Annotated in this window: 108 protein-coding genes and 2 tRNA genes (2 of these 110 only partly in view); 55 read left to right on the top strand and 55 right to left on the bottom strand. The window is 64.1% G+C overall.

Going from position 1 to position 111,408, the window contains the following annotated elements; genetic code table 11:
• Positions 1–552: the 3' portion of an MFS transporter gene (locus tag AC1RRT_RS19605; RefSeq protein ID WP_493015621.1), read on the top strand. 654 nt of this gene lie to the left of the window's left edge; the window shows 552 of its 1,206 coding nt (coding positions 655–1,206); the start codon falls outside the window, past its left edge; it ends in the stop codon at positions 550–552.
• On the opposite strand, the gene AC1RRT_RS19600 is transcribed toward AC1RRT_RS19605, so the two are convergent.
• Genes AC1RRT_RS19600 through AC1RRT_RS19590 form a run of 3 tightly spaced genes read right to left on the bottom strand, consistent with a single transcriptional unit; the run spans position 553 to position 3,195 of the window.
• Positions 553–1,878, bottom strand: a complete 1,326-nt coding sequence (locus AC1RRT_RS19600; RefSeq protein ID WP_493015619.1) for an O-acetylhomoserine aminocarboxypropyltransferase — start codon at positions 1,876–1,878, stop codon at positions 553–555.
• Positions 1,879–1,882: 4 nt separating this feature from the next.
• Positions 1,883–2,386 carry a CoA-binding protein gene (locus tag AC1RRT_RS19595; protein WP_493015617.1) on the bottom strand — a complete coding sequence of 168 codons (504 nt, stop codon included), beginning with the start codon at positions 2,384–2,386 and terminating at the stop codon, positions 1,883–1,885.
• Between the two features lie 2 nt (positions 2,387–2,388).
• Positions 2,389–3,195: an enoyl-CoA hydratase gene (locus AC1RRT_RS19590; RefSeq protein ID WP_493015615.1), complete on the bottom strand. Its 807-nt coding sequence runs from the start codon at positions 3,193–3,195 to the stop codon at positions 2,389–2,391.
• A 258-nt stretch (positions 3,196–3,453) separates the two neighbouring features.
• On the opposite strand from AC1RRT_RS19590, the gene galU reads away from it, so the two are divergent.
• Positions 3,454–4,329: a UTP--glucose-1-phosphate uridylyltransferase GalU gene (gene galU, locus AC1RRT_RS19585; protein WP_493015613.1), complete on the top strand. Its 876-nt coding sequence runs from the start codon at positions 3,454–3,456 to the stop codon at positions 4,327–4,329.
• Positions 4,330–4,374: 45 nt separating this feature from the next.
• A complete protein-coding gene (locus tag AC1RRT_RS19580) occupies positions 4,375–5,691 on the top strand; it encodes a UDP-glucose dehydrogenase family protein (RefSeq protein WP_493015611.1) in 1,317 nt (438 codons plus the stop codon).
• 7 nt (positions 5,692–5,698) lie between these two features.
• Here AC1RRT_RS19580 and AC1RRT_RS19575 read toward each other — a convergent pair whose 3' ends face one another.
• The 3 genes from AC1RRT_RS19575 to AC1RRT_RS19565 form a co-directional block, all read right to left on the bottom strand.
• Positions 5,699–6,946, bottom strand: coding sequence for an MFS transporter (locus AC1RRT_RS19575; RefSeq protein ID WP_493015609.1), 1,248 nt, complete (start codon positions 6,944–6,946; stop codon positions 5,699–5,701).
• 204 nt (positions 6,947–7,150) lie between these two features.
• The gene (locus AC1RRT_RS19570; RefSeq protein ID WP_493015607.1) at positions 7,151–8,191 is read right to left on the bottom strand and encodes an adenylate/guanylate cyclase domain-containing protein; all 1,041 of its coding nucleotides are present in this window, start codon (positions 8,189–8,191) and stop codon (positions 7,151–7,153) included.
• Between the two features lie 154 nt (positions 8,192–8,345).
• Positions 8,346–9,575, bottom strand: a complete 1,230-nt coding sequence (locus tag AC1RRT_RS19565; RefSeq protein ID WP_493015605.1) for a D-alanyl-D-alanine carboxypeptidase — start codon at positions 9,573–9,575, stop codon at positions 8,346–8,348.
• 181 nt (positions 9,576–9,756) lie between these two features.
• Here AC1RRT_RS19565 and AC1RRT_RS19560 point away from each other — a divergent pair, with 181 nt between their 5' ends.
• From AC1RRT_RS19560 to AC1RRT_RS19530, 7 genes are all read left to right on the top strand, one after another.
• The gene (locus tag AC1RRT_RS19560) at positions 9,757–10,488 is read left to right on the top strand and encodes a hypothetical protein (RefSeq protein WP_493015603.1); all 732 of its coding nucleotides are present in this window, start codon (positions 9,757–9,759) and stop codon (positions 10,486–10,488) included.
• Positions 10,489–10,671: 183 nt separating this feature from the next.
• A complete protein-coding gene (locus AC1RRT_RS19555; RefSeq protein WP_493015601.1) occupies positions 10,672–11,136 on the top strand; it encodes a phasin family protein in 465 nt (154 codons plus the stop codon).
• 181 nt (positions 11,137–11,317) lie between these two features.
• A complete protein-coding gene (gene clpS / locus AC1RRT_RS19550; RefSeq protein ID WP_493015599.1) occupies positions 11,318–11,647 on the top strand; it encodes an ATP-dependent Clp protease adapter ClpS in 330 nt (109 codons plus the stop codon).
• Between the two features lie 16 nt (positions 11,648–11,663).
• Positions 11,664–14,042 carry an ATP-dependent Clp protease ATP-binding subunit ClpA gene (gene clpA / locus AC1RRT_RS19545; RefSeq protein ID WP_493015597.1) on the top strand — a complete coding sequence of 793 codons (2,379 nt, stop codon included), beginning with the start codon at positions 11,664–11,666 and terminating at the stop codon, positions 14,040–14,042.
• Positions 14,043–14,197: 155 nt separating this feature from the next.
• A complete protein-coding gene (locus tag AC1RRT_RS19540; protein WP_493015595.1) occupies positions 14,198–15,796 on the top strand; it encodes an ABC transporter substrate-binding protein in 1,599 nt (532 codons plus the stop codon).
• Between the two features lie 57 nt (positions 15,797–15,853).
• Positions 15,854–16,846: an ABC transporter permease gene (locus tag AC1RRT_RS19535; RefSeq protein WP_493015593.1), complete on the top strand. Its 993-nt coding sequence runs from the start codon at positions 15,854–15,856 to the stop codon at positions 16,844–16,846.
• A complete protein-coding gene (locus AC1RRT_RS19530) occupies positions 16,843–17,763 on the top strand; it encodes an ABC transporter permease (protein WP_493015591.1) in 921 nt (306 codons plus the stop codon). The genes AC1RRT_RS19535 and AC1RRT_RS19530 overlap by 4 nt, the downstream gene beginning before the upstream one ends.
• Positions 17,764–17,791: 28 nt before the next feature.
• Here AC1RRT_RS19530 and AC1RRT_RS19525 read toward each other — a convergent pair whose 3' ends face one another.
• The 7 genes from AC1RRT_RS19525 to AC1RRT_RS19495 all read right to left on the bottom strand — a co-directional run bounded on the left by AC1RRT_RS19525 (position 17,792) and on the right by AC1RRT_RS19495 (position 22,660).
• Positions 17,792–18,463, bottom strand: a complete 672-nt coding sequence (locus tag AC1RRT_RS19525; protein WP_493015589.1) for a tetratricopeptide repeat protein — start codon at positions 18,461–18,463, stop codon at positions 17,792–17,794.
• An 8-nt stretch (positions 18,464–18,471) separates the two neighbouring features.
• Positions 18,472–18,900, bottom strand: a complete 429-nt coding sequence (locus AC1RRT_RS19520; protein ID WP_493015587.1) for an HIT family protein — start codon at positions 18,898–18,900, stop codon at positions 18,472–18,474.
• A 49-nt stretch (positions 18,901–18,949) separates the two neighbouring features.
• On the bottom strand, positions 18,950–20,143 hold the full coding sequence (locus AC1RRT_RS19515; protein ID WP_493015585.1) for a GNAT family N-acetyltransferase: 1,194 nt from the start codon (positions 20,141–20,143) through the stop codon (positions 18,950–18,952).
• A 10-nt stretch (positions 20,144–20,153) separates the two neighbouring features.
• Positions 20,154–20,912 (bottom strand): glycerophosphodiester phosphodiesterase family protein, encoded by a 759-nt coding sequence (locus AC1RRT_RS19510; RefSeq protein ID WP_493015583.1) that lies wholly within the window; start codon positions 20,910–20,912, stop codon positions 20,154–20,156.
• Positions 20,913–20,922: 10 nt separating this feature from the next.
• Positions 20,923–21,390, bottom strand: coding sequence for a RidA family protein (locus AC1RRT_RS19505; protein ID WP_493015581.1), 468 nt, complete (start codon positions 21,388–21,390; stop codon positions 20,923–20,925).
• 4 nt (positions 21,391–21,394) lie between these two features.
• Complete coding sequence (locus AC1RRT_RS19500) at positions 21,395–21,856, bottom strand: RidA family protein (protein WP_493015579.1); 462 nt, start codon at positions 21,854–21,856, stop codon at positions 21,395–21,397.
• A 105-nt stretch (positions 21,857–21,961) separates the two neighbouring features.
• Positions 21,962–22,660, bottom strand: coding sequence for a GGDEF domain-containing protein (locus AC1RRT_RS19495; protein ID WP_493015577.1), 699 nt, complete (start codon positions 22,658–22,660; stop codon positions 21,962–21,964).
• Between the two features lie 337 nt (positions 22,661–22,997).
• On the opposite strand from AC1RRT_RS19495, the gene AC1RRT_RS19490 reads away from it, so the two are divergent.
• The gene (locus tag AC1RRT_RS19490; protein ID WP_493015677.1) at positions 22,998–23,831 is read left to right on the top strand and encodes an EipB family protein; all 834 of its coding nucleotides are present in this window, start codon (positions 22,998–23,000) and stop codon (positions 23,829–23,831) included.
• Here AC1RRT_RS19490 and AC1RRT_RS19485 read toward each other — a convergent pair.
• Both AC1RRT_RS19485 and AC1RRT_RS19480 read right to left on the bottom strand, forming a co-directional pair.
• On the bottom strand, positions 23,828–24,742 hold the full coding sequence (locus tag AC1RRT_RS19485; RefSeq protein WP_493015575.1) for an ROK family protein: 915 nt from the start codon (positions 24,740–24,742) through the stop codon (positions 23,828–23,830). The genes AC1RRT_RS19490 and AC1RRT_RS19485 overlap by 4 nt on opposite strands.
• Positions 24,742–25,443, bottom strand: coding sequence for an HAD family hydrolase (locus AC1RRT_RS19480; protein WP_493015573.1), 702 nt, complete (start codon positions 25,441–25,443; stop codon positions 24,742–24,744). Before AC1RRT_RS19480 ends, AC1RRT_RS19485 begins: the two co-directional genes overlap by 1 nt.
• Before the next feature lie 103 nt (positions 25,444–25,546).
• Between AC1RRT_RS19480 and AC1RRT_RS19475 the strand changes: the two genes are divergently transcribed.
• Both AC1RRT_RS19475 and AC1RRT_RS19470 read left to right on the top strand, forming a co-directional pair.
• A complete protein-coding gene (locus AC1RRT_RS19475; protein WP_492973235.1) occupies positions 25,547–25,921 on the top strand; it encodes a response regulator in 375 nt (124 codons plus the stop codon).
• Positions 25,922–25,942: 21 nt separating this feature from the next.
• A complete protein-coding gene (locus AC1RRT_RS19470) occupies positions 25,943–27,307 on the top strand; it encodes a PleD family two-component system response regulator (RefSeq protein ID WP_493015572.1) in 1,365 nt (454 codons plus the stop codon).
• A gap of 91 nt (positions 27,308–27,398) precedes the next feature.
• Here AC1RRT_RS19470 and rpmG read toward each other — a convergent pair whose 3' ends face one another.
• The 9 genes from rpmG to AC1RRT_RS19425 form a co-directional block, all read right to left on the bottom strand.
• Positions 27,399–27,566, bottom strand: a complete 168-nt coding sequence (gene rpmG, locus AC1RRT_RS19465) for a 50S ribosomal protein L33 (RefSeq protein WP_297684618.1) — start codon at positions 27,564–27,566, stop codon at positions 27,399–27,401.
• 74 nt (positions 27,567–27,640) lie between these two features.
• Positions 27,641–28,234: an NUDIX hydrolase gene (locus tag AC1RRT_RS19460; RefSeq protein ID WP_493015570.1), complete on the bottom strand. Its 594-nt coding sequence runs from the start codon at positions 28,232–28,234 to the stop codon at positions 27,641–27,643.
• A complete protein-coding gene (locus AC1RRT_RS19455; protein WP_493015568.1) occupies positions 28,231–28,944 on the bottom strand; it encodes an NUDIX hydrolase in 714 nt (237 codons plus the stop codon). The genes AC1RRT_RS19460 and AC1RRT_RS19455 overlap by 4 nt, the downstream gene beginning before the upstream one ends.
• 15 nt (positions 28,945–28,959) lie before the next feature.
• On the bottom strand, positions 28,960–29,352 hold the full coding sequence (locus tag AC1RRT_RS19450; RefSeq protein ID WP_493015566.1) for a DUF983 domain-containing protein: 393 nt from the start codon (positions 29,350–29,352) through the stop codon (positions 28,960–28,962).
• A complete protein-coding gene (locus AC1RRT_RS19445) occupies positions 29,352–30,335 on the bottom strand; it encodes a magnesium transporter CorA family protein (protein WP_493015564.1) in 984 nt (327 codons plus the stop codon). The genes AC1RRT_RS19450 and AC1RRT_RS19445 overlap by 1 nt, the downstream gene beginning before the upstream one ends.
• Before the next feature lie 160 nt (positions 30,336–30,495).
• Complete coding sequence (locus tag AC1RRT_RS19440) at positions 30,496–31,473, bottom strand: glycerophosphodiester phosphodiesterase (protein WP_493015562.1); 978 nt, start codon at positions 31,471–31,473, stop codon at positions 30,496–30,498.
• Positions 31,470–33,743, bottom strand: coding sequence for a ribonuclease R (gene rnr, locus AC1RRT_RS19435; protein ID WP_493015560.1), 2,274 nt, complete (start codon positions 33,741–33,743; stop codon positions 31,470–31,472). The genes AC1RRT_RS19440 and rnr overlap by 4 nt, the downstream gene beginning before the upstream one ends.
• A gap of 5 nt (positions 33,744–33,748) precedes the next feature.
• Positions 33,749–36,508, bottom strand: coding sequence for a type I DNA topoisomerase (gene topA, locus AC1RRT_RS19430; protein ID WP_493015558.1), 2,760 nt, complete (start codon positions 36,506–36,508; stop codon positions 33,749–33,751).
• A 142-nt stretch (positions 36,509–36,650) separates the two neighbouring features.
• Entirely contained in the window at positions 36,651–37,154 is a 504-nt protein-coding gene (locus tag AC1RRT_RS19425) for a PAS domain-containing protein (protein ID WP_493015556.1), read from the bottom strand.
• Between the two features lie 397 nt (positions 37,155–37,551).
• On the opposite strand from AC1RRT_RS19425, the gene wecB reads away from it, so the two are divergent.
• From wecB to AC1RRT_RS19405, 4 genes are all read left to right on the top strand, one after another.
• A complete protein-coding gene (gene wecB, locus AC1RRT_RS19420) occupies positions 37,552–38,712 on the top strand; it encodes a non-hydrolyzing UDP-N-acetylglucosamine 2-epimerase (RefSeq protein WP_493015554.1) in 1,161 nt (386 codons plus the stop codon).
• A gap of 3 nt (positions 38,713–38,715) precedes the next feature.
• Complete coding sequence (locus AC1RRT_RS19415; protein WP_493015552.1) at positions 38,716–40,134, top strand: glycosyltransferase family 2 protein; 1,419 nt, start codon at positions 38,716–38,718, stop codon at positions 40,132–40,134.
• On the top strand, positions 40,109–41,386 hold the full coding sequence (locus AC1RRT_RS19410) for a tetratricopeptide repeat protein (RefSeq protein ID WP_493015550.1): 1,278 nt from the start codon (positions 40,109–40,111) through the stop codon (positions 41,384–41,386). Before AC1RRT_RS19415 ends, AC1RRT_RS19410 begins: the two co-directional genes overlap by 26 nt.
• 138 nt (positions 41,387–41,524) lie before the next feature.
• Positions 41,525–41,806, top strand: a complete 282-nt coding sequence (locus tag AC1RRT_RS19405) for a hypothetical protein (RefSeq protein ID WP_493015549.1) — start codon at positions 41,525–41,527, stop codon at positions 41,804–41,806.
• 14 nt (positions 41,807–41,820) lie between these two features.
• Here AC1RRT_RS19405 and AC1RRT_RS19400 read toward each other — a convergent pair whose 3' ends face one another.
• Entirely contained in the window at positions 41,821–42,462 is a 642-nt protein-coding gene (locus AC1RRT_RS19400) for a muconolactone Delta-isomerase family protein (RefSeq protein ID WP_493015547.1), read from the bottom strand.
• A gap of 10 nt (positions 42,463–42,472) precedes the next feature.
• Positions 42,473–44,338: a PHA/PHB synthase family protein gene (locus AC1RRT_RS19395; protein WP_493015545.1), complete on the bottom strand. Its 1,866-nt coding sequence runs from the start codon at positions 44,336–44,338 to the stop codon at positions 42,473–42,475.
• 166 nt (positions 44,339–44,504) lie between these two features.
• Here AC1RRT_RS19395 and AC1RRT_RS19390 point away from each other — a divergent pair, with 166 nt between their 5' ends.
• From AC1RRT_RS19390 to recJ, 5 genes are all read left to right on the top strand, one after another.
• The gene (locus AC1RRT_RS19390; RefSeq protein WP_493015543.1) at positions 44,505–45,506 is read left to right on the top strand and encodes an OmpA family protein; all 1,002 of its coding nucleotides are present in this window, start codon (positions 44,505–44,507) and stop codon (positions 45,504–45,506) included.
• A 112-nt stretch (positions 45,507–45,618) separates the two neighbouring features.
• Positions 45,619–46,833: an LL-diaminopimelate aminotransferase gene (locus AC1RRT_RS19385; RefSeq protein ID WP_493015542.1), complete on the top strand. Its 1,215-nt coding sequence runs from the start codon at positions 45,619–45,621 to the stop codon at positions 46,831–46,833.
• Positions 46,826–48,145 carry a homoserine dehydrogenase gene (locus AC1RRT_RS19380; protein WP_493015540.1) on the top strand — a complete coding sequence of 440 codons (1,320 nt, stop codon included), beginning with the start codon at positions 46,826–46,828 and terminating at the stop codon, positions 48,143–48,145. The genes AC1RRT_RS19385 and AC1RRT_RS19380 overlap by 8 nt, the downstream gene beginning before the upstream one ends.
• Positions 48,146–48,161: 16 nt before the next feature.
• A complete protein-coding gene (glpX, locus tag AC1RRT_RS19375; RefSeq protein ID WP_493015538.1) occupies positions 48,162–49,193 on the top strand; it encodes a class II fructose-bisphosphatase in 1,032 nt (343 codons plus the stop codon).
• 2 nt (positions 49,194–49,195) lie between these two features.
• Positions 49,196–50,989 (top strand): single-stranded-DNA-specific exonuclease RecJ, encoded by a 1,794-nt coding sequence (gene recJ, locus AC1RRT_RS19370; RefSeq protein WP_493015536.1) that lies wholly within the window; start codon positions 49,196–49,198, stop codon positions 50,987–50,989.
• Here recJ and AC1RRT_RS19365 read toward each other — a convergent pair.
• The 10 genes from AC1RRT_RS19365 to AC1RRT_RS19320 form a co-directional block, all read right to left on the bottom strand.
• Positions 50,986–51,897 (bottom strand): DMT family transporter, encoded by a 912-nt coding sequence (locus AC1RRT_RS19365; RefSeq protein ID WP_493015534.1) that lies wholly within the window; start codon positions 51,895–51,897, stop codon positions 50,986–50,988. The two genes, recJ and AC1RRT_RS19365, sit on opposite strands and share 4 nt — an antisense overlap.
• A gap of 8 nt (positions 51,898–51,905) precedes the next feature.
• On the bottom strand, positions 51,906–52,412 hold the full coding sequence (locus AC1RRT_RS19360) for a cupin domain-containing protein (RefSeq protein ID WP_493015532.1): 507 nt from the start codon (positions 52,410–52,412) through the stop codon (positions 51,906–51,908).
• 64 nt (positions 52,413–52,476) lie between these two features.
• Positions 52,477–53,370 carry an ABC transporter permease gene (locus tag AC1RRT_RS19355; RefSeq protein WP_493015530.1) on the bottom strand — a complete coding sequence of 298 codons (894 nt, stop codon included), beginning with the start codon at positions 53,368–53,370 and terminating at the stop codon, positions 52,477–52,479.
• Complete coding sequence (locus tag AC1RRT_RS19350) at positions 53,367–54,308, bottom strand: ABC transporter permease (protein WP_493015529.1); 942 nt, start codon at positions 54,306–54,308, stop codon at positions 53,367–53,369. The genes AC1RRT_RS19355 and AC1RRT_RS19350 overlap by 4 nt, the downstream gene beginning before the upstream one ends.
• A gap of 60 nt (positions 54,309–54,368) precedes the next feature.
• Positions 54,369–55,880, bottom strand: a complete 1,512-nt coding sequence (locus tag AC1RRT_RS19345; RefSeq protein WP_493015528.1) for an ABC transporter substrate-binding protein — start codon at positions 55,878–55,880, stop codon at positions 54,369–54,371.
• Positions 55,881–55,899: 19 nt separating this feature from the next.
• A complete protein-coding gene (locus AC1RRT_RS19340; RefSeq protein WP_493015526.1) occupies positions 55,900–56,973 on the bottom strand; it encodes an ABC transporter ATP-binding protein in 1,074 nt (357 codons plus the stop codon).
• Entirely contained in the window at positions 56,970–57,938 is a 969-nt protein-coding gene (locus AC1RRT_RS19335) for an ABC transporter ATP-binding protein (protein WP_493015524.1), read from the bottom strand. The genes AC1RRT_RS19340 and AC1RRT_RS19335 overlap by 4 nt, the downstream gene beginning before the upstream one ends.
• The gene (locus AC1RRT_RS19330) at positions 57,938–58,651 is read right to left on the bottom strand and encodes a DUF1028 domain-containing protein (protein ID WP_493015523.1); all 714 of its coding nucleotides are present in this window, start codon (positions 58,649–58,651) and stop codon (positions 57,938–57,940) included. Before AC1RRT_RS19330 ends, AC1RRT_RS19335 begins: the two co-directional genes overlap by 1 nt.
• Positions 58,652–58,655: 4 nt before the next feature.
• The gene (locus tag AC1RRT_RS19325) at positions 58,656–60,479 is read right to left on the bottom strand and encodes a gamma-glutamyltransferase family protein (protein WP_493015522.1); all 1,824 of its coding nucleotides are present in this window, start codon (positions 60,477–60,479) and stop codon (positions 58,656–58,658) included.
• Positions 60,476–61,315, bottom strand: a complete 840-nt coding sequence (locus AC1RRT_RS19320; protein ID WP_493015675.1) for a FadR/GntR family transcriptional regulator — start codon at positions 61,313–61,315, stop codon at positions 60,476–60,478. Before AC1RRT_RS19320 ends, AC1RRT_RS19325 begins: the two co-directional genes overlap by 4 nt.
• A 340-nt stretch (positions 61,316–61,655) precedes the next feature.
• Here AC1RRT_RS19320 and AC1RRT_RS19315 point away from each other — a divergent pair.
• Positions 61,656–61,731: transfer RNA gene (locus tag AC1RRT_RS19315), tRNA-Glu, on the top strand.
• A gap of 71 nt (positions 61,732–61,802) precedes the next feature.
• Here the strand turns inward: AC1RRT_RS19315 and AC1RRT_RS19310 are convergent.
• The gene (locus tag AC1RRT_RS19310) at positions 61,803–62,153 is read right to left on the bottom strand and encodes a hypothetical protein (RefSeq protein WP_493015521.1); all 351 of its coding nucleotides are present in this window, start codon (positions 62,151–62,153) and stop codon (positions 61,803–61,805) included.
• 236 nt (positions 62,154–62,389) lie between these two features.
• Here AC1RRT_RS19310 and AC1RRT_RS19305 point away from each other — a divergent pair, with 236 nt between their 5' ends.
• The 4 genes from AC1RRT_RS19305 (at position 62,390) to AC1RRT_RS19290 (ending at position 65,578) form a co-directional block, all read left to right on the top strand.
• Positions 62,390–62,695, top strand: coding sequence for a helix-turn-helix domain-containing protein (locus AC1RRT_RS19305; protein ID WP_493015520.1), 306 nt, complete (start codon positions 62,390–62,392; stop codon positions 62,693–62,695).
• A 95-nt stretch (positions 62,696–62,790) separates the two neighbouring features.
• On the top strand, positions 62,791–63,177 hold the full coding sequence (locus tag AC1RRT_RS19300) for an OsmC family protein (protein WP_493015519.1): 387 nt from the start codon (positions 62,791–62,793) through the stop codon (positions 63,175–63,177).
• A gap of 4 nt (positions 63,178–63,181) precedes the next feature.
• The gene (locus AC1RRT_RS19295; RefSeq protein ID WP_493015517.1) at positions 63,182–64,444 is read left to right on the top strand and encodes a bifunctional alpha/beta hydrolase/OsmC family protein; all 1,263 of its coding nucleotides are present in this window, start codon (positions 63,182–63,184) and stop codon (positions 64,442–64,444) included.
• 135 nt (positions 64,445–64,579) lie between these two features.
• Complete coding sequence (locus AC1RRT_RS19290; protein ID WP_493015516.1) at positions 64,580–65,578, top strand: transcriptional regulator GcvA; 999 nt, start codon at positions 64,580–64,582, stop codon at positions 65,576–65,578.
• 15 nt (positions 65,579–65,593) lie between these two features.
• Here the strand turns inward: AC1RRT_RS19290 and AC1RRT_RS19285 are convergent, their stop codons facing one another.
• A complete protein-coding gene (locus AC1RRT_RS19285) occupies positions 65,594–66,457 on the bottom strand; it encodes a TauD/TfdA dioxygenase family protein (protein ID WP_493015515.1) in 864 nt (287 codons plus the stop codon).
• 189 nt (positions 66,458–66,646) lie between these two features.
• On the opposite strand from AC1RRT_RS19285, the gene AC1RRT_RS19280 reads away from it, so the two are divergent.
• The 5 genes from AC1RRT_RS19280 to AC1RRT_RS19260 are packed head-to-tail and all read left to right on the top strand — an operon-like array spanning position 66,647 to position 71,295.
• Complete coding sequence (locus tag AC1RRT_RS19280; protein WP_493015513.1) at positions 66,647–67,654, top strand: ABC transporter substrate-binding protein; 1,008 nt, start codon at positions 66,647–66,649, stop codon at positions 67,652–67,654.
• A gap of 4 nt (positions 67,655–67,658) precedes the next feature.
• On the top strand, positions 67,659–68,483 hold the full coding sequence (locus AC1RRT_RS19275) for an ABC transporter ATP-binding protein (protein WP_493015512.1): 825 nt from the start codon (positions 67,659–67,661) through the stop codon (positions 68,481–68,483).
• The gene (locus AC1RRT_RS19270) at positions 68,476–69,354 is read left to right on the top strand and encodes an ABC transporter permease (protein ID WP_493015511.1); all 879 of its coding nucleotides are present in this window, start codon (positions 68,476–68,478) and stop codon (positions 69,352–69,354) included. The genes AC1RRT_RS19275 and AC1RRT_RS19270 overlap by 8 nt, the downstream gene beginning before the upstream one ends.
• An 18-nt stretch (positions 69,355–69,372) precedes the next feature.
• On the top strand, positions 69,373–70,251 hold the full coding sequence (locus AC1RRT_RS19265; protein WP_493015510.1) for a TauD/TfdA dioxygenase family protein: 879 nt from the start codon (positions 69,373–69,375) through the stop codon (positions 70,249–70,251).
• A 33-nt stretch (positions 70,252–70,284) separates the two neighbouring features.
• On the top strand, positions 70,285–71,295 hold the full coding sequence (locus AC1RRT_RS19260) for a sulfate ABC transporter substrate-binding protein (RefSeq protein WP_493015509.1): 1,011 nt from the start codon (positions 70,285–70,287) through the stop codon (positions 71,293–71,295).
• A 127-nt stretch (positions 71,296–71,422) separates the two neighbouring features.
• Here the strand turns inward: AC1RRT_RS19260 and AC1RRT_RS19255 are convergent, their stop codons facing one another.
• Positions 71,423–72,424 (bottom strand): ABC transporter substrate-binding protein, encoded by a 1,002-nt coding sequence (locus tag AC1RRT_RS19255; protein ID WP_493015508.1) that lies wholly within the window; start codon positions 72,422–72,424, stop codon positions 71,423–71,425.
• Between the two features lie 92 nt (positions 72,425–72,516).
• On the opposite strand from AC1RRT_RS19255, the gene AC1RRT_RS19250 reads away from it, so the two are divergent.
• Positions 72,517–73,887, top strand: a complete 1,371-nt coding sequence (locus AC1RRT_RS19250) for an FAD/NAD(P)-binding protein (RefSeq protein WP_493015507.1) — start codon at positions 72,517–72,519, stop codon at positions 73,885–73,887.
• A gap of 6 nt (positions 73,888–73,893) precedes the next feature.
• Here the strand turns inward: AC1RRT_RS19250 and AC1RRT_RS19245 are convergent, their stop codons facing one another.
• Entirely contained in the window at positions 73,894–74,232 is a 339-nt protein-coding gene (locus AC1RRT_RS19245; RefSeq protein WP_493015506.1) for a hypothetical protein, read from the bottom strand.
• A gap of 302 nt (positions 74,233–74,534) precedes the next feature.
• On the opposite strand from AC1RRT_RS19245, the gene arfB reads away from it, so the two are divergent.
• The 4 genes from arfB (at position 74,535) to AC1RRT_RS19225 (ending at position 79,002) form a co-directional block, all read left to right on the top strand.
• Positions 74,535–74,954, top strand: coding sequence for an alternative ribosome rescue aminoacyl-tRNA hydrolase ArfB (gene arfB / locus AC1RRT_RS19240; RefSeq protein ID WP_493015505.1), 420 nt, complete (start codon positions 74,535–74,537; stop codon positions 74,952–74,954).
• A gap of 98 nt (positions 74,955–75,052) precedes the next feature.
• Entirely contained in the window at positions 75,053–76,126 is a 1,074-nt protein-coding gene (locus AC1RRT_RS19235) for a lipid A deacylase LpxR family protein (protein WP_493015504.1), read from the top strand.
• Between the two features lie 132 nt (positions 76,127–76,258).
• The gene (locus AC1RRT_RS19230) at positions 76,259–78,367 is read left to right on the top strand and encodes a protein-disulfide reductase DsbD family protein (RefSeq protein ID WP_493015503.1); all 2,109 of its coding nucleotides are present in this window, start codon (positions 76,259–76,261) and stop codon (positions 78,365–78,367) included.
• A complete protein-coding gene (locus AC1RRT_RS19225) occupies positions 78,364–79,002 on the top strand; it encodes a redoxin domain-containing protein (protein ID WP_493015502.1) in 639 nt (212 codons plus the stop codon). The genes AC1RRT_RS19230 and AC1RRT_RS19225 overlap by 4 nt, the downstream gene beginning before the upstream one ends.
• Before the next feature lie 62 nt (positions 79,003–79,064).
• Here AC1RRT_RS19225 and AC1RRT_RS19220 read toward each other — a convergent pair whose 3' ends face one another.
• Entirely contained in the window at positions 79,065–80,570 is a 1,506-nt protein-coding gene (locus tag AC1RRT_RS19220) for an indolepyruvate oxidoreductase subunit beta family protein (protein WP_493015501.1), read from the bottom strand.
• 2 nt (positions 80,571–80,572) lie between these two features.
• Positions 80,573–82,732 carry a thiamine pyrophosphate-dependent enzyme gene (locus AC1RRT_RS19215; protein ID WP_493015500.1) on the bottom strand — a complete coding sequence of 720 codons (2,160 nt, stop codon included), beginning with the start codon at positions 82,730–82,732 and terminating at the stop codon, positions 80,573–80,575.
• A 172-nt stretch (positions 82,733–82,904) separates the two neighbouring features.
• Between AC1RRT_RS19215 and AC1RRT_RS19210 the strand changes: the two genes are divergently transcribed.
• The 6 genes from AC1RRT_RS19210 to AC1RRT_RS19185 all read left to right on the top strand — a co-directional run bounded on the left by AC1RRT_RS19210 (position 82,905) and on the right by AC1RRT_RS19185 (position 88,678).
• Positions 82,905–83,948: a TRAP transporter substrate-binding protein gene (locus AC1RRT_RS19210; RefSeq protein ID WP_493015499.1), complete on the top strand. Its 1,044-nt coding sequence runs from the start codon at positions 82,905–82,907 to the stop codon at positions 83,946–83,948.
• A gap of 78 nt (positions 83,949–84,026) precedes the next feature.
• Positions 84,027–84,503, top strand: a complete 477-nt coding sequence (locus AC1RRT_RS19205; protein ID WP_493015498.1) for a TRAP transporter small permease — start codon at positions 84,027–84,029, stop codon at positions 84,501–84,503.
• A 2-nt stretch (positions 84,504–84,505) separates the two neighbouring features.
• A complete protein-coding gene (locus tag AC1RRT_RS19200) occupies positions 84,506–85,807 on the top strand; it encodes a TRAP transporter large permease (protein WP_493015497.1) in 1,302 nt (433 codons plus the stop codon).
• Positions 85,807–86,346 carry a MarR family winged helix-turn-helix transcriptional regulator gene (locus tag AC1RRT_RS19195; protein WP_493015496.1) on the top strand — a complete coding sequence of 180 codons (540 nt, stop codon included), beginning with the start codon at positions 85,807–85,809 and terminating at the stop codon, positions 86,344–86,346. Before AC1RRT_RS19200 ends, AC1RRT_RS19195 begins: the two co-directional genes overlap by 1 nt.
• Positions 86,347–86,648: 302 nt before the next feature.
• A complete protein-coding gene (locus tag AC1RRT_RS19190) occupies positions 86,649–87,092 on the top strand; it encodes a response regulator (protein WP_493015495.1) in 444 nt (147 codons plus the stop codon).
• Positions 87,093–87,100: 8 nt separating this feature from the next.
• Entirely contained in the window at positions 87,101–88,678 is a 1,578-nt protein-coding gene (locus AC1RRT_RS19185; protein ID WP_493015494.1) for a response regulator, read from the top strand.
• 15 nt (positions 88,679–88,693) lie between these two features.
• Here AC1RRT_RS19185 and purU read toward each other — a convergent pair whose 3' ends face one another.
• Complete coding sequence (purU, locus tag AC1RRT_RS19180; protein ID WP_493015493.1) at positions 88,694–89,560, bottom strand: formyltetrahydrofolate deformylase; 867 nt, start codon at positions 89,558–89,560, stop codon at positions 88,694–88,696.
• A gap of 233 nt (positions 89,561–89,793) precedes the next feature.
• Here purU and AC1RRT_RS19175 point away from each other — a divergent pair, with 233 nt between their 5' ends.
• Positions 89,794–90,534, top strand: a complete 741-nt coding sequence (locus AC1RRT_RS19175) for a hypothetical protein (RefSeq protein WP_493015492.1) — start codon at positions 89,794–89,796, stop codon at positions 90,532–90,534.
• A 9-nt stretch (positions 90,535–90,543) separates the two neighbouring features.
• Here the strand turns inward: AC1RRT_RS19175 and AC1RRT_RS19170 are convergent, their stop codons facing one another.
• The 9 genes from AC1RRT_RS19170 to AC1RRT_RS19130 all read right to left on the bottom strand — a co-directional run bounded on the left by AC1RRT_RS19170 (position 90,544) and on the right by AC1RRT_RS19130 (position 98,104).
• Positions 90,544–90,999 (bottom strand): hypothetical protein, encoded by a 456-nt coding sequence (locus tag AC1RRT_RS19170; protein WP_493015490.1) that lies wholly within the window; start codon positions 90,997–90,999, stop codon positions 90,544–90,546.
• Between the two features lie 55 nt (positions 91,000–91,054).
• Entirely contained in the window at positions 91,055–92,302 is a 1,248-nt protein-coding gene (locus AC1RRT_RS19165; protein ID WP_493015489.1) for an EAL domain-containing protein, read from the bottom strand.
• Between the two features lie 183 nt (positions 92,303–92,485).
• On the bottom strand, positions 92,486–94,126 hold the full coding sequence (locus AC1RRT_RS19160; protein WP_493015488.1) for an NTP transferase domain-containing protein: 1,641 nt from the start codon (positions 94,124–94,126) through the stop codon (positions 92,486–92,488).
• Between the two features lies 1 nt (position 94,127).
• Positions 94,128–94,850: an XdhC family protein gene (locus tag AC1RRT_RS19155; protein WP_493015487.1), complete on the bottom strand. Its 723-nt coding sequence runs from the start codon at positions 94,848–94,850 to the stop codon at positions 94,128–94,130.
• Positions 94,847–95,191 carry an XdhC family protein gene (locus tag AC1RRT_RS19150; RefSeq protein WP_493015486.1) on the bottom strand — a complete coding sequence of 115 codons (345 nt, stop codon included), beginning with the start codon at positions 95,189–95,191 and terminating at the stop codon, positions 94,847–94,849. The genes AC1RRT_RS19155 and AC1RRT_RS19150 overlap by 4 nt, the downstream gene beginning before the upstream one ends.
• The gene (locus AC1RRT_RS19145) at positions 95,188–96,429 is read right to left on the bottom strand and encodes a vWA domain-containing protein (protein WP_493015485.1); all 1,242 of its coding nucleotides are present in this window, start codon (positions 96,427–96,429) and stop codon (positions 95,188–95,190) included. Before AC1RRT_RS19145 ends, AC1RRT_RS19150 begins: the two co-directional genes overlap by 4 nt.
• 17 nt (positions 96,430–96,446) lie before the next feature.
• Positions 96,447–97,376 carry an AAA family ATPase gene (locus AC1RRT_RS19140; RefSeq protein WP_493015484.1) on the bottom strand — a complete coding sequence of 310 codons (930 nt, stop codon included), beginning with the start codon at positions 97,374–97,376 and terminating at the stop codon, positions 96,447–96,449.
• 151 nt (positions 97,377–97,527) lie between these two features.
• Positions 97,528–97,905: a hypothetical protein gene (locus AC1RRT_RS19135; RefSeq protein ID WP_493015483.1), complete on the bottom strand. Its 378-nt coding sequence runs from the start codon at positions 97,903–97,905 to the stop codon at positions 97,528–97,530.
• 125 nt (positions 97,906–98,030) lie between these two features.
• A tRNA-Cys gene (locus AC1RRT_RS19130) sits at positions 98,031–98,104 on the bottom strand.
• A gap of 230 nt (positions 98,105–98,334) precedes the next feature.
• Between AC1RRT_RS19130 and AC1RRT_RS19125 the strand changes: the two genes are divergently transcribed.
• The 6 genes from AC1RRT_RS19125 (at position 98,335) to AC1RRT_RS19100 (ending at position 104,894) form a co-directional block, all read left to right on the top strand.
• Entirely contained in the window at positions 98,335–99,003 is a 669-nt protein-coding gene (locus AC1RRT_RS19125) for a protein-L-isoaspartate O-methyltransferase family protein (protein ID WP_493015482.1), read from the top strand.
• Positions 99,003–99,332: a rhodanese-like domain-containing protein gene (locus tag AC1RRT_RS19120; protein ID WP_493015481.1), complete on the top strand. Its 330-nt coding sequence runs from the start codon at positions 99,003–99,005 to the stop codon at positions 99,330–99,332. Before AC1RRT_RS19125 ends, AC1RRT_RS19120 begins: the two co-directional genes overlap by 1 nt.
• A 100-nt stretch (positions 99,333–99,432) precedes the next feature.
• A complete protein-coding gene (locus AC1RRT_RS19115) occupies positions 99,433–100,812 on the top strand; it encodes a TolC family outer membrane protein (protein WP_493015480.1) in 1,380 nt (459 codons plus the stop codon).
• Between the two features lie 259 nt (positions 100,813–101,071).
• On the top strand, positions 101,072–101,698 hold the full coding sequence (locus AC1RRT_RS19110; protein WP_493015479.1) for a DUF2497 domain-containing protein: 627 nt from the start codon (positions 101,072–101,074) through the stop codon (positions 101,696–101,698).
• 119 nt (positions 101,699–101,817) lie between these two features.
• Positions 101,818–104,472 (top strand): valine--tRNA ligase, encoded by a 2,655-nt coding sequence (locus AC1RRT_RS19105; protein WP_493015478.1) that lies wholly within the window; start codon positions 101,818–101,820, stop codon positions 104,470–104,472.
• Between the two features lie 2 nt (positions 104,473–104,474).
• Positions 104,475–104,894 carry a cytidine deaminase gene (locus AC1RRT_RS19100; protein WP_493015477.1) on the top strand — a complete coding sequence of 140 codons (420 nt, stop codon included), beginning with the start codon at positions 104,475–104,477 and terminating at the stop codon, positions 104,892–104,894.
• An 11-nt stretch (positions 104,895–104,905) separates the two neighbouring features.
• Here the strand turns inward: AC1RRT_RS19100 and AC1RRT_RS19095 are convergent, their stop codons facing one another.
• Positions 104,906–106,324 (bottom strand): dipeptidase, encoded by a 1,419-nt coding sequence (locus tag AC1RRT_RS19095; RefSeq protein ID WP_493015476.1) that lies wholly within the window; start codon positions 106,322–106,324, stop codon positions 104,906–104,908.
• A gap of 123 nt (positions 106,325–106,447) precedes the next feature.
• Here AC1RRT_RS19095 and AC1RRT_RS19090 point away from each other — a divergent pair, with 123 nt between their 5' ends.
• Both AC1RRT_RS19090 and AC1RRT_RS19085 read left to right on the top strand, forming a co-directional pair.
• Entirely contained in the window at positions 106,448–106,837 is a 390-nt protein-coding gene (locus AC1RRT_RS19090) for a nuclear transport factor 2 family protein (RefSeq protein WP_493015475.1), read from the top strand.
• Positions 106,837–106,962: a hypothetical protein gene (locus AC1RRT_RS19085; protein WP_493015474.1), complete on the top strand. Its 126-nt coding sequence runs from the start codon at positions 106,837–106,839 to the stop codon at positions 106,960–106,962. The genes AC1RRT_RS19090 and AC1RRT_RS19085 overlap by 1 nt, the downstream gene beginning before the upstream one ends.
• 3 nt (positions 106,963–106,965) lie before the next feature.
• On the opposite strand, the gene AC1RRT_RS19080 is transcribed toward AC1RRT_RS19085, so the two are convergent.
• A complete protein-coding gene (locus AC1RRT_RS19080) occupies positions 106,966–108,213 on the bottom strand; it encodes an MFS transporter (RefSeq protein WP_493015473.1) in 1,248 nt (415 codons plus the stop codon).
• A 202-nt stretch (positions 108,214–108,415) separates the two neighbouring features.
• A complete protein-coding gene (locus tag AC1RRT_RS19075; RefSeq protein ID WP_493015472.1) occupies positions 108,416–109,417 on the bottom strand; it encodes an ABC transporter substrate-binding protein in 1,002 nt (333 codons plus the stop codon).
• A 130-nt stretch (positions 109,418–109,547) separates the two neighbouring features.
• On the opposite strand from AC1RRT_RS19075, the gene AC1RRT_RS19070 reads away from it, so the two are divergent.
• The 3 genes from AC1RRT_RS19070 to AC1RRT_RS19060 all read left to right on the top strand — a co-directional run.
• Positions 109,548–110,216 (top strand): TetR/AcrR family transcriptional regulator, encoded by a 669-nt coding sequence (locus AC1RRT_RS19070; RefSeq protein ID WP_493015471.1) that lies wholly within the window; start codon positions 109,548–109,550, stop codon positions 110,214–110,216.
• Between the two features lie 81 nt (positions 110,217–110,297).
• Positions 110,298–111,095: an ABC transporter permease gene (locus tag AC1RRT_RS19065; protein ID WP_493015470.1), complete on the top strand. Its 798-nt coding sequence runs from the start codon at positions 110,298–110,300 to the stop codon at positions 111,093–111,095.
• Positions 111,092–111,408 carry the 5' portion of an NAD-dependent epimerase/dehydratase family protein gene (locus AC1RRT_RS19060; protein WP_493015469.1) on the top strand. It continues 745 nt past the right edge of the window, so only the first 317 of its 1,062 coding nucleotides appear in the window; its start codon is at positions 111,092–111,094; its stop codon lies off the right edge, out of view. The genes AC1RRT_RS19065 and AC1RRT_RS19060 overlap by 4 nt, the downstream gene beginning before the upstream one ends.

Below are 111,408 nucleotides of genomic sequence, written 5' to 3'. Positions count from 1 at the left end.
GGCCTGATCTTCCAGGCGACCGCCTTTGCGCTGCCCAAGGTGTTCGATACGCGGCTTGCCGGCGTGTTCAACGACAGCATGCTGGGCATCGGCGGCATGGTGACCATCGTCTACACCGTTTCGGCGCTGTCGCAGATCATCGGCGGCGAACTGGCCGACCGCTATGCGCTGCGCAGCGTCTATGCCGCCGTGCAGTGGCTGCAGATTCCGGTGATCGTGACCGCCATGCTGCTGATCCATCCGGCCTTGGTGCCGGTGGCGGCGCTGATGGTCAGCCTCAATGTGGCGGGGCAGGCGGCCGAGAATTCCCTGCTGGCCAAATACACCCCGCCGCAATGGCGCGGGCGGGCGTTTGGCGCGAAGTTCGTGCTGACGCTCGGCGTCTCGTCGCTGGGTGTGGCCGTGATCCCGGTGATCTACCGCGTCACCGGCACGCTGGATGGCCTGTTCATCCTGCTGGCGGCGGCGGCGGCCGGCGCGGGCATCTTCGCGCTGCTGCTGCCGCGCGATCGCGCGGAAGTTTCAGAGCCAGTGGCGCAGCCGGCCGAGTGATCAGGCTGCATTGAGGGCCTTGTCCAGGTCCTTGATCAGATCAGCCACGTCCTCGATGCCAATCGACAGGCGGATGACGTTATCGCCGGCACCGGCGGCGGCGCGCTGTTCGGGCGTCAGCTGGCGATGCGTCGTGGAGGCCGGGTGGATCACCAGGCTGCGCGTGTCGCCGACATTGGCCAGATGCGAGAAGATCTCCACGGTGTCGACAAACGTCATGCCGGCGTCATAGCCGCCCTTCAGGCCGAAGGTGAAGACCGAGCCCGCGCCCTTTGGCATATAGCGCTGTGCCAACTGATAATACTTGTCGCCCCTCAGGCCGGCATAGGATACCCAGTCGACCTTCGGATGCTTGGACAGGAACTCGGCGACGGCCTGCGCATTGTCGCAATGTTTGCGCATGCGCAGGGACAGCGTCTCCATGCCGGTCAGGATCATGAAGGCGTTGAAGGGCGAGATCGCCGGGCCGAGATCGCGGAGCGAGATCACGCGGCAGGCGACGGCAAAGGCCATGTCGCCGAAGGTCTCCCAGAAGGTGAGGCCGTGATAGGCGGGTGAAGGCTGCGACAGATGTGGGAACTTGTCGTTCTGGCCCCAGTCGAACTTGCCGGAGTCCACAATGACGCCGCCCATGGAGTTGCCATGGCCGCCGAGGAACTTGGTGGCCGAGTGCAGCACGATATCGGCGCCATGTTCGATCGGGCGGCACAGATAGGGCGAGGCCATGGTGTTGTCGATGATCAGCGGAATGCCATGGCGATGCGCGATGTCGGCCAGCGCCGCGATATCGACGATCACACCGCCCGGATTGGACAGGCTTTCGGCATAGAGCGCCTTGGTCTTCGGGGTGATGGCTTTCTCGAAACCGGCAAGGTCATCGGGATCGACAAAGGTGGTGTGCCAGTCGAAGCGCTTGAAGCTGACGCCGAGCTGGGTGATCGAGCCGCCATAGAGCTTGCTGGACGACACGATATGGTCGCCCGGGTTCATCAACATGTGGAAGGCGACGGCCTGGCTGGCATGGCCGCTGGCCACCGCCGTGGCGGCGCGGCCGTTCTCCAAGGCCGCGACCTTCTGCTCCAGCACCGCTGTCGTCGGATTGGTCAGGCGGGTGTAGATGTTGCCAAAGCTCTGCAGGTTGAACAGCGAGGCGGCCTGGTCGGCATCCTCGAACACGAAAGCCGTGGTCTGGTAGATCGGTGTCGAGCGCGCACCGGTGGTGGGATCGGGCGCGGTGCCGGCATGCACCTGCAGGGTGTCGAAACCGTAAGGCGAGGTATTCTCCGCCGCGCGGTTGGCCGCAGCGGCCTTGGTCTTATCGATCATGACTTCAGATCCTGCGATTGCGCTTGGAATTGATGACGCGGGTGTTCACACCCATCCAGCCGATTTCCTGGCTGAGGCGCCCGTATTCGATCTTCGGGCAGCGGTTCATCACGACTTGCAAGCCTGCGGCTTCCGCTGTCTTCGCCGCATCGTCGTTGCGCACACCGAGCTGCATCCACAGCACCTTCGCGCCGATCTTGATCGCCTCTGCGGCAATCGGCGGAATGGCTTCAGAATTGCGGAAGCAGTCGACCATGTCGACCTTCACCGGGATTTCGGCCAGAGAGGCATAGGCCTTCTCGCCCAGGATATCCTTGCCGGCTTCCTTCGGGTTGACCGGAATGACCCGGTAGCCCTTCTGCTGCAGGTATTTCATCGCAAAGAAGGAAGGGCGGTTCCAGTTTGCGCTGGCGCCCACCATGGCGATGACGTTCACCTTGCGCAGGATACTGCGGATATAGGCATCGTCGTAATTGTCGTGATCGATCTTGTCCAACGTGGCACTCATGGTCAGCGACCTTCCCAGGTCGGGTCGCGTTTTTCGATAAAAGCATCGATGCCTTCCTCGGCATCGCGCGCCAGCATGTTCATGGTCATCACCTGGCTGGCATAGTCGTAGGCCTGAGCCAAGGTCATCTCGCGCTGCCGATAGAAGGCTTCCTTGCCGATCTTCACCGTCAGCGGTGATTTCGCGGCGATCTGCCGGGCCAGCGCCAGCGCCGCCTGGGCCAGTTCGGCATCGGGCGCCACGCGATTGATCAGGCCGATCTCGGCGGCGCGCGCCGCGGGGAGCAGGTCGCCGGTGAGCAGCATTTCCATCGCATGCTTGGGCGCGACATTGCGCGACAGCGCCACCATCGGCGTCGAGCAGAACAGCCCGATATTGACACCCGGGGTGGAGAAGCGCGCGCTTTCGGCCGCCACGGCCAGGTCGCAGCTCGCCACCAGCTGGCAACCGGCGGCCGAGGCCACGCCATGCACCTGGGCGATCACTGGCTGGGGCAGGGCGACGACCGATTGCATCAGCATCGAGCACTGGCGGAACAGCGCCTCGTAATTCTTGCGGCCGGGATTGGCGCGCACCTCTTTCAGATCATGGCCGGCGCAGAAGCCCGGGCCATTGGCGGCGATGATCACGGCTTTGACACTGCCGTCCTGCCGGATTGCGTCCAGCTCGGCCTGCAGCGCGTTCATCATCCCGGTCGACAGGCTGTTATAGGCCTGCGGACGATTGAGGGTGAGCCGGACGATCCCGGCTTCCGGCTGGTCGCGCAGGACAGGGGTAGTGGGTGGACTCAGATCGGGCGCGGCGGACACGGCTTTCTCCGGACGGGTGATGGCGCCATGATAGGGGGGTGGGCGTGCCGGGGGAAGCTGCCGGACCACCCCGGAAAGCCTTCCGGACAGCACTCCGCTCGGGCCGTATTTTTGCCCCATTACGGGGCCATGAAAGCGGAACCCGGCCCCCCGTGGCCCCGTTGCGCCATACCGCCGGCCGGCGTAAAACCGCGCAAAGGCCAAGGCCCGAATCGCAAGGTTCGGCTGACGGCCTAACAACAAGAAAGTCCTGCATCCATGATCCGTCCGATCCGCAAAGCCGTGTTTCCCGTGGGTGGCCTCGGCACCCGTTTCCTGCCCGCCACCAAGGCGATGCCGAAGGAAATGCTGCCGGTCGTCGACAAGCCGCTGATCCAGTATGCGGTCGAGGAAGCCCGCGCCGCCGGCATCGAGGAGTTCATCTTCGTCACCGGTCGCGGCAAGCAGGCCATCGAGGATCACTTCGACCGCTCCTACGAGCTGGAAGACGTGCTGAAGGATCGCAGCAAGACTGAATTGCTGGATGCCATCAACAGCTGGATGCCGAAAGCCGGCGCCGTGTCCTATACCCGTCAGATGGAACCGCTGGGCCTGGGTCATGCCGTGCGCTGCGCCAAATCGCTGGTCGGCGACGAGCCCTTTGCCGTGCTGCTGGCCGACGATTTGATCCTGTCGAAGGACGGCTGCCTGGCGGAGATGGTCGCGGCCTATAACAAGGTCGGCGGCAACCTGATCGCCGCCATGGATGTGCCGCATGAGCACACCAAGCGCTACGGCATCATCAAGCCGGGCAAGGATGCCGACAAGCTGGTGGAGGTGACGGGCCTGGTGGAAAAGCCGAACCCCGATGCCGCGCCCAGCAAGACCGCCGTCATTGGCCGCTATATCGTCCAGCCGCAGGTCTTCGACCATCTCGATAAGGTGCAGCGCGGCGCTGGCGGCGAAATCCAGCTGACCGACGCGCTGGCCCGCATGATCGGCGAGGTACCGTTCCACGGCCTGCGCTTCAGCGGCACGCGCTATGATTGCGGCGACAAGATCGGTTTCCTGCACGCCAACATCGCTTTCGCGCTGGATCGCCCTGACATGCGCAAGGATGTCACGGAAATCCTGCAGGGTTACAAGACGCTTTAATCGACGGCATCACGACCATTAAGGCTAGTACCGGGGGAACAGACAATGCGTGTAGCGATGATCGGCACCGGCTATGTCGGCCTGGTGTCCGGGACCTGTTTCTCCGAATTCGGCCATACCGTCACATGCGTCGATAAGAATCCCGACCGCATTGAAAGCCTGAAGCGCGGCCAGATCCCGATCTTCGAACCGGGACTGGAAGACCTGGTGGCCCGCAACGTCAAGGCCGGCCGCCTGTCCTTCACGCAGGATGCCGAGACGGCGGTGGCCAATGCCGATGCGGTGTTCATCGCGGTCGGCACGCCCTCGCGTCGCGGCGACGGCGAGGCGGACCTGTCGTATGTCTACGCCGCGGCCAAGGAAATCGCCGGCTCGCTGAAGGACTACACGCTGGTGGTCACCAAATCCACCGTACCCGTCGGCACTGGCCGCGAGGTCGAGCGCATCATCCGCGAGACCGCGCCCAAGGCCGATTTCGAGATGGCTTCCAATCCGGAATTCCTGCGCGAAGGCGCGGCCATTGAAGACTTCATGCGGCCCGACCGCGTGGTCTGCGGCGCCGAGAGCGAGCGGGCGCGCGAATTGCTGCGCAACCTCTACCGGCCGCTGTATCTGAACGAGACGCCGATCCTGTTCACGGCGCTGGAAACCGCTGAACTGATCAAATATGCCGCCAATGCCTTCCTGGCGACCAAGATCACCTTCATCAACGAGATCGCCGATCTGTGCGAGAAGGTGAATGTGAATGTCCAGGACGTGGCGCGCGGTATCGGCCTGGACGGCCGTATCGGCGGCAAGTTCCTGCATGCCGGCCCGGGCTATGGCGGCTCCTGCTTCCCCAAGGATACCCAGGCACTGGTCGCCATCGGCAAGAAGAATGCCGCGCCGATGCGCATCGTCGAGACGGTGATCGACATCAACGACCGCCGCAAGCGCAACATGGCCGACAAGGTGATCGCGGCCTGCGGCGGCTCGGTCAAGGGCAAGACCGTCGGCGTGCTCGGCCTGACCTTCAAGCCCGAAACCGACGACATGCGCGACAGCCCCAGCCTGGAGATCGTGCCGGCGCTGCAGGCGGCTGGCGCCGTCATCCGTGCCTATGATCCCGAAGGCATGCCGGAAGCGAAGAAGCTGCTCAAGGACATGGTCTGGTGTGAGGATGCCTATGGCGTCGCCAGTGGTGCCGACGTGCTGGTGCTGGTCACCGAATGGAACCAGTTCCGCGCCCTCGACTTGCCGCGCCTGAAGGGCCTGCTCAAGCAGCCGCTGATCGTCGACCTGCGCAATGTGTACAAGCCGGCCGAGATGAAGCAGGCCGGCTATACCTATTATTCGGTCGGCCGTCCGCCGGTTAAGCCATAGGCGATGGTTAAGCCGGAGGGGCTTTCCTCTTTTCCGTCAGCAGATACCAGCCGAGCGTCAGCACCAGCAGCGTCAGCGCCAGGCCGAAGGTCCACTGATAGGCTTCGACCGGATAGCTGCCGCCGGCGCCACGCGGCCACTGGCCGATCAGCCAGCCCATGCCGGCCTGCGCGAAGAAGGCAAAGCCGAAGACCACACCGTTCAGCAGCGTGTTGACGCGGCCGGCCTGTTCCAGGCTGAACTGGCCGCTCAGGATCGGATAGGCCAGCACGGTGGTATTGCTGAGCAGGCCGAAGGCAATCCACAGCAGCGGATTGGTCGGCGTCCAGCCGGCGGTCAACACCGCCAGCACCAGCGCATAGAGTACGACGCCCCAGACCATGGTGCGGCTCAAGGGGAAGCCGCGCTGCTGCAGCCGGTCGGCGGCGATGCCGGTGAGGGTGAAGCCGGCAGTGAGTGCTGCCGCTACGATGAACAGCACCTGCGCCGTGGCGGCGCGGTCGAGCCCGCCGACATCGCGCAGATAAGGTCCGGCCCACAGGCCCTGGATCGACAGGCCGCTGCCCATGCCCATCATCGACACCGGCGCGATGCGCCAGAAGCGGCGATCGGTAAGGAAGCGACCGCATTCGCGCAACTGCGTGCCCAGGCTGCTGGTCGCCACTGGCATGGCGCGCTCGCGCTCGGGCACCACGAAGAAGATCGCGGCCGAAGCGCCGACCGTCAGCACGGCCAGGCCCCAGAACAGCGCGGTCCAGTGGAAATGCTCCAGCGCCAGTTCGACGGGCAGGGTGGCGGCCAGCGCGCCAAGGCCGCCGGCCGTCATGAACACGCCGTTGGCCAGCGCCCAGCGTTCCTTGGGCAGCCACAGCGCGATCGCTTTCATGGCCGACATCAGCCCCCCGGCGACGCCCAGGCCGACCAGCGCGCGGCCGATGACAAGATGACTCAGTCCGCTGCCCACGGCGAAGACGACGGCGCCGAGTGCGGCCGAGAGCAGGAATGCGGCCTGCACCCGGCGCGGGCCGAAGCGGTCGAGCAGGATGCCGAGCGGCAGCTGCACCAGCGCGAAGGTGACGAAGTAGGCGGCGGTCAGGGTGCCGAGATCGCCGGCACCGATACCGAGGTCGCGCTGCAGGTTCGGCGCGATCACGGCGTTCACGCTGCGGAACAGGTAAGACATGAAATAGCCGCAGGCGAACGGCAGCAGGACACGGAAGGCCACGAAGGCCATGCTGAACTGGGACGTCGACATCACACGCGATCCTCTTGGGTTATGCCATCCAGCCGGTCCGGGCAACCGGACAGGGGGAAGCAACCAAGGGGCGGGATGCCATGCCATCCGACGGAGCGGGACGGCAAATCAGGGCTTCGGGCGGTGGCAATATTAAAGGCAACTGACGCATTTGTCAGCGCAAACACGACGGGCATCTCCTCGAACTCTTTTTTTGTTGATGACTCAGGTCACGCTGTACAGGGCGACAGGAGCAGATTTTCCCGGCAGGGGGAAGGTGCCAAGGCTCTGCGACGTCATGTCCTTGGGCAGGGATGTCGCCGCCAGAGCTTCGGCCGAGGCGATGATCCCGCCAGATAAGGTCTTTGCGACCACCTCGATCTTAGCGGTGGTGTTGACGGTATCGCCCAAAAGTACGATCTCGCGCTTGACCTCGCCCATTTCGCCAGCGATGACCGGGCCGGCATGCAGCACCGCGCGGAAGTCGGGCGCGACACCGAACTCGCTGCGATAGCGATCGGCCAGCAGCGCGAATCTCTGGTGGGCCTCGCGGGCCGCGGCATAGGCGCCGGCCGGGTTCTTGCCGTTCTCCAGCGACCAGGTGACGATCATCTCGTCGCCCACATATTTGTGCACGATGCCGCCCCAGGCGAGCACGGCCTCGGTCAGGTCGACGAAAAAGCGATTCAGCAAGCCGTGGAACGCCATGTCACCGATCTTTTCGGCGATGGCGGTGGAACCGCGCATGTCGAAGAAGACCAGCAGCCGGCGCTCCTGGCGTGGACGGTGGTAGCGGCCGCGTAGCATGGCGCCCAGCACGCCCGGGCCAAGCAGCATGGACATTTCCATGATGAAGTTGATTAGCAGGGCGAAGCCGACCGAGAAGACGAAGGTGACGGCGGTGATGCGGTTGAGGCCGAAGCCCGGATCGCCGGGCGAGCCGAGCAGGGTGCTGCCCAGCCAGTCGCCGCCAAGGATGGCGGCGGTGTAGACGACCTCCTTGATCGCCAGCAACTGCCAGAACGGACGGCGCCGCAGCCCATATGCGCCTTCCACCATGTAAAGCTCGAAGAAGGCGATCACGCCGCTGACCAGCATGCCGGTGAAGGCGCCGCGCAGGCTGCCATGCAGGAAGGTATGGAGGCCCAGCGTCTCGTCCATGATGACGGCGACGGCGGTGCCATAGGCCGTGCCGAGCGCAATGCCGAGCAGCATGAACATGAGCAGAAGATTCAGACGGCGGCGGCGGGTGTGGGTCAGGTCCATGGAAGCCTTGGCGCTAGGGGCTACCGATCATAGGAAGCCCGGGCCGGGGTGGAAAGGCGAGCCGGCTGCCGTGCTGTGTCGCCGGGCACAAAAATGAAAAGGGCCGCGGCAATCTGCATCGCCGCGGCCCGGGTAACTCGAGATGAGGGAAGGCTCAGGCGTCGGGCGATACGACCGAGCAGGTCATCTTCTCGCGCTTGAGCTGCTCGCAGGCCTGGCGGGCATCCGCCTGGGTCAGGCCGGTGAGGCGGGCGCGGTACAGCGTGATCTTGTTGCCGGCATCGACGGCGTCGACCAGCGGTTCGGCGGCCGGCAGCTTGCCACGTGCCTTGGCGACCAGCTTCTCGGCGGCGGCGGCCTGGCGGAAGGCGCCGAGCTGCACGGCCCATTCGCCGTTGGCCTTGGCGGGCGAGGCGGCGGCAACAGCTTTCTTGCCCTTCTTGGCCTTGGCCGGCGCGGGCGCAGGCGCGGTGGCGGCCTCGGCGCTGGAGATCAGGCCGAAATGGCGATCGGGCTTGCTGCTGTCGGCCATGACCGGCGCGTTGGTGTCGCCGTTCTCGATCTTGTCGAAGGCCGCATCCAGCAGCTTGATCATCTGGTTGTCGCGGGCGACCACGCTGGAACCGCCGAACACCACGCCGATGACGCGGCGGCCGTCGCGCTTGGCCGAGGCAACCAGGTTGAAGCCCGAGGCGCGGATGAAGCCGGTCTTGATGCCGTCGACGCCTTCATAGCGCTTCAGCAGATGGTTGTGATTGTTGAAGACCTTGTCATTCCACTCGAATTCCGGGGTCTGGAAATAGGCGTAGTAGCTGCGATGGTTCTTCAGCAGCGCCAGCGCCAGCACCGACATGTCGCGAGCGGTGGTCTTCTGGGCCGGGTTGGGCAGGCCCGAGGCATTCTTGAAGGTGGTGCTGGTCATGCCGAGCGCGCGGGCACGGCGGGTCATCATGTCGGCAAAGACGGCTTCGTTGCCGCCGGCGATGGCTTCGCCGAGCGCGACAGTGGCATCATTTGCTGACTTGGTGACGGCAGCCAGGATGGCATCCTTCACGGTCAGGGTCATGCCTGGCGACAGGCCGATGGCAGAAGGGGCCTGGGTGGCGGCATGGGGAGAAACCGGGATACGCTGGTCCAGACGGAGGCGGCCGTCTTTCAAGGCATCGAAGGCCATGTACAGCGTCATCATCTTGGTCAGCGAGGCCGGGTAGCGCAGGGTGTCGGCTTCATGGGCGTGCAGCACCCGGCCGGTATCGGCATCCAGCACGATGGCGGAGTAGCCGGCCGCCTGCGCAGGGGCGGCGAATATGGCGGTAAACAGGATGAAACACATTGTTACAAGGACGGGCAGATTCCACCCCTTGGCCACGCTGTTCGCCTTCATTATGCCTTCCTCGATTGCCCTAATACTCGGACGGCGACCGGGATCCCCCCTAGCCGCGAATCGGATGCAGGATATTTAACCATGGCACCCTTTGTCCAGAATATTGTTCAGTAACGACTTGAATCTACTTGGATTCAAGGCGACTAACGTCCCGCAGAAAACTGCAGAGAACAGGAACTCTATGTCGACGACGTTTAAGAAAGTGTTGGCCCTGGCGGCCATTCTGATCACTCCGATCGTGGGCTGCGCCTCCCAGGGGCCGACCGACAATCCGTTCCAGCGCCGCTTCTCCTGGGACCGTTATGTCGGTGGCGATGACATCTTCCGCGCCTGCGCGCCGGGCGAGCCCGACCGCATTCGGCTGGTCTACAATGCCCGCCAGGACTACCAGCAGAAGACCTACGACTTCTCGAGCCAGCCGGATGGCGGTGCCATGCTGGAGGCCCGGGTGGTCGGTCGTGGCAACCTGAACGATCCTAAGACCCCGATCTCGATCACCGACCCCATGGGCCCTTGGCGCGGCCCACAGGCGCTGTATCGCCTGACGCCGGCCGAGATGACCAAGGTGAAGGCAGCGATGACCGCGGCCGGCTTCGAGGCGCCGGCACCCGATGGCCTGTTCCTGCGCGGCGACAGCTTCTACTGGGCCGCCAGCGCCTGCCGGGATGGCAAGTTCCACTTCCATGCCTGGGGGTACCCGTCGCCGGAATTCGACCGTATGGCCGTGCCGATGATCGAGGCGCTCGCCCCTTACGATAAGACCGGGGTGGAGGCGACCAAGCCCTACGAGATCCCGCTGCCGCCCTACAGCCTGCTGGTCAACAACGAGCCTCGCTACCATGGCGGGACGGCGCCGCATCAATATCAGGTGGGCAAGAATGGCCTGCGATATAGTCAGGGTACGTTGTTCTAAGGGGTTTATCGGTTTTCAGCCGATTCTGGTGCGGCGCACAAGATTTTTGTGCACCGCACCATTTTTTCATTGACCACACGCCTAGGGGTGCCTAAATTAGGGGCGTTGCGATGCAGCATTTCTGCCGTCCCCGCTCAGGCGGGTCTGGCCCCGTTACAAACCCGGACAGCAAGGACGAACCCCATGACCGCCAAGACCACCAAGAAGATCGAGACCGAAGCCCTCAACGGCACCTCGTATGACTCCGTGATTGTCGCCTCCAAGGAGCAGATCGAGAAGGCCATCAAGGCCAGCACCGAGGCTCTGGAAAACGCCATGGCCGCTGGCAAGGATCAGGTCGATGCCTTCGTGACCGCCGGCAATGTCGCGGCGAAGGGCTTTGAGACCATCAACGCCGAAGTCATCGCCTACAGCAAGAGCCAGTTCGAAGACCAGGTTTCTGCCGCCAAGGCCATGATGGGCGCCAAGACCCTGCAGGAATTCATCGAGCTGCAGAACGATTACGCCAAGAGCGCCTTCGAGGCCTACACCGCTTACAGCACCAAGCTGAGCGAAGTGGCCACCAAGGTTGCGCAGGACGCCTTCGCGCCGATCAATGCGCAGGTTCAGGCCACTGTCGAGAAGATGGTGAAGCCGATCGCTGCTTGATCGGGCGGGGGACCTGGGACGGCTTGACCGCCGTCACATTTCCTCCCCAGAGTTAGCGTGCAATACCGGGCCCGGCTGGAAAGCCGGGCCTTTTTTTGTCCCAAGGGTGCTGGTATTTTTAACCTGTGAGGCCATATCATCCTCCGTGCACCCCTTTTGGTGCCACAGTCTGGATTGAGGCATGAGCGAACGGGACGGACGAGACGGGCGTGGACGCACCGACGTGGGTGTGGTCACCAAGACCCGCCCGAAAACGCAGAAGCCGCCCATGTATAAAGTGCTGCTGCTGAACGACGATTACACTCCGATGGAGTTCGTCGTTCATGTTCTGGAGCGCTTTTTCAACAAGGCGCGCGAAGATGCGACGCAAATCATGCTGCATGTCCACCAGAAGGGCGTCGGCATCTGCGGCGTCTTTACCTATGAAGTGGCTGAGACCAAAGTAACCCAGGTGATCGATTTCGCGCGCCAGCACCAGCACCCGCTGCAGTGCACGATGGAACGCGACTGAGGAAGGCGGAAGGCGCATGGCATCTTTCTCCCGTACACTCGAGCAAACCTTGCATCGCGCGCTCTCGCTCGCCGGTGCCAAGAAGCATGAATTCGCCACGCTGGAGCACCTGCTGTTCGCCCTGACCGAAGACCAGGATGCGATCGCGGTTCTGCGCGCCTGCAATGTCGATGTGGAAAAGTTGCGGCAGCGCATCGGCAGCTTCATCGACGAGGACCTGCGCGGCCTGGTGGTGACATCGGTGCAGGATGCCAAGCCGACGCTCAGCTTCCAGCGCGCCGTGCAGCGCGCGCTGTTCCATGTCCAGTCGTCGGGCCGCGAGGAAGTGACCGGCGCGAATGTGCTGGTGGCGATCTTCTCCGAACGTGAAAGCCATGCCGTGCATTTCCTGCAGGAGCAGGACATGACCCGCCTGGATGCCGTCAGCTACATCAGCCATGGCGTCGCCAAGTCGCCAGGCCGCAGTGGCGAGCGCCGCCCGGTGCGCGGTGCTGACAGTGATATTGAGCAGCGCGCTGAACGCGCCGACCGCAGCGAACGCGAGCGGGGCGGCAGCGACCGCAATGCCGCCAACAAGGACAAGGAGGCGCTGAGCGCCTACTGCGTCAATCTCAACGAGAAGGCAAAGGCCGGCAAGATCGACGCCCTGATCGGCCGTGAGGCCGAACTCGAGCGCACGATCCAGATCCTGTGCCGCCGCACCAAGAACAACCCGCTCTATGTCGGCGATCCCGGCGTGGGCAAGACCGCCATTGCCGAAGGCCTGGCGCGCCGCATCGTGCGCGCCGAGGTCCCCGACATCCTGAAGGATGCGGTGATCTATGCGCTCGACATGGGCAGCCTGCTGGCCGGCACGCGCTATCGCGGCGACTTCGAGGAACGCCTGAAGCAGGTGATGCAGGAGCTGGAGAGCCAGCCCGGCTCGATCCTGTTCATCGACGAAATCCATACAGTGATCGGCGCCGGCGCCACCTCGGGCGGCGCCATGGATGCCTCCAACCTGCTGAAGCCGGCTCTGGCCTCGGGCGCGCTGCGCTGCATCGGCTCGACGACCTATAAAGAGTTCAGGTCCTATATCGAGAAGGACCGCGCGCTGCTGCGCCGCTTCCAGAAGATCGATGTCAACGAGCCGACGCCGGCCGATGCCGTGAAGATCCTGAAGGGCATCAAAGGCTATTACGAGCAGCATCACGGCGTGCGCTATACCGAGGATGCCATCAAGGCGGCGGTCGAGCTGTCGTCGAAATACATCAACGATCGCAAGCTGCCCGACAAGGCGATCGACGTGATCGACGAAGTGGGCGCGGCCGAGCTGATGAAGCCGGAAAGCAAGCGCCGCAAGACCATCGGCGTGAAGGAGATCGAGGCCATCGTAGCCAAGATCGCCCGCATTCCCCCCAAGTCAGTGTCGCGCGAAGACAAGGAAAGCCTGCGCAACCTGGATGCCGAGCTGAAGCGCGTCGTCTATGGCCAGGACAACGCCATCGATGCGCTGTCCAGCGCCATCAAGCTGGCCCGGGCCGGCCTGCGCGAACCGGAGAAGCCGATCGGCAACTACCTGTTCTCGGGTCCGACCGGTGTCGGCAAGACCGAAGTCGCGCGCCAGCTCGCCACCATCATGGGTGTCGAGCTGATCCGCTTCGACATGTCGGAATACATGGAACGCCACAGTGTCAGCCGCCTGATCGGCGCGCCGCCGGGGTATGTTGGCTTCGACCAGGGCGGGCTGTTGACCGATGCGGTCGACCAGCATCCGCATTGCGTGCTGCTGCTCGACGAGATCGAGAAGGCGCATGGCGACCTGTTCAATATCCTGCTGCAGGTGATGGACCACGGCAAGCTGACCGATAACAACGGCAAGCATGTCGATTTCCGCAATGTCGTGCTGATCATGACCACCAATGCCGGCGCGTCGGAAATGTCGAAGAATGCCATCGGGTTCGGTCGCGACATGAAGGAAGGCGAGGATGAAGAGGCGATCAAGCGCCTGTTCACGCCGGAGTTCCGCAACCGTCTGGATGCCGTGATTCCGTTCGCGCCGCTGTCGACCGAGGTGATCAACCGCGTAGTCGACAAGTTTGTCGCCCAGCTGGAAGGCCAGCTCGCCGACCGTAACGTCACCGTCGCCCTGACCGACGAAGCCCGTGCCTGGCTGGCCGAGCGCGGCTACGACAAGCTCTACGGCGCGCGGCCGCTCAGCCGCGTGATCCAGGAGCACATCAAGAAGCCGCTGGCCGACGAACTGCTGTTCGGGCAGCTGGCCAAGGGCGGCCATGTGCTGGTCAAGGTCGTGGACGACAAGCTCGCCTTTGAATTCACCGCCGAGAAAGCTGGCGGGAAGGGCGGGGCGACCGACGGGACGTCTGACGGCAAGGTGCCTGAATACGCGCATTAAGCGTCCGGAGGACAGTTTCCTCCCGAGTCCGTAGACATAAATTCTCCGTAAAATTACAGTGGTGCCATGCGGCGCCGGCCGGGTCTTCCGGTCGGCGCCACAAGGCCGCATGACTGACGTGCGGTGGACCATAAAAGACAAAAACAGGAGGCTTTATGGCCAAGATTCACATGAAGGCTGCGCTGCTTGCCGGCGCTCTTACCCTGGCGCTGCCGCTGCTGGCCGCGCCGGCTTTCGCGCAGGGCAAAGTCCTGCGCTGGGCCAGCCAGGGTGACTATCTCACCATGGATCCGCACAGCCAGAACGAGGGCCTGACCCGTACCGGCAGCTTCCAGAGCTACGAAGGCCTGGTCGGCTACAGCGCCGACCTGAAATTCGTGCCCGCGCTCGCCACCTCGTGGAAGGCGGTCAACGACACCACCTGGGAATTCAAGCTGCGCCAGGGCGTGAAATTCCATGACGGCGCCGACTTCACCGCCGATGACGTGGTGTTCTCGATCAAGCGCGCCCAGCATCCGAGCTCGGACTTCAAGACCTATATCGCCAGCGTCAAGGACGTGAAGAAGGTCGATGCGCATACCGTGCATGTCGAGACCAATGGCGCCAACCCCATCCTGCCGAACCAGATCGCCAACATCTTCATCCTGTCGAAGGCCTGGGCGGAGAAGAACAACGCGGTCAATCCGCAGAACTACAAGGACAAGGAAGAGACTTTCGCCGTCCGCAATTCCAACGGCACCGGTCCTTTTATGCTGAAGCTGCGCGAGCAGGATGTGCGCACGGTCATGGTGCGCAATCCGACCTGGTGGGGCCTGAAGGACAATCCGCATAACATCGACGAGATCGTCTACACGCCGGTCACCACGCCAGCGACCCGCGTCGCGGCACTGGTCTCCGGCCAGCTCGATTTCGTGCTTGATGTGCCGGTGCAGGACGTGGAGCGCGTCAAGCGCTCGCCGGGCCTGCAGGTGAAGAAGACCAATGAGATCCGCTCGATCTTCCTGGGCTTCGATGTCGGCAGCCCGGAACTGAAGTATTCGGATGTGAAGGGCAAGAACCCCTTCGCCGACAAGCGCGTGCGTCAGGCCTTCTATCATGCCATCGACATGCAGGCGATCGCCCAGAAGGTGATGCGCGGCGATGCGGTGGTGGCCGGCATGATCACCTCGCCGGGTGTGCATGGCTATGACAAGGCGCTCGACAAGCGGCTGCCCTATGACGTCAACAAGGCCAAGGCACTGCTGAAGGATGCCGGCTATCCGAATGGCTTCGGCATCAAGCTCGACTGCTCGAATGACCGCTATGTGAATGATGAAGGCGTCTGCCAGGCCGTTGTCGGCATGCTGGCGCAGGCCGGCATCAAGGTCGATCTGGCGGCGCAGACCAAGACGCTGTACTTCCCCAAGCTGCAGAAGAAGGATACCAGCTTCTTCCTGCTCGGCTGGGGCGTGCCGACCTTCGACAGCCACTATGTCTTCTCGTACCTGGTGCAGACGCCGGACGGCAAGAACGGCAGCTGGAACTTCACCAACTACACGAACCCCAAGCTGGACGGTATGTTCAACGCCATGCTGAGCGAACTGGACATGGCCAAGCGCGACAAGATGATCGCCGAGGCCTGGCAGACGATCAACGATGAGGTGATCTACCTGCCGCTGCATCACCAGGTGCTGAACTGGGCGATGAGCGACAAGCTGGACATGCCGATCATTGCGGACAACGTGCCGCGCTTCCACTTCGCCAAGATGAAGTAACGGTTCTGCCGTGCCCGGCCTCTGGCCGGGCACGGCGCCTTTTATGCGTTAGGCCCCATGCTCGGTTATATTGTAGGACGACTGGCGCAGGCGCTGGCGGTGATGCTCGCCGTCGCCCTGGTCGCCTTTATGCTGTTCAATTATGTCGGCGATCCCATCAACAACATGGTGGGGCAGGACGCGACGACGACCGACCGTGCCGAGCTGCGTGAGCAACTCGGTCTCAATGATCCCGCCGTGGTGCAGTTCGGCCGCTTTCTGGGCAATGCCGTGCAGGGCAATTTCGGCCTGTCCTACCGCTTGAAGCGTCCGGTCTCAGCACTGATCCGCGAACGCCTGCCGGCGACGCTGGAACTGGTTTTCCTCTCGGCGCTGGTGGCGGTGGCGATCGGCCTGCCGCTCGGCGTCTATACGGCGCTGCGCCGTGATGGCTGGCTCAGCCGTGTCGTGCTGACCACCAGCCTGGTCGGCGTGTCGCTGCCCACCTTCGTGATTGGCATCGGGCTGATCTACCTGCTGTCGGTGCAGTTCGATCTGTTGCCCAGTTTCGGGCGCGGGGAGGTGGTCTCGCTCGGCTGGTGGAGCACCGGCTTCCTCACCAAGTCGGGCTGGGCCGCCATCGTCATGCCTGCCGTCACGCTGAGCCTGTACCAGCTTACGCTGGTGCTGCGGCTGGTGCGGACGGAAATGCTGGAAGTGTTGCGCACCGAATACATCAAATTCGCCCGTGCCAGGGGGCTGAGCAACCGCATCGTGCATTTCCATCATGCCCTGAAGAACACCATGATGCCGGTCGTCACCATCGTCGGTTTGCAAATCGGCGGTCTGATTGCATTCTCGATCGTCACCGAGACGGTGTTCCAGTGGCCCGGCATGGGGCTGCTGTTCATCCAGGCGGTTGGTTTTGCCGATGTGCCGGTGATGGCCGCCTATCTGGTGCTGGTGGGCGCCATGTTCGTGGTGCTGAACCTGATGGTCGACCTGGCCTATTTCGTGATCGATCCGCGCCTGCGCATGGACCGCTCCAAGGCGGCGGGGCGTGCGACATGAGCACGGTAACGATGCTCCGGCGCTGGTACGACAGTGATCTGGCCTACAGCTTCCGCCGGTCACCCGCGGTGGTGGTCGCCGCGGTGGTTGCGCTGGTGATCATCCTGGCCGCCGTCTTCGCGCCGCTGGTCGCGCCGTTCAATCCCTTTGATCCGGGTGCGCTGAAGCTGATGGACGCCTTCACCGCGCCAGCCTGGACGGAGGAAGGCAAGGCGCTCTACCTGCTGGGCACCGATGACCAGGGCCGTGACCTGCTGTCCACGATCCTCTATGGCAGCCGCATTTCGCTGCTGGTCGGATTTTCCGCCATTACCTTCGCGGCCGTGTTCGGCACGCTGATCGGTGTGCTCTGCGGCTACCGCGGCGGCTGGCTCGACATGGCGGTCATGCGCCTGGCCGATGTGCAACTGACCATCCCGAGCATCCTGATCGCGCTCACCATCGATGGCGTGACGCGCACGGCGCTGCCGCGCGAGCTGCATAACGAGATTGCGATCTTCGTGCTGATCTTCGCCATCGGCATCGCCGACTGGCCGCAATTCGCCCGCGTCGCGCGCTCGGCCGCTATGGTCGAGCGTCACAAGGATTATGTCTCGGCCGCCCGCGTTATCGGCCAGCCGTCCTGGGTTATCGTGTTCCGGCATGTGCTGCCCAACACGCTCGGCCCGGTGCTGGTGCTGGCGACCGTGGGCCTGGCGCTGGCGGTGCTGTCGGAAGCGACGCTGAGTTTCCTCGGCGTCGGCGTGCCGCCGACCCAGCCGTCACTGGGCACGCTAATCCGCGTAGGCCAGAGCTTCCTGTTCAGCGGCGAATGGTGGATCACCTTCTTCCCGGCGCTGACGCTGGTGCTGCTGGTGCTGGCGGTCAACGTGCTGGGCGACTGGCTGCGGGATGCCCTGAACCCGAAGCTGCAGTGAGAGACGGGTAGGAGAGCGGGCAGGGGCGCTAGTTCACCTTGCGCGCCTTGTCCTTCCAGTATTTCTGCTTGGCCGGATCGGGCGGGATGCCGGGCCGGCCTTCGGCATAGAGGCGCGCCAGATCGTACATGGCGCCGGCATGGCCGCTGCTGGCCGCACGCTCCATCCAGCGCAGCTCTTCCTTCGGATTGACGTCGCCTTCCTCGCTGTTGCCGTAATGCAGCGCCAGCGCATAGGCCTCGGCCGTATCGCCCAGCTCGGCGGCATGGCGGCTGGCGCGCAGGGTTTTGGGCATATCCTTCATCGAGCGGTAGCAGTCGGCCAGCAGCGCCCACAGCCGGACATCCTTCGGCGTGTCGAGCACCGCCAGCTCCAGCTCCGCCGCTGCCTGCGGATATTCGTTCACCAGTGCGGCATAGCCGGCGAAGCGGTAGCGATAGCCGGCATCGCCCTTGGAGACGCGGATGGCCTGGCGGAAGGACTGCAGGCCCTCCGGATAGAAGCCGCTGGCGAAATAGGCCTGCCCCAGCAGGGAATGCAGTTCGGCATCCTGCGGCCGGGCGGCGACGGCGCGCTCGCAGGCCGCGGTCTGGCCGCGCTCTCCCTCTCGATGGCATAGGGTGACATCGTCCTGCGCCGCCACTGGCCCGGCCCAGAGGGCCATGCAAAGCAGGAGGGAAAGGCGGTGGGGAGCGGTCATGGCCGGCGTCAGAGCCGGGCCTTGATATCGGCGGCCAGTTTCGCAATCGCCTCGTGATCGCCGGGCGACAGGCTCCAGTTCAGTTTCGCGTTATCGCCGAGTCGGCGCGGCAGCACATGAACGTGATAATGCTGCACCGACTGGGCTGCGCCCTGGCCATTGGCCTGCACGATGTTGAACCCGTCATTGGGTACGGCATCCACCACGGCGGCGGCAATCCTCTTCGCGGTGCGGGCTACGGCGGCGATACTCTCGTCGTCGGCGTCCAGCAAGGTGGAGTGGTGTGCCTTGCTCAGCACCAGGGCATGGCCGTGATTGAAGGGGTTGATGTCCATGATGGCGAAGCTGCGGTCATCTTCATAGAGCTTGAAGCTCGGCGCTTCGCCCTGCACGATCTTGCAGAAGATGCAGTTCTTGTCCTGCGGCAACCCGGCCATGCTTCCCTCCCGCTTTTTTCCGCATGTTAGCGCGGCCTTTGAGGGGATGCTATTCGCTTTCCTCGATAGGTTGCACTTGACGAAATGGTGAATGCTCGTCCAGTGCGGCGATCATGTCGCCCATATGGGCGCGTTCCTGTTTCAGGTAGCGGCCCACGGCATCGTGAAAACCGGGATCTGCCATCTTGTGGATAGAATAGATCGGCACCGGCAGATATCCGCGCGCCAGCTTATGCTCGCCCTGTGCGCCGGCTTCCACGCGGGCGAGACCGTGGCGGATCGCATAGTCGATGGCCTGGTAATAGCAGCATTCGAAATGCAGGCCGGGGTGGTATTCGATGCAGCCCCAGTTGCGGCCATAGAGCGTGTCGCCACCCAGCATGTTCCAGGCGCCCGCGATCCAGCGGTCTTCGCGCCTTGCCATCACCAGTACGATGCGATCCGACATGGTCGCCTGCAGGCGATGGAAAAAGTCGCGGTTGAGATACGGCCGGCCCCATTTGCGGCTGCCGGTATCCATGTAGAACTCGAAGAAAGCATCCCAGTGCGCGTCGGTCAGGGCCTCACCCTGGAAGATCTCGATCTCAATGCCGGGCGCTACCGCTTCGCGACGTTCCTTGCGGATCGCCTTGCGTTTGCGCGAGGCGAGCTGCTCCAGGAAGGCGTCGAAATCGCGGTAGCTGTCATTCTGCCAGTGAAACTGCTCGCCGATGCGCAGCAGGATGTCGTCGTTATCGGCAAGCTGGTCGCTTTCGGCCTTGGTCAGGAAATTGACATGCAGGGAGGACAAGCGATAGCGCCGCATCACTTCCTCGGCGCCCTGCAGCAGCACATCGGCGATGCTGGCGAAATCCTGGTCCGGCGCCACCAGGAAGCGCGGGCCTGTAACAGGCGAGAAGGGCACGGCGGAGAGCAGCTTGGGGTAATACTGTCCGCCGGCGCGGCTATAGGCCTCGGCCCAGTTGTGATCGAAGATGTATTCGCCCTGGCTGTGGCCCTTGATGTAAAGCGGCAGGCAGCCGATCACCCGGCCATCGCTCTCGGCCACCAGATGCGTGGGCTGCCAGCCGGTGCGCGGCGTGACACAGCCTGACTGCTCCAGGGCATCGAGGAAGGCATGGGCGATGAAGGGATTGTCAGGTCCGGCGCAGGCGTCCCAGTCGGCAGCCGGAATGTCGGCGATCCGTGCCAGTGCGCGGATGCTGATTCCAGTTTCGGTTCCGCCTGGGCTGCGAGGTGTCATACCAGAAAGATCATGCTTGGGTCGACAGGTCCTCGAAGATCACGTTGTCGGCATGGGCCGCGGCGCGCGCGCGCTCGGCCGTGGTGCGGACGGTCCAGCTCAGGAGAGGCAGGCCGCGCCGCCGGGCTGCTGCCGTGATCTCGGATGGCAGGTCGCGGACATCGTAAGCCAGGAAGTCAGGATTGCCGTAGCCGGTCATCAGGGCGCGCTTCAGTTGCATCCGGGTAAACCAGTTAAGGCCCTTGGTCATATTGGCAAGGTCCGTCGAGATCTGGCCGCGCACGATCTGCGGCGCGTTCTTCTGGAACCACTTCACGGTGCGCGGATTGAAGGACTGCACCACGAAGGGGCCGGGATAATGCTGCAGCATGCGGGCGACGCTGGTTTCCAGTGGGCCGACCGGCTCGCCCTTGTCTTTCTTGATCTCAACCACCAGCGGCACGGCGCCCTGCACCTGGTCCAGCAGGTCGCGGAAGCTGGGCACGGTTTCCTCGGTGCCGAGCAGCTTGAGCCGCTTCAGATCGGCCAGCGCCATCTGGCAGACGATGCCGTCTTGGCCGCACAGGCGCTTCAGGTCGGCGTCGTGAAACACCACCACTTGCCGATCGCCGGTGATGCGCACGTCGGTCTCGATGGCAAAGCCGGCATCGATGGCTTTCTGGAAGGCAAGACGCGAATTCTCCGGCACACCCAAGGCGATGTCATGCAGGCCGCGATGCGCTACCGGCGTCTTGGTCAGCCATTTGGGAAGATCATCGGGACGGGTCATGGCGGCAGTCTCAACGTAGGAGGAAAACGGCATCGGCCTCGAAGGCGATGTCCATCGGCAGGGACGGCGCCGCCGTAGTGGTGCGCGCCGGGCGGTTCTCGACGCCGAACAGATCGGTCAACATGTCGGTCGCGCCATTGGCAACCTTCTGCGCGTCGATGAAATCCGGCGTCGTGTTCACCAGGCAGAGCAGCTTCACGCAGCGGTCGATGCGGTCGAGATCACCATCGCAGGCAACGGCCATATGCGCCAGCAGGTTCAGCGCGGTCAGGCCGGCGGCGGCATAGCCATCTTCAAAGCTCAGGTCGCGCCCGACCTTGCCGCGATAGCGGATCTCCGATCCCCAGGTGGGGCCGACACCGGCCACATGCACCAGCTTGCCTACGGCGACGAAGCCGACATAGGTCGCAACCGGCTGCGGGGCCGGCGGAAGCGTCAGCCCTTTCGCCTGGAGAACCTCGGCGACCGGAGCGCGCATCGGGTCAGGCGATTTCGAAGATGGCGTCCACTTCGACGGCCACGCCGCGCGGCAGCGACACCGCGCCGACGGCGAAGCGCGCATGCTTGCCGGCATCGCCGAAGACCTCGACCATCAGGTCGGAGGCGCCGTTCACCACCGTCGGGTGGTCGATGAAGTCCGGTGTGCAGTTGACGAAGCCGCCGACTTTCACGCAGCGCACAATGCGATCCAGGCTGCCGCCCAGTGCATTGCGGGCCTGCGAAATGATGTTGAGGCCGCAAAGACGCGCTGCCTGCTTGCCGGTCTCGATGTCGACGCCGGCGCCGAGCTTACCCAGATAGCGGACTTCGCCGTTGAAGATGGTGATCTGGCCGGCGACGAACAGCAGGTTGCCGGCGATCACGGTCGGCACATAGTTGGCGGCGGGGGTGGCCGGGGCGGGCAATTCAAGCTTGAGGGCGGCGATGCGGGCGTCGTGGCTCATGGCGAATCCTGGGGGTTGAACGGCACGGAAAACCTGTGCCGGTTCTAGCCCGGATGACGCGCGACTGGCAACGCGCCGGCCTGTCGGTAGGCCCCAAGGTCAGGATTATTGCTGCTGGCGGGCCTGTTTGCGGCTGTACATTGCCCGGTCGCAATCCCGCAGCAGGTCTTCCAGCCGGGTGGCGCCGTCATAAGGCGCGAGGCCGTAGCTGATGCCGGTGGGGATCAGGCTGTCGCCATGGCGCAGCGGCTGGCGCTCGATCCGGGTCACCAATTCGCCGAGACGGGTCTCGGCCTGGGCCGGGCAGGCGCCGGGCATCGCCAGCACGAATTCGTCGCCATGCAGGCGGGCGAGGCAGTCGGTGGCGCGGGCGATCGGAGCCAAGCGCTGGGCCACATGGCGCAGCACCGCGTCGCCGGCAGGGTGGCCGTGGCGATCGTTGATCGCCTTGAAGCGGTCAAGGTCGAAGAAGGCCAGCGTGCCGCCACGGGCTTCGCGCTTGGCGCGGGCAAGTTCAGCCTGCATGAAGCTTTCAAAAGCGCGCCGGTTGGGCAGGCCGGTGAGTTCGTCGGTGGTGGAGAGTGCCTGCAGTTCGGTAATGCGGCGCGCCTGATCGACCAGCATCTGCTCGCTTTCGGCGGCCGCGGTGAGAATCTGCTCGACCAGATCATGCTTGCGCGGATCGGGGTCGCGGCGCAGCGCCAGGCGCAGGCGCAGAACCAGACTGGCGAAACCCGGTGCGGAGCCACTCTCCGCAGGCGGGGCGGCCAGATTGAAAACAGAGCTGTCGTTTGCAGGGTTCATGACACATATCCACTCTTGCTCCCTAGACGTAGCAAGCGGTGTGCCAAGCATAAAATACTGGAAAACTGCCATTTATTTTGTCGGACTCAGGCAGATTTTGCCGGTTGGAGCGAGGCCAGCAAGGCCAAAGCATGGCACCGCGCCGTGCCCTGCGGTCGGAAAGCCGTGCATGGTGTCCGGCCGTGATCAATCGGGGCGCGTTACGGGCTGCGCAACGTCGGCCACAGACGGGGCGCGGCGTTTGTGTGCGGAGCGACATGTTTCTTTCCAATTCGCCTAAGGCTATTCTCGGCCAGTGTTTTTTGGATTTACCCCCAGCCGGGATTCGGTCGTGTCGATGCGCCGCGCGTTGTTTTCGCTGTTTTTGCTGCTTGGCCTGACCGGCCTGCCGGCTGATCCCGCTCCGGCGGTCGACAACAGCGCCGAGCTTCAGGTCATTGCCAAGGGGCTGGCCAGCCACCGGGCGCTCTATACCCTCTCGGTTGCCCGTCTCGACCCTCGCAATTACCGCAACGGCGTGGCCGGCGGCCTGAGCATGGAATTCGTTCATGCCTGCGACGGCTTTGTGCTGAACCAGCGCTTTGTGATCGAGACCAGCACCGAAGACGGCGCTGTGCTGACCAATATGACGCTGAACTCCTGGGAGGCGCTGGATGGCCAGCGTTTCCGCTTCAAGATGAAGGACGAGGTCAACGGCGACCTCGAGCAGGAGCTGAACGGCGAAGCGAAACTGAATGGCCGCAGCGGCGGCGAGGTGCGTTTCACGCTGCCTGAGGACACCGATCTGTCGCTGCCGGCAGGCACGCTTTTCCCGACCGATCATACGGTGCGGCTGCTGGGTCTGGCGCGCAGTGGCGGCAATTGGCTGCAGGCTTCGGTTTATGACGGTTCGTCGGCGGATGCCTATAGCGAAGTGGGCGGCTTCATCGGCGGGGAGATGGCGGTGGAACTCGGTGAAAAGACGGTGCTGGCGCCGCTGAAAGGCCAGCGCTCCTGGCGCATCCGTCTGGCGTATTTCGCCTCCGACAAGCAGTCCGATACGCCGGAATACGAGATCGCCTATCGCCTGTACGAGAATGGCGTGGCCGATGACATCGTTTTCGATTATGGCGACTGGGCGATCCGCGCCACGTTGAAACTGCTGGAAATGAAGCCGCGCGACGCCTGCTAAAGGCTGCTGCCGGCTGGCCAGAGCCAAGCCGCGCCGCGCACGCCCGAACTGTCGCCGTGCTTGTTCTTCACCAGCGGCGTCGTCACCACATCCGAGAAGACGAAGGCGCCCCACAGGCGCGGCACGTTGCGATACAGCCGGTCGAGATTCGACAGGCCGCCGCCCAGCACCACCACATCGGGGTCCAGCACGTTGAGAATGGTGGCCAGTCCGCGCGCCAGCCGGTTTTCGTATCGCTGCAGTGCAGCTTCGGCCTGCGCGTCGCCGGCCTCGGCGGCAGCAAGGATTTCACCGCCCTTGAGCATGCGGCCCGTGGCGGTGACGAAATCCAGTTCCAGCCCGGTACCTGACAGCCAGGTCTCCTGACAGCCGCGCTTGCCGCAATAGCATTGCGGGCCGGGCAGTTCATCGGGTTGCGGCCAGGGCAGGGGATTGTGGCCCCATTCGCCGGCAATCGCATTGGGTCCGCTGACGACGCGGCCATCCACCACGATGCCGGACCCGCAACCGGTGCCGAGAATCGCGCCGAACACCACGCCATGATTCGCCGCCGCGCCGTCGCTGGCTTCGGACAGCGCAAAGCAGTTGGCATCGTTGGCGAGCCGCACCGGCCGGCCAGTGGCTGCGGCCAGATCCTGGTCCAGTGGATGACCGATCAGCCAGACCGAGTTGGCATTCTTGATCAGGCCGGTGGCGGGCGAGATGGTGCCGGGAATGCCGACGCCAATCGGCCCCTGCGCGCCGGCCTCGGATTCGACAGCGATGCTAAGATCGCGCAGCGCCTGCACTGTGGCGTTGTAATCGCCGCGTGGCGCCGGCACGCGACGGCGCGCGCGGATGGCCCCGTCATCGTCCAGCGCGATGGCTTCGATCTTGGTGCCGCCGAGGTCGATTCCGATCCGCATGACCATCACGTTTCCGTCAGCAGCGCGGTCACATGGGCCTGCATCAGCGCCCAGCTTTCGATGCGATGATGGCAGTCCGGCGCCGGTCCCAGCAGGGCGGCCAGTCGCGGATCGGCGATGTAATGCAGCCGGTGCACGGCCGGCGCCATCTGGGCGACCGAGCTGTGGTTGTGCGGGATGTCGTCGATGAACACGGCCGTGGCCGCAGTCTGCCGCAGCATGGCGACAACCGCCGGCCCCTTGGGGCCACTGTTGGCGATCAGCGGGAAGGGCATGCCATGCCGGGCCAGCGCCCGGCTGCGCGCGGCACGCGCCGCCATCGGCACATTGCTCAGGATGACGATCTGGGCGGCTTTGGACAGCTCGGCCAGGGCGTCGGCCGCGCCTTCCACCGGGTCCATCAACTCGGTGGCTTCGGCGAAGAAGCGCTGCAGCAGGGGATGCAGGACCTCGGCATCCACCGGACTGTCATCCTCGCGGCGGCGAATATTGCCGTGCAGGGCGTAGGAGGCCCAGTCGAAATAAAGCTCGCGGCCGGCTAGGAAGGTCTCCAGCCCGCGCATGAAGTAGAACAGCACCTCGTCGGCATCGACGATCAGCAGCGGTTTCCCGGCCTGCAGGGGCAGGACGGCCAGTTGTTCGGCAACTGGGGCGGGAAGCTCAGGCAAAGGTGCGGATTTCAGGCTCATCTGGCGGCTTAATGTCATCGTAAACGGCTTGGCCCGGGCGGATCAGAATGCTACAAAATACTGGATACACAGGAAAATCGCGTCGGGCGTAGGCGCAGACACTATCCGGGGACGGGGGCTGATGAGCAAGACCGTATTGATCGTCGAGGACAACGAACTCAACATGAAGTTGTTCCACGACCTGCTGGATGCCCATGGCTACCAGACCCTGCAGACCAAGGACGGCATGGAAGCGCTGGCCATGGTCCGCAAGCACCGTCCCGACCTGATCCTGATGGACATCCAGCTGCCGGAAGTCTCCGGTCTGGAAGTCATCAAATGGATCAAGGAAGACGACAACCTGCGCACCATCCCGGTGGTGGCCGTCACTGCCTTCGCCATGAAGGGCGATGAGGAGAAGATGCGCGAAGGCGGGTGCGATGCCTATATCGCCAAGCCGATCTCGGTGGGTAAGTTCATCGAGACGGTGAAGCAGTTTCTCGAGCCCAAAGCCTGATCCACAGCAGACAGTAGACCGATGACCGCGCGCATTCTGGTCGTCGACGACATCCGCACCAACATCAAGGTGCTGGAAGCGAAGCTGACCAGCGAATATTACGAGGTGATCACCGCCGCCAGTGGCCCGGAGGCGCTGGAGGCGGCTGTCGTTCAGAAGCCAGACCTGATCCTGCTGGATGTGATGATGCCCGGCATGGACGGCTTCGAGGTCTGCCGCCGCCTGAAGGCCGATCCCGAGACGGCGCATGTGCCGGTGATCATGGTGACTGCGCTGGGCGATCCCGAGGATCGCGTGCAGGGCCTGAGCGCCGGTGCCGACGACTTCCTGACCAAGCCGGTCGACGACATCGCCATGTTTGCGCGCGTGCGCTCGCTGCTGCGCGTCAAGCTGATGCTCGACGAACTGCGCATGCGCGAACGCACCTCGGCCTCGCTGGGCGTGATCTCGCCGCCGGTGCCCAGTCTGGATGAGGACTACGCGTCGGCGCGTATTCTGCTGGTAGAAGACAATCCACGCGACCAGGTGCGCCTGCAGCGCATGATCGAGGGCCAGTTCCAGATCGAAATCCTGGCCGATGGCATGGAGGCGCTGCATCGCGCGCGCCAGACCGAATACGACTCCATCGTGATCAGCCTGGGCCTGCAGAACCCTGATGGCCTGCGGCTCTGCTCGCAGTTCCGCACCACCGAAGAAACCCGTAATGTGCCGATCCTGCTGCTGGTAGGGCCAGACGACCAGAAGCAGCTGGTGAAGGGGCTGGAGATCGGTGTCACCGACTATGTCGTGCGCCCGATCGATCGCAACGAATTCATCGCCCGTCTGCGCGCCCAGGTGCGCCGCAAGCGCTATCAGGATCGCCTGCGCCTGCATTACCAGCAGAGCATGGAGATGGCGGTCACCGATCCGCTGACCGGCCTGTACAATCGCCGCTACATGGCCTCGCATCTGTCGACGCTGCTGAGCCAGAGTGCCAGCCAGCATGGCACGGCGGTGGCCATCCTCGACCTCGATCACTTCAAGTCAATCAACGACACCCACGGCCATCCGGTGGGCGACGAGGTGCTGCGTGAGCTGGGCAACCGCATCGTACGCAACATCCGCGGCATCGACATGGCTTGCCGCTATGGCGGCGAGGAATTCGTCGTGCTGATGCCCGACACAGACCTCGAATCCTCTGAGGTGGTGGCCAACCGCCTGCTGCAGGCCATCGGCACCAAGCCGATCGTCACGCGTGGTGCCGGTGAACTGACGGTGACCTGCTCGATCGGCTGCACCTCGTCGAATGACGCCGACACGGCGGACACGCTGCTCAAGCGGGCGGACGAGGCGCTGTACGAGGCCAAGCATGGCGGCCGCAACCGGATCGTTTATCGCCAGGCTTGAGACCAGATATTCAGGCAAATAAAAAAGCCCCGCTCGATTGGCGGGGCTTTTTGCATTTCAGGCCGGCGCGAGGCGCGCCTGGCGGGAAACCTTACTTGATCTTGGTTTCCTTGAATTCGACGTGCTTGCGCGCCACCGGGTCGTACTTCTTGAACGACAGCTTTTCGGTCTTGGTGCGCGGGTTCTTCTTGGTCACGTAGAAGAAGCCGGTGTCGGCGGTGCTCAGGAGCTTGATCTTGAGGGTAGTCGGCTTGGCCATGACTCGTGTTCCAAAAAAGCGTGCGGCTGGGATTGGCGGCGCAGCATAGGGATTCGCACCCCGATGTCAACCGCTTAAGGATTATCCCAGCGGATCATGGGTTTACCCTGGCGATAGCGCCAGAAGGCGGTGCGTTTGGGCTGCAGGTCAGGGTCCAGCCCGGCGACCAGACCCAGGACGAACTCGGTGATGTCGGCCAGTGGCAGCCTGAGCGCCTCCTGGACCGGCCGGAAGGCCAGGTCGAGCAGCTCACCCGAGCCGGCCAGGGTGACCGGCAGATCGGCGGCGTCCTGCAGGAAGAAACGGGCATGGAAGCGGATCGGGCTTTCGGACGGCGTGATGGCCCGGCAGAGGTAGCGCAGGCCCGACAGGTCTGGCCGCAGCCGGCCATGCTCCAGCCGGCCGAGCAGGATGCCGGTCTCCTCCCAAGTCTCGCGCACGGCGGCCACGGCCAACGCCTCATCGATCCGGTTATGGCGTATAGTCAGTGGCTTGATCGGGCTTTCTGATCTATCGGATAAATCGAGCCGGCCGCCCGGAAAGGCGTAGACATCAGGCAGGAAGCGGTGTTTTCCAGCGCGCCGGCCCATCAGCACTTCAGGCCCGACAGGGCTGCGGCGGACCAGCACCAGGCTGGCGGCATCCCGGGGTATGACCGGCCGGGTCATACCAGGTCCTGCTGCCTCTGGCCCCGGCGCATGTAATGGAAGGGCACCGGCCGCGCCGGATCCGTGGCGGCGGCCGGACTGAGCCAGGCCGCCAGCTCGGCCAGCACGAACTGGGTGATGCCGGGCAGCAGCAGGTCGCCGGTATCGGCCGGGGCGATCCAGGTCAGCTTGTCGAGCTCGGGCGAGGGGCGCAGTGCGCCCTCGGCGGCTTCGGCCGGAGCGGCAAAGAAGCGGGCGTCGAAGCGGCGCGGCCGGCCGGGCGGGGTGATGGCGCGACAGATATAAAGGAGCATCGAGGGGTCGGGCGCCAAGCCGCCGGCGCAGAACTCGGCCCAGCTCGGCGGCAGGTCTTTCTGCGCCCCGGCCCGGCCGGCGATGCGCAGCCCGGATTCCTCGAAGGTTTCGCGGATGGCGGCGAGCGCCAGCGCCAGCGCCAGCGCCTTGCGCGGGCCGGTGCCCTTGGCGCGGCCGAGCCGCGCCGCGCTCACCGCGTTGAGCGGCGCGGCAGCGCGAATGCGGTAGTCGGCGAGGTCGAGGCGGCCACCAGGAAAGACATAGCGGTTCGGCATGAAAGCGCTGGCACCATGGCGCTCGCCCATCAGCACCTCGAGACGGTCACCCTTGCGGCGATACAGCACCAGCGTGGCCGCGTCGCGGATCGCCTGCAGGCGAGATTGGCTGGACTGGGGCTTCGAGTCGGCGTTTCCCATCGGGACAGTATAGCTTCAGTGCGGCTCGCTGCCGAAGCCATGCATGCGCTTGGCCCATTGCAAACCAATCAGCGCGCCCTTGATCTGTGGCAACAGCCACAGGCTGAGCAGCAGGGTCAGCGGCAGCCACAGCGCCATATGCACCCATTCCTCCGGCTGGACCTTCTGTTCCAGCAGCAGCATCAGCGGCACGATGATATGGGCGACGATCAGGATGGTGAAATAGGGCGGCGCGTCATCGGCGCGATGGCCGGCAAGTTCCAGGCCGCAGGACGGACAGGTGTCGTTGACCTTGAGATAGCGGCCATACATCCGCCCTGTGCCGCATTGCGGGCAGCGCTTGCGCCAGCCGCGCCACATAGCCTGTCCGGTCGGCCGCTCGATCAGGTCGTCGAGCGACAACGGCATCACATCCAGCCTTTGCGCTTGAACCACCAGTAGGGCAGCACGGCGGAGGCAACCATCATCAGGATGGCGAGCGGATAACCGACCTGCCAGCTCAGTTCAGGCATATGTTCGAAGTTCATGCCGTAAATGCTGGCGATCAGGGTCGGCGGCAGGAACACGGTGGCAGCCACCGAGAAGATCTTGATGATCTTGGTCTGCTGGATGTTGATCAGGCCCAGTGTCGCATCGAGCAGGAAATTGCCCTTGTGCGCCAGGAAGGCCGCCTGTTCGTTCAGCGACTGCACGTCGCGCGCCAGTGTCTTCAGCCAGGTGCGGCTTTCCTTGGTGCCGCGCTGCTCGGCCATGGTCAGCGTCAGGAAGGCGATCAGGCGTGTCAGCGACAGCAGGCTATCGCGGATGCGCGAATTCAGATCCTCGACATGGCCGAGTTTGCGCACGGCTTCTTCCAAATCCACTTCATCGGCGGACTCGTGTTGTGGAACTCCGTAGCCGAAGATGTTGCGCGAGACACCGTCCAGGTCCTTGCCGGCGATCTCGAGCACGTCGGCAGCGCGATCGATAATGGAATCGAGAATGCCGCACAGAACTGCATCGGGCGAGGCGAGCAGAGTCTGCTGGCGCTGGGCGCGGGCGACGAACTGGCGGAAGGCGAGCGGATCGGCATAGCGCAGCGTCACAGTGGCGCGTGGCGTGCGCATGAAGGTGACGGCCGTAGTCTGCGGCTCCGGCGTCTCGGCCTGATACAGCACGTTGGCAGTCATGAAGCTTGAATCGCCCTCGCGATAGAGGCGACTGGAGATCTCGATCTCCTGCATCTCTTCGCGCGTCGGCATTTCGATACCGAGCAGGCGTTCCACGGCCTTCTCCTCGACCTGGCTGGGCTCAAGCAGGTCGATCCACACGACGCCTTCGGGAAGCGTCGAGTCAGGGGAAAGCTCAATCCGTTGCAATTGGCCGCTAAGCGGCAGGTAGGCAGTGATCATGCTGGCCGTCCCTGGTGTTCCGGCGCTGCCCCGGCGGTGCAGCGCGGCGCCCTTGTAGCCCTGTAAGCCGGGCCTGGGAAGCCCTGAAAACACGCCTGCGGCAAATTTGCCGCCACGGCAACCTAGGGCCGAGATACGGCAGTTTTATGGCGTGACAGGGTTATGGAGAAACAGGGCTCGGAATCGGCAGGGGCAGGCCGCGGGCCTGCATGACGCTGCGCAGGCGGTCGGGATAGTCCGAGATCAGGCCGTCCACCTTCATGGCGATCAACTGCTCCATGACGGTTGGATCGTTCACCGTCCAGGGGATCACCTGCAGCCCCAGCGTCTGCGCCTCGGCCACCAGCTCCGGCGTCACATTGCGCCAGAAGGGCGACCAGATCTGTCCACCCGCCGCTTTGACGAGCGCGGGCGTCGAGGCATGGTCATCGGCGTCCAGGCCGCCGAGCCAGGGGCTGGCGCCGGGTTGTCCGCGCTGCACATTGTCCGAGTTGCCGCCTTCGATGGTGAGGTAGGCGCGCGGGATATTCGGCGCGAGACGCCCGGCCACCTTCAATGTGCGCCAGTCGAAGGACTGGATCGAGGCGCGCCCGGCCAGGCCGGCGCTCTGAATGGCGAGCACCAGCGCGGTGGCGAACCGCTCGGGCGGCGCGCTCTCCTCGGGCTTGCCGGGATGAATCTTGGTCTCGATGTTGAAGCGCACGGCTGTGTTGCCGCTTTTGGCGACCAGCGCGAAGACATCGCCCAGCAGCGGCATGCGGGTGCCATCGACCGGCTTCTGCTCGGGATAGGTCTGGCCATAGCGGCTGCTCGGGTCAAGGCGGCCGACATCGTAGCGCTGCAGCTCGGCCAGCGGCGTCTGCCAGATGACCGGGCCGGGTGTGGCGATCCACTTGCCGTCCAGGCGCGCCAGATGCGGCAGCAGCACCGGGTCATGGCCGACCACAAGGTGGCCGTCCTGAGTCAGGTTGACGTCGAATTCCAGCGTGCTGACGCCGAGCGACAGCGCCGTGGCGAAAGCCGGCAAGGTGTTCTCGGGCGCCAGGCCGCGTGCGCCGCGATGGCCCTGCAGATCGAAGGCGAAAGCGGGGACTGTGACCAGCACCGCAGCGATGGCAAGAGCAAGAGAGCACTTCATCGGTTCTTCTTGCTCCTGTGCTTGGCCCAGCTCGGGCGGTTGGTGGGTTTCTTGACCACTGGCTTGGCATTGCCGCCGCTATGCTGGCGACGCGGGCGAGCACCGCCGCTGCCGACAATCTCGAAGCGCAGGCCACCGGTCACCGGCGTGGCCTCGGCCAGCAGCACGGTGGCGGCATCACCGAGCCGGAAGCGCTTGCGGGTGCGCTTGCCCACCAGGGCGCGATGCGCCTCGTCATGCTCGTAGAAATCGTCACCCAGGGTGGAGATCGGCACGAAGCCGTCGGCGCCGGTATCGTCCAGTTCGATGAACAGGCCAAAGCGGGTGACGCCGGTGATGCGGCCCTCGAATTCGGCGCCGACATGGTCGGCCATGAAGGCAGCCACGAAGCGGTTCAGCGCATCGCGCTCGGCCTGCATCGAACGACGCTCGGTCAGTGAGATATGCTCGGCGATGCCCTCGAAATTCGCATCGTCCTCGGGCGGCAGGCCGTCGTCACCCAGGCCGAGCCCGCGGATCAGCGCGCGATGCACCAGCACGTCGGCATAGCGGCGGATGGGCGAGGTGAAATGCGCGTATTTGTTCAGGTTGAGGCCGAAATGGCCGCGGTTCTCGGGGGAGTAGGTCGCCTGCATCTGGCTGCGCAGCACCACTTCATTGATCAGGCGCTCGTGCTCGGTGCCTTTCGCGGCATCGAGGATGGCATTGAAATGCATCGGCCGCAGGCCCTGGCCCTTGGCCAGCCGGTAGTCCAGCGTGGCAAGGAACTTGCGAAGACTGTCGATCTTTTCATCGGACGGCTGCTCGTGCACGCGATACATGCAGGGCTGCTTACGTTTTTCAAGCTCCTCGGCCGCCGCCACATTGGCCGAGATCATGAAATCCTCGATCACCTGGTGGCTCAGCATATGCTCGCGCGGCTTGATCGCGGCGATATGGCCGTTCTTGCCCATGACGACGCGGCGCTCGGGCGCGTTGATCGCCAGCGGCTGGCGGGCGGCCCGCGCCTTGTTCACGGCGGCATGGCAGGCATAGAGCGGCTTCAGCACGGTTTCCAGGAAGGGAGCCGCAGCGTCATCCGGTTCTCCGTCAATCGCCAACTGCACCTGACGATAGTTCAACCCGGCGGCGCAGCGCATCAGGCCGCGCACGAACTTGTGGCGCAGCTTGTTGCCGTTGGCGTCGAACCACAGATGCACCGCCATGCAGGCGCGGTCCTTGCCCTCGACCAACGAGCAGAGATCGGCCGACAGCGCCTCGGGCAGCATCGGTACGACACGGTCGGGGAAGTAGGTGGAATTGCCGCGCTGGCGGGCGTCATGGTCCAGCGCCGCGCCCGGCCGCACGTAATGGGCGACATCGGCGATGGCGACGATGGCATGCCAGCCGCCGGAATTCTTCGGATCGTCGTCGGGTTCGGCAAACACGGCATCGTCATGGTCGCGCGCGTCTTCCGGGTCGATGGTGATCAGCGGGATGTCGCGCAGATCGTCGCGCTTGCCCAGGGTAACCGGCTTGGCCTTCTGCGCATCATGCAGGGCGGCATCGCTGAACTTGGTCGGGATACCCAGCGTATGGATGGCGATCAGACTCAGCGCCTTGGGATCGGTGCTGCTGCCGATCACCTCGATGACCTTGGCTGTCTTCAGGCCGAAGCGGCGGCCTGACATCGGCTGCGCCACCACGATCTCGCCAGCCTTGGCATGGCCGCGATGCTCGGGCGCGATGATGTATTCGTGCCGCACCTTCTTGTCGGTCGGCTGCAGGCGGCCTTCGCCGGTCTCGGTGAGGGTGAAGACGCCCAGGACCGGCTGCTCTTCCTTTTCCAGCCGCTTGATGACGCGGCCGGCATAACGGTTGCGGCCGGCGCGCTGCAGGCGGGCCAGCACGCGATCGCCGACGCCGACATCGGCCAGTTCACGGCGGCGCTGCTTGCCGCTGACTTCAAAGATGATGCGTGGCGCTTCGCCTTCGCCAGCCCATTCCACTGGCCGGCCCATCAGATCGCCATCGCGATCCAGTCGCACAATGTCGACCAGCGTCACCTCGGGCAGCTCGCCCTTCGGCGTCATGCGCTTGCCGTGGCTGGTGCTGACGTCGCCCTCGGCCTTCAACTCGCGCAGCAGGCCTTTGAGCTGGACGCGCAGTTCCGGCCCGACGCCGAAGGCCTTCGCGATCTCGCGCTTGCCCACCTTGCCGGGGTTGTCGGCAATGAACTTCAGGATGTCCTGTTTGGACGGAAGGCCGGGATGGTCTTTCTTCTTGGCCACGCCGCTTACGCTGCTGCGGCTTTCTTGGCCGCGGCTTTCTTCTTCGGCGCGGCCTTCTTCGCCCTGGTCGCTTTCTTGGCGGCTTTCGGCTTGGCCTCGGGCTTGTCAGCTTTTGCGGCCTTGGCTGCCTTCGGAGCGGCAGCCTTCTTAGCCTTCGGTGCAGCCTTCTTCTTGCCCTTGCCGCCCTTCTTGGCGCGGCTGGCAATCGCCTCGATCGCCATGTCGAGTGAAACAGCATCCACTTCGGTGCCGCGCGGAATCGGGGCGTTGGTGGCGCCGTGCTTCAGATAGGGGCCGTAACGGCCGTCGATCACCTGGATCGGCGCGTCGTCATCGGGATGCTTGCCGACTTCGCGCAGCACCTTCAGCTCGGCGCGCTGGCGCGGGCCTTTGCGGCGCGCATCAGCCTCGGCGATCTTCTCGACGGCATGATTGATGCCGATCTCGAGCGCCTCCATGGCGTCCTTCAACTTGGTATAGGCGCCGTCATGTAGCAGGTAGGGGCCAAAGCGGCCCAGACCGGCAAGGATTTCCTTGGCGGTGACGGGATGCATGCCGACGATGCGCGGCAGCGCCAGCAGCTTCAGTGCCATTTCCAGCGTGACGTCTTCGATGGTGACGCCCTTGGGCAGCGAGGCGCGCTTGGGCTTGGTCTTGGCCTTGCCTTCGCCTTCCGCTTCACCGAGCTGCACATACGGGCCAAACGGGCCCTGGCGCAGCGTGATCATCAGGCCGGTGGCCGGATCGGCGCCGATTTCCTGCGGGCCGGAGATGGCGATGTCGCCATGGCCGTTGCCGCCGGCGCTCAGCGGCCGGGTGTAGCTGCATTCGGGGTAGTCCGAGCAGCCGATGAAGGCGCCGGTGCGGCCGGCCTTGATGGCGAGCTGGCCTTTGTTGCAGGCGGGGCAGAGGCGGGCGCTCTTACCGTCTGCGCGTGCGGGGAAGAAATGGTGTTCCAGCAGCGCGTTGATGGCATCCAGCACTTCGCCGCGACGGCCCATCTTCTCGTCGATGCGGGTGACCGCATCTTTCACCGAGAAGGGAATGGGGTTTTCCTTGGCGTCATGCAGGCTGAAGTCCTGCCAGAAATCCTCCAGCACTTTCTTCCACTCGAGCTTGTGCTCGGCGATCTCGTCCAGCTTCTCCTCGAGGCCGGCAGTGAAGCTGTAGGCGAAATACTGCTCGAAGAAACAGACCAGGAAGGCGTAAGCCAGCCAGCCGGCGTCTTCGGGTGTGAAGCGCTTGTTCTCCAGCTTGACGTAGGAGCGGGCCTTCAGCACTTCCAGGATGGCGGCATAGGTCGAGGGACGGCCGATGCCAAGCTCTTCGAGCTTGCGCACCAGGCTGGCTTCCGAATAGCGCGGCGGCGGTTCGGTGAAGTGCTGTTCCGGCATGATGCCGTCTTCCTTCAGCGCTTCGCCGACCGACATCTTCGGCAACCGTGCGCCTTCCTCTTCATCGCCGGTCTTGTCGTCGACGCCTTCTTCGTAAAGCTTGAGGAAGCCGGGCGACAGCACGACAGTGCCGGTGACACGGAACACGCCGGTTTTCTTCGCATCGGTGATATCCACCGTGGTGCGTTCCAGCTCGGCGGATTCCATCTGGCTGGCGAGCGCGCGCACCCAGATGAGTTCGTACAGCTTGAGCTGCACTTCATCGAGATAACGGGCAACCGCCTTCGGGCGGCGGCGGAAATCGGTGGGGCGGATCGCCTCGTGGGCTTCCTGCGCGTTCTTCTGCTTGGTCTTGTAGACGCGCCAACTTTCTGGCACGGCCTCGCGGCCGAAATCCTCGGCGATCACGTCGCGGGCGGCGCGGATGGCTTCATCGGCCATGCTGACGCCATCGGTACGCATATAAGAGATGAGACCGGTGGTCTCTCCGCCGATGGTGACGCCTTCATACAGGCGCTGGGCGATCTGCATAGTCATCTGCGCCGAGAAGCCGAGCTTGCGGGCGGCTTCCTGCTGCAGGGTCGAGGTGGTGAAGGGCGGTGCCGGATTGCGCTTGGCTGGCTTGATCGAGACGTCGGCGACCGAATAACTCAGGCCACTCAGCTTGGCGACCGCGGCCTTGGCATCGGCCTCGTTATTGATGTCGAACTTGTCGAGCTTCTTGCCGCCTAGCTCGATCAGGCGCGCATTGACCTTCTGGCTCGACTTGGTGCCGAAATCGGCGCCGATGGTCCAGTATTCGCGGGCGCGGAAGGCCTCGATCTCGGTCTCGCGCTCACAGATCAGGCGCAGGGCGACCGACTGCACGCGGCCGGCCGACTTGGCCGACGGCAGCTTGCGCCACAGCACGGGCGAGAGGGTGAAGCCGACCAGGTAATCCAGCGCACGGCGCGCCTGCTGGGCATTCACCAGATCCATGTCGATGTCGCGCGGATTGGCCATCGCCTCCAGCACGGCCGACTTGGTGATCTCGTTGAAGACCACGCGCCGGACGGTCTTACTCTTCACGACCTTGCGGTTGTTCAGGGCTTCCAGCACATGCCAGGAAATCGCCTCGCCTTCGCGATCCGGGTCAGTCGCCAGGATCAGGGTGTCGGCATCCTTCAGGGCGCCGGCAATGGCGCGGATCGATTCCGACCCGCGGCCTGACATCTCGTAGTGCATGGCGAAGTCTTTGTCGGGCTCGACCGAACCGTCCTTGGCCGGCAAATCGCGGACATGGCCAAAGGAGGCCAGGACCGTATGGCCGGGACCGAGGTATTTCTCGATGGTCTTGGCCTTCGCCGGGCTTTCGACGACTACGACTTTCATAAGGCGCGGTTTTCCAACAAAAAATCAAAGAACTGGGGGCGGGTGAAGACCCGTCGCGGCCCGGGGAACATGGGCGATGGAATCCCCCTTGTCAAATCCAGGGGGGTAACGGGCCTCATAAAATGGCCGTTTTCCGTAGATTTTATTGAGTGTAGCGGTCTTCCGCCGAGGGCTCGATCGGGAAGGCAGCGACCAGCAGCATCCGGACCTCGTCGGTGCCGGCGGTCAGCGGCAGGGCCAGGCGCTCCCAGCTCCGCTCCACCTGCCACTGCGAGCGCTTGTCGCGGGAGGTGTAGTCGAAGGTGGCGGTATAGCGCCGCGACATCGGCATCCGGCTGTGCACCACCGCATCATATTCGGTGCGCAGCAGCTCGGCCTGCTGGGCGGGCAGTTCGTTGACCCGCTTGCCGGTCATGTCGACCTTGAACTGGTTCACGAAGGTGGAGCCATAGAGACGATATAAGTAGTCACCGTCGTCCTTGCGCTCAACCAGCATCAGGTTGCCCAGCCAGGGCTTCATCTCGATGGGGTCGATATCGGCGCGATCAGGCATGGGGCGGCCGTCGCGCTTGCCGGCCCAATAGGCATACAGCGCCTGGAGCGTTTCCAGCGTCAATTGCGGTGCGCCTTCCAGCATCCGTCCCATAAACTGTTTGCTACCCCCGGTCGTGCCGAACCGGATGCCAACCCAACATCCGGTATGTTTCGACGCAGCATACCGCAAATGGCAGGGAATGTCAGCCGATCCAGCCGGCATACACGCAGATCCGGATCTCTTGTCGACCGATTCCGGCAGGTCGGGCGGCTTTCTCGGGCTCCGGTGAATCCCGGTCCGGCTGCCGAGGTCTATGAAAGGGTGTTCCCAGGGGGCGAAGGGGGTCTCAAAAATAGCAAAAACGGGAAGCTGAGGGGCACGCCGCGTCATTAGATGGTGACGTTGCAGAATATCGATTTGCGGGGGTTTCGCGATCGACCGAGAAGGGGGCGTCGTCAATACCACGGTGCCCTATGCTTTTCAGAATTCCCGTCCGAGGCGCTCGTCCATGAGCGCGACAGTGATGGTCGTAGCCGGAACCCGGCCGGAGGTGATCAAGCTGGCGCCGGTCCTCGTTGCGTTGCGGGACCACCACCCCGCGATCAAGTGCCATTTCGTGTTGACCGGCCAGCACGAAGATCTGGCTGACGACATGGCGCGGGTATTCAAGCTGGAGGTCGACACGCATCTTCATGAGTTGCGCGCCGACGATGATCTGCCGCATCTGGTGGCCCGTGTGCTGGCTGACATGAGTGCGGTTATCACTCGGGTGCGGCCTGACCTTGTTCTGGTGCATGGTGACACGGCAACAACGGTCGGCACTGCACTGGCCGCCTTTTACGAACGCGTTCCCATCGGGCATGTGGAAGCCGGCCTGCGTACCAACGATCTGGGGCATCCATTTCCCGAAGAGGGGAATCGCAGCCTGGTGGCCCGCATCGCCAATCTGAATTTTGCACCCACCGAGCAGGCCCGGGATGCCCTGATGGCTGAAGGCATTCCGCCACACACAATTGCGGTGACCGGCAATACCGTTGTCGATGCCGTCGCCATGGCGCAGCAGCACATCATGGGCGGCGCATCATTGACGCTGCCGCTGCTGACCCAGCCGCACACTATGCTGGTGACGGTGCATCGCCGCGAGAACTGGGGCGATACGCTGGAGCAGATCTGTTCCGCGCTGCGGCGTCTGGCAAAAAACCGGCATGATCTTGATATTGTGCTGCCGATTCATCCTGGGCCGGCAGTCCACGATCGTATTGTCAGCGAATTATCCGATTTGCCGCGTTTGCATCTGGTGCCGCCACTGGACTATCTGTCGATGATTGCTCTTGTGCAGCGCGCCCGCGTGGTCCTGACCGATTCCGGCGGATTGCAGGAAGAATGTCTGACCCTGCACAAGCCGGTACTGGTGATGCGCAAGGAGACCGAGCGGCGTGAGGGCGTGGATGCCGGAGGCGCCGCATTGATAGGAACGACCCCGGACAGGATTCTTGCCGCGGTCAACGCCCTGCTCGACAACGATGGCGTACATCTGAGGATGAGCGACACGCGGAACCCCTTTGGTGATGGCCGCGCAGGTCGTCGCATTGCCACCGTGATCGATATGTTCGTCACGCGGATTATGGCCGCGAGTGAACAAACCGGATCTCTCGCGCGGGCGTCTTGAATCGTGACCGATATTTACCCGCAGGTATTCTTCTGGTCGCTCGCCATTCTTGCCCTGATCTACTTCATCAGCGGTGTCGACGAGATTCTTGTCGACATGGTTTTCGTGATCTGGCGCGTGTTTCGCCGCTTCGTTTTCATGCGTCGACACAGGCAGCTCCTGGAAGGCGATCTGATGATCGAGGCGGAGCAGCCGGCCGCCATTCTGGTGCCTGCCTGGCAGGAGGCGCGTGTGATCGGGCAGATGCTGCGACGGAACGTGCAAAATCTGCGCTACAAAAATTATCATATTTTCGTTGGGCTGTATCCGAATGACCCGGAGACATTACGGGCTGTCCAGGATGTGCAGGCGCGTCATTCGAACATCCATGCCGTTCTGGTCGATCACGATGGACCGACCAACAAGGCGGATTGCCTGAATGCGGTTATCGATGCTGTCGAATCTTTCGAGCGCAAACATGGCGTGCGATTTGAAATATTTGTTGTGAACGATGCTGAGGATGTGGCGCCGGCACTGGAGTTGAAGATTTTCAACCATCTCATTCCGCGTAAGGATATCGTCCAGCTTCCCGTGTTTCCCATACCGGTGCGATGGTGGCAGTTTACCGGCGGGCACTATATGGACGAATTCGCGCATCAGCATCTGCGCGATCTCCGGGTGCGCGAGTGGCTGACCGGCTCCATTCCCACGGCCGGCGTGGGATGCGGATTCAGTCGGCGCTGCATCGATGTTGCTAGAGCCAGCGGAAACGGCCAGGCCTTCAGCACGGATTCGGTGACCGAGGATTATGAATTCTCGCTGAAACTATCGGCGGCCGGCCTGGATGAAGTGTTCTTCGACGGCATTGTCCGTGCCGATCAAGAATATGCATCCGGCCTGCGCTGGGCTGACCAGGTTCCGGCTGTCACCGAGGCTTTCCCTAAAACATTCTGGACGTCTGTCCGTCAGAAGACCCGTTGGATTCTGGGAATTGCCTTGCAAGGCTGGAGTCATCTCGGTTGGCGTGGCGGCTTGCTCGGTTGCTACATGCTGTTTCGTGACCGCAAGGTCCTGGCGACCAGTCTCGCAGTCATCTTCGGCTATGTGCTGGTGCTTGCGATGCTGGTGTATTGGGGCATGCAGGCGCTGCTGTACGGGAATCCGGAGTTCCCCGATCTGGTTCCAGCCGGGAGCTGGGTTTGGGGCCTGTTATTCGCCAACTTCGCTTTTATGCTCGTGCAACTGAGCACCAGAGCCATCGCTGTCTTCATCATCTATGGACCGCTGCAAGCGCTGCTGTCGGTTCCGCGGGCGGTCTGGGGGAATGCCATCAACGCCACCGCGACCATCCGTGCAATCGGCCAATACGTTGCGGCCAAGCGACGCCGGCAGCTTCCTGCCTGGGACAAAACGCATCATGAATATCCCAATCCCGCGGAATAAGTGGCGGCGTCGGCTGCTGGTCGCTCTTGCGCTGTTGCTCGTGCAGCAGCCAATGCCTGCGAATGCGGTGGATCCGACCGCCGACGGATTGCTCAACGTCTATTACCAGCAAAGGGGCAGCGCTCCGCAAGCGGCGCGAACGGCTCTTGAGGATGCATATCGGCGCTTTCCCTATGACCCGCGGCCTGTCCTGGAGATGGGGTATCTGCTTCTGGCCGAAGGAAATGCCGCTGCCGCATTGGAGGCCTTTGAAGCGGGTGTGCGTCTCTTGCCCGGCCGCGCCGATCTCTGGGCGCAATTAGGATATCTGCGCCTGCGGCTTGAACGCAGCAAAGACGCGATTGCGGCCTTTCAGACAGCTGCAGCTCTGGCTCCCGATCACAGCGACTATGTGCTGCAGGCTGCGTATCTGGAGGAGCAGGCAGGGCGGCGTGCCGAGGCCTTGCGGGACTTCCGTCATGTCGCGCTTGGGTCCGGTCCGCAGGCGGAGCGGGCCTGCGCAGACTGGCGTGCTCTGCAGGCAAAACAGACCATGCTGCCGTCGCCATGGTTTTCCGAACTATATGCAGCGCCGGAGATGCGCAGCCATCGTGCTGTTTCAGTCCTGCCGCTGGAGGCGCGTGCCGGCAGGACCGTCGATGCGGACTATCAGGTGGATCTGTATGGCAGCCTGCGCGCAACGCGAGATAACCGCAGCGGTGTCAGCGATCTCGGGCCGCAGGTTTATTTTGACAACGCAGCCATCGTCGCCGGCGGCATCAGGGCGAAACCATGGCCGGAACTGCCGGTGTCGGCTTTTATCGAAGCCGGTGTTGCGCATGACCTGACGGACCGTGCACGTCCGGCAGACCGCGGCGATATCCGCGGCGGCCTTCTGCTGTATCAGGAGTGGAATATGGCGCCGGGTTGCGGCCCCGATTGGCGCATGCCGTTCCGCTTCGTTGCGGATATTTATGGCGAGGCACTGTACTTCACCCGCTATTCCGATGCTCTCGGCAGCCTGCGCGCGCGCCCGGGATTTCGTCTCTTTGAGAGTGACGCGATCGGACTCGACGGATATGCAATGCTGCAGGCCGGTGCCGACGGCGAGAATGTCGCCGGCAACCGCTATATCGAGGCCGGGCCTGGTATGGCTTTGCACGTGTATGAAGCCTGGCCGGTGACGTTGCGGGGCGAGGCCGTGCAGCACTGGACGGCCGACAATGACTACAGGGACTATCGTTTGAGGCTGGAATATTTTGCCCGGTTTTGATCAGGGATTCCGCAGCATGCTGCCGGCCTGAAGATACCAAAATAACTGGCCTCTACCTCGTTTGCGCCAGGGATGACCAGAGCTGACCTTGCTATGACCAAATGTCATCGCCACGCGCTCATCGAACGGGAGGCCGCAATGAGATTTTATCTGTCACTCGCTGCGCTGGCGCTGCTGCTGGCGGCGCTGGGTGTCCGCGCCGCCGAAGATCCAGCCGAGGTCGAAACCGTGATTGCCGCCACCAAGCAGGCGCATCCCGACAATGCGAGGCTCTGCCAGGCCGGCCAGACCGGCATCCTGAATGCCGTGTCGATCCAGGTGAAGGCGCTCGCCATGGATGGCAAGGTCAACGGCAACCAGCAGGCACTCGGTGTCGAGGCCAGTGCGCAGATCGGCAAGGAATGCTTTGGCGGCGGCTGATCGGCGACAGGCGGTTACGCCGGCTTCTCGTGCGTCTCGGCCGGACGGGCGAACTGCGGGAAGTTCGGATGCATCGCCAGCGGGATCACATCCACCTTGGTGAAGCAGGGGTAGAGTGGCATGCCGCGCAACGTGGCCGCCACGGCGTCGGCGTCCGGCAGGTTCCACAAAACCATGGTGCCCAGCGCATTGGCGCGACGCCAGATGCCGACGAGCTGCCGCTTGGCCAGCATCGCTTCCGAGGCGCGCCATTCCGCCTGCACTAATTCCTGGAACTTGTCGCCAGCGCGCAGGTATTCGATGCGCACATCCACCAGGTAGAGGTTGCTATCCGGCTTGGGTTTCGTGTCCGGTTTCTCGTGCTCTTTCGCGCCACGGGCGAATTGCGGGAAGTTCGGATGGCTGATCAGCGGCGTGACGGTCACGTCGGTGAAGAAGGGATAGAGCGGCATGGCGCGGACCTGGTTGCCAGCGGCCTCGTTGGTCGGCACGTCGATGATGAACATCGTGCCCATGCCGTTGGCCTTGCGCCAGATGCCGACGAACTGCCCCTTGGCCAACAGCTCTTCCTCGACCTTCCACTCGGCTTTGACCAGTTCCTGCGCCTTGTCGCCGAGCGTCGAGAAATTGAATTTCACATCGATCATAAACAGCATCTGAAAATCCTTAGTCCACAATCCGCTTTTTCACGAACGAGCCCGGTGCGGCCTCGATCACCTTGAGCTTGCCGTCGCCGGGTTTGCGCGCCGGCACCTTCGAGCCCGACTTGGCCGACAGCCATTTGTCCCAGTCGTTCCACCACGAGCCAGGGTATTCCTTCGCACCCTTGATCCAGTCCTCCACATTGGGCGGATTGGTTTTCGTGTCATTCAGCCAGTGCTGATACTTCTTGGCATCGGGATGATTGATCACGCCGGCGATATGGCCGGAACCCGCCATCATGAAGCGCACCGGGCCGCCATAGAGCTGTGTCGCCTTGTAAACCGACTTGTAGGGCGCGATATGGTCGTCCTTGCTGGCCTGGATATAGACGGGGATCTTGATCTTGCGCAGATCCAGTTTTTCGCCGGCCAGTTCCAGCTTGCCCGGCTGCGACAGCAGGTTCTGCTGGTACATGTTGCGCAGGTAGAAGCCATGCATCTTGGCCGGCATGCGCGTGCAGTCGGAATTCCAGTACAGCAGGTCGAAGGGGAAGGGCTCCTTGCCCAGCAGGTAGTTGTTGATGACAAACGACCAGATCAGATCGTTGGCGCGCAGCATGTTGAAGCTGGTCGCCATCTCGCCACCATCGAGATAGCCTTTCTCCGACATCAGGCTTTCCAGGTATTTCACTGTATCTTCGTCGGTGAAGACGCTGAGCTCGCCGGCATCCGAGAAATCCACCTGGGCGGCGAAGAAGGTGACGGCCTTGATGCGATCGTCATTCTTGGCGGCCATCCAGGCCAGCGCCGACGCCATCAGCGTGCCGCCGATGCAGTAGCCGATCGCGGTGACTTCATCTTCACCGGTCGCCTTCTTTACGGCGTCGAGGCCATCGAGGATGCCTTCGCGCATGTAGCTTTCGAAGGTCTTGTCGACCAGCGATTCATCGGGCTGGTTCCAGGACACGACAAAGACGGTGTAGCCCTTTTCCGTCATCCAGCGGATGAAGGAGTTCTGCGGCTTCAGGTCGAGGATGTAGAACTTGTTGATCCAGGGCGGCACGATATAGAGCGGCCGCTTGTAGACCTCCTTGGTCGTCGGCTCGTACTGGATCAGCTGCATCAGGTCGTTCTGGTAGACCACCTTGCCCGGCGTGACGGCAATATTTTCGCCAACGGTGAAGGCCTTGGAATCCACCATCTTGATATTGAGCTTGCCGTGGCCGCGGTCGATATCCTCCAGCAGGTTCTCCAGGCCCTTCACCAGGTTCTCGCCCTTGCTGTCCATGGTGGCGCGCAGGACTTCCGGATTGGTCAGGGCGAAATTCGACGGGGACATCGCGTCGATGAACTGGCGAGTATAGAAGTCCACCTTGCGCGCGACCTTGGGATCGACACCATCGACATCGGTGACGGTCTTCTGCACCCAGCGCGCGGTGAGCAGGTAGGACTGCTTCAGGTAGTCGAAGACGGCGCCATCCTGCCAGGCCGGGTCCTTGAACCGCTTGTCGCCCTTGTCGGGCTGCACCAGGGGGGCGGTTTCCTTGCCCAGGAACCGGTCGGTCGCATTGGCCCAGAGCGCGGCATAGTCCTGCCACAGCTTGACCTGGGCCTGGGCCAGCTTGGCCGGGTCGGCCATCAGCTTCTGGGCGATCTCCAGATAGGCTCCGGCCAGGTTCAGGGGGTCGGGATTGGCGGGCGCCGGCGGCTTGCCTTCGGGGGCATGGGCCGCCTCGGCCTGCTGGCGGGCGGCATAATCGGCCAGCAGCCTCTGGCTCTGTTCGGCCACCCGGGCCCAGGTCTGGGCCCAGACAGCCGGGTCCGGCAGCGGAATATCACTGTCGGGCTTTAAGTTGCTGTCCGGTCTGCCACTGTCCGGTTGCTTCGCCATCCGACAGTCCTTATTCTCGGGGCCCGTTTCCTCGCCTGTACGATTCCGGCTCTTGGCCGGATTTTCTCGGCACGGATTGAGGTTAAGGGATAGGGAATCCCCCTGCAAGGCCGTCAGGCCGACTAGGGCGATATAGGCGTTTTTGGGCTTTAAGGGGTAGGAACATATGGCTGGGATCGGCACGGCTTCCGCCGGCATAGCGACGCGGGGCATGCAGGGTCTGCGCGACCGGGGCCTGTTTGGTCACGGCCTGCGCGGCGCCACCGCTGCGGCACTGCTCGCCGTCATGCTGGGCCTGAGCGCCTGCGGCACCTGGGCGGATCCGACCCAGCTGTTCGGCGATGATGAGGATTCCGCCCCGCCGACCGCGGCAACGGCCACTTCGGGCAATTCCCCCAACAGCGACCGTTTCCCGAATTTGGCCCGCGTGCCGGCGCGTCCGGTTGAAACCAGCACCTCGGGCGAACGTCGCCAGGCCCTCGACAATCTGGCCGCCGACCGCAGCAATTCGCGCTACACCGACGAAGAGCTGCGCGCGCGCCCGGCCGACACCACCACACCGCCGCCTGCTCCGCGCGCGCCGGTGACACAGCTTCCGTCCGCCGCACCCGCGGCCCAGCCGCGCGGCGCTGTGGCGCCGGCGAATGGCCAGGCCCTGCAGCCGCCGCAGCCCCAGCAGCCGCAGGCCGCACCGGGTTCTGCGCCTGCTCCCGGCCGTGCGGCCAATGTGACCGACACCTTCTCGCAGTTCCTCGCGCAGTCCTCGGCGACGACCTTGCCGGCGGGCCTGCCGCAGGGCGGCAGCGGTGCTGCGTATTCGCCGTCGCCACTGCCCGGCAGCACGCAGCTTCTGGCCATCGTGCGCTTCAACGGCAACGAAACTTCGCTCGGCAATGACGACAAGGCACTGGTCAACCGGGTTGCCGAATACTTCAAGGGCATTGGCGGCAAGGGTTCGCTGCGCGTCGTCAGCTATGCGCCGGCAAACCAGGGCGCCGTCTCGCAGCGTCGCGCCGAACAGGTGGCCGCCGAACTGCGCCGCCGCGGCATTTCGGCTGCTCAGATTCGTCTCGATACGCAGGCCGGTTCGACCGCGCCGGCCTATTACGAAACGGCAGCGCGAGCTACCGACCAGAACCGCCGGGTTGAAATCTACATCGTGAACTAAACAGATTTCAGCTAAGGATCGGCGGGGGCGCGGGGCGATAAGCTGCCGCGCCTTCGTGTAACTGAAGCCCTGTAATTTCCCGCAACCAGTACCGTCAGTGGACCCGAAGACCATGGATACCGAGTTCTACCGCATCAAGCGCCTGCCGCCCTACGTGTTCGAGGAAGTGAACCGTATGAAGGCCGCCGCACGAGCTCGCGGCGAGGACATCATCGACTTCGGCATGGGCAATCCCGACAATGCCACGCCGCCGCATATCGTGGCCAAGCTGGTAGAGGCCGCCACCAATCCGCGCGCCCACCGCTATTCCTCCAGTCGCGGCGTGCCCGGCTTGCGCAAGGCGCTGTCCAACTATTACGGCCGCCGCTTCGGCGTCGAACTCGACCCCGAGAAGGAAGCCATCGTCACGCTGGGTTCGAAGGAAGGCCTGGCCAACCTGGCCATGGCGATCTCGGCGCCGGGTGACACCGTGCTGGTGCCCAATCCCAGCTATCCGATGCATGCCTTCGGCTTCATCATCGCTGGCGCCAATGTGCGCAGTGTGCAGATCGGCCCGGGCATCGACTTCTTTGCTGGCCTGGAGCGCGCCTACCAGCACAGCATCCCGAAGCCGATCGCGCTGATCGTCAGTTTCCCGGCCAATCCCACGGCGATGACCGTTGATCTATCCTTCTACGAAGAGATGGTCGACTACGCCAAGAAGCGCAACATGTGGATCATTTCCGATCTCGCCTATTCGGAGATTTACTTCGACGGCAATCCGCCGCCCTCGATCCTGCAGGTCAAGGGCGCCAAGGATGTCGCCATCGAGTTCACCTCGCTGAGCAAGACCTACAACATGCCGGGCTGGCGCATCGGTTTCGGCGCCGGCAACCCGGCATTGATCGGTGCGCTGGCGCGCATGAAATCGTATCTGGATTACGGCGCCTTCACGCCGATCCAGGTGGCGGCCACCGCGGCGCTGAACGGCCCGCAGGATTGCGTCGAGGAAATCCGCCAGACCTACAAGTCGCGCCGCGACGTGCTGGTGAAGGGGCTGAATGCTGCTGGCTGGAATATTCCGATGCCGAATGCCTCGATGTTCTGCTGGGCGCCGATCCCCGAGCGCTATGCGCATCTCGGTTCGGTCGAATTCTCCAAGCTGCTGCTGCGCGAGGCGGAAGTCGCCGTCGCGCCGGGCATCGGCTTCGGCGAACATGGCGACAATTTCGTGCGCCTCGCCTTTGTCGAGAACGAGCACCGCACCCGTCAGGCTGTGAAGAACATCAAGAAGCTGCTGGCATCGCCGTCCAATCTTCAGGAAGAGAAGGCGGCCGTGAATGGTTAAGGCGTACAAGACGGCCCCGGCGCCGCTGAAAGTTGGCGTTGCCGGTCTGGGTGTGGTGGGGCAGGGCGTGCTGCGCCTTCTGCACCAGCATGCCGATGCTCTGACGGCGCGTACCGGCCGGCCGATCAAGGTGGTTGCCGTTTCCTCGCGCGACAAACGCAAGAAGCGCGACATCCCCAAGGGCAGCTGGCGCTGGCATGCCAAGGCGATCGATCTGGCTGCTGATCCCGAAGTCGATGTCGTGGTCGAGTTGATCGGTGGCGCCGATGGCGTGGCGCGCAACCTGGTTGAGGCCGCGTTGAAGGCTGGCAAGGGCGTGGTCACCGCCAACAAGGCGATGCTGGCCATGCATGGCGCCAGGATCGCGGCCTTGGCCGAGCTGAAGGCTGCGCCGCTGGGCTTCGAGGCGGCGGTCGCCGGCGGTATCCCGATCCTGAAGGCGCTGCGCGAAGGCTTGATCGGCAACCGCGTCGAAGGCATCACCGGCATTCTCAACGGCACCTGCAATTACATCCTGACCGAGATGCGCGAGACCGGCCGCGATTTCCGCGATGTGCTCAAGGAAGCGCAGCAGCTCGGGTATGCCGAGGCCGATCCCAGCTTTGATATCGACGGCGTCGATGCCGCGCACAAGCTGGCGGTGCTGACCTCGCTGGCTTTCAACACCAAGGTCGATTTCAAGGCCGTGCATGTCGAAGGTATCCGCAACGTCTCGGCGGTCGACATCGCGTTTGCCAAGGAATTCGGCTATCGCATCAAGCTGCTGGCGATTGCCCGCCGCACGCCCAAGGGCGTCGAGCAGCGCGTGCATCCCTGCATGGTGCCGGCCAATACGCCAATCGCCCATGTCGACGGCGTGTTCAATGCGGTCGCCGCCGAGGGCGACTATGTCGGCCGTGTGATGTTCGAGGGCCGCGGTGCCGGCAGCAACCCGACCGCCTCAGCCGTGGTGGCCGATCTCGCCGATATGGCGGCCGGCCGCTATGCGCCGGCCTTCGGCGTGCCGGCGGCGCGGCTGCAGCCGCTCAAGGCGGCGGCGATGTCAGAGCATGTCGGGCGCTATTACATCCGCCTGATCGTGCGCGACCAGCCCGGCGTGCTGGCCGATGTCTCGGCCGTGCTGCGCGACGAGAAGATTTCCATCGAAAGCCTGGTCCAGCGTGGCCGTTCGGAAGCCGAGAACCAGCCGGTTGCCGTCATGCTGATCAGTCATGAGGCGCGTGAGGCCGACATGACCCGGGCGATGAAAAAGATCGGCAAGCTGCGCTCGGTGCTGCAGGCGCCGGCGCTGATCCGTATCGAACCGCTCTGAGAGACGGGAGCAGGCCATGGCCGCGACCAAGACAGCCAGCGTGAAGAAGGCGAAGCCAGAAAAGGCCGCCGAAAGCAGCCCCGGCGCGACCCTTTCGGTCGAGCGCAACCTCACGCTTGAGGTGGTGCGCGTCACCGAAGCCGCCGCCATTGCGGCGGCGCGGCTGACCGGCCTGGGCGACGAGATGGCTGCCGATCAGGCGGCCGTGGATGCCATGCGCACCGCACTGAACGATCTCGATATCGATGGCACCATCGTGATCGGCGAGGGCGAGCGCGATTCCACGCCGATGCTTTATATCGGCGAGAAGGTCGGCCGCGGCAAAGGCGCGCGCATCGACATCGCGCTCGATCCGCTGGAGGGCACCTCGGCCACCGCCAAGGGCGGCGGCAACGCGCTCTGCGTCATTGCCTTTGCCAATGCCGGCTGCTTCCTCAATGCGCCCGACGTTTATATGGACAAGATCGCCGTCGGCGGCGGCCTGCCTGACAATGTCGTCGATCTCGACCTGCCGCCGAGGGAAAATCTGAAGCGTCTGGCCGAGGCCAAGGGCATCGCCGTTTCCGAGCTGACGGTTTGTATTCTCGATCGTCCCCGGCATATGGACCTGATCCAGCAGGTGCGCGACACCGGTGCGCGCGTCTCACTGATTTCCGACGGCGACGTGGCCGGCATCATCGCGACCACCGATCCGGCCACCGGCATCGACATCTACATGGGTTCGGGTGGCGCGCCGGAAGGTGTGCTGGCCGCTGCGGCGTTGCGTTGCATTGGCGGCCAGATGCAGGCCCGCCTGATCTTCCGCAACGAAGACGAGCGCAGCCGCGCGCGGCGCCTGGGGATCGAGAAGCTGGATCGCAAATACAGCCTGACCGACATGGCCTCAGGCGACGTCATCTTTTCGGCGACCGGCGTCACCGACGGCACGATGCTGCAGGGCGTGAAGCGCGTCGCCGGCGGCTTCCGGGTCAATTCCCTGGTCATGCGCTCACAGACCGGCACGATCCGCCGCATCGAAGCGGTGATCCGTCCTCTCAGCCCGGCTTGACCATGCTGGAGTCCGCGCCTGCGTTTCTGGGCGTCACGAGTTCCGTGAAGGGGCAGCGCTGGCGTCTGCGCAACACCGATGACCGTCTCGCCATGGCATTGGCGCAGCAGGCTGGCCTGCCGGAAATCCTTGGCCGCGTGCTGGCCGGGCGCGGCATCGCCATCGAGGCGCTGGAAGATCATCTCAATCCGTCACTGCGGCGCCAGCTGCCCGATCCCTCGCGCTTCCTCGACATGGACGCGGCCACCAGCCGGCTGGCCGATGCGATCATCAAGGGCGAAAAGGTTGCCGTCTTTGGCGACTACGATGTCGATGGCGCGACCTCGACGGCGCTGCTGAACCGCTTCTTCCGCGCTATCGGTCGCGAGCTGCGCGTCTATATCCCCGATCGCCTGAAGGAAGGCTATGGCCCCAACGCGCCGGCGCTGCGCCGGCTGGCGCAGGATGGCGTCAAGGTGGTGGTGACCGTCGACTGCGGCACGCTGGCCTTTGCCGCGCTGGAAGATGCCGCCAGTGTTGGCCTCGAGGTGATCGTCGCCGATCACCATCTGGCCGAACCGGAACTGCCGAAGGCCATTGCCGTGGTCAACCCCAATCGCCTGGACGAAGCGCCGGGTTTTGGTCAGCTTGCCGCCGTGGGCGTCACTTTCCTGCTGATCGTCGGCGTCAACCGCCGCCTGCGTGAGCGCGGCTATTACACCTCCGATAATCCGCAGCCCGACCTGATGGCCTGGCTCGATCTGGTGGCGCTGGGCACCGTCTGCGACGTGGTGCCGCTCACCGGCCTCAATCGTGCGCTGGTGACGCAGGGCCTGAAGATTCTGCGCGGTCGTGGCAATGTCGGGCTGGCGGCGCTGGCCGATGTGGCTGGCGTCAGCGAGCCGCCGGGCGCCTATCACCTGGGATTCCTGCTCGGTCCGCGCGTCAATGCCGGCGGCCGTGTCGGCCAGGCCGATCTGGGGACAAGGCTGCTTTCCACTGACGATGCGCGCCTCGCCCAACAGATGGCTGGCGAGCTGGATCGCTATAACCGCGAGCGGCAGGAGATCGAGGCCGGCGTGCTGCATGAGGCCATGCAGGAGCTGGAGCATGTCCCCGAGACGGCAGCGCTGGCGCTGGTGGCGCGGCAGGGCTGGCATCCGGGCGTGATTGGCATCGTGGCGGCACGTGTGCGCGAGAAGGCCGGCCGCCCGAGCTTTGTCATCGCGCTGGACGAGAACGGCATCGGCAAGGGATCGGGCCGGTCGATCCCCGGCGTTGATCTGGGCGCGGCCGTCGTCGCCGCCGGTCAGGCCGGGTTGTTGATGAATGGTGGCGGCCATGCCATGGCGGCGGGCCTGACGGTCGAGGCAGCCAAACTGAACGAGCTGAAAGCCTTCTTGAATGAACGTCTGGCCGCGGCCGTGACGAAAGCGGGGGCGTCATCCTCGCTGGGCTTCGACGGCGCGCTGGCGATCGGCGGCTGCAATGCCGAACTCTGCGACAGGCTGGAACAGCTCGGCCCCTATGGCTCGGGCAATGCCGAGCCCCGGTTTGCGCTGGCCGGGGTGCGCGTGGTGCAGGCCGATGTGGTGGCCGAAAAGCATGTGCGCTGCCTGATCACTACGGGCGATGGCAGCGGCCCGCGCCTCAATGCCATGGCGTTCCGTTCGGTGGATGGCGATCTCGGCCCGGCGCTGTTGCAGGCACGCCAGACCGGCGCGCCGCTGCATGTCGGCGGCCATCTGCGGCCCAATCACTGGCGCGGCGAGAAGCGCGTGCAGTTCCTGCTGGAAGACGCGGCGACGCCGTCTTAAGGCGGCGGTTCGGTCGGCGCCGGCGTCAGTCCGCGCAGGCGCTCGCGATGCAGGATATACAGGCCGCTGGCCACGATCAGGGCAATGCCCACGGCCGCCAGTTCATTCGGCACATCGCCCCAGACCAGCCAGCCAATAAGCAGCGCCCAGGGCAGGCCAGTATAGCGCATCGGCGTGATGACCGGCACCTCGCCATGGCGGAAGGCATCGACGGCGAACTGGTAGCCGGCGGCGATGCAGCAGGCGGCCATGGCCACGAAGCTGAGATCACGCCAGGTCATCGCCACCCAGCCTTCGATCAGAGCCAGCGTCAGCGCCGCCAGCGCCATCAAGCCGACATTGGTGAGATTGATGACCGATGACGGAATGCCGGCATCGATCCGCCGGGTGATGAGGTCGCGCGCCACGATGCACACCGCTGCGCCGACGCCGAGCAGGGAATAGGCGCTGAAATTATCGGCGCGCGGCTGCACCACCAGCAGCACGCCCAGGAAGCCGGCCACCACGGCGCTCCAGCGCCGCCAGCCCACGGGTTCGCGCAGCAGTACGGCAACGGCTGCAGTCATCATGAGCGGCGAGGACATATGAATCGCCATCACGCTGCCGATCGCCGTATGAAACAGCGCGATCATGTAGAGATAGCTGCTCACCAGGTCGATGCCGCTACGCAGCAGGATCTGTCCATCGAACATTTTACGCATGTGATGGGCGGCGCCGGTGATCAGGATTACGCCCAGGATGATCGCAGTGGCGATCAGGCCGCGCACCGCAAGGATCTGGCTGGCCGGGACGTTGCCATAGACCAGCTTGCACAGCGCTTCGTTGATGACAAAGAGGAAAACGGCCAGCGAGAAGGAAATGATGCCGCGGCGGTTGCCGGTGCCCAGCAACCGGTGGAGATAAGACATTCCGAAGATCAGCGCTTGGCGTCCGGATGCGCGTGAATGGGGTCAACCCAGGGAACATCTTCAGGCTTTTCCACCGGCTCGATATCCAGGTTGACCACCACCGGGTCCTGGCCCGAGCGCACCAGCACGCATTCCAGCACCTCATCGGAGCTGGCGTTGATTTCTTGATGCGGCACGAAGGGCGGCACGAAGATGAAATCGCCGGGTCCGGCCTCGGCGGTGAATTCCAGATTGTTGCCCCAGCGCATGCGCGCCTTGCCCTTGACCACGTAGATCACGCTTTCCAGATCGCCATGATGATGCGCGCCGGTCTTGGCATTGGCATGGATATGCACGGTGCCGGCCCAGATCTTCTGGGCGCCGGCGCGGGCGAAATTGATGGCGGTGGCGCGGTTCATGCCGGTGGTCTGTCCGGCCGTCGTCGGGTCGAGCTTGTCGCCCGGGATCACCCGCACGCCGTCATGCTTCCAATCGGTGTGATGCCCGCTGTCAGAATGACCGTGATCGTGACCCATGAGACTCCTCCACGCTGAAGGAGAAATGGTAGGCAGGCCCGACGATCAGGGCAAGGGCTTCAGCCTACTCCCGGTGGCGCGGATCCAGCGCGTCCCGCAGGCCATCGCCCAGCAGGTTGAACGACAAGACGACCATGAATATCGAAATGCCTGGATAGATCGCCATCCACGGCGCCTGGGTGAGGAAGTCCTTGGCCGAGTTCAGCATGCTGCCCCAGCTTGGCGCCGGCGGCTGCTGGCCCAGGCCGAGGAAGGACAGGCTGGCCTCGGCGATGATGGCCGAGGCGATGGTCAATGTTGCCTGCACCATCAGCGCCGGCCAGATGTTGGGCAGGATATGGCGGAAGGCGATGCGCAGCGGCGGATTGCCCACGGCGCGCGCCGCCTCCACATAGTCTTCCACCTTCACGGCCTGCACCTGGGCGCGCGTCAGCCGCACGAAGATCGGGGTGGCCGAGATGCCGATGGCGATCATTGCATTGGTCAGGCTGGGGCCGAGGAAGGCCGCCAGCGCGATGGCCAGGATCAGGAAGGGCACGGCCAGCATGGCGTCGGTGATGCGCATTAGGATCCCATCCACGAGTCCCCCTGCGTAACCGGAAAGAAGCCCGACCGGAATGCCCACCGCCAGCGAGATGGCGACCGAGAAGACACCCGCCAGCAGCGAGGCGCGGGCGCCGAAGATGACGCGCGACAGCACGTCGCGACCGAGTTCATCGCCACCGAACCAGTTGGCCAGCGACGGCGCGCCGCGCACGGCACCCCAGTTGGCCTCGATGGGGTCGTAGGGCGCGATCAGCGGCGCGAAGACGGCGGCGGCCACGAACAGCAGCACGACCACGAGGCCAACCACGGCGCCCTTGCGCTTGAACAGGCGGCGCAGCGCGCGGCGGGCCGGACTCTGCTCGGTGGCGGGCTTGACGGTGGCGGGAGCGATGTTTGCGGTCACGGCGGTCATGCGCGCAGCCTCGGGTTGACCAGGAAGTAGGCGACATCGGCCAGCAGGTTCAGCACGATATAGGCCGTCGCGGTGCAGAGCACGACGCCCTGAACGACGGCATAGTCTCGGTTGAACACGGCGTCGACGATCAGTTTGCCGAAGCCGGGGATGGAGAAAATCTGCTCGGTGAGCACGGCGCCTGACAGCAACTGGCCGAACTCTAGCGCGCCCAGCGTGATGACCGGCACGGCGGCATTGCGGAAGGCGTGCTTGGCGATCACCACGCGTTCAAAAAGACCTTTCGCCCGGGCGGTGCGGATGTAGTCGCTGGACAGCACCTGCAGCATGGCGCTGCGGGTATGGCGCATCATCACGGCGGCGATGGCATTGCCCAGCACGAAGGCTGGCATGACCATGGATTCGAGATTGCCCCAGAAGTCTTCGCGCGGGCTGATATAGCCTGAAGCCGGCAGCCACCCGAGTTCGACCGAGAAGAGCAGGATCAGCATGATGCCGAGCCAGAAATTCGGCGTCGACAGACCCCAGAGGCCGACGATATTAGCCACGTAATCCGGCCAGCGCCCGTTATGCAAAGCCGAGATCACGCCCATCGGCAGGCCGATGGCGAGCGCCACGATCATGGCGAGGATGGCAAGTTCGACGGTGACGGGCAACTTTTCGACCAGTAGCTGCGAAACCGGCATCTGGATGCGGATCGATTCACCGAAATCGCCCTGCAGCACGCCGCTGATCCACAGCCAGTATTGTACAGGCAAAGGCTTGTCGAGGTTGTACTTGGCCCGCACCTCGGCGATGGCCTGCGGATCGCGCTCTTCGCCGGCCATGGCAATGGCCGGGTCGCCGGGCAGCAGCTGCTGCAGCCCGAAGATGATGATCGACACGAACAACAATGTCGGCAGCAGGATGGCGATACGCCGGAACAGGAAGCGGGTCATGGCTGGGGCTGGTCACATAAATGGAGGAGGGGGCCGCAGTTGCCTGCGGCCCCGACGCAGTTAGCTGTTCTTCATGCCGGTGAAACGCACCAGGCCGTCCGGATATTCCTTGAAGCCGGTGACCTTGGGCGAATAGGCCCAGAGCCACTTGCGATGCATCATGTAGATGATCGGGCGTTCGGCCAGCACGATTTTTGCTGCGCTGTCCCAGGCCTGCTGGCGCTTGGCCAGATCGGTGGTCAGGCGGGAGTCGTTCAGCACTTCATCCAGTGCCGGATTGCACAGGCCGGCGTAGTTGAGCGGCTGGTTGCAGGCATGGAAGCTGTACAGGTTGCCGTCCGGATCGGGGCGGCCGCTCCAGGCCAGGATATAGGCCTCGAAGTCGCCCTTGTCGGCCATGTTCAGCGAGGTGGCGAATTCAGTGGCCTGGATGCGGATATCGAAACCCGCCTCCTTGGCCATGGCCTGCACCACCTGCGCGATGTTGCGGGCATCCGTGGTGGTCGGCGTCACCAGATTGACCACCGGGTTCGGATTGCCGGCTTCCTTCAGCAACTGCTTGGCCTTGGCGATGTCGCGCTTGGGCATCGGCACCGACTTGGCATAGTAGGGGTTGCTCGGCGGCACCCACTGGTTGCCGGCCAGCGCGAAGCCGTCGAACACCACCTGCACGATGCCCTGGCGGTCGATGGAAAGCTCCAGCGCCTCGCGGATCTTCTGGCTCGAGCCGATCGGCGACTTCGACTTGTCGCTCTTGCCGATATTGATGGTGATGCCGTAATAGCCGATCTCAGCGATCTGGCCGAACTTCAGCTTCTTGTCCTTCTGTACGTCCTTGGCATCCGGACCGGCCAGGCGCTCCAGCATGTCGAGCTGGCCTGAACGTAGATTGGCAAGGCGCACGGTGGCGTCGATGAAGGGGCGGAACTCGATGCGCGACAGATGCACATTGTCCTTGTTCCAGTAGCCATCGTATTTCTCGACGACGATGCGGTCCTGGGCGATGCGCTCGACAAACTTGAACGGGCCGGCGCAGACCGGAGCGGTGGAGAACTTGTCGCCCAGCGCCTTGCCGGCCTTGGGCGAGATCATCATGCCGGAACGGTCGGTCAGCGTGGCCAGCAGCGGCGCGAAGGGCGCCTGGGTGTTGATCTTGACGGTCAGCGGATCAACCACATCGACCGTCGTGACAGCCGAGAGCTCGCCGCGGCGCTGCGAACCCTGCAGGGTCTTGTGGCGCTCGATATTGTACTTCACGGCTTCGGCGTCGAACTTCTCGCCGTCATGGAAGGTGACGCCGGGGCGCAGTTTCATCACCAGCGCTTTGTTGTCGTCGGACCATTTCCACTCGGTGGCGAGCTGGGGCACGACGCTCAGATCGGGTGCGATATCGACCAGCTTGTCGCAGAGCGACGAGAAGACGATGCGGCTGACGAAGGTGCGGGCCAGCGTCGGGTCCAGCGCATCCGGGTCCTCGGCCAGGCCGAATTTCAGTGTCTGCGCAGACGCGGCGGTCGCCGTGCCCAGCAGCAGTACCGCGGCCAGCGCCGCCCAGGTGATCTTGTTCAACATTGTTCAGCCTCTCCTTGTTTTATTGGTCGGAAACAGATGAATGGGCATTGACGAAACGGGCCTGCAGCCGCGCCAGCCGTTCTGCGCCTGCAGCCGTACCTTCAACAGGTAAGGGCGCGGCGGCGGGCAGTTCGCGCCAGCGATGGCAGGCCACCGTATGGCCGCCGATATCCTCCATGGCCGGTGCCTTGCTGCGGCACAGGTCGACCGCGAAGGGGCAGCGGGTATGGAAACGGCAGCCGGCCGGCGGATCGATCGGGCTCGGCACGTCGCCGGTCAGGATCACGCGCTGGCGCACGGCATTGGGCTGCGGCACCGGGATGGCCGAGAGCAGGGCGCGGGTATAGGGGTGGCGCGGATTGGCGAAGAGTTCTGCGGTGGTCGCCACCTCGACGATGCGGCCCAGATACATCACGGCAATGCGCTGCGCGATATGGCGCACCACGGCCAGGTCATGCGCGATGAAGATCATGGCGATGCCCAGCCGCGCCTGCAGGTCCTTCATCAGGTTCAGCACCTGTGCCTGCACGGAGACGTCGAGCGCCGACACGGCTTCGTCGGCCACGATCAGGTTCGGTTCGACGGCGAGCGCGCGGGCGATGCCGATGCGCTGGCGCTGACCGCCGGAGAATTCATGCGGGTAGCGCCGCGCATGCGCCGGCCGCAGGCCGACCAGGCTGAGCAGCTCTTCGACACGCGCCTGGCGTTTGCCCGGCGGCACCAGGCCGTGCAGCATCAGCGGTTCGGTCAGGATATCGCCCACCGTCATGCGCGGGTTGAGCGATGCATAGGGGTCCTGGAACACCAGCTGCATGTCTCTTCGCAGGTCCCGCAGCGCGGTGCCCTGAAGCCGGGTGATGTCGCGGCCATCGAACTTGATCGTGCCGGCGGTGGGGTCGATCAGGCGCAGCACCAGCCGGCCGGTGGTCGACTTGCCGCAGCCGCTTTCGCCCACCAGGCTCAGCGTCTCGCCGGCCTTCAGGCTGAAGTCGACATCGTCGACGGCGCTGACATGGCTGATCGGGCGACCGAACCAGTTGGTCTTGGCGGTGAAATGCTTGGTCAGGCCGCTGACCTCGAGAAGGTTGCTCATAGCAGGGGAGCCTTGATGCAGGCGACCGCATGGCCCGGTGCAATCTCGCGCAGTTCCGGTATGGCGGCGCGGCATTGCGCATCGCCGAACGGGCAGCGCGGGTTGAAGCGGCAGCCGTCGGGTGGGTTCATCGGATCGGGTACGCTGCCTTCGATGGCGGCAAGGCGGTCCTTGGTCTGGTCCAGGCGCGGGATCGAACCCAGCAGGCCGATGGTGTAGGGATGCTGTGGCGTGGCGAACAGCTGCTCGACCGGCGCCTGCTCGACGATGCGGCCGGCATACATCACCGCGACATGATCAGCCATCTCGGCGATCACGCCCATGTCGTGGCTGATCAGCATGATGGCGGTGCCCAGGTCGCGCTGCAACTCGCGCAGCAGGTCGAGGATTTGCGCCTGCACCGTCACGTCGAGCGCCGTGGTCGGCTCGTCGGCAATGAGAAGTTCGGGGCCACACGCGAGCGCCATGGCGATCATGGCGCGCTGGCGCATGCCGCCCGACAGCTGGTGTGGATAGTCGTCGATGCGCTTTTCCGGCGCGGGGATATTCACCTTGCGCAGCATAGCGATGGCGGCTTCGCGCGCCTGCGCCGCGCTCATGCTCTTGTGCCGGATCAGGCCTTCCATGATCTGGTCGCCGATGGTGAAGGCCGGATTCAGCGAGGTCATCGGCTCCTGGAAGATCATCGCCAGGCGATTGCCGCGCAGGTCGCGCATCTCATCCTTGCTGATGGTGCTGAGATCGGTGCCGGCGAAACGGATGTTGCCGCTGGCGATGCGGGCGCCGCGGCTGGGCAGCAGGCCCATCACGGTCAGCGAGGTGACCGATTTGCCGCAGCCGCTTTCGCCCACGATGCCCAGAGTCTTGCCGCTGTCGACGGCAAAGGACACGCCGTCCACGGCGCGGAACTCGCCGCCATCGCTGGCGAAATAGGTGCGCAGGTCGTCAACTTCGAGCAGCGCCATCAGCGCGTTCCCATCATGGCTTCATGTTTCTGCACTTCCGCCTCGATCACGCTGCGGTCCCAGATGCCGCTGGGATTCCTCGTCGTAGCGTAAAATTTGAGGAAAGCGGCATAACGTCCCTGTGACACACCGTAAAGGCGACGCAACTCGGCCAGAGGCTCGGCATGGTCGTCGACGCGCAAGGAAAGCGCCGGATAATCCTCGCTGGTATGGATCAGCAGCGCGGCCGATTGCTTGCCGCGCTTGTCGCCGCCTTCGGCCTGCCCGGCATCCAGCGCATCGAGGAAGCGTTCGGCGAAGGGCTTCTTGCTGGCGGCAAAGCTCTCGAAGGTCGCGCTCACCACGCTTTCACCGGCCAGCATGTTGCCGGCGACCGAGAAGCCGTCGCCAGTCTTATGCCCGCACCAGCCGATGCAGGCGTCGCCGGTATGCGCCGCCGTGCGGCCTTCGCGGTCCACGACATGAATCTGCCGCGCCGCCGCGCCATCGTCGGAGAACACCAGCCAGCTCACCACATCGGCGGCAGCCATGCCGCTTTCCAGCATCGCCAGCCCGCGCGGGCCGTAGGTTGGATTGATCAGCGCCTGTGTCGCCAGCGCGCCATGCCCGCTTTTCGCATGCGGGCAGAGTGCGCCGACAGCAAAGAACTTTGTCGTCACGGCGACGCCATAGGCGCCGGTCGCCGGATCGCGGGCGACAATCGACCAGGTCATGCCCTCAGCGTCCTACCGCGTAGCCCTGCATGCCGCGCGGATTGGCGCCGGCGGTCAGCAGCGTGCCTTCGGATGTTTCCGTGGTGCCGCAGGCGGTGAGGCGGCCTTCCGACCAGTCGCCGCCGACCTCTACCTTGTGGCCCCGCGCTTTCAGCGCCTCGACGGTAGCCTTGTCGAAGCGGCCTTCGAGGCCGAGATGGCCGGGCTTGGCGGCGCGCGGATAGAAGGAGGAGGGGAAATGCTCGCTGTGCCAGGCCGGGCTGTCGATGGCTTCCTGCAGGTTCATGCCGTGATGCACGACCTTGAGGAACATCTGGGGCGACCACTGGTCCTGCTGGTCGCCGCCGGGCGTGCCGAAGGCCAAAGCCGGCTTGCCGTCCTTCAGCGCCATCGAGGGCGACAGCGTGGTGCGCGGGCGCTTGCCCGGCAGCAGCGAATTAGGCAGGCCCTCTTCGAGCCAGAACATCTGCGCGCGGGTGCCGAGGCAGAAGCCGAGTTCGGGGATCAGCGGCGAACTCTGCAGCCAGCCGCCGGACGGCGTGGCCGAAACCATGTTGCCCCAGCGGTCGATCACATCGACATGACAGGTATCGCCGCTGGCGGCGCCACGGCCGGTGACCTTGCCGTCGCTGGCTTCCAGACGGCCGACCGTGGGCTCGCCCACGCCGACGCCGCCGGCTTCACCCGCCTTGATCGAGGTCAGCTTCGCCGCCTGGCCCATCGGGTCGCCCGGGCGCAACTCCAGCGATGCCGTGTCGCCCATGAGTTTGCGCCGCTGCGCGTTGTAGGTGTCAGACAGCAGCGCGGCCATCGGCACCTCGACGAAGTCGGGGTCGCCATACCAGGCTTCGCGATCGGCGAAGGCCAGCTTGGAGGCCTCCACCAGCGTATGGATGAAGTCCGGGCCGGCCGGGTCCATCTTCGCCAGATCGAAGCCTTTCAGCAGCGCGAGTTGCTGCAGGAAGGCCGGACCCTGACTCCAGGGGCCGCATTTGGCCACGGTCCAGCCGTGATAGTCATAGGTCAGCGGCTTTTCGATATAGGCCTGCCACTTGGCCATGTCGTTGCCGCTCAGTACGCCGCGATGGCGACGCCCCGAGGCATCCATGGCTTCGGTGCCGGTCGAGAATTTGTCGATGGCCTCGGCGACGAAGCCTTCGCGCCAGGCCTTGCGCGCCGCTTCGATGCGCTGCTCGCGGCTGCCGCTGCCGGCAGTGGAAAGCTTGCGATAGGTTGCGGCCAGACCCGGCTGGCGGAACATCGTGTAGGCCTTGGGAAGCTGGCCGCTCTTGTCGAGCCACAGCGCTGCCGAGGTCTTCCATTCATCCTGGAACAGTTTCTGCACCGTGCCGATGGTGTCGATCACGCGCGGCACCAGCGGGCAGCCGTTCTCGGCATAATGAATGGCAGGCGCCAGCGCGTCCGCCAGGTCGATGGTGCCGTAGTCGCGCAGCATCAGCAGCCAGCCGTCGACAGCGCCCGGCACGCAGGGCGCCAGCAGGCCGGAGCCGGGGATGAGGTCGAGGCCGAGCCCCTTGAAATGCGCGATCGTCGCCTTCTCGGGCGCCGGGCCCTGGCCGCAGAGCACATCGATGCGGCTATGCTTGGCGCTCCACAGCAGGGCAGGCAGGTCGCCGCCCGCGCCGTTCAGATGCGGTTCGCACAGATGCAGCACGAAGCCGGCGGTGACGGCGGCGTCAAAGGCGTTGCCGCCGCGCTCCAGCACGCCCATGGCGACAGACGATGCGATCCAATGGGTGGTGGCCACCACGCCGAAGTTGCCTTTGATTTCGGGGCGGGTGGTGAAAGCGAACGGAATCTTGGTCATGAAAAATCCGGGGTGCTGGTGCTGGAAGGACTGGATGGCGCGTGGGACATGCCCTGGTCGTCGTTCATCGCCCGGAGCAGGGCTTCCCGGTGCGAGGCGATGTGCTGGCGCATGATCGCGCCGGCCTTGGCGGAATCGCGTTCCGCGATGGCATCGGCGATCTCGAGATGCTGGTTGGCCGACCGGACCTTGCCTTCGGGCGTGCGGGCGCGCTGGCGCATGCTCTGCCACGAGGCGTCGTAGCGGATCTTGTCGATCACTTCGAACAGGTCGAGGAACAGGCGGTTGCCGGCGGCTTCGGCCAGGCTGCGATGAAACGCGCTGTCCCAGCGTTCCAGCGTGGCCGGTTCGGTATCGAGGCCGGCGGCGGCGACGCGCTCGGCCAGCTTGCGGATCATCGCCACCTGCTCGGCGCTGGCGCGATGCGCGGCGAGCTGCGCGATGCTGGGCTCGATATGCAGTCGCACTTCCATGATCTCGTAGAAGTTCGTGCGGCTGGCAAGGCGGCTCAGGGTCGGCGCGGAAGACGAGGGCGCCGGGCCGATGAAGGTGCCCTTGCCCTGGCGGCGCCAGATCTTGCCTTCGGATTCCAGCTCGGCCAACGCCTGGCGCACCATGCGGCGGCTGATGCCCCAGCGCGCCGAGAGGTCGCGTTCGGTCGGCAGCGGCTTTTCAGGGAAGCCGGCTTGCTCCACCAGCAGGCGGCGCAGCATGGCGACAGCCTCGGCGGCGGTATGCAACGGCTGGGTCGGCGCTTGAGCAGACGTCTGATGACTCTGGGAAGCTCGATCCTGGATTTGCCCCGGAATTTGCGTCTGGGGCGAGCGCGGCAACATTTCGTTCATGAATACGAACCTAAACACAATGGTTCGGGTGCCGCAATCCTAAACATCTGATTCAAATGCCAATTTAATGGGCGAATTGCTGCCTCTTCCGGCACGGAAGGGTGGAGCAACGCGAACCATTCCGGAAATTGGTACCAATCAGGCCCGGCGATTTCGACCCTTCGACTCGCCCGGCAATCGGAAAAACGGAGGCGCTCCAACAGCATCCACCTGGTGTTCCCACCGGCGGGGCAGGGACTATTGATTTGTCAGGTCGGACCCATTACACAGCGCCTCACGCCGGGCGACCGGCGATGCGGTTCGGATCGTTTGATTCGCACCGCCACAGGCCGACCCCATCGTCTAGAGGCCTAGGACGTCACCCTTTCACGGTGAAGACACGGGTTCGACTCCCGTTGGGGTCGCCACTTCCGGCGATCAGCTGACATTCAGTTTTGGAAGATGCCGCGCGGCATCTCGGCGTGGTCACGCCGCTCGATCATGTCATGTGAAACGGCGTCGGGCCTGCGCGTTCGGCCAGCAGTTGGCGGCGCGCTTCGGTGGCGCAGCGCTCAAACGCATGCATCACTTCATTGGCGGCCACGCCAGCCGGCGTCACCAGGCGCACGATGTGGAGCAGCAGGTCGCGATCGTCCATCTCGCGCACACGACAGGTCACGGCCGCGAGCTCGGTTTCAACCGTTGCACTGATGCTTCCCGTGCCCATCCGATGGTGTAGCCATTCGGTGAGCAGATGCAGGCGACGTCTGCGCAGCCGGAGTTCGAAATCCTCCAGCGCCATGCCGTCGCCATCCTTGCGCAGCGGCGCAGGACTCAGATCGCAGCTCATATCCACCCATTCCGCGGGCGCATCCGGCCTGCCTGCCGGCGACGTCCGCTGACCTGTTCGTGAATGCCGGGAAATGCGGGCTGCCCCACAGATCAGCGACGGGAAAGCATCATCTTCAGGGTCATATCCGGGTATGATGCCGGGGCCGGGCAGAAAGACTCCGGCGAGCGACAACCAGAACCGGTCTGCATACCATTGGATGATCCCATTTTAGCTTACTCAACCGCAGGGACTATATGCCCTGTATTACTCTGACTCAAGCTGTTCGTTTCCGCTTCATGGAAGCACGACGGGTAGTTGGTTGGAATGTCAGGCGTATTCGCGTAGAGCGGGGTCTGACGATCGAGGCATTGGGCGGGGATGCAGAGGTGGATGCCTCGATGGTTGCACGCATCGAGCGTGGCCGCGTGAATTCCAGCATCGACCTGCTTGAACGCCTGTCGCGGGTGCTCCGGGTACGCATGGTGGAGCTGTTCGTCGAGCCCTTGCCGGGTGCGCCGATGCCCAAGCCGCTGAAGGGCGGCCGCCGGCCGGCAAAGTAGGTCGCCCTCACGGCAAGACCGGCGTCAGCCCCTCCGGCCTGCGCCACCTGCTGATATAACCAGGGCATCGCAGACGAAATCATCAGGAGATTCTCATGGCCCGCGCCCAAGCCAGTATCGGAGCCGCCCGCTACGCCGTCAGCATCAAGGCCGGGCATCATGCCGTGGTGGCCGATGAGGGGCCGGGTCTCGGCGGCAGGGATATCGGCCCGGCGCCGTATGAGCTGCTGCTTTCTGCTCTGGGAGCCTGCACGGCGATCACGCTGAAGATGTATGCCGAACGGAAAGAATGGGACCTGCAGGCGGCGCATGTTTCGCTGCTGTACACGCGCGAGAAGGATCAAGGCCGCATTGATCGCACACTCACTTTCGAGGGCGCGCTGGACGACGCGCAGAAGGCACGGCTGGCCGATATCGCCGAACGCACGCCGGTGACGCTGACGCTGAAATCCGGCACGCCCATTCATACCAAGCTGGGATAAGACCATGCAGAGCCGCAGCTTCGATTTCACCGGTGCACAGGGTCAGACGCTCTCCGGCCGGCTTGAGTTGCCCGACGGTCCGGTGAAGACCTATGCGCTGTTCGCCCATTGCTTCACCTGCACCAAGAAATCCATTGCTGCCGTGCGCATCACGCGGGCGCTGGCGGCGCGCGGCATCGGCGTGCTGCGCTATGATTTCACCGGTCTGGGCGACAGCGAGGGCGATTTCGCCGACAGCACGTTCAGTGCTGATGTGCAGGACATAGTCGCGGCTGGCGCCATAATGGCCGAAGCCGGCTTTCCGCCGCAGTTGCTGATCGGGCATTCGCTCGGCGGCGCGGCCGTGCTGGCCGCCGCGCTCGATATGCCAGGGATCAAGGCGGTCGCCACCATCGCCGCGCCTTTCGATGTCGAGCATGTCACCGGGCAGTTCGGCGACACGCTGCACAAGATCATGACGGATGGCGAGGCGCGGGTGGATCTGGGTGGGCGGCCTTTCACGGTGCGCAAGTCCTTTGTCGACGACCTGCACCGGCATGACCAGAAGGATCGGGTCGCGCATCTGCATCGTGCCTTGCTGGTGCTGCATGCGCCGCAGGACATGACGGTCGGCATCAACAACGCCAGTTCGATCTTCATGGCGGCAAAACATCCGAAAAGTTTCGTGTCGCTGGATGGCGCCGATCACCTGCTGACCAAACCCGCCGATGCGGATTACGCGGCCGAGGTGATCACCGCCTGGGCCTCGCGCTATGTCGTGGCCGCCGCGCAGGGTGCGGCGGATGCGCCGGCGAAAGATGGCGAAGGCGTCATCGTCGAGGAAACCCGTGCCGGCAAATTCCAGGTCGCGGTGCGCGCACCCGGCGCTACCTTCTTCGCCGACGAGCCGGTCGCGGCCGGCGGCATGGGCACGGGGCCATCGCCTTATGATCTGGTCAGCGCCGGGCTGGGCGCGTGCACGGCGATGACCGTGCGCATGTATGCCGACCTGAAGCAGCTGCCGCTCACCCGCGTGAAGGTCGCGGTCGGGCATGCGAAGCAGAAGGGGAGCGTTCCGCCTGATGTCTTCTCGCGCCGCATCAGTTTCGAGGGCGCGCTGACGCCGGAGCAGACGGCGCGGCTGCTCGAGATCGCCGACAAGTGCCCGGTCCATCGCAGCCTGGAAAGCGGGTCACGGGTGAAGACCGAACTGGGCAATCCGCCGGCGCCGTCGGGTCCGCCCGAGGAGCATGAACGCGAGATGGAGCAGATCTGCGCCACCTGCTGATCGTTATCTTGTTGATATTAGGATGATTTATAATATACAAATAATATAAGTAGTATATTATATTTTACGATAGACATGCGATAGATGTTTCTGCTCTCATATCATTAATGTGAAATGAGAGTCGGAGCGCGCCTCATGCTGCGCCAGAGCATCCCCCAGAGCATCGCTATGAACGGCAAGACCCCCATCATTCCCGGTAAGGCCCGGGCGCCGGCTGCCAGCATCCTGTCGCCGCGTCAGGCCAAGAAACGCCTGCCGCCGCTGATGTCGCTGCGCACGTTCGAGGTCGTGGCGCGTCATCTCAGTCTGATCAAGGCGGCCGACGAGCTTTGCGTCACGCCGGCCGCGGTCAGCCACCAGATCCGCACGCTGGAAGCGCATCTCGGCCTGCCGCTGTTCCGTCGTAATGGCCGCAGCATCATTCTCACCGATGCAGGTCAGGCCTGCCTGCCGGGCATCCGCGACGGCTTTGAACGTCTGGGCGATGCGATCAGCCAGCTTGAAACGCTGGGCGAGGGGGGCGTGCTCACGGTTTCGGTGGCGCCATCCTTCGCCGTGAAGTGGCTGGTGCCACGACTGGATCGCTTCCAGGAGAAATTCCCCCAGGTCGATGTGCGTGTGGCGGCATCGAACCAGCTTGCCAATTTCGCCAATGACAATGTCGATGTGGCGATCCGCTATGGCTCGGGCCGGTATCCCGACCTGCAGGTCGAGCGTTTGCTGCCTGAAGCGATCTTTCCGGTCGCCAGTCCGGAACTCGCAGCGAAACTGAAATCGCCGCAGGATCTGGCGCAGGTCACGCTGGTGCATGACGACAGCCCCGATGACGACCAGTCCTGCCCGACCTGGCAGATGTGGCTGCGTGCGGCTGGTGTCAGTGACGTGGACTGGAACAGGGGCGCGCGCTTCACGCAGTCGAGCCTGGTGCTGGAAGCGGCGCTGCATGGCAAGGGCGTGGCGCTGGCCAAGGCAACGCTGGCGGAAGCCGACATCAAGGCCGGCCGCCTGGTGCGGCTGTTCGGCGACCAGACTCCGATCGACTTCGCCTATTACATCGTCGGGCCGCAGCGCAAACTGCAGCTGGCCAAGGTGACGGCCTTCGTCGACTGGCTGCGCAGCGAAGTGGCCGGTTAGGCCACGGACGCGCCCTTACGCGACAGACGCGAAGGGTTCCCAATGCGGATGCAGCGCGCGGATCTGCGTGCGGTGCAGGCGACGGCGCGCGGACGGATCGAAGCCGTCGCGCCGGTGCATGACGGCGATGTTGTTCCACAGCAGCAGGTCGCCGGGCTTCCATTGATGCCGCAGGATGAAGCGGTCCTGCCGCGCATGGGTCCACAGGTCGTCCAGCAGTGCATGGCCGGCTGACGGTTCCAGCTTGTCGACCTGGCGGTTCAGGGTGCGCCCGAGGAACAGCGACGGGCGGCCGCTGACCGGATCGCTGTTGAGGATTGGATGCCAGGCGCCGGCGCCGGCCTTGGTGTTGGTGCGTGCCGTGCCGGCACTGGTATAGCCGGCATCATGGAAAATGCTGTGGCGCGCGATTGTGCTTTTCAGACCCGCCGGCAGCGCCTCGTAAGCGCCCAGCAGATCGAGGAAGTAGGTATCGCCGCCGCCATTCTCCGGCAGCTCGCGCGCCAGCAATGCGCATGCCACGGGCGGATCCTGGACATAGGTCATGTCGCTGTGCCAGGCCAGTTCGCCATCGCCCAGGCCGCCCAGCGGTTTGCCCTCGCGCTTGATGTTCGACACCACCGCGATCTCTGCGAAGCCGTCGAGGCTGGATTTCTCGGTATCGAAATTCGGCGCCGGATCGAGGCGGCCGAGCGCGCGGCTGAACTGCAGCAGGTCGCTGTCGCTGACATGGCCCTGATTGCGGATCACCACCACGCGCGCCTGCCGCCAGGCATCGACTACGCGGCCGAGCAGCCGGTCGTTCTGCGGCTTCGCCAGATCGAGACCAAGGATTTCCGCGCCGAAGTGCGGAGAAAGGGGGCGGATATCGAGCACCATGACAGGGCCTCCAGCAGTCTGTGTCAGCCTGCAGTTTCACGCAGGCCCGCGTAAAAATCACGCAAATAAATGTATATCGAGATTTAAGAACGTTTGCGTTTGTGAAATGGGAGCCGCGCCTTATTCCTCATGGTCAGACCTCCGTCTGCATCGGCGTCTGTCTCCCCGGACCAACAAGAAGGACTGATCATGCGCCACCTTTCCCGTCTCGCAACCATTTTTGGCATTGTCGCCGCCCTGACTTCACCGATGGCGCAAGCCGAAACGAATGAAGTGCGCATCGCGCAGCAGTTCGGCATCGGCTATCTGCCGCAGACCATCGTCCGCAACCAGAAACTCATCGAAAAGCATACAGCTGCACTCGGCCTGCCTGCGGCCAAGGTCACCTGGGCACGGCTTAGCGGCGGCGCCGCCAGCAACGATGCGTTGCTCTCGGGCAGCCTGGATTACGCCGCCGCCGGCATCGCGCCGGTGCTGGTGCTGTGGGACAAGACGCGCGGCAATCTCGATGTGCAGGCCGTCGGCGCGCTCGATGCCTCGGCTGCTTTCCTCAACACCAGCAATCCCTCGGTGAAGACCATCAAGGACTTCACCGAGAAGGACCGGATCGCGGTCGCCGCCGTGCGCGCCTCGATCCAGTCGCTGTGGCTGCAGATCGCCGCCGAGCAGGCCTGGGGGCCGGGCCAGCATGGCAAGCTCGACACCCTCACCGTGACGCTGCCGCATCCGGAAGCCACTGCGGCGCTGCTGTCGGGCCGCTCGGAGATCACCGCGCATTTCGGCACGCCGCCGTTCAATTTCCAGCAGCTGGAGAACCCCAAGATTCACCGCGTGACGACGTCGTGGGAAATCCTCGGCGGCCCGGCCAGCGTCAACCTGCTCTACACGACCTCGAAATTCCGTCGCGAGAATCCGAAGACCTACCAGGCCGTCTTCAATGCCTTCGAGGAGGCCTTCACCGTCATCAATAACAACCCGAAGGAAGCCGCGCGCATCTTCGTCGAGGAAGAGAAGGGCAGCTTCACCGCCGAAGGCATCGAGAAGCTGCTGCGCGACCCGTCGGTCAAACTGAGCTGGGCGCCGCTCAACACCCAGAAGATTGCCGATTTCCTCTATCGCACCGGCCAGATCAAGAACAAGCCGGCCTCCTGGAAGGACTACTTCTTCCCCGAGATTCATCCGCAGACCGGGAGCTGAGCGCATGAGTCCCGCCAGCATCGCCCGCCTGCCGTCGCCGCTGCTCTCGGCGCGTGGCGTGACCCTGCAGTACAAGACCGCCGACCGCCTGGTCACGGCCGTGCAGCGCGCCAGCTTCGATGTGCATGAGGCCGACCGCTTTGTGCTGCTCGGGCCGTCAGGCTGCGGCAAGTCGACGCTGCTGAAATCCATCGCCGGCTTTCTGGCGCCGGTCGAGGGGGAAATCCTGCTCGACGGCCAGGCGGTGCGCAAAGCCGGCCCGGACCGCGTGATGGTGTTCCAGGAATTCGATCAACTGCTGCCCTGGAAGACCGTGCGTGAGAATGTGGTCTTCCCGCTGACCGAGAACCGCATTCCGCGCCGCGAGGCGATCGAGAAGGCGGATCACCTGCTGGAGAAGGTCGGGCTCTACAAGTTCCGCGATGCCTATCCGCACACCCTGTCGGGCGGCATGAAGCAGCGCGTGGCGATTGCCCGCGCCATGGCGCTGGAGCCGAAAGTGCTGCTGATGGACGAGCCTTTCGCGGCGCTGGACGCGCTTACCCGCCGCAAGATGCAGGACGAGCTGCTGAAGCTCTGGGAGGACGTGCGGTTCACGCTGTTGTTCGTGACGCATTCGATCGAGGAGGCCATCATTGTCGGCAGCCGTATCCTGCTGCTGTCGCCGCACCCCGGCCGCGTTCGCGCTGAGCTGAATGTGCCGCAGAACCACGGCCCGGCCGGTGGCGAAGCGCAGACCGTGCTCGGCCGTCGCATCCATCATCTTCTGTTCGGCGACACGCCCGTTCATACGGAAGGCGTGAATGAGGAGGCCCGCGCCCATGGCTGAGGGTATTCTCCATCCGCTCGAGCGGCCCGAATTCATCCGTCCGGTGGAAGCCGCCTTCGGCGATGTCGAGGTCGAGCGCAAGCTCAGCCTGGCCGAACGCGTCTTCCGCATTGATGCGGTGCGTCAGGTCTCGCTGCTGCTGATCCTCGCCGCGATCTGGCAGGTTTACGCGGCCTACCTGAACAACCCGCTGATCATCCCGACTTTCCGCGATTCCGTTGTGGCGCTGTGGGACGGCTTCGTCACCGGTCCGTTGATGGTGCGCGCCTGGACCTCGGTCAAGCTGCTGCTGGCCGGCTATCTCGCCGGCATCGCGGTGGCCACGGTGCTGACCCTGCTGGCGATCTCCAACCGCATCGGCACGGATCTGCTCAGCCTGCTCACCGCCATGTTCAACCCGCTGCCGGCCATCGCGCTGCTGCCGCTGGCGCTGCTGTGGTTCGGCCTGGGCGAGAAAAGCCTGATCTTCGTGCTCATCCATGCCGTGCTCTGGCCGCTGGCACTGAATGCCTATAGCGGCTTCCAGGGTGTGAGCGAGACGCTGCGGCTGGCAGGGCAGAGCTTCGGGCTGCGCGGTCCGCGGTATGCCTTCAAGATTCTGATCCCCGCCGCGTTCCCGGCCATCCTCACCGGCCTGAAGATCGGCTGGGCCTTTGCCTGGCGCACGCTGATCGCCGCCGAACTGGTCTTCGGCGTCAGCTCCGGCTCGGGCGGTCTGGGCTGGTTCATCTTCGAGAACCGCAACCAGCTCGAGATTGCCAATGTCTTTGCAGGGTTGCTGACCGTCATCGGCATCGGCCTGCTGGTCGAAAGCATCATCTTCCGCAGCCTGGAGCGCATCACCGTGCGCCGCTGGGGCATGCAGCGCTAAGAACGAGGAGAGGGACCTATGGGTATCGTACAGACCAAACCGGTATTCGCCTATCGCCGCTTCGACGCTCCGCTGGGCGGCGAGATTGTTGGCCTCGACCTCACGCGTCCGCTGGATGACGAGACCTTCGATGCCGTGCGCGCAAACTTCCTCGATGCGCAGGTGCTGGTCTTCCGCGGCCAGCAGACCCTGACGCCGGACCAGCAGATCGCCTTCAGTCAGCGATTCAACACGCTGCAGATCCATGTGCTGAAGGAATTCCATCTGCCCGGCCATCCGGAAATCCTGGTCGTTTCCAACGTGGTGGAAGACGGCCGCAAGATCGGCCTGGGCGATGCCGGCCGCTACTGGCATTCCGACCTGTCCTATGTGGCCGAGCCGAGTCTGGGTTCCATGCTGCTGGCGCGCGAACTGCCCAAGGATGGCAGCGGCGACACGCTGTTCGCCAACATGTATCAGGCCTACGAGACGCTGCCCAAGGAGATCAAGCAGCGCCTGGCGGGCCGCAACGCGGTGCATTCCTACACCCTGAAATACGATGCCCTGCGTGCCGTCTCCAATGCGCGCAATGCGCTGACCGACGAGCAGAAGCGCCAGGTGCCGCCCAGCATCCATCCGGTGGTGCGCACCCATCCGGAAACCGGCCGCAAGGCGTTGTTCGTCAGCGAAGGATTCACGTCGTCCATCGAAGGCATCCCGGAGGGCGAGAGTGAGGAACTCCTGAAGTTCCTGTTCGCTCATTCCACGCAGCCGGCCTTTGTCTATCGTCATCAGTGGCAGCCGGGCGACATGGTGTTCTGGGACAACCGCGCCACCGTGCATCTGGCTGTCGGCCCTAACCCGGGCGAGCGCCGCACGCTGCACCGGACCACCATCAAGGGCGACGTTCCGCGTTAAACCGTATCGGTTAAACAAGAAGGGGATTCCATCATGCGACGACAGTTTCTGAAAACCACCCTGGCGGCTGCGGCCGTCAGCCTGATCCTGCCGCTTGCTGCGCAGGCCCAGGACATAACGCTGCTCAACGTGTCCTACGACCCGACGCGCGAGCTGTACCAGGACGTGAATGCGGCGTTTGCCAAGACATGGGACGCGCAGAACAAGCAGAAGCTGACCATCCGCGCCAGCCATGGCGGCTCGGGCAAGCAGGCGCGCTCGGTGATCGACGGCCTGGAGGCCGATGTGGTGACGCTGGCGCTGGCGTCCGACATCGACGAGATCGCGGAGCGCGGGCTGCTCAGCACCGACTGGCAGAAGAAGCTGCCTGATAACGCCTCGCCCTATACCTCGACCATCGTCTTCCTGGTGCGCAAGGGCAACCCCAAGGCCATCAAGGACTGGGACGACCTGATCAAGCCCGATGTCAAGGTGATCACGCCGAACCCGAAGACCTCGGGCGGGGCGCGCTGGAACTATCTCGCCGCCTGGGGCTATGCGGCTCGTAAATCAGGCAACGAGCAAGACGGCAAGGCATTCGTGCAGGCGCTGTTCAAGAATGTGCCAGTGCTGGATACCGGCGCACGCGGCAGCACCATCACCTTTGTCCAGCGCAATCTGGGCGACGTGCTGCTGGCCTGGGAGAACGAGGCTTTCCTGGCCATCAATGAGCTGGGCAAGGACAAGTTCGACATCGTGGTGCCCAGCATCTCGATCCTGGCCGAGCCGCCGGTGGCCGTGGTCGACAAGGTGGTCGACAAGCGCGGCACCCGCAAGGTGGCCGAGGCCTATCTGAACTTCCTCTACACCCGCGAAGGCCAGGAGATTTCAGCCAAGCATTACTACCGCCCGCGCAATACGGAAGTGGCGGCCAAGCACGCCGATACCTTCCCCAAGCTCAAGCTGTTCACCATCGATGAGCAGTTCGGCGGCTGGGCCAAGACCCAGAAGGCGCATTTCGGCGACGGCGGCGTCTTCGACCAGATCTACAAGCCGGGTAGCTAGGACGGTTTCCAACTGTCGCGCCGGGGTACTCCCACCCTCCGCCCGGTGCGGCAAAAGGAAAGGGGCCGGTTGGCGAGACCGGCCCCATCTTTTTTATCATCGTGCTGTCAGATGACGGCAGTAGAGATCAGCTGCCGGGGCGGTTATGCACGTCCGGGAAGAACAGATCCTTCCAGCCGGGCTTCGCCTGGATGCTGCCGATGCGGTTCATGAAGTCAGAGAACTTCTCCACATTCTGCGGCGCGGTGGTGAAGATGATGTCCTTGTCGGCCAGAATGCCTTCGATGAAGTCTTCCGGCAGCTTGGAATTGTCCAGCTTGTTGAAAATCTGTGCAGCCTCCTTGCGATTGTCCTTGATGAAGGCGGTCGCTTCTTCAACGGCGGCCAGAACAGCTTGATAGGTCTTGGGATTGTCGCTGCGGAATTTGCTGGTGGTCCAGATCGCACTGAAGGATGCTGGGCCGTTGGTGATGTCGTAGGAGCTGAGCACCTTATGCACCTTGGCGTCCTGAAGCTGCTGATATTGGAAGGGCGGGCTGGTGAAATGCGCGGTGATCTCGGTGCGGCCGGTCAGCAGCGCCGCCGTGCCATCGGGGTGCGCCAGCGACACCGTCAGGCCGTCCAGCTTGTTCTGCTGGCCGGGGCCGAAGGTCTGCTCGGCCGCCATCTGCAGCAGGATCGCCTGCAGCGACAGCTTCACCGTCGGCAGGGCGATGCGGTCCTTCTCGGTGAAATCGCGGATCGACTTCACATTGGGGTTGATCGTGTTGAGAAACGCCGGCTGCGAGTTCAGCGCTGCCACGGCGCGCACCTGCACGTTGCTGCGCGTCTTGTCCCACAGGATGATGAAGGGCGTCACGCCCGCCGCGCCGTAATCAACCGACCCAGAGAGCAGCGCATCGTTGATCGCCCCGGGATTGCCGATCGGCTTGTAGCTGGTCTTCAGCCCTTTCAGGCCGAGTTTCTCAGCCTGTTTCTCGACCAGGCCTTTTTCCTGCATGACGTAGAGCTGCAGATAGCCCAGTCCGAGATTGCGGGCGAAGCGAACCTCCGACACTTCGGCCGTCGCCGGCATGGCGGCGAGGCTAAGCAGGGTCGAGGCGAGCAGGACGGATTTCAAAGACGACACTGTTATTCTCCATTGTCTGTGCGGGATCAGGGCGACCCTAGGCCCCGGCCGGCATCTGGAGAATTTAGTATTCCTATCGCGAGGATTTAGGCGTGGTTGCGAAACGTATCGCCATCGTCGGCGGTGGCCTGAGCGGCGCCGCCATGCTCTGCACGGTGCTGGATCAGGGTACGGTAGCTGGGATCACGGTCTATGAGCCGGCCGAAGAGATCGGGCCGGGGCTGGCCTATGGCGCTGCCGCGCCCTGGCATTTGCTGAATGTGGTGGCGACGCGCGCCAGCCTGCTGGCCGACGATCCCGATCACGCCTGGCGCTGGGCCCGGCAGCATGGCGCGCGCCACGGTTGGGCAGAGGCTGCTGCCTTCGGGCCGGACAGCTATCTGCCGCGCAGCCTGTTCGGCCGCTATATCGTGGCGCATGTGGCCGATGCCAGGACACGCAGTGCGGTGCCGGTGCTCCATCGCCGCATCGCCGTCGCCGATATTGCGACAGGCAGAGCGGGCCTGACGGTGATCGCCGCCGATGGCAGCCACGCGATGTTCGATGCCGTCATCCTTGCGGTGGGTGCGCGCGAAGCGCCGGCGCCCCCGGTGGAAGGACTGGCCTCGGCCCGACTGATCACCGATCCCTGGCAGCTCGAGCGCCTGCGCGCCATCGCGCCGGACGCCGGCGTGTTGATCCTCGGCTCGGCGCTCACCATGGCCGACACGGTGCTGTCGCTGCACCGGCTCGGCCACCGTGGCCCGCTCCATGTGCTGTCGCGTCGTGGCCTGGTGCCGCAGGCGCGGCGCAACGATGCGGCGAAGCCCTGCGGTCTGGACAAGACCGATGCCGGCCTGCCACTGAGCCTGACGCTGCATCGCCTGCGCCGCGCCGCCATTGCCGCCGTGCCTGAGGATTGGCAGGCCGTGTTCGAAGGCCTGCGGCATCAGACCAACGATCTGTGGATCGGACTGTCGGATGAACAGAAGCGGCGCTTCCAGCGTCATCTGCGCGCTTTCTGGGACGTGCATCGTTTCCGCATGCCGCCCAGCACGGCCGACCTGCTGCAGACGCTGAAGGACGAGGGCAGGTTGCAGTTTCATAAAGGCCGCGCGCTGCGCATCAGCGGCACGACAGTGACATGGCGGCCGCGCGGGCGGGACGAGCTGCGGCACCTGCAGGCCGACACGGTGATCGACTGCACTGGCCCGCGCCGCACGCCCTATGACTGGAAGGCGCGGCTGATCGACCGCCTGCTGGATCAGGGCCTGCTGGCATCGCATCGCATGGGGGTGGGGCTTGCCGCCACGACGCAAGGCGAGGCGCTCGATCGGGATGACAGGATCGTGCCGGGCATCTTCCTGCTCGGCCCGCCGATGCGCGGCGCGCTGCTGGAATGTTCGGCGATATCGGATATCCGCAGCCAGGCCGGCCGGCTGACGGCGCTGATCGCGCCAATGCTGCAGCCGATGAAGGTCTGAGTCAGTTCAGGCCAGTCGGTGCGGCGTCGGGTCGCCGCGCTCGGCGATCAGTTGCTTGCGCGCCATCACGGCGCAGCGTTCGAAGACATGCATCACGTCATTGGCGGCAATGCCGTGTTTCAGCGCCAGATCGGCAATGCCGCGCAGCAGGGCGTGATCGTCCTGATCGGCGATGCCGCCGGCCAGGGCCGTGGGATCGATCAGGGCAGGGTCGGGCAGGCGGGTCTGCAGCCATTCGGCCAGCAGGCGCACGCGGCGGCCGCGCAGGCGGAACTCGAAGTCATCCAGGCGGGCGGTTTCAAACTCCTGCTTACGCAGCAGGGCATCGCGAAGGTCGAACGTCATGCCGTGGAGATAAGGCAGCGCCGGCGTAATTGGCACAGTTACGCCCTGCGACATGCTATCGCATGTGCGCAAATGACCCTGTCCTTGTCGAATGAGCATAATGTTGCTATAATGTTCTAATATTGGGACGCACTTCGCAAGTGGAAAGACAGAATTTGACGGCTACAGCATGAAATTCGACGTCTACAGCACCGAATTCGACCCCTACAGCATCAGTTTCGACGTCCAGAGGACGACATTGGACGATGACAGATGGTGCCGCGTGTCTGTCAAAGCCGGAAAGGCCCCGGTAGCCTGACGCCATGATTCGGGTCACCCATCGCATCAGCCTCGATCCACGCGAGATCGAGACCACCTTCATCCGCGCCTCCGGCCCCGGCGGGCAGAATGTGAACAAGGTCTCGACCGCCGTGCAACTGCGCTTCGATGTGCGGCAGTCGCCCGGCCTGTCCGAGGATGTGAAGCAGCGGCTGGAAAAGCTGGCCGGCAGCCGGCTGACCAACGATGGCGTACTGATCCTGATCGCCCAGCAGCATCGCAGCCAGGACCGCAACCGGCAGGATGCGCTGGACCGCCTGCTGGCCCTGATCCGCGAGGCCGCTGTGGTGCCCAAGGCACGGCGGGCGACGCGGCCGACGCTTGGATCGAAGAAGCGTCGGCTGGAATCCAAGGGCAAGCGCTCGGCGGTCAAGACCATGCGCGGCAAGCCGGGATACGATTAATGGTAACGAAACACGTCCTGCCCCGTTCATGCCATAATCGGCGGGCAAGACAGGCCAGCCGTTCCCCTTTGTCGTTTTTATCAGTGTTGCATCCTTTCATGACATTCCGTTCCCTGCTGGCCCTTGCGGGCCTCGCGCTGCTTGCTGCGCCTGCCATCGCGCAGGATCAGGCCCAGACCCAGCCTTCGACCCAGCCCGAGAATGAGGCGGTGCCGGCTGCGGCTGGCGAAGTGCCGCCGCCTGAGCGCAAGCCCGAGGATCGCGGCATCTACAGTCTGGTTGTCGAGAACGACCTGTTCTACAACACCGACCGCCGCTACACGAGCGGTGTGCGCTTCAGCTACATGACGGCGAAGGGCGACGAGCCCCAGTGGCTGCGCGATGCGACCAGTTATGTGCCGATGCTGAGCTGGCACAGTGACATCCGCGTCGAATACGCGCTCGGCCAGAATATGTACACCGCCACCGACAAGCTGCAGCGCAATCCGCCGCCGGGCGACCGGCCCTATGCGGGCTGGCTCTATGGATCGGTCGGCGTGGTGGCGCGCACCGACAATGTGCTGGACCAGATGCTGGTCAGCGTCGGCGTGATCGGCCCGGCCGCCCTGGCGCATGAGACGCAGGACTTCATCCATTCCATTGTCGACTCTCCGGAAGCGCAGGGCTGGGACACGCAGCTCAAGAATGAACCGACCCTGCAGTTGACCTATCAGCGCAGCTGGCAGTCGCCGGAATTCAAGCTGCCCGCCGGCTTTGCCATAGATGCCACGCCGCATGCAGGCGCGGCTTTGGGCAATGTCTATACCTATGCCAATACCGGCGCGATGCTGCGCTTCGGCCAGAACCTGCCCACAGATTTCGGTCCGCCGCGCGTGCAGCCCAGCCTGCCGGGCTCGGGCTATTTCGAACGCGCGCCGGGCGGCTTCGGCTGGTATCTATTCGGCGGTGTTGATGGCCGCGCGGTGGCGCGCAACATCTTCCTGGATGGCAACACCTGGGCCGACAGTCGCAGCGTCGACAAGCGGCACATGGTGGGCGATGCCCAGTTTGGCCTCGCTGTGGTGGTTGATGGCATACGCCTGGCCTATACCCATGTGCTGCGCACGCGCGAATACGAGACCCAGGATGCCAGCGACCAGTTCGGCGCTTTCTCGGTGTCGCTGAAATTCTAGGCTGAATCCGGCACAACCTGCAGCGCCTCGCAGTCTTGTGAGGCGATATCACTTGCCCGGGGCGGCGTTTTACCGGAATTTTATGCCATGCCTTTCGCTGGATTTTTCCGCCGCCTCCTGCCGGCCGTTTTCATGGCCTTGGCTTTTGCGCCTGCGGCCCCGGCTTCGTCTGCTCCGGCCGAGCTGCCCGGCAACCGGCTGGTCAAGGCGGCGCTGATCGCCGAGCCGCAGACTGTGCGCGGCGGCGAGCCTTTCTGGGTCGGCGTGCGCCTGCGCATGGAGCCGCACTGGCATACCTACTGGCGCAACCCCGGTGACTCCGGCCTCGCCACCGAGATCGCATGGACCCTGCCGCCGGGCTACAGCGCCGGGCCGATCCACTGGCCGGTGCCCGAGCAGATCCCCGTCGCCCATCTGGTCAACTATGGCTATGAGGGCGAGATCCTGCTGTTGACGCAGATCACGCCGCCAGCGGTCGTGCAGGACTCTGCAAAAATCCAAGCCGATGTGAACTGGCTGGTCTGCCAAAAGGAATGCGTGCCGGGCGAGGCGACGCTGAGCGCGACGCTGTCTGCTGGTGACGGCGCACGCAATCCTGAAACAACAACGGCCTTCGATGCCGCGCGCATGCAGCTGGCGCAACCGTCGCCCTGGCAGGCGCGTCTGGAGCGGGATGCGGATGGCTTTGTGCTGCGCGTGATGGCACCGGGCCTGAAAGCCGAGCGGATCGCCAAGGCTGTCTTCCTGCCCGACAGCGAGACGCTGATCGAACATGCCGCTGCCCAGCCGCTGACCGTGGATCGCGACGGATTGGCGCTGCGGCTGAAGCGCAGCACCTATGCCGCCGCCGAATTGCCCAAACAAAGTGGCGGCCTGCTGGTGCTGACCGAAGACACTGGCGGCACCCAGCAGCGGCAGGCTTTCGAGCTGACCAATATCCCCATGGCTGCGCCGATTGCACAGGCCGCCGACTGGCAGATGATCCTGCAGGCCGCGCTGCTGGCATTGCTCGGCGGCATCGTGCTGAACCTGATGCCCTGCGTCTTCCCGGTGCTGTCGATCAAGATCTTGGCATTGGTGCAGCATGCCGGCGCGGGCAGGGCGCGCATGCGCCGCCATGGCATCGCCTATACGCTCGGCGTGCTGCTCAGCTTCGCCGTCCTGGCTGGACTTCTGCTCGGCCTGCGCGCGGCCGGTGCCCAGATCGGCTGGGGCTTCCAGTTGCAGATGCCGCTAGTGGTGGCGCTGCTGGCCTATCTGCTCTTCGCCATGGGCTTGAGCCTGTCGGGCGTGTTCCATATCGGCGGACGCTTTGCCGGCATCGGCGATGGGCTGGCGCAGCGCGCAGGCTATCAGGGCTCATTCTTCACCGGCATTCTTGCCGCCGTGGTCGCCACGCCCTGCACGGCGCCCTTCATGGGCGCGGCGGTGGGCTTTGCGCTGACGCAGCCGGCCGCGATCGGCCTCAGTGTCTTCCTTGCGCTCGGCTTCGGCCTGGCGCTGCCCTTCCTCGCGCTCACCTTTATTCCGCGACTGGCCGACCGTCTGCCGCGCCCCGGCCTGTGGATGGAGCGTGTGAAGCAGGCACTGGCGTTTCCGCTCTATGCCACGGTCGCCTGGCTGATCTGGGTGCTGAGCCAGCAGGTCGGCCAGACCGGACTGCTGGCCGCCATGCTTGGACTGGTGCTGCTGGCCTCGGCCGCCTGGGCCTGGAACCTGCGCGGCCGTTGGGCTGCCGGCTTTGCCACTATTGCCATCATCGCCACCGGTGTGGCGCTGGCCGGCGTGACACGCGATCCGGTGCAGGCCACGACGCAGACGGCGCAGACAGCCGGCAATGCGGAAAGCTTCACCCGTCAGAAACTGGATGCGCTGCTGGCCGAAAAGCGCCCGGTCTTTGTCAATATGACGGCGGCCTGGTGCATCACCTGCATGGTCAACGAGCGTACCGCGCTCAGCACTGACAGCGTGCAGACGGCCTTCCGTGAGCGCAACGTCGTCTATCTGAAGGGTGACTGGACCAACCAGGATCCAGAGATCACCAGAATTCTCGAACAGAATGGCCGCAGCGGCGTGCCGCTCTATCTCTACTACGCCAACGGCCAGAGCGTGGTGCTGCCGCAGATCCTCACCCCCGCCATCGTGCTGGAGCATCTTGAGTCCATCGACCGCATCGGATCTCGCGGTCAGTCTGAGAAAAGTGCGTCTCTCTCCAACCCAACCAGGAGTGTAAAGCCATGACTGTTGCACGTCGTACCCTGCTGACCGCCGGCCTGATCGGCGCGGTGGCTTTCTTCGCTGCTCCGCAGCTGGTGTCCGCTGCCGGTGTGCAGGTCGGCCAGCCGGCGCCTGCCTTCAGCGCCAAGGACACCAACGGCAAGACCGTGTCGCTCGCCGACCTCAAGGGCAAGACCGTGGTGCTGGAATGGTCCAACCATGAATGCCCCTTCGTGAAGAAGCATTACACGGGCAACAACATGCAGGGCCTGCAGAAGAAGTGGACGGCCCAGAACGTGGTCTGGCTGACTATTGTCTCATCCCCGGTGGGCGAGCAGGGGTATGTCGATGCGGGCCAGGCCAACAAGCTGACGGTTGACCGTGGCGCCGCGCCATCGGCCGTGCTGCTCGATCCCAAGAGCCAGATCGCGCGGGCCTATGGCGCCCAGGTGACGCCGCATATGTATGTGATCGCACCGGATGGCAAGCTCGCCTATGCCGGCGGCATCGACGACAAGCCGTCGACCCGTGTGGATGACCTTGCCGGGGCCAAGAATTTCGTCGACAGCGCGCTGACCGAGATGGCGCAGGGCAAGGCGGTGACGGCCAGCACCTCGCGTCCCTATGGGTGCACGGTCAAATACGACACCACGTCGTAATCGCGGTCTCTCTGAAACAGGAAAGGGCGGCCCAGGGAGATTAACTCGGGGCCGCCCTTTTTTTATTCTGCTGCCTGAGGCAGCGCTTTCAGGCTCGCCTCGAAATCGGCGAGCGTATTGCTCAGCGACTGCCCATCCGGATCGGCCAGTGCCGCCGTGCGTGCCTGCACGACGGCCTCGATAGCCCGTGCGACGGGCAGGCGGCCATCCAGCGCCGGCAGGATCACACGGTCGCGGATCAGGGTGAAGTTGCCCACGCCGCGCTTGAAGGTATCGCCATAGCCCTTGATCAGCCGGGCGCAGTCGGCGATCTCGCGCGCCAGCGCCGCATCCTTGGCGGCAGCCGCTAGGATCAGGTCGAGCCAGTCGCCGATGCGCTGCTGCTCTTCCATGTAGCGGAAGCTGCGCGGACGCCATGTGCGCAGGCCCGCCAGCAGGCGGAAGCGCAGATAGCCGCCCAGGCGGTTGGACTGCACGGTCATGCCGAAATGCACGGTCTCGATCCAGCCCTTGCGGATGCTGAGGTCGATCACCCATGTCGCCAGCGTGGGCGGCAGCAGCGAGGCGATCTCCTCGATGCCGGGTTTCACATAGTCGGCCACCGCATAGGGCTGGGCATCCTTCACGCGCATCTCGCGCTCGATGGCGGCAAACCGTTCAGGCTTCAATTTGAGCTGCGCCACGCGGATGACATCCTCGAAGCTCATGCGCAGCGCCAGATGACGCGCGACTTCGCTGGTGAGCAAGACGTCTCCGGTTTTGGCAATTGTATCGAGCCGGTCGAGATAGAGTTCGGCATAGGCGACATTCTGATAATCGATCAGGCGTTTCACGCCTTCGGTCGCCAGACGGCGCGCGGCTTCGGGCAGGCGGCCGATGCGGTCGGCCAGCGCGCCGGCGCTGCTGACCTGAGGAAGTGCGGCGGCGCGCGCCTGACGCTCGGCCAATTCGCCCTGACCGTGACTGAGGCCGAAGCGGAAACCGGCCAGATTGCTTTCGACAGCCTTGCCTTCGGTGCGTATGCCGTCCTCGAAGGCTTGCGCGGGAATGGGCAGCACGCCGGAACCGGCGAGCGCGCCCAGCAGCACGGCATTGAGGATCGAGCCGGCGTCCTTGGCGGTCTGGTCCATGTCGAACAGGATAGTCTGCTGGGCGAAGTCCTGGGCGGCGCGGAACAGTTTTCCAGTGTCATAGCGGCCATCGCCCATGGCACTTTTCTCGGCCACAGCGAAGACACGATGGGTGGAGGCGATCAGCAGCGTGCGATCGGGTGAGACGAAGCCGTTGGCAATCGCGCGGCCGGCCTCGACGAATTCGCTGGCGATCATCACATCCACCTGGCCCGGCATCGGGTTCAGGCACATGACCGGACGCTGTGTCGTCCGCTCGGGCCACAGCTCGATGTAATAGGTGGTGGCGCCGGTGCGCTGGGCGACGCCGGGGATCGAAGTCGCCTGAACGGGATAGCCGAGCCGCTCGGCGGTCTCGACGATCCAGTTGGTCAGCACGCCGCCGCCTTCGCCACCCATGGCTGCGATCAGGACGCAGAGAGGTCTTGTCGCGGCCATGTCTATTCTCCCGCCGCAATCTGGGGCGCCGAGGCTGGCTTGCCGTTCAGCCAGCCGATCGCCGTGCGGTGCAGGCGGTCGCTGATGCGGTCCCACCAGCCGGGGTTATGCACGATCTCGGTCTTGTAGAAGGAGGGGCAGAGCACGGCGGCATGGGCGACCTCGCCGCAATGGCCGCAGCCGACGCAGCTGCTGATCACGCTTGCCACCGGATCGGTGCGCAGCGGATCGGGATTGGGCTTGATGGTCAGCGACGGGCAGCCGCTGAGCCGGATGCAGGAATGGTCGCCGGTGCAGACGCTGTCGTCGATGCCGAAACGGGTGCGCACCACGCGCTCGCCGGATTTCAGGGCTTTCGCCTCGTCGCTGCGCAGGCGGCGCTGGCGTGCGAGCTGGCACTCACCCTCCGCGATGATCACCTTCAGCCCCTTGCCTGCCGTGGTCAGGGCATCCTTCAGGCTAGCCGTCATGTCCTTCAGGCCATAGGAGCGCAGGCGCTTCACCCATTTTACGCCGAGCGCTTTCAGCGTGCTTTCGATATCCGAGCCGCTGGCCAAGCCGTCGACGCGGTTGCCGGCGGAGGAGGGGATATACTGCACGCCGGTGGCAGACGTGTAACCGTTCTGCATGATCACCAGAACGCCGTCGCCGCGGTTGAAGAGCGCCGAGGCCACGCCGGACAAGACGCCATTATGCCAGAAGCCGCCATCGCCCATGATGGCAAGCGAGCGCGTGTTCATAATCGGGCCGACGCCGGCGGCCGAGGCCAGCGACATGCCATAGCCGAGAATGGAATGACCCAGCGAAAACGGTGCGAAGGTGGCCAGCGCATGACAGCCGATATCGGCGGCGACATGCACCTTGCCGATCTGACGTTCCACCAGCTTGATCGCGGTGAAGACCGGACGCTCGGGGCAGCCGGTACAGAAGGTCGGCGGCCGCAGCGGCAGGGTCGGGCCGATCAGCGCCTGGGCAGTGCGGCGGTTGTCCAGTGCGGTCTCGAAGCCGGTCTCGCTGCCGGTCACGTCGATCTGCGGCTGTTCGGCCTTGATGAAGGCGAGCAGGCCGCGTGTCAGGACTTCGATGGTGTATTCGCCGGCCGCCGGCAGCATGCCCTTGCCGTGGATGCGAGTGTTGATATCGGCCTTGCGCAAGGCCATGTGTAGCGCTTGTTCGATATATTCGGGCGAGCCTTCCTCCACCATCAGAACGGCGCGCTTGCCGGCACAGAACTGGGTCAGCTGCTCGGGCACCAGTGGATATGTGACGTTGAGAACCAGGGTCGGCACGCGACTTTTGCCGAAGGCATCGGCGAGACCGAGATTCATGAGTGCGCGGTTGAGGCCATTATACAGGCCGCCCTGCACGATGATGCCGATTTCCGACAGATCACCTGGCATGGTCTCGTTCAGGCCACGCTCAAGGATGAACTTGCGCGCCGCCGGCAGGCGTTGCTCCAGTTTCAGCTTCTCCTGCATGAAGGTGGCCGGCGGATGAGCGAGTTTATCGTAATTGAACGCCGATGGTCCCGGTAGGCGGCTATTGCGCGAGACTTTCGCATGCTGGTTGGTCTTGGCCGGGAAGCTGCCGGTGACATGGCAGGCGCGAATACGCAGCTCCAGCATCACCGGCGTGTTGGAGATCTCCGATAGCGCAAAGGCATCCTCGACGTTTTTCGTGATGGTGGGCAAGTCCGGGCGCGGATCGAGCAGCCACATGGATGATTTCATCGCATAGGCATGGCTGCGCTCCTGGATCACGCTGGCGCCTTCGCCGTAATCCTCGCCGATCACGATCAGCGCGCCGCCGGTGACACCGGCGGAAGAGAGGTTGCTCAGGGCGTCAGACGCCACATTGGTGCCGACGATGGATTTCCAGGTGACGCAGCCGCGCGCGGGATAATGAATGGAGGCGCCGAGCAGAGCCGCAGCCGAGGCTTCGTTGGTGCAGGTTTCGAGATGGATGCCGAGATCATCGAGGATGTCCTGCGCCTGCACCAGAACGTCGACCAGATGCGAGACCGGCGCGCCCTGATAGCCACCGACATAGGAAACGCCGGACTGCAGCAGCGCCTTGGTGACCGCGAGAATACCTTCGCCCCGGAAGGTGTCGCCGTCGCCTAACCGCAGTGATTCAATCTCTTTCGCGAAAGAGCGTTCCATCATCTTCCTCCCACTGAAGCGAAATCTGACGCGCGCCCCCGGGATCGTCAAGGAATTAGTTTGGCGTCCAACAAAATCCGATGGACAGCATCGGGGCGGGGCTGCTAGCCTTTTCATGCAGACAAAAGGACGGCTCCGGACGAGAGCCGCCTGCAAGCGGAGGAAACAAACAATGGCGTTAAAACAGCATTTCTATGCCTGTGCAGTTGCAGCAATCGGGCTGGCAGCGGCGTTGCCGCTTGCGACTCCGGCCGTCGCGCAGGACAAGCCGGTCACGCTGCGTCTGGGGCACTGGTTGCCGCCAGCGCATCCGTTGCATCCGTCGTGGCAGGAATGGGGCGCGTCGCTGGAAAAGGCGACCAACGGCACCGTAAAGATCCAGATTTTCCCGGCGCAGCAGCTTGGTCAGGCGAAAGACCACTATGACATGGCGCGCGATGGCGTCGCCGACATCACCTATGTCAATCCGGGCTACACGCCGGGCCGTTTCCCGGTGATCGCCGGCAGTGAGCTGCCCTTCCTGTTCTCGAATGGCAAGAGCGGCTCGGCAGCGATCGATTCCTGGTATCGCAAATACGCCGAAAAGGAGATGGCGGATGTGAAGGTCTGCATGACCTTCGTGCATGATCCGGGCACCTTCCACGGCAAGAGCAAGATCTCTAAGCCCGATGACGTGAAGGGCCTGAAGATCCGTCCGGGTAATGCCACCGTGGCGCGCCTGGTGACGCTGACCGGCGGCACCAACGTGCAGGTGACTGCACCGGAATCGCGCGAGGCGCTGGAGCGCGGCGTGGCCGATGCCATTACTTTCCCGTGGGACAGCCTGTTCATCTTCGGCATCGACAAGGTGGTGAAGTATCACATGGACGCGCCGCTCTATATCAGCAACTTCGTGCTGGCGGTGAACAAGGCTACCTATGGCAAGCTCTCGGCGGCCCAGAAAAAGGCTTTCGACGAGCATTGCACGTCGGACTGGTCGGAGAAGGTCAACACCAAGTGGTCGGATGCTGAAGCTGCCGGCAAGGCCAAGATGCTGGCGCTGCCGGGGCATGAGGGCGTGAAGCCCAGCGACGCCGACATGGCGGCCTGGCGCAAGGTGGCCGACGAGATGACCAAGGCCTGGTATGAAGATGCCAAGAAGGCCGGTGTCAACGGCGAACAGGCCCTGACCGAGCTGAAGGCCGAGCTGAAGAAGCGCAACGCCGCCGCTTTCTGATCGGCGCATACGTCATGGCTGCGGCGGCTTGTCCGGCTGCCGCAGCCATGTTTTTGTTTCCGGCAGGGGGGACTGCCTATGGACCGCTTCGTCAACAAGGTTGAGCTGATCGCCGGCCTCCTGCTGGGCGCGATCGCCGCATTGACCTTTGTCGCCGTCATGCTGCGCTGGCTGTTCAACTATGGCCTGCCCGATGCCTATGACATTTCCCGCCTCCTGCTTGGCACCGCGATGTTCTGGGGCATTGCATTGGCTGGCTTCCATAACCGCCATATCCAGGTTGACGGCTTTTGGGAGATGGCGCCGCCCTGGGGCAGGCGGATCATCGACATCACCGCCACGGTAGTCACGCTCGTCTTCATGGGCCTGTTTGCCTGGATGCTGGAAAGCAAGGTGATCAGCGTCTACGCCAGCAACGAGCAGACCTTTGACTTGCGGCTACCGGTCTGGCCTTTCCATGCCGTGGCGGCGCTGGGCATCGCGCTGGCGGCGGTTCTGCTGCTGCTGCGCCTGATCCGGCTGATGCGCGGCACCACCGTCGGCAAGGGAGCCTGAGCATGGATCAGGATTTCGTCACCGTTGGCGGCTTTGTCGTTCTTTTCCTCCTGATGATGCTGCGCATTCCGGTGGGCGTTGCCATGGGCATCGTCGGCGTCGGCGGCTTTGGCATTCTGGCGGCCATGAAGCCGGCGATGAATCTGTTGGCGCAATCGCCGATCCGCATTGCCACCGATTACGATCTGGCCGTCATCCCGATGTTCATCCTGATGGGCGCCTTTGCCACCGCCGCCGGCATGAGCCGCGAGCTGTTCCGCGCGGGCGAGGCCTGGCTGGGCCATCGTCGCGGCGGGCTTGCCATGGCGACGGTTGCCGCCTGCGCGGGCTTTGCCGCCATCAACGGCTCGTCCGTGGCGACGGCGGCCACCATGACCAGCGTGGCGCTGCCCGAGATGCGGCGCTGCGGCTACCATCCAGGTTTCTCCACCGGTGTCATTGCCGCCGGCGGCACGCTCGGCATCATGATTCCGCCCTCGGTGATCTTCGCGCTTTACGGCATCCTCACCGAACAGGATATCGGCAAGCTGTTCATCTCGGGCATCCTGCCGGGCCTGCTGGCTGTCGTGCTCTACATGGTCGTGATTCAGGTCATCGGTATGCTGAAGCCACACTTGCTGCCACGCGGCCCGAAATTCAGCTTCGCCGAGAAGATGGCTTCGCTGCGCGACATCTGGGCCACCGTGTTGCTGTTCGGTGGCATTGTGGGCGGCATGTATGGCGGCGTATTCACCGCCACGGAGGCGGCTGGCTGCGGCGCCTGCGGTGCGCTGATCATCGGCATCCTGCGTGGCCGCCTCGGCTGGGATGAGATCAAGGCCAGCCTGGTCGAGGCGGTCCGCACGGCCGGGTCGATCTTCACCATCGTGGTCGGCGCTTTCCTGTTCGGCTATTTCCTGGTCATCACCCAGACGCCGCAGAAGGTGAGCGACTTCCTCACCGCGCTGCCGATCGGGCCCTATGGCGTGCTGGTGCTGATCCTGATCATGTACCTGATCCTGGGCGCCCTGATGGACGAACTGGCCATTATCCTGGTGACGGTGCCGATCATCTATCCGGTGATGATGCAACTGGGCTTCGACCCGATCTGGTTCGGTGTCATCATCGTTATGGTCACCACGCTGGGCATGGTGATGCCGCCGGTCGGCATCAATGTGTTCGTCATCAACTCTATCGCCCGTGACATCCCGCTATGGGAGATTTACAAGGGCGTGATGCCGTTCATCCTCATTGATCTGATTCGCTTGGCTCTGCTGGTGCTGTTCCCTGCCATCGCCCTGTATCTGCCGAGCCAGATGAACTGATGGCGCGCAAGCCCACCTCTTCGGCAAAGGCCGCACCGGCCAAAGTCGCCCGCAAGACTGACAAGCTGGATCGCAAGCTTGATCGGGGGCCGCTGCCGGGCCTGTATGGCTATAACCTGCGCATCGCTCAGGTGGCGGTGTTCGAGAACTTCATCCAGGTGGTGGGCGAGGGGCTCGTCGGCCGCATGGGTGGGCTGACACCGGGGCGGTTCAGCCTTCTGGTGTTGCTGCGCGCCAATCCGGGCATCAACCAGACCGACCTTAGCCGTGGTGTCGGCGTCGACAAGTCGACACTGACCCCGGCGCTCGACCAGCTCGAAAAGAAGGGCCTGATCCAGCGTCACCGTACGGCCAACGATCGCCGCACCTATGCGCTGTCGCTCAGCGCGGCCGGTGAGGCGCTGCTGACTGAACTGATGACCAAGGTGACCCAGCATGAGAAGAATATCGTCGCCGGTCTGTCGCCGGCCGAGCGGGCAACCCTGAATCGGCTGCTGAAGAAAATGGCCAAAAGCCTGGGCAGCGAGGCGCTGGAATAGGCATTCGATCATGGCCTGCGGTTATGGCGGGCAATGCTGGAAAACCGCAGTCTACCTTGAAATATACGGTGCGGCGGACCAGAACAAATCGTCGCCTACCCAATTGACAACGCACGAAAATCCGGGCGGAATGAAAATCGGGGAACGGAACGGCATTTCTGCGTCCGGCCCTCACCTGCCTGTTCTGCTGCATGCCACGGACAAATTGTCGAGGTGTCGCGCGGGCCGATAGCGAGACCGCCCTTCAATCTGTTCCGCCATGCACCGGCATTGGCGGATCATCGGCATTTCGGGGAAGACGGATGAGCGAGCAGAACGCAGTCACGATCGTCATGATCGAGGATGATGAGGGCCATGCCCGCCTGATCGAAAAGAATATCCGCCGCGCCGGCGTCAGCAATCAGATTGTGCATTTCGCCTCCGGCGGACCGGCGATCGAGTATCTGGTCAGGATCGGCGATGGCGATACGGGTGGTCATGGCGGCGCGTTCCTGGTGCTGCTCGATCTCAATCTGCCGGACATGTCCGGCGTCGATATCCTGAAGCGGGTGAAGGATCATGCCGGTTTGCGCCGCACCCCGGTGGTGGTTTTGACCACGACAGACGACAAGGCGGAAATCCAGCGTTGCTACGATCTGGGTTGCAACGTCTATATCACCAAGCCGGTCAACTATGAGAATTTCGCCCAGGCTATCCGTCAGCTTGGCATGTTCTTCATGGTGATGCAGGTTCCTGAAGCGACCTGATCGGACCCATGACAGCACCCCGCCCATATCTGCTTTATATCGACGACGATGCCGGTCTGTGCCGTCTGGTGCAGAAGGATTTCGAACGCAACGGCTATCAGGTCGAGACCGTGACCAGCGGCGCCGATGGCATCGCGCGCATCCGACAGAACCGCGCCATCGACGTGGTGGCGCTGGACCATCACATGCCGGAACAGACCGGCCTGGAAACGCTGGCCGCGATTGTCATGCTGCCCGATCCGCCGCCGGTCGTGTATGTCACCGGTGAATCCGAGGGCCGCGTGGCGGTTTCGGCCCTGAAGGCCGGCGCCACCGATTATGTCATCAAGGATGCCGGCCCGGAATTCCTGGCCCTGCTGCGCGCTGCCATCGCCTCGGCCATCGAGGTGCGACAGCAACGCCGCCTGCGCGAAAAGGCCGAAACCGAGCTGCGGGAGTCACGCGACCGCTTCGAAGCTCTGGCCAATGAACGCGCCGTCCTGATCCATGAGGTGAACCATCGGGTCTCCAACAGCCTGCAGCTCATCGCCAGCCTGCTGCAGGTGCAGAGTTCAGCCCAGGCCGATACGCGGTCGGCGCAGATTCTGCTGGATGCCTACAAGCGCGTTGCCGCCGTGGCGCGCGTGCACAAGCGCCTCTACAGTTCGTCCGATGTCCGATACGTCGATCTGGCCGACTACCTGCTGAGTCTGGTGGAAGACCTGCGCCAGTCTGGCGACGAGGGCGGGAGTTCGCTGCAGTTCCTGGCCAGCCAGACCCGCATCGGCACCGATTTCGCCATCCCGGTCGGCCTGCTGGTCACCGAACTGGTGATCAATGCACTCAAGCACGCCTATCCTGATGGTGGCGGCGCGATCCGCGTGAAAGCCGAGCGTAACGGCGATCTGATCACGGTGCAGGTCGAGGATGACGGTGTCGGCATTGACGAGACTGCCTGGCGCAAGAGCCGGGGCATCGGCAGCAAGATCGTCATGGCCATGATCGAGAAGATCGGCGGCGCGTTGACCATAGAGCCGACCTCGATCGGCACGCGCATCACCGTCACCTTCACGGCAGCCGATCCGCTGCCCGAGCCGGAAACGGCCATGGCGACGGATACGACCTCGGTGCTGGTGGTGACGGAGAGCCTGGGCCGGGACCGTAATGCTCCGGGCATGGCGCAGCCGCGCCTGCTGCTGGTCGAGGACGACCCGCTGATGCGGGCTGTCGTGGCCGGCAATCTCGAGGATTCCGGATTCCTGATTGATGAAGCCGCCAGCTGTGCCGATGTGCGGCGGTTATGGGCAGCAGGCAAGTATGCCGCCGCCATTCTCGATATCGGCCTGCCCGATGGCCGCGGCGATCAAGTCGCGGGCGAGCTGCGCACAGCCGACCCGTATTTCCCGATGATCCTGGCCACCGGCTATGACGAGAAGATGGTGGCCGCCGGCTTCCTGGGCAGCCGTTTCAGTCGCGCGCTGGCCAAGCCTTATGATCATGCCGTGATGCTAGATGCGCTTGCCGCGCTGGGCGTCAAGGCTGGCCCGCAGGGTCCGCCTCCGGCGCAGCGTCAGGAACAGCAGGCGCCGCGCCAGGTGTCGAACTAGACCCAGCCCGGAAGCCTAGCCCCGGAAAACCACCGTCCGGTGGCCGTTCAGGAAAATCCGGCGTTCGACGTGGTATTTCACCGCGCGCGCCAGCACCAGGCTTTCGATATCGCGTCCCACGGCGGCCAGTTGGTCCGGCGAATAGCCGTGTTCGACGCGCGCCACTTCCTGCTCGATGATCGGGCCTTCATCCAGCGCTTCGGTGACGTAATGTGCCGTCGCGCCGATCAGCTTCACGCCGCGCGCATGTGCCTGGTGATAGGGCTTGGCGCCCTTGAAGCTGGGCAGGAAGGAATGATGGATGTTGATGATGCGGCCAGCATAGTCCCGGCACAGATCCGGTGACAGCACCTGCATGTAGCGCGCCAGCACGATCAGGTCGATGCGTTCCTGCTCGATCAGCTCGCGCAGCATCTTCTCCTGCCGGCCCTTGCTGGCGGCGGTGACCGGCCAGTGGTGAAAGGCGATGTTGTGGTTGGCGGCGCGCTGATACCAGTCGCGATGGTTCGACACGATGGCCGGAATCTCCACCGGCAGCGCATCGATGGAATACCGGTAGAGCAGGTCGTTCAGGCAGTGGCCGAATTTCGAGACCAGGATCAGCACGCGCGGACGGTCCCGGTCGTCATGCAGCTCCCAGGTCATCTCGAAGGGCGCGGCCACCGGCGCGAAGGCGGCGCGCACCTGCTCCAGCGGGCGGCCGGCGCCGTCCGCACCGGCATCCAGGTCCTCGATGCTGACCCGCATGAAGAACAGGCCGGTCTCACCATCACCGAACTGCGCGGAATCACGGATGTTGAAGCGCTGGGCGGCAAGGAAGCCGGACACGGCAGCGACGATGCCGGGGCGGTCTTGGCAGGACAGCGTAAGGATGAGGCTCATGGACGGGGAGGGGACAATCGGTTGACGGGGCGCGACTGTAGCCTTCCTGCCGCCATGCCCGCAACCGGAGGGTTAATGGCCCGGGATGCGGGGACTCGGGGTGGGTGCGGTGTCCAAGAATAGGCTCGCATCCCCGTCGGCACCCCTTTAAGCTGCGGCGAGCCCAGAATGGATTCGATGGCCAGAGCAGACAAACACCGATGATTCTCCGCGGTCCGGATTTTCTCCGACAGATGGCCAACAAGCTGTTCGACGCCCTGGTCCAGGGCGCCGAAGCGCAGGCCCAGAAGGCGCCTTTCACCATCGATACGCTGCGTCAGCTCGTCGATGCGATGAAGACGGCTGCCGATTACGACCATTTCTATCGCGCGTCCTACGATGGCCTGATGAAGGTGATCGCCGAGGATGAAAGCCGTGGCGCCCGGGTCAATGCTTTCGGTCGCCTGCTGGTGCATCCCCTGGATACGGCGTTTGCCGAGGACAAGCTCGATCGCCGCCTGATCGGCAATTACTTCTTCTTCGTCCGCTCGCTGTTCGGCGACGAGGTCGAGGTGATGGCGGACGAGGCGGCGTCGGTCGCCGAGGAAATTCGCATGGCAGCCGGCGGCTCGCTCGACTGGGCGGCCTTCTATGCCGATCCGCGCGCCAAGCAGCTATACTTCAAGGTTGTCGCCCGCGTGATGCGCGCCTTCCGCGTCTTCGAGACCCGGCGCGACTGGGTGATGAAGGTGATGCAGCACGATCCCACCGCGGTGGGGCTGTCATCGAATGTCTATATCGAGCGGCCCTTCGAGGGGCAGGCGCTGCCCTTCGGGGATCGGGAATTCTATCTGTTCTTCGATGGCCTGATCCGGCCATTGGCGCGGCTCAGCGGCGACGACGCGACGCTGTTCAAGACGGCGACGGGCGAAGACGCGGGACGTCTGGCCAGCAGCTTCCTGCGCGAACTGGAAGCCTATCGGCCGGCGGCCTAGTTCCTTAAATCAGTTGGAGTTGGCCGGCTCGCGGTGATCGAGCTTGGCGGCGAACTGTTCGAACAGTTCCGACACGCAGCGGGCGACCGTGCGCTGATGGTTGTCGTTCAGCTGGTCGGCGGCGCGCATGCACATGTCCGCGAACTTGCGGGCCAGGATCACGGCGTCGCGATTGCTTTCCTGCCGGATGTCGTCGAAGACGGTGACGATGAAGTCGCGTGTCTGGTTGCTCTCGTAGCTGGTCATCGGGCGTTCGCCCATCAGCGAGTCCAGCATCGCATTGAAGGTCTGCGAGGTATCGATGGCGATGCTCGCCAGAATCTTCTCGATCCGCTCGTTATCCTTGGGCGCGACCGGCTTCTTGCCGGTAGATGTGGTGGCGCTGGGCGCCGGAGCCGTAGCGCGGACAACTTCCGTCACAGTGTTCTCGGTCTGGTTGGGGCGCGGGCCGGAGCGATTCCACATACTCTGATTCCTTACTCGATATGACGGTTAGAAGGGGCTGAAGCGCCGCGGCGCTTCAGCTGACGACTTCACGCGACGCACGAATCATGTTGTCGACATGCCAGCCCTGGAACAGGCGGATGCCGGCGGCCAGGCCGGCCTTCATGGCCTCTTCGGTCTCGCAGCGGGCCATGATCACGCGATTGGCGTCGGCTTCAGAAATCTTGCTGGCCAGATCCTTGTCGATCCACTGATCGTGATGGTCCTTGAAGTAGAACAGCTTGATGAAATCCGCTTTCAGTTCCTTGCGCCCGAACAGCTGCAGCAGGTCGGGCGTAATGCCATCGATCAGCATGCGGTAGCCGGAATTGTGCAAGAACTCCGAGGCCAGCAGATATTCGTTGTAATCCCAGAACACATCGTAGCGCTGCAGCTCGATGATGATCTGTTCCTTCTTCACGATATTGCCGATGCGGCTGTCGAAATCGCGGAAGGTGTCGCTCAGTACGGTGCTGACGTTCATGTTGATGCTGAACGGTCCGCTGTTGCGGGTGACGTAGCCATCAAGCAGGGCGCGGAACACGCGGGTGTCCAGCGTACGTGTCAGGTGGTGGAACAGCGACCGCGCGCCGCGCAGGTTCACGTTCGGCGCAATCGCCTGGCGCAGTTCGTTCACGCCGACGAAGATTTCCTGGAAGATCGGCTTGGGCGGCTGATTGCCAAAGCATAGCGCCACCGGCTGACGCTTCATGAAGGTCGATACATCGGCCTTTTTCAGAATGTCGTCGATCTGCTGCAGCGCACCGGGCGTCAGCGGCATGCCTTCGCCCTGGCCTTGGGCGGTGCCGGCCTTGGCCAGCAGGCGCTTGCGGCGCTCGGAGAAGACGCGGAAGCGCTGCTGGATGACATCCATCAGTTCCTGCAGGTCTTCAAACTGGCTGTCGAAGCGGTACCAGCGGACGGCGTTCTCGGCTTCCTCAGGGGTCAGGCCGATGGCGACGTTGTTGCGGGTGAGAATGTCGTCGATCTCGAGCACCAGCTTTTCGAAGGTCTGGTCGAAGAAGCGCTCGGAGAGGCGCACGAACAAGACGATCGAATAGTCGTGCAGCGTGTAGAACGTGCCCTCGTATTTCGACATCAACGACCGGATCGAGTGCACAACGATGTTGTAGCTCTCGCGGTTGCGTTCGAACGTCTTCGGATTGACGAACTGGATGACGGAGGCCAGGCGCCCACCGAAAATCTTGCCGCGCACCAGGCGGTCAAAATCAGTGAACATCTTCTCGTCGTCGGACGAGGCCTGGTTCTGTTGTGCTTCACTCATAGAAACTGTCGCTTTCTCCGGTAACGGTCGTGGAGAGGGCGGCAAAAGACACGGCTATAAAAGCTGTATAGATGCCCCCCGCAGCCTGCGCACTATGGCAAATTCCCCGGAATGGAGAAAGCCGCACGACATAGTTAATGTCGTAGTTGTGTATAATATTCGCTTAAAGCCAATGACTTGCGGTTAAGAGTCGGTAACCCCGCGAGAAGCCAGCGCGGCCGGCGTGTCGTAATCCAAAAGGATGCCCGGGTCGTCCACAGGCACCTCGCAGACCCATTCCGCATGCGGCAGAAACAGGCTGCGGGCGCCGGTATCGCCTTCCAGCCGCAGCAGATCAGGCAGGAATTGCAGGCCCCAGAGCGTCGGATTGCCGCGTTTGCCGCTCAGCACAGGCAGGCAGATCGCCCGGCCCTCGACCGGATTGAAGGCGGCGATCAGGGCTTCCAGCGTCTGCGGGCGGACATCGGGCATGTCGCCCAGGCAGACCAGGACGCCATCCAGGCCGGGCGGCAGGGCCGTCAGGCCGGCGCGCAGCGAGGAGGCGAGGCCGTCGGCATAGGCAGGGTTGTGGATAATCTTGACGCCGCTGCCGGCCGCGCGAGTGACCGCCTCGGACTGGTGGCCGGTCACCAGCAGCACGGGGTCGGCTGACGAGGCTTGGATCGCCTCGACCACATGGCGGACCACCGGTTTGCCGTCCAGGTCGGCCAGCAGTTTGTGCCCTTCGCCAAAGCGCCGAGACAGGCCGGCGGCCAGGATCAGGGCGCCGATCCGGGGGCGCCGGGGCGCTGCGGGGGCGGCCGTGTCTGCGCCGGCATCGGCCAGGCTGCGCGGCATGGGCCGGGTCGGGATTTCCTTCAGCAGGCCGCCGGCGCCCATGCGCATCAGGTCGCGGCGACCGATCGGCAGATCGGCGCAGAGCCGCTGCAGCACCCAGTCGAAGCCGTTCAGCTTGGGTGACCGGGCACAGCCCGGCACGCCAACCACGGCAATATCCTGCAGTTGGCCCAACATCAGCAGATTGCCCGGATCGACCGGCATGCCGAAATGCAGCACTTCGCCGCCGGCCCGCACCAGCCCGGCCGGCACCACATCCAGCCTGTCGACAATGGCCGATGCGCCAAAGACCAGAATGGGCGCGCAGCCCTGCGCCTTCAGGTCTGTAATGGCGGCAGCCACGGCCGCTTCGTCATGGGCGACGATGCTTGTGCCGCCGATACGGCTGCCGAATTGCGCCAGTCGCTGCGTTACGGCCTGCTCGGTCTTGGTCAGCACGCTGTCCTTGGTGCTGCCCACGCGCGTCATCACCAGGCCGAAGTTCTGGGCACGGAAGGGCGCCACCTGCACCAGCGGCGCGCCGTCGCGCAGCAAGGCCTCGCCCGCGGCGATCACGGTCTTCGGTGCGGCAAATGGAATGATCTTCACAGTCGCCAGCATCTGGCCGGCATCGACCGGTTCGTAATCGGCAACCGTCGCCACTGTCAGGGCTTCGTCCAACTGGTTCAGGTCGTCCAGCCGTGCAGTGTCGATGCGCGCAAGGCCAGCGCTCTCGGCATAGAGATTGGCGCGACCGGTGAAGGCGGCGGCTGTACGCGCCTGCGGGCCGGCGAGTACAGCGGCGATGCGGCGTGCAGCTTCATCCTCGGCCATGTCGCCGTCATCGAGGCGGGCGATGTAGATTCTGGCATGGCCGGCTTTTTCGAGCGCCGCGACATCCCCGGCGCTCAGCAAGCGACCCTTGCGAAAGCGCTCGCTGCCGGCGCTCAGACTGTGGCCGAGAATGCCGCCGGCTGCCTCGCGCACCGGCACGGGACCAAAGAACATGTCAGGCCGCCGCCGACGAAGAAGCGGGCGCGGTCGTCTGGCGCAGGGTCACGGTCATCTGCGCCAGGATGGAGATGGCGATCTCGGCCGGCGATTTCGCACCGATGCTCAGGCCGACCGGACCATGGATGCGGGCAAAGTCATCCAGCCCGAAACCGGCGGCCATCAGGCGCTCGATGCGCGAGGCGTGGGTCTTCTTGCTGCCCAGCGCGCCAATATAGAAGACATCGGATTTCAGCGCCGCGATCAGCGCCGGATCGTCGATTTTCGGATCATGGGTCAGTGTCACCACGGCGGTGCGCAGGTCGGGCTTGAGCTCGGCCATGGCTTCGTCGGGCCACGCATTCGACAGCGTAACGCCGGGGAAGCGCTCGACCGAGCCAAACGCGCTGCGCGGATCGATCACGGTGACGGCGTAGCCAGTGAACTGCGCCATCGGCACCAGTGCCTGGGCGATATGCACTGCGCCGACCAGGATCAGGCGCAACGGCGGATTGAATACATTGAGGAAGAGGGGGCCTTGCTCGGTTTCGATCGTGCGCGGCTTGTCTTCCAGCAGGGCGGCGCGCGCCGCTTCGCCGATGCGCGGATCAATGTCCTTCAGGCCTTTCTTGCCCATCAGATAGAGCAGGCGCTGTTCACCTGTCTTCAGAAAGGTGGCCAGCACGACGGGGCGCTTCTCGGCGCGGTCGGCCTGCAACTGCGTGAGGATGTCCTGTTTCATCCGTCCAGCCGCTCCACATAAACCTGGATCTTGCCGCCGCAGGCGAGGCCGACTTCCCAGGCCTGCGCATCCGACACGCCGAAATCAAGCAACCGCGGCTTGCCGTCGCCGATCGCATCCAGCGCTTCGGTCACAACGGCGCCTTCGATACAGCCACCCGAGACCGAACCGATGAACTTGCCTTGGTCATCCACGGCCAGCTGGCTGCCGACGGGGCGCGGGGCCGAACCCCAGGTGGTGACGACCGTGGCGAGCGCCACGGCCTTGCCAGCCTGTTTCCAGTCCAGTGCGGTGGCGAGGATGTCCTCGGAGGCAGTGGCGGAAAGATCGGTGCTGGTCATGCGGCCATCCTTCTCAGGTTCTGTTTCAGCCGGTTGCCGGCATCGCTGTCCTGCGACAGGGCGGCGGCCAGATCGGCGATGGAGCTAAGATTGTGAACCGGGCGGAAATCGTCAACCTGGGGCAACAGCGTGCGAATGCCGGCGGCTTTCGGTTCGAAACCGTCCCAGCGTAGCAGGGGGTTGAGCCAGATCAGGCGGCGGCAGGATTTGTGCAGCCGTTCGATCTCGCGGCTCAGGCCCGCACCGCCGTCACGATCCAGGCCGTCGGTCAGCAGCAGCACGACGGCGCCCTGGCCCAGCACGCGGCGCGACCAAAGGCGATTGAACTCGGCCAGCGTCGCCCCGATGCGGGTGCCGCCGGACCAGTCGGGCACGCGTTCGCTCACCGCGGCCAGCGCCTTGTCGACATCGCGCTGCCGCAGCAGGCGGCTGATATTGGTCAGCCGCGTACCGAACAGGAAGCTGTGCACGCGGCTGCGGTCGTTGCTGAGCGCATGCATGAAATGCAGGAACATGCGGCTGTACTGGCTCATCGAGCCCGAGATGTCGCACAGCACCACCAGCGGAGGCGGGCGCTCTCCTGCGCTCTTGCGCTTGAGCGGGATGATGGTACCACCGGTGCGCAGCGACGCCTGAAGGCTGGCGCGCAGATCGATACGATGGCCGCGGGGGTCGGGTTTCAGGCGACGTGTCTTTGCCGGCCGGAACGGCCATTCGATATGCTTGAGCGCGGCTTTCGCGATTTCCAGTTCTTCGGCCGACATGTCGGCGAAGTCCTTCTTCTGCAACAGCTCGTCCGCCGAGAAGGTCAGCGTGGCGTCGATATCGACATCCTTCGGCTCCTGTGAAGGTTTGCTTTCGCCGCGGCCCGGCAGAAGGGCCTGCCGCAGGCGCTGCGACACGGCATTCTTTTTCGGCTCAGCCGTACCTTCGGCTTCAGGCAGCAGCAGCGCCATCATGCGCTCGAGGATTTTCGGATCGCGCCAGAAGATGTGAAACGCCTGGTCGAACAGCTCGCGCTGGTCGCGACGGTTCACCAGAACCGAGAAGAGAGTCCAGTAGAGATCGTCGCGCCGCCGGATGCCGGCGGTCTCCACGGCGCGTACCGCGTCGATGGCCTTGCCGGGCCCGAGGGGCAACCCGGAGGCGCGCAGCAGGCGCACGAAATGCACGATGTTTTCCGCAAACGCGCCGCCGCCGCCGCGTTCACCTGAGGTGTGATCGGGCAGCAGCGTCATGTCAGACGCTCCCCATGTCAGACACCGAGGGCAGCCATATCCTGCTGCACCTGGCGCAGGATGGTGGCGGCCTCCGAGCCCTTCATCTTGGCGATGTCGTCTTGATACTTCAGCAGCACGCCCAGCGTGTTGTCGATGGTATCGGGATCGAGGCTGACTTTGTCGAGGAAGGCCAGCGCGCGCGTCCAGTCGATGGTTTCGGCCACGCCGGGCAGCTTGAACAACTCTGTTTCGCGCAGGTGCTGCACGAAACCGACGATCTCGCGGCTCAAGCGCTGCGGTGCGCCTGGCACCTTGCGTTGCAGGATACTGAGTTCGCGCTCGGCGTTGGGATAATCAACCCAGTAATACAGGCAGCGGCGCTTCAGCGCGTCGTGGATCTCGCGCGTGCGGTTCGAGGTGATGATCACGATCGGCGGTTCTGCGGCCTTGATCGCGCCGATCTCCGGGATGGTGATTTGGAAGTCGGACAGCACTTCCAGCAGATAGGCCTCGAAGGGCTCGTCGGTGCGGTCGAGTTCGTCAATCAGCAGCACCGGTGCGCCGGCCGGGTCAGGCTTCAGGGCCTGCAGCAATGGGCGTTCGATCAGGAAGTCCGGGCTGAACAGATCGCGGCCGAGCTTGTCCTTGTCACCGGTGCCGGCGGCTTCGGCCAGGCGGATTTCCAGCATCTGGCGCGGGTAGTTCCATTCATAGACGGCCGAGGAGAGATCGAGGCCTTCATAGCATTGCAGGCGTACCAGGCGGCGCCCCAGCGTGGCGGCCAGCACCTTGGCGATCTCAGTCTTGCCGACGCCGGCTTCGCCCTCCAGGAACAGCGGCCGGCCCATCTTCAGGGCCAGGAACAGCGTCGTGGCGAGTGAGCGGTCGGCAACATAGTCGCCCCGGCTCAGCAGGGCTTCGACGGCATCGATGGAAGCGGGCAGGGCGGCGTTCTGAGCGGACATGGCGACAATCTAGGGCAGGGGTGGCGGAAATCATGCCCGGTTCAGGCCTGTGTCACAAGGCAGCCGGATCCCGCGTCTTGGTCTGAGGAACCCGGAGACGGTCACAGTCTGATGCTGCTGGGCGACGGCGCCGAAAAGCGCTGCAGCAAGGCTAGCGCGCCAGGACGGTGTAGCCGCGCTCGATCACGCGTTTGGTTGCCTCGAAAGCCTGCACAAGCTCGTCATTAGCCTCGCGGGCAGCTTTCAGGTGCCCAATGTCCTCGGGCGTCGGGTTGGCTTTCTGAGACAGTTCCAAAGCAGCCTTCACATAACGGGCGCGCGCTTCCGCCACGCGCACCGCGAAGGCCATGAAGGATTCCCGGGTCAGTTCCGGCACGGCCTTTTTCAGTACCTCGCGATTGGCGCTGAAAATGCCCATTTCGACCTCTTCCAGGAATTTCTGCAGCTTGCGCTGAGATTCCCGGTCCAGCATGTCCTTGCTGACGAAGTGATCGACCTTCTCGTTCTTGCTGTAGCCGAGAATTTTCACCGCCGCCTCCTGCTGCGAGTCGCCTCAGCCTAAGATAGAGGAGGTGGGGGGGCAGGAATAGCAGGCAAGCGGCCGGGCAGTCCGTTTGAGGGCCTGGGGGGCAGGTCAAATTGTTAAGGAAATGATGGAGGTCTGGGCCGGAATTGAACCGGCGTACGCGGATTTGCAGTCCGCTGCGTCACCACTCCGCCACCAGACCTCGGAGAGGGCCCTTACTAAGGGTTTCGGGCCGGCCGGGTCAAGGCTTTGCCTGTTTCACCACCGAGCCCCCCGCGAGAGGTGGGGAAGCTGTGACGGTGGCCACCGCCAGCACCCTCGGGATGGGCTAAACCACAATAGAACCGTTGTTTTTACGGCACCGCAGCATTATAACGGCGCCAGTCTTTTGTCGTATCCGGACCTCCCGTCCCAGCCTCGGATATTACCCTCATGGCCGCCGCCGAACTCTTTGCCGAAGCCCGCCGTCAGATGGTGCTCACCCAGCTCCGTCCCAACAAGGTGATCGACGAGCAGTTGATCGCCGCCATGGCCGGCGTGCCACGTGAGGATTTCGTGCCGCAAGCCTATCGCGGCGTGGCTTATATGGACGAGGACGTCACCGTCGCCCCGGGCCGTTGCCTGATGGAACCGATGGTGCTGGCCCGCCTGCTGCAGGAAGCCGAGATCGAGCCGACCGACAAGGTGCTGGTCGTTGGCGCCGCCACTGGCTACGACGCTGCCGTGATCGCCCGGCTGGCCGGTTCGGTCACAGGCATTGACTCCGATGCAGCCCTGGTTGGACAGGCCAGCAAGACCCTGCAGGCCATGCAGGTTGCCAACGCCTCCGTCGCCCAGGGTTCGCTCAAGGACGGCGCGGCGGGCAAGGGGCCCTTCGATGTCATCCTGATCTCTGGCGCCGTGCCGGAAGTTCCTGCCACCCTGCTGCAGCAGCTGGCCGATGGCGGTTGCCTGATCGGTGTGGTGCGCGGCATCGGTGCCCCGATCGGCCAAGCCGTGATCATCAAGCGCGCGGGCGATCTGTTCCCGCAGCGTGTGCTGTTCGACGCCGGTACGCCGGCGCTGCCGGGCTTCGAGGCTGCGGCCGGTTTCGTGTTCTGATGCCCGACGCGCCGCTCGAAATCGGCGTGGCGGAACTCGCGGACTGGCGCAGTGCCGGCCGCGAGATGACGGTTCTGGATGTGCGCGAGGACTGGGAGGTCGCCACCGTGGCCCTGCCGGATACGCTCAACATCCCGATGCAGCAGCTGCCCGCACGGGTGGCCGAGCTGCCGAAGGACAAACCGCTGGTGGTGATGTGCCATCACGGCGGGCGCAGTCGCCAGGTGACCGGCTGGCTGCGGCAGAACGGCTATACGCAGGCGACCAATCTCGCCGGCGGTATTCATGCCTGGGCCACGCAGGTGGAACCCGGCATGGCGACCTACTGAGTTTAGTACAGTTATAAAAAAATAAAGAGTTTCGGGAACACGATCGGGGCGCGCTGGTGCGAAAAAAGTTTTGGACAGAATACAAGGACGGATGCGCGTCATGAGCTTCAAGAACATTCTGCTGGCGACCGCTGTCGCCACGAGTTGCCTGGTGATCGTGCAGCCGGTCAGCGCCCAGGCGCTGAATGAAGTGCTAAGCGCGGCCTACAACAACAACCCGACCCTGCTGGCGGCACGTGCAGCGTTGCGGGCTACCGATGAAGGCGTGCCGCAGGCGCTGTCCAACTGGCGTCCGACCGTCAATGTCACCGGCGAGGCCGGTAAGCAGCGCCAGGAATTCGATCCCTCGACCGTTTCGCAGCCGAGCGACACCATCGATCCGCGCACGCTGTCGCTGACAGTCTCGCAGCCGTTGTATCGAGGCGGCCGCACCGTTGCCGCGACGGACTCTGCTGAGGCGTTGGTTCTCGCCGGCCGCCAGGACCTGGCCGCCACCGAGCGCCGCGTGCTGCTGGATGCCGTCACCGCCTATATGGACGTGGTGCAGAACCAAGCGGTGCTCGACCTTAACCGCAACAACGAAGAAGTGTTGCGCCGCCAGCTCGACGCCGTGCGCGAGCGCTTCCGCGTTGGTGAAATCACCCGCACCGACGTGGCGCAGTCTGAATCGCGCCAGAGCCGCGCCACCGCCGATCGCATCTCGTCGGAAGGTGCGCTGGTGTCGTCGCGCGCCGTGCTGGCTCGCGTGATGGGCGAAATGCCGCGCACGCTGAATGCGCCGCCGCCGCTGCCGCAGTTGCCGGCCAGCGAGGAAGAGGCGGTTGCCATTTCCTATGACGAGAACCCCGATCTGCTCGGCGCGCGCTTCCGCGAGGTTGCCGCCAAGAATGACGTGCGTGCCGTTTCCGGTGCGCTGCTGCCGACCGTGTCGCTGAATGGCACGCTGACCAAGGCGGACGAGACCACGCGCGCCAACTTCGAGTCCGAGACCGCCAAGGTCGCGTTGCAGTTGACCATGCCGCTGTATGAAGGCGGCGCGGTCTACAGCCAGACGCGCCAGCGCAAGCAGGTGCATAACCAGCGCCGCATCCAGGTGGAAGAGCAGCGCCGCGCCGTGCGCCAGTCGGTGGTGCAGGCCTGGGAAGGCCTGTCGACCGCACGCTCCAACATCACGGCGCGCCGATCGCAGGTCGATGCCTCGCGCATCGCGCTGGAAGGCGTACAGCAGGAAGCGGAAGTGGGGTCGCGCACCACGCTCGACGTGCTGGATGCCGAGCAGGAATACCTCGACGCCCGCGTGGCCGAGGTGCGCGCCCGCCGTGACGAATATGTTGCTGGTTTCACGCTGCTGTCGTCGGTCGGCCGTCTCGGCGCCCGTCAGCTCAGCCTGAGCGTCGACTATTACGACCCGGAGACGAACTACAAGCGCGTGCGCGACAAGTGGTTCGGCACCGATGGCGGCCTGAACGCCGACGACTGAGCTCCCGACTGAACACCGCTGCCCGATTCATGGTTAAAAACCGCCGCGAATCGGGTGCGGTCTGCAGAAAAACATAATCGGGCCGGGAATTTGGGGAAATATCCCTTAACCCAGGTTAACAGTTCGGTTATCTTTCCCACGCATACCATGGACCGGATGATTCGGCTCAGGCCGCACGGTTTTGGCCTGCAATGCGTAGCAGAAAGATAGTATCGGGCACGGGATGAGCGACCCCAAAGCTGGCCAAAATGAACCGACAATGGAGGAAATCCTTGCCTCCATCCGCCGGATCATTTCCGAGGACGGGGCTGATCAGGCCCCGCCGGCTGATGCCGCGCCTGCGGCTGCGCCCGCACCGGAGCCCGAACCCGAGCCGATGATGGATCCGGAGCCGGTCATGATGACCGAGCCGGAACCCGAGCCCGAGCCGGAACCCGCTTTCGAACCCGAACCGATGATGCCCGAGCCGGAGCCCGAGCCCGCCATGATGGCTGCGCCCGAGCCGGAACCGGCTTACGAACCGCCACCGCCGCCACCGCCACGTCGGGCTGCCTCGCCGCCGCCGCGCCCGCAGGCCCAGGCGCCCCGCGAAGATATCTTCGAACTCACCGACGTGGTGCATGGCGAAGTCGAAGGCCTGGTTTCGCCGCCGATCGCCGCCCGCGCCGCCGCCCATCTGGGCCATCTGTCGGGCGCCGTTGCCGGCAGCCGCGCCATGGCCATGGGCAACAGTCAGCGCACCCTTGAGGAGCTGGTGAAGGAACTGCTGCGTCCCATGCTGAAGGAATGGCTGGACGCCCATCTGGCCACCATCGTGCAGCGCATCGTCGAGCGCGAGGTCGCCCGCCTGACCATCCAGGCGGAAGAAGAGCAGGACCACCTCTAAAACGGGCTTTTCCCGACTGCTGAGCTGATCGCCGGGGCAGGCCAAGGGCTGGACTGCCGCGCCCGGATCGTCTTTATTTTGCGCCCCTTTCCCAAGCTTACGCCCGAGTTGCCAAGATCATGCTGGACAAGACCTATCTGCCCCAGGACGTCGAGAACCGCCTGTACAAGGCCTGGGAAGACGCGGGTGCATTCAAGCATGGCGTGAAGACGGGGAAGCCCTACACCATCGCGTTGCCGCCGCCGAATGTGACCGGCAGCCTGCATATGGGCCATGCCCTCAATCACACGCTGCAGGACATCCTGATCCGCTTCCAGCGCATGCGCGGCCGCGATGCGCTGTGGCAGCCGGGCACCGACCATGCCGGCATCGCCACGCAGATGGTGGTGGAGCGCCAACTGGCCGAGAAGCAGGTCAACCGTCATCAGCTGGGCCGTGAGAAATTCGTCGAGCGCGTCTGGGAGTGGAAGGCGGAGTCTGGCGGCATGATTACCGGCCAGCAGCGTCGCCTGGGCGAAAGCTGCGACTGGAGCCGCGAACGCTTCACCATGGATGACGGCCTGAGCGCTGCAGTGCGTAAGGTCTTCGTCGAACTTTACCGCGAAGGCCTGATCTACAAGGACCAGCGCCTGGTCAACTGGGACCCCAAGCTGCTCACCGCGATCTCCGACCTTGAGGTCGAACAGCACGAGGTGAAGTCGCATCTGTGGTACTTCCGTTATCCCGTCGAAGGCATGGCTGATACCTTCATCACGGTGGCGACCACGCGTCCGGAGACAATGCTGGGCGATACTGGTATCGCCGTGCATCCCGAAGACGAACGCTACAAGGACCTGATCGGGAAATTCGCCATCCTGCCGCTGGTCGGTCGCCGCATTCCCATTGTCGCCGACGAATACTCCGATCCCGAGAAGGGCTCGGGCGCGGTGAAGATGACGCCGGCGCATGACTTCAACGACTTCGAGGTCGGCAAACGGCATAACCTCGAGATGATCAACATCTTCGACAAGCACGCGCATCTGAATGATGCCGTACCCGAGAAGTATCGCGGCTTGGAGCGCTTCAAGGCGCGCAAGCAGATCGTGGCCGATCTGGAAGAGCTGGGCCTTGTCGAGAAGATCGAACCCAACACCCACATGGTGCCGCATGGCGACCGCTCGCAGGTGGTGATCGAGCCTTGGCTGACCGAACAGTGGTATGCCAATGCCGAGGTGCTGGCGCGGCCGGCCATCGAGGCGGTGGAAAAGGGCGATATTCAGTTCGTGCCCAAGAGCTGGGAAAAGACTTATTTCGAATGGATGCGCAACATCCAGCCCTGGTGCATCTCTCGCCAGCTCTGGTGGGGCCATCAGATTCCGGCCTGGTACGGCCCCGACGACAAGGTTTTTGTCGCTTATGACGAAGCCGAGGCGCAGGCCGAGGCCACGAAGCATTACGGCAGGGCCGTCGAACTGCGCCGCGACGAGGATGTGCTCGACACCTGGTTCTCGTCCGCGCTCTGGCCGTTCTCGACGCTCGGCTGGCCGGAACAGACGCCGGTGCTGCAGTCGCATTACCCGACCGACGTGCTGGTGACCGGCTTCGATATCATTTTCTTCTGGGTCGCCCGCATGATCATGATGGGCCTGCATTTCACCAAGCAGGCGCCGTTCCATACGGTCTACATCCATGCCCTGGTCCGCGACGAGAAGGGCCAGAAGATGTCCAAGTCCAAGGGCAATGTCATGGACCCGTTGGACATCATCGGCAAATACGGCGCCGATGCGCTGCGCTTTGCACTGACCATCTTTGCGGCCCAGGGCCGCGACGTGAAGATGTCGGAGCAGCGCGTGGAAGGATATCGCAACTTCGCCACCAAGCTCTGGAACGCCGCCCGCTTCGCCGAGATGAACGGCTGCGCGCTGCCGCCTGATTTTGATATCGCCAAGGTGCAGGGCACCGTCAACAAATGGGCGCTGGGCGAGTTGAGCAAGGCGGCCCGCGACGTTGAAGCCGCGCTGGATGCCTACAAGTTCAACGAGGCCGCCGGTGCGCTCTATCACTTCACCTGGGGCACTTTCTGCGACTGGTATCTGGAACTGATCAAGCCGGCCCTGACCGGCGAGGATGCGGCACTCAAGGCCGAGACACAGGCGATCTGCGCCTATGTGCTGCGCCAGCTGATCCATCTGCTGCATCCCATCATGCCCTTCGTCACCGAGGAGTTGTGGGAAAAGCTGTATGGCGCGCCCAAGACATCAGAAGACCGTGGTTTCCTGATGCTGCGCGACTGGCCCAAGGACGGCGCACGCCCCGAGGACAAGGCGGCCTCGGCCGAGATCGATTGGCTGATCCGTCTGATCGACGGCGTGCGCGCCGCCCGCTCGGCGCTGAATGTGCCGGCGGCAGCCAAGATCGAGATGATCGTCAATGGCGGCTCGGCCGAGACGGCGGCGCGTCTGGCCCGCCATGCCGATCCGATCAAGCGTCTGGCCCGCATCGAGACCATCACGGAGAATACGGCCGCGCCGCAGGGCTCGGCCCGTATTGTGGTGGATGAGGCGACCTTCGTGCTGCCGCTGGCTGACGTGATCGACATTGCCAAGGAAAAACAGCGCTTGGGCAAGGAGCGCGAAAAGGCACTGGCCGAGATTGCCAAGATCGACGCCAAGCTGGCCGACACAACCTTCATGTCGCGCGCGCCGCAGGCCGTGGTGGACGAACAGCACGAGCGTCGCGCCACGCAATCCTCGCTGGCGGAAAAGCTGGCCGATGCGCTGCAGCAGCTGGGCTGATCATGACGCCCGCTGACAAGGCACTGCTGGAAGCCGCTTCGGCGCTGATCCGCAAGCGCTATGCCGTCGGGCGCCATCACATTGCCGCGGCGCTGCGCACGCGCTCGGGGAAGATCGTCACCGGGCTTCATCTGGATACCTATGTCGGCCGGGCTTCCGTCTGCGCCGAGGCCGTCGCCGTGGGGCAGGCGATGGCCGAGATTGGGTCGGATGATCCGATCACCGATATCGTCTCGGTGCGCCATCCGCGTCCGACCGAGCAGAACAAGGATATCCAGGTTGTCGCGCCCTGCGGCATCTGCCGCGAGATGCTGCGCGACTTCGCGCCCGATGCACGCGTGCTGCTGGCCAGCGAAGACGGTGGCCTGAAGGCTTATAATCCGGCCGAACTGCTGCCGCTCAAGTATCACCGGCAGCCATAGGCTGCTCTGGTTCAGCCCAGCGTGGCCAGCGCCACGCGCATGAAGTTGCCGCCCAGCAGCTTCAGCATGTCCTCGCGCTTGAAGCCGCGCGCCAGTAGCGCTGCGGCCAGCTCCGGCAGTCTGCGATAGCTCGGCAGCGCCGACGGGCTCAGCAGGCCCTGCATATCCGTGCCAATCCCGACATTGTCGATGCTGGTCAGATCGACAAGTTGCGCGATGCCGGCGGCATAGGCGTCCATGTCGGGGAAGATCGTGGTGGGCGGCCAGATGCCGATCACGCCGCCGGTGCCGGCCACCAGCCGGGCATGGTTGGGCAGGATCAGGCGGGTGAAGGCCCGGCTCTGCATGGTGACCGAGGTATGCGAGATCACCAGCGGCTTGGTGGTGACGCTGACGGCCCGCTTGACCAGATCGTAAGTGCCATGGGCGACGTCGACGATGACGCCGCGCTCGTTGCAACGGCGGATGACTGCCGCGCCGGCATCGGTCAGGCCACCGTGCACAGTGGGTTCAGTCTGGATGTCGCCCAGTTCGTTCACGCGGTAATGCGTCAGTTGCAGGAAGCGCAGCTTCCATTTTTCGTAAGCCTCGTCGACACGATCCGGCCGGCCTTCGGTGAAGTCGCCGCCCTCAGCCGAAACGATCACGGATGGCCGATCCGGATGCGCCGCCCTCAGGCTGGCGGTATCGGTGATGATCCCGAGTTTCTGCTCCTTCACCATGTCGTGCAGGCGGCCGAAGGCCTGCTGCGCGTATGTGTAGAGTTCGCCTGGATCCGGATTGCGGAACGGTCGGATGCGCTTGTCTTCGGTCGCATGGGTGGCGGGCGTGTCCGCCACCATGGCAAGGCAGATCACCGCCATGCGGCCGGCCTTCATCGGCTCGGCGACGGGTGTGAAGGGCGCGCGCTCCTGGATGCGCTTCAGGCCGCCGATCGAGCCGGTGTGGCTGTGGATGTCGATGGTGACGGCGCTGTCCAGCATCTGGCGCGCAGCAGTGATGGCAGCCTCGCTGGGCGCGGCCGAAGCCTCGGGCATCCAGGCCGACAGACCGAGCGCGGCGCCGGCGGCCGCGCCGCCAGCGAGCACCGCGCGGCGGCTGAAGCCTGGTGTCGTCCGTGCCGGCGGCAGCAGGCGGGCCTCCTGCAACTGATAGCGCCAGCCCATGGCGTCGTCGTTCAGCACCGTCCAGCGGCCGGCCAGCCGCACGGCATGGCCCGTGGACTGCACGGTTTCGTCGGTAAAGACTTCGATGCGGGCCTTGGGGCTGCGCGGCAGGTGGTCAGCGCAGCAGGCCGGCTCCTCGGTCAGGGCGAAGTGGCTGGTCTCGACATCGGGCTCGGCCGAGATCCAGCCGTCGATCTCGATCCAGGTGCCGGCCAGCCGGTCGGCCTCATCAGTCTGCGTCAACGTGTCCCAGGTGAGTCTCATGGCGCCCCCATTGCCATATCCTTGCCTGCTCCGGGGCGGCTGTGAAGGGGAAATGTGTCGGGACAATGCATCGCTTGACGGTCAGGCCGGCCGCTGCTCTGCTGCGGCAAAAGGGAGCCCGCCATGAGCAATCCGCAGGTCAATGACATTCTTGCCGTCGTCCAGATCTATCTGGACGGCTTGTATGAAGGCGACACCGCCAAACTGAAGCAGTCCTTCCATCCGGCCTCCAGCCTGTTTGCCGTGGCCGCCGATGGCAAGCTGGTGAACATGCCGCGCGATGAATGGTGCACGATGGTGGAAGGCCGTCCGTCGCCCAAGGCCAACGGCCAGGGCCGCGAGCATGACCGCATCCTGTCGGTGGACATCACCGGGCCGAATACGGCGCTGGTCAAGCTCAACTGCGCGATCCTGCCGCGCGTCTTCACGGATTACCTCAGCCTGATCAAACTGGACGGCCGCTGGCAGGTGATCAGCAAGACTTTTACAGCCGAAACCCTGAAGGCCTCGTAATGCGTGTCTTTGCCGTTCTGGTCATGCTGTTGATGCTCGGCGCCTGCGCCGATCCGGCGACGATGTTCGCCGGCGGTGCGCGCAACTGGTGCAAGAGCGCACCGAACTGCACCGTTCAGGACTGACGCTCATTCGGCCATGACGGCCTGAGCCTTCCTGGTTGAACTCTGGCGGATCGCCACGGCGGTCAGCGTGGTCAGTGCCAGCATGGCGGCGACAAACCACAGCACGCGGTCGGCATGGTCATGATCGAGCAGGATGCCGATCACCAGCGGCGCCATGGCCGAGCCGGCATCCAGGCCTGAATAGACAAAGCCGAAGACGCGGCCCGAGGCGCCTTTGGGCGCCGCGCCGCGCACGATCAGGTCGCGCGACGGCGTCGTGAAGCCCTGCAGGAAGCCGGCGCCGGCGATGGCCGCCACCAGCGCGGTGGCCGGCAGGTTGAGATTGGCCACCACCAGCATCAGCGCTGCCGCGCCCAGCAGGCCGGTGATCACGATGGCTTCCAGCTTCACACCCCTGTCGGCGACCCAGCCGCCAACCATCACGCCGCCGGATGCGCCGAGCAGGAAGCCGGTCAGTGCCGTGGTGGCCAGCGTCAACTCGGTGCCGTAGAGCGCAGCAAGCGTGGCCGGCAGGAAGTTCTGCGTGCCGATCAGCGCAAAGGACAACAGCAGGAAATAGCCAAAGCACATCACGACGGGCAGGCTGAGCAGCGGGCCGAGTGCTTCGGTTTTTTCACCGGCCTTGGCGGCGGCGCGACGGGCGGCGCCGGCATCGTCCTTGATCAGGTCGCGGTTCAGCAGCACGGCGGCGAGAATGGCATAGCCGATAAGCGCGGCGATGATCGGCGCGGCACGCCAGCCGAAGGCGGCGGCACCACCGGCCATCAGCACCGGCGCCAGGCCCCAGCCGAGATTGCCGCCTAGCGTATGCGTGCCATAGGCGCGGCCGAGGCGCTTCTGGTCGACCGAGGCGTTGAGGATCGAGAAATCGGCGGGATGGAACACGCTGTTGCCAATGCCGGCGACAACAGCGACGGGAAGCAGCATCCAGTAGCTGGGCACCAGGCCGTAGAGCAGGATCGCCGTGCAGAAGATGGCGAGGCCGCCGATCAGCACGTTGCGGGCGCCGACGCGGTCGACCAGGAAGCCAGCCGGTGTCTGCAGCACGCCGGAGGTGACGTAGAACAGCGTCATCACAAGGCCAAGCTCGGTATAGCTGACGGCGAAGTCTTCCTTCAGGAAGGGGAACAGCGGCGGCAGCACGAGCTGGAAGAAATGGCTGCAGCCATGGGCGATCCCGATCAGCGCCATCACCTTGACGTCGCGATTGGAAATGGCGGGCTGCTGGCCGGGAAGGGCGATGTCGGTCATGGCGGGCCTTGAGAAACGGCAAGAAACCCGGCTGTATCGCCGGTTGCCGCAAGCCTAACAGCTAATCCGCATACGACAACATGCGTAATGCGCAGGGCTATCATGTTTATGGAAAGCTTATACGCGATCTCGCAAACGCAAAAAAAAGCGCGGGGTTTGTGCCCCGCGCCAGTTCGCATCCCCGCGTGACTGGGGCTGCGCCTCATTTGGTCATCTTAACAGACTTATCGAGATAGTCATTGGTATAGAGCTTGGTCACGTCGAAGTCATGCTCCATGCCGAAATAGGTCTTCACCATCTCATAGTCGCTCTGCATGCGCTTGGCATCGAAGGCGCCAAGGGCGACACCGGTGGTGGTCGGATCCGTCATCAGTTCCTTGATGCGGTTCCACTGGTCGCGCTGGTTGGCTTCATCGAGGCCGCTGACGCTGGCCATCAGAGCCTTCAGGCAGGGACTGACATCGGCGACGCAGGCGGCAAAGGCCTTCTGCGAGACGGAGACGAACTTCGCCACCTTGTCAGGGCTCTTGGTCATGTAGGCGCCGCTGACGATGATCGAGTTGCCATACAGGTTCAGGCCCATGTCGCGCCAGGCGAGGAAGCCCAGGTCCGGGCCGAACTCGCGCACCTTCAGGTCATGCTCGTTATAGAAATCGCTGGTGATGTCGATCGCCTTCGCTTTCAGCGACGCGACCTTGGCCTGCGGCGTGATGTTGACGAAGGTGACGCTGTCCGCGCCGATGCCGGCCTGCTTGGCAAAGGCCGGCCACATGACACGTGAGGCGTCGCCCGGCGGATTGCCCAGCTTCTTGCCGGGGAAGTCCTTTGCCCCGGTGATCCCGGAGCTCTTGAGCCAGTAGAAGCCCTGCGGCGAGTTGGCATAGACGGTCATCACCGCGGCCAGATCGGCACCCTTGCTTTTGGCGACCAGCGCGGTCGCCATGTCGGCGATGGCGAATTCGGTGTTGGCCGCGCCCACGCGCTGGGCAGAGACGCCCGAACCCTTGCCGCTCTCGATGCTGACATCCAGACCGGCCTGGTCGTACCAGCCCTGTGCCTTGGCGTAGTAGTAGGGGGAGTGGTCGGCGGTCGGCACCCAGTTCAGCAGCAGGTTGACCTTTTCCTTGGCCTGCGCGCTGGCATCGGCCACAGGCAGGGCCAGGGCCGCTGTCACCGCAATGGCAAGAAGTCCACGGACTGTCATGATGGTTCCCCTCCGTTATGTGATTCGCCCCGGGATGAGTGATTTGGCCGGGCCGGCTGAAAGAAACTCTAGCCATACGGCAAAAGACGTTCAATAATTAATCAACCAGTTGGATGATAAGATAATGGGTATGCAGGAACCGGTTCAGGCCAGGGAAGACGGTGTTGCCGCCGCTGCGGGCGAGCGTCGCCGCGACCCGGTGGCGACCAAGGCGGCGCTGCTGAAAGCGGCGGTGGGCGAGTTCGCCGCCAAGGGTCTGGCTGGCGCGCGCATCGACGAGATCGCGCAGCGCGCAGGCGTCAACAAGCAGCTCGTCTATCACTACTTTGGCAGCAAGGACGAACTCTACCGGGCCGCACTGGAGCTGGTTTATGCGGAGATCCGCGAACGCGAGAAGGCGCTGCATCTGGGCGACTTGCCGCCGCAGGCGGCGATGGAGCGGCTGATCGGATTCTCCTTCGACTATCTGGCCGAGCATCCGGAATTCCTGGCGCTCCTCAATGACGAAAACCGCCAGGAGGCACGCCACATCCGCGGCTCCGAACGGCTGGAGGAAATGCATTCGCCGCTGGTCGCCCTGCTAAAAGAAACCCTGGAGCGGGGGGCAGAGGAGGGCGTGTTCCGCCGCGACCTCGAGCCGGTGCAGCTCTATATCTCTGTCGCCGGACTCTCCTACTTCTTCTTCTCCAATAATCGCACATTATCCGCCATTTTCGGGCGTTCTCTCGATACGCCCAAGGCAGTGGCCGAGCGCCGCCGCCATATCATCAGCTTCGCCATGAGCGCGCTGCGGCCCTGATTTAATCAATCAACTATTTGGTTGATTGTATCGAAAGGGCCGGCTAGGCTTCAGGTCAGGGACAGGGGAGTAAGCATGGCCGTGAGCGAGCCGAACGCGCAGCCTGAGGACAAGCCGAGAAGCAGCCATTGGCTGCGCTGGCTGACCATCGCCGCGATCCATGTGGTGGCTGTGATCCTCTGGGAAGTGCTGGTGCGCGCCACCAAGTTGCCGGCCTTCATCCTGCCGGCGCCCAGCGCCATCTTCGCCACACTGTCCAAGACCAATTACAGTTGGGTCTCCAACACGCTTGTCACTGCTGCCGAGATCTATGGCGGCTATCTGGTGTCGGTCGTCGCCGGCGTCGTGCTGGCGCTGATGTTTACCTGGTCGCGCGTGCTGACGCTGTTGGTGTTCCCGCTGTTCATTACGCTGAACATGATCCCCAAGGTGGCGCTCGGCCCGCTGATCATCGTTTGGTTCTCCTACGGTATCGGCACGAACATCCTGATCACGCTGTCGCTTTGCTTCTTCCCGATCCTGCTCACCACGGTGCGTGGCCTGAAGGAAGTCGAGCCAGACCTGCTCGATCTGGTGAAATCGCTGAAAGGTTCGCGCTGGCAGACCTTCATCTACATCCAGCTCCCGGGCTCGCTGCCCTACATCTTCTCCGGCATGAAGGTCGCCGCCATCCTCGCCGTCGCTGGCGCGGTGGTGGGCGAGTTCATTTCGTCTGACAAGGGCCTGGGCTATCTGATGATCCAGGTTCAGGCCTCGCTCGACACCCCGGCCATGTTCATGGCCGTCATCGTCATCACCCTGCTCGGCATCGCGCTCTACCTGCTGGTGCTGCTGCTCGAACACCTGCTGATTCGCAAGGATGCGAGGATCTCGTCATGACCAAGCACGGCAAGACCGAAACCTGGCTGGATGACAGCGCATTGCCCAAGGGCTTTGCCGACGAGGCGGCGCTGGAAGAATTCATGACGCGGCCGAGCCGCGCGCTGGCCGCCGATCTGGAAGCGGTCGATGGCGACATCATGATCCTCGGCGTCGGCGGCAAGATGGGCCCGACCATGGCGCGTCTGGCCAAGCGCGCGGCACCCGGCAAGCGCGTGATCGGCGTTGCCCGCTTCAGCGAGAAGGGCCTGCGGGAGGGCCTGGAAAGCCACGGCGTCGAGACTGTCACCGCCGACCTGATGGATCGCGATGC

The organism is Ferrovibrio sp. GW821-FHT12B10 (assembly GCF_058807515.1).
The sequence above is the reverse complement of the archived record's forward strand: the minus strand, read 5'-3'. Positions and strand labels throughout refer to the sequence as shown.

Excerpts from the sequence above, each read along its gene's own strand:
- AC1RRT_RS19600 (WP_493015619.1), bottom strand. The coding sequence starts at position 1,878 with ATGATCGATAAGACCAAGGCCGCTGCGGCCAACCGCGCGGCGGAGAAT.
- AC1RRT_RS19595 (WP_493015617.1), bottom strand. The coding sequence starts at position 2,386 with ATGAGTGCCACGTTGGACAAGATCGATCACGACAATTACGACGATGCC.
- galU (WP_493015613.1), top strand. The coding sequence starts at position 3,454 with ATGATCCGTCCGATCCGCAAAGCCGTGTTTCCCGTGGGTGGCCTCGGC.
- AC1RRT_RS19580 (WP_493015611.1), top strand. The coding sequence starts at position 4,375 with ATGCGTGTAGCGATGATCGGCACCGGCTATGTCGGCCTGGTGTCCGGG.
- AC1RRT_RS19575 (WP_493015609.1), bottom strand. The coding sequence starts at position 6,946 with ATGTCGACGTCCCAGTTCAGCATGGCCTTCGTGGCCTTCCGTGTCCTG.
- AC1RRT_RS19570 (WP_493015607.1), bottom strand. The coding sequence starts at position 8,191 with ATGGACCTGACCCACACCCGCCGCCGCCGTCTGAATCTTCTGCTCATG.
- AC1RRT_RS19565 (WP_493015605.1), bottom strand. The coding sequence starts at position 9,575 with ATGAAGGCGAACAGCGTGGCCAAGGGGTGGAATCTGCCCGTCCTTGTA.
- AC1RRT_RS19560 (WP_493015603.1), top strand. The coding sequence starts at position 9,757 with ATGTCGACGACGTTTAAGAAAGTGTTGGCCCTGGCGGCCATTCTGATC.
- AC1RRT_RS19555 (WP_493015601.1), top strand. The coding sequence starts at position 10,672 with ATGACCGCCAAGACCACCAAGAAGATCGAGACCGAAGCCCTCAACGGC.
- clpS (WP_493015599.1), top strand. The coding sequence starts at position 11,318 with ATGAGCGAACGGGACGGACGAGACGGGCGTGGACGCACCGACGTGGGT.
- clpA (WP_493015597.1), top strand. The coding sequence starts at position 11,664 with ATGGCATCTTTCTCCCGTACACTCGAGCAAACCTTGCATCGCGCGCTC.
- AC1RRT_RS19540 (WP_493015595.1), top strand. The coding sequence starts at position 14,198 with ATGGCCAAGATTCACATGAAGGCTGCGCTGCTTGCCGGCGCTCTTACC.
- AC1RRT_RS19535 (WP_493015593.1), top strand. The coding sequence starts at position 15,854 with ATGCTCGGTTATATTGTAGGACGACTGGCGCAGGCGCTGGCGGTGATG.
- AC1RRT_RS19530 (WP_493015591.1), top strand. The coding sequence starts at position 16,843 with ATGAGCACGGTAACGATGCTCCGGCGCTGGTACGACAGTGATCTGGCC.
- AC1RRT_RS19525 (WP_493015589.1), bottom strand. The coding sequence starts at position 18,463 with ATGACCGCTCCCCACCGCCTTTCCCTCCTGCTTTGCATGGCCCTCTGG.
- AC1RRT_RS19520 (WP_493015587.1), bottom strand. The coding sequence starts at position 18,900 with ATGGCCGGGTTGCCGCAGGACAAGAACTGCATCTTCTGCAAGATCGTG.
- AC1RRT_RS19515 (WP_493015585.1), bottom strand. The coding sequence starts at position 20,143 with ATGACACCTCGCAGCCCAGGCGGAACCGAAACTGGAATCAGCATCCGC.
- AC1RRT_RS19510 (WP_493015583.1), bottom strand. The coding sequence starts at position 20,912 with ATGACCCGTCCCGATGATCTTCCCAAATGGCTGACCAAGACGCCGGTA.
- AC1RRT_RS19505 (WP_493015581.1), bottom strand. The coding sequence starts at position 21,390 with ATGCGCGCTCCGGTCGCCGAGGTTCTCCAGGCGAAAGGGCTGACGCTT.
- AC1RRT_RS19500 (WP_493015579.1), bottom strand. The coding sequence starts at position 21,856 with ATGAGCCACGACGCCCGCATCGCCGCCCTCAAGCTTGAATTGCCCGCC.
- AC1RRT_RS19495 (WP_493015577.1), bottom strand. The coding sequence starts at position 22,660 with ATGAACCCTGCAAACGACAGCTCTGTTTTCAATCTGGCCGCCCCGCCT.
- AC1RRT_RS19490 (WP_493015677.1), top strand. The coding sequence starts at position 22,998 with ATGCGCCGCGCGTTGTTTTCGCTGTTTTTGCTGCTTGGCCTGACCGGC.
- AC1RRT_RS19485 (WP_493015575.1), bottom strand. The coding sequence starts at position 24,742 with ATGGTCATGCGGATCGGAATCGACCTCGGCGGCACCAAGATCGAAGCC.
- AC1RRT_RS19480 (WP_493015573.1), bottom strand. The coding sequence starts at position 25,443 with ATGACATTAAGCCGCCAGATGAGCCTGAAATCCGCACCTTTGCCTGAG.
- AC1RRT_RS19475 (WP_492973235.1), top strand. The coding sequence starts at position 25,547 with ATGAGCAAGACCGTATTGATCGTCGAGGACAACGAACTCAACATGAAG.
- AC1RRT_RS19470 (WP_493015572.1), top strand. The coding sequence starts at position 25,943 with ATGACCGCGCGCATTCTGGTCGTCGACGACATCCGCACCAACATCAAG.
- rpmG (WP_297684618.1), bottom strand. The coding sequence starts at position 27,566 with ATGGCCAAGCCGACTACCCTCAAGATCAAGCTCCTGAGCACCGCCGAC.
- AC1RRT_RS19460 (WP_493015570.1), bottom strand. The coding sequence starts at position 28,234 with ATGACCCGGCCGGTCATACCCCGGGATGCCGCCAGCCTGGTGCTGGTC.
- AC1RRT_RS19455 (WP_493015568.1), bottom strand. The coding sequence starts at position 28,944 with ATGGGAAACGCCGACTCGAAGCCCCAGTCCAGCCAATCTCGCCTGCAG.
- AC1RRT_RS19450 (WP_493015566.1), bottom strand. The coding sequence starts at position 29,352 with ATGCCGTTGTCGCTCGACGACCTGATCGAGCGGCCGACCGGACAGGCT.
- AC1RRT_RS19445 (WP_493015564.1), bottom strand. The coding sequence starts at position 30,335 with ATGATCACTGCCTACCTGCCGCTTAGCGGCCAATTGCAACGGATTGAG.
- AC1RRT_RS19440 (WP_493015562.1), bottom strand. The coding sequence starts at position 31,473 with ATGAAGTGCTCTCTTGCTCTTGCCATCGCTGCGGTGCTGGTCACAGTC.
- topA (WP_493015558.1), bottom strand. The coding sequence starts at position 36,508 with ATGAAAGTCGTAGTCGTCGAAAGCCCGGCGAAGGCCAAGACCATCGAG.
- AC1RRT_RS19425 (WP_493015556.1), bottom strand. The coding sequence starts at position 37,154 with ATGGGACGGATGCTGGAAGGCGCACCGCAATTGACGCTGGAAACGCTC.
- wecB (WP_493015554.1), top strand. The coding sequence starts at position 37,552 with ATGAGCGCGACAGTGATGGTCGTAGCCGGAACCCGGCCGGAGGTGATC.
- AC1RRT_RS19410 (WP_493015550.1), top strand. The coding sequence starts at position 40,109 with ATGAATATCCCAATCCCGCGGAATAAGTGGCGGCGTCGGCTGCTGGTC.
- AC1RRT_RS19405 (WP_493015549.1), top strand. The coding sequence starts at position 41,525 with ATGAGATTTTATCTGTCACTCGCTGCGCTGGCGCTGCTGCTGGCGGCG.
- AC1RRT_RS19400 (WP_493015547.1), bottom strand. The coding sequence starts at position 42,462 with ATGCTGTTTATGATCGATGTGAAATTCAATTTCTCGACGCTCGGCGAC.
- AC1RRT_RS19395 (WP_493015545.1), bottom strand. The coding sequence starts at position 44,338 with ATGGCGAAGCAACCGGACAGTGGCAGACCGGACAGCAACTTAAAGCCC.
- AC1RRT_RS19390 (WP_493015543.1), top strand. The coding sequence starts at position 44,505 with ATGGCTGGGATCGGCACGGCTTCCGCCGGCATAGCGACGCGGGGCATG.
- AC1RRT_RS19385 (WP_493015542.1), top strand. The coding sequence starts at position 45,619 with ATGGATACCGAGTTCTACCGCATCAAGCGCCTGCCGCCCTACGTGTTC.
- AC1RRT_RS19380 (WP_493015540.1), top strand. The coding sequence starts at position 46,826 with ATGGTTAAGGCGTACAAGACGGCCCCGGCGCCGCTGAAAGTTGGCGTT.
- glpX (WP_493015538.1), top strand. The coding sequence starts at position 48,162 with ATGGCCGCGACCAAGACAGCCAGCGTGAAGAAGGCGAAGCCAGAAAAG.
- recJ (WP_493015536.1), top strand. The coding sequence starts at position 49,196 with ATGCTGGAGTCCGCGCCTGCGTTTCTGGGCGTCACGAGTTCCGTGAAG.
- AC1RRT_RS19365 (WP_493015534.1), bottom strand. The coding sequence starts at position 51,897 with ATGTCTTATCTCCACCGGTTGCTGGGCACCGGCAACCGCCGCGGCATC.
- AC1RRT_RS19360 (WP_493015532.1), bottom strand. The coding sequence starts at position 52,412 with ATGGGTCACGATCACGGTCATTCTGACAGCGGGCATCACACCGATTGG.
- AC1RRT_RS19355 (WP_493015530.1), bottom strand. The coding sequence starts at position 53,370 with ATGACCGCCGTGACCGCAAACATCGCTCCCGCCACCGTCAAGCCCGCC.
- AC1RRT_RS19350 (WP_493015529.1), bottom strand. The coding sequence starts at position 54,308 with ATGACCCGCTTCCTGTTCCGGCGTATCGCCATCCTGCTGCCGACATTG.
- AC1RRT_RS19345 (WP_493015528.1), bottom strand. The coding sequence starts at position 55,880 with ATGTTGAACAAGATCACCTGGGCGGCGCTGGCCGCGGTACTGCTGCTG.
- AC1RRT_RS19340 (WP_493015526.1), bottom strand. The coding sequence starts at position 56,973 with ATGAGCAACCTTCTCGAGGTCAGCGGCCTGACCAAGCATTTCACCGCC.
- AC1RRT_RS19335 (WP_493015524.1), bottom strand. The coding sequence starts at position 57,938 with ATGGCGCTGCTCGAAGTTGACGACCTGCGCACCTATTTCGCCAGCGAT.
- AC1RRT_RS19330 (WP_493015523.1), bottom strand. The coding sequence starts at position 58,651 with ATGACCTGGTCGATTGTCGCCCGCGATCCGGCGACCGGCGCCTATGGC.
- AC1RRT_RS19325 (WP_493015522.1), bottom strand. The coding sequence starts at position 60,479 with ATGACCAAGATTCCGTTCGCTTTCACCACCCGCCCCGAAATCAAAGGC.
- AC1RRT_RS19320 (WP_493015675.1), bottom strand. The coding sequence starts at position 61,315 with ATGTTGCCGCGCTCGCCCCAGACGCAAATTCCGGGGCAAATCCAGGAT.
- AC1RRT_RS19310 (WP_493015521.1), bottom strand. The coding sequence starts at position 62,153 with ATGAGCTGCGATCTGAGTCCTGCGCCGCTGCGCAAGGATGGCGACGGC.
- AC1RRT_RS19305 (WP_493015520.1), top strand. The coding sequence starts at position 62,390 with ATGCCCTGTATTACTCTGACTCAAGCTGTTCGTTTCCGCTTCATGGAA.
- AC1RRT_RS19300 (WP_493015519.1), top strand. The coding sequence starts at position 62,791 with ATGGCCCGCGCCCAAGCCAGTATCGGAGCCGCCCGCTACGCCGTCAGC.
- AC1RRT_RS19295 (WP_493015517.1), top strand. The coding sequence starts at position 63,182 with ATGCAGAGCCGCAGCTTCGATTTCACCGGTGCACAGGGTCAGACGCTC.
- AC1RRT_RS19290 (WP_493015516.1), top strand. The coding sequence starts at position 64,580 with ATGCTGCGCCAGAGCATCCCCCAGAGCATCGCTATGAACGGCAAGACC.
- AC1RRT_RS19285 (WP_493015515.1), bottom strand. The coding sequence starts at position 66,457 with ATGGTGCTCGATATCCGCCCCCTTTCTCCGCACTTCGGCGCGGAAATC.
- AC1RRT_RS19280 (WP_493015513.1), top strand. The coding sequence starts at position 66,647 with ATGCGCCACCTTTCCCGTCTCGCAACCATTTTTGGCATTGTCGCCGCC.
- AC1RRT_RS19275 (WP_493015512.1), top strand. The coding sequence starts at position 67,659 with ATGAGTCCCGCCAGCATCGCCCGCCTGCCGTCGCCGCTGCTCTCGGCG.
- AC1RRT_RS19270 (WP_493015511.1), top strand. The coding sequence starts at position 68,476 with ATGGCTGAGGGTATTCTCCATCCGCTCGAGCGGCCCGAATTCATCCGT.
- AC1RRT_RS19265 (WP_493015510.1), top strand. The coding sequence starts at position 69,373 with ATGGGTATCGTACAGACCAAACCGGTATTCGCCTATCGCCGCTTCGAC.
- AC1RRT_RS19260 (WP_493015509.1), top strand. The coding sequence starts at position 70,285 with ATGCGACGACAGTTTCTGAAAACCACCCTGGCGGCTGCGGCCGTCAGC.
- AC1RRT_RS19245 (WP_493015506.1), bottom strand. The coding sequence starts at position 74,232 with ATGACGTTCGACCTTCGCGATGCCCTGCTGCGTAAGCAGGAGTTTGAA.
- arfB (WP_493015505.1), top strand. The coding sequence starts at position 74,535 with ATGATTCGGGTCACCCATCGCATCAGCCTCGATCCACGCGAGATCGAG.
- AC1RRT_RS19235 (WP_493015504.1), top strand. The coding sequence starts at position 75,053 with ATGACATTCCGTTCCCTGCTGGCCCTTGCGGGCCTCGCGCTGCTTGCT.
- AC1RRT_RS19230 (WP_493015503.1), top strand. The coding sequence starts at position 76,259 with ATGGCCTTGGCTTTTGCGCCTGCGGCCCCGGCTTCGTCTGCTCCGGCC.
- AC1RRT_RS19225 (WP_493015502.1), top strand. The coding sequence starts at position 78,364 with ATGACTGTTGCACGTCGTACCCTGCTGACCGCCGGCCTGATCGGCGCG.
- AC1RRT_RS19220 (WP_493015501.1), bottom strand. The coding sequence starts at position 80,570 with ATGGCCGCGACAAGACCTCTCTGCGTCCTGATCGCAGCCATGGGTGGC.
- AC1RRT_RS19215 (WP_493015500.1), bottom strand. The coding sequence starts at position 82,732 with ATGGAACGCTCTTTCGCGAAAGAGATTGAATCACTGCGGTTAGGCGAC.
- AC1RRT_RS19210 (WP_493015499.1), top strand. The coding sequence starts at position 82,905 with ATGGCGTTAAAACAGCATTTCTATGCCTGTGCAGTTGCAGCAATCGGG.
- AC1RRT_RS19205 (WP_493015498.1), top strand. The coding sequence starts at position 84,027 with ATGGACCGCTTCGTCAACAAGGTTGAGCTGATCGCCGGCCTCCTGCTG.
- AC1RRT_RS19200 (WP_493015497.1), top strand. The coding sequence starts at position 84,506 with ATGGATCAGGATTTCGTCACCGTTGGCGGCTTTGTCGTTCTTTTCCTC.
- AC1RRT_RS19195 (WP_493015496.1), top strand. The coding sequence starts at position 85,807 with ATGGCGCGCAAGCCCACCTCTTCGGCAAAGGCCGCACCGGCCAAAGTC.
- AC1RRT_RS19190 (WP_493015495.1), top strand. The coding sequence starts at position 86,649 with ATGAGCGAGCAGAACGCAGTCACGATCGTCATGATCGAGGATGATGAG.
- AC1RRT_RS19185 (WP_493015494.1), top strand. The coding sequence starts at position 87,101 with ATGACAGCACCCCGCCCATATCTGCTTTATATCGACGACGATGCCGGT.
- purU (WP_493015493.1), bottom strand. The coding sequence starts at position 89,560 with ATGAGCCTCATCCTTACGCTGTCCTGCCAAGACCGCCCCGGCATCGTC.
- AC1RRT_RS19175 (WP_493015492.1), top strand. The coding sequence starts at position 89,794 with ATGGCCAACAAGCTGTTCGACGCCCTGGTCCAGGGCGCCGAAGCGCAG.
- AC1RRT_RS19170 (WP_493015490.1), bottom strand. The coding sequence starts at position 90,999 with ATGTGGAATCGCTCCGGCCCGCGCCCCAACCAGACCGAGAACACTGTG.
- AC1RRT_RS19165 (WP_493015489.1), bottom strand. The coding sequence starts at position 92,302 with ATGAGTGAAGCACAACAGAACCAGGCCTCGTCCGACGACGAGAAGATG.
- AC1RRT_RS19160 (WP_493015488.1), bottom strand. The coding sequence starts at position 94,126 with ATGTTCTTTGGTCCCGTGCCGGTGCGCGAGGCAGCCGGCGGCATTCTC.
- AC1RRT_RS19155 (WP_493015487.1), bottom strand. The coding sequence starts at position 94,850 with ATGAAACAGGACATCCTCACGCAGTTGCAGGCCGACCGCGCCGAGAAG.
- AC1RRT_RS19150 (WP_493015486.1), bottom strand. The coding sequence starts at position 95,191 with ATGACCAGCACCGATCTTTCCGCCACTGCCTCCGAGGACATCCTCGCC.
- AC1RRT_RS19145 (WP_493015485.1), bottom strand. The coding sequence starts at position 96,429 with ATGACGCTGCTGCCCGATCACACCTCAGGTGAACGCGGCGGCGGCGGC.
- AC1RRT_RS19140 (WP_493015484.1), bottom strand. The coding sequence starts at position 97,376 with ATGTCCGCTCAGAACGCCGCCCTGCCCGCTTCCATCGATGCCGTCGAA.
- AC1RRT_RS19125 (WP_493015482.1), top strand. The coding sequence starts at position 98,335 with ATGGCCGCCGCCGAACTCTTTGCCGAAGCCCGCCGTCAGATGGTGCTC.
- AC1RRT_RS19120 (WP_493015481.1), top strand. The coding sequence starts at position 99,003 with ATGCCCGACGCGCCGCTCGAAATCGGCGTGGCGGAACTCGCGGACTGG.
- AC1RRT_RS19115 (WP_493015480.1), top strand. The coding sequence starts at position 99,433 with ATGAGCTTCAAGAACATTCTGCTGGCGACCGCTGTCGCCACGAGTTGC.
- AC1RRT_RS19110 (WP_493015479.1), top strand. The coding sequence starts at position 101,072 with ATGGAGGAAATCCTTGCCTCCATCCGCCGGATCATTTCCGAGGACGGG.
- AC1RRT_RS19105 (WP_493015478.1), top strand. The coding sequence starts at position 101,818 with ATGCTGGACAAGACCTATCTGCCCCAGGACGTCGAGAACCGCCTGTAC.
- AC1RRT_RS19100 (WP_493015477.1), top strand. The coding sequence starts at position 104,475 with ATGACGCCCGCTGACAAGGCACTGCTGGAAGCCGCTTCGGCGCTGATC.
- AC1RRT_RS19095 (WP_493015476.1), bottom strand. The coding sequence starts at position 106,324 with ATGAGACTCACCTGGGACACGTTGACGCAGACTGATGAGGCCGACCGG.
- AC1RRT_RS19090 (WP_493015475.1), top strand. The coding sequence starts at position 106,448 with ATGAGCAATCCGCAGGTCAATGACATTCTTGCCGTCGTCCAGATCTAT.
- AC1RRT_RS19085 (WP_493015474.1), top strand. The coding sequence starts at position 106,837 with ATGCGTGTCTTTGCCGTTCTGGTCATGCTGTTGATGCTCGGCGCCTGC.
- AC1RRT_RS19080 (WP_493015473.1), bottom strand. The coding sequence starts at position 108,213 with ATGACCGACATCGCCCTTCCCGGCCAGCAGCCCGCCATTTCCAATCGC.
- AC1RRT_RS19075 (WP_493015472.1), bottom strand. The coding sequence starts at position 109,417 with ATGACAGTCCGTGGACTTCTTGCCATTGCGGTGACAGCGGCCCTGGCC.
- AC1RRT_RS19070 (WP_493015471.1), top strand. The coding sequence starts at position 109,548 with ATGCAGGAACCGGTTCAGGCCAGGGAAGACGGTGTTGCCGCCGCTGCG.